This window comes from Sporosarcina sp. FA15 (assembly GCF_051550195.1).
Classification (GTDB): Bacteria; Bacillota; Bacilli; order Bacillales_A; family Planococcaceae; genus Sporosarcina; species Sporosarcina psychrophila.
Window position 1 is genome coordinate 3,116,249 of the sequence record NZ_CP188818.1, and the last position, 115,343, is coordinate 3,231,591.

The 115,343-nt window shown below is 41.6% G+C and carries 106 protein-coding genes, 1 tRNA gene and 1 other annotated feature (2 of these 108 running past the window's edge); of the genes, 30 read left to right on the top strand and 77 right to left on the bottom strand.

Translation table 11 applies throughout. The features are described from left to right. Positions 1 to 812, top strand: the 3' portion of a protein-coding gene (locus ACP8HG_RS14590; protein ID WP_187046033.1) for a DegV family protein. It extends 34 nt beyond the left edge of the window; the window shows 812 of its 846 coding nt (coding positions 35-846); its start codon lies off the left edge, out of view; its stop codon occupies positions 810 to 812. A gap of 94 nt (positions 813 to 906) precedes the next feature. Here ACP8HG_RS14590 and ACP8HG_RS14595 read toward each other — a convergent pair whose 3' ends face one another. The 8 genes from ACP8HG_RS14595 to ACP8HG_RS14630 all read right to left on the bottom strand — a co-directional run bounded on the left by ACP8HG_RS14595 (position 907) and on the right by ACP8HG_RS14630 (position 8,616). Next, positions 907 to 1,392, bottom strand: a complete 486-nt coding sequence (locus ACP8HG_RS14595) for an amidase domain-containing protein (RefSeq protein ID WP_187046034.1) — start codon at positions 1,390 to 1,392, stop codon at positions 907 to 909. Positions 1,393 to 1,483: 91 nt separating this feature from the next. Further along, complete coding sequence (locus ACP8HG_RS14600) at positions 1,484 to 2,794, bottom strand: DUF4179 domain-containing protein (RefSeq protein WP_438296962.1); 1,311 nt, start codon at positions 2,792 to 2,794, stop codon at positions 1,484 to 1,486. After that, positions 2,787 to 3,305 carry a sigma-70 family RNA polymerase sigma factor gene (locus tag ACP8HG_RS14605; RefSeq protein WP_067213322.1) on the bottom strand — a complete coding sequence of 173 codons (519 nt, stop codon included), beginning with the start codon at positions 3,303 to 3,305 and terminating at the stop codon, positions 2,787 to 2,789. The genes ACP8HG_RS14600 and ACP8HG_RS14605 overlap by 8 nt, the downstream gene beginning before the upstream one ends. Before the next feature lie 149 nt (positions 3,306 to 3,454). Then, positions 3,455 to 4,183 carry an amino acid ABC transporter ATP-binding protein gene (locus ACP8HG_RS14610; protein WP_067213323.1) on the bottom strand — a complete coding sequence of 243 codons (729 nt, stop codon included), beginning with the start codon at positions 4,181 to 4,183 and terminating at the stop codon, positions 3,455 to 3,457. Positions 4,184 to 4,213: 30 nt separating this feature from the next. Continuing rightward, positions 4,214 to 4,879, bottom strand: coding sequence for an amino acid ABC transporter permease (locus ACP8HG_RS14615; RefSeq protein WP_187046037.1), 666 nt, complete (start codon positions 4,877 to 4,879; stop codon positions 4,214 to 4,216). Between the two features lie 31 nt (positions 4,880 to 4,910). Continuing rightward, the gene (locus tag ACP8HG_RS14620; protein ID WP_082786746.1) at positions 4,911 to 5,729 is read right to left on the bottom strand and encodes a transporter substrate-binding domain-containing protein; all 819 of its coding nucleotides are present in this window, start codon (positions 5,727 to 5,729) and stop codon (positions 4,911 to 4,913) included. A 415-nt stretch (positions 5,730 to 6,144) separates the two neighbouring features. Next, entirely contained in the window at positions 6,145 to 8,160 is a 2,016-nt protein-coding gene (locus ACP8HG_RS14625; RefSeq protein WP_438296965.1) for a Na+/H+ antiporter, read from the bottom strand. Between the two features lie 383 nt (positions 8,161 to 8,543). Beyond that, a tRNA-Ala gene (locus ACP8HG_RS14630) sits at positions 8,544 to 8,616 on the bottom strand. 68 nt (positions 8,617 to 8,684) lie between these two features. Between ACP8HG_RS14630 and ACP8HG_RS14635 the strand changes: the two genes are divergently transcribed. Both ACP8HG_RS14635 and ACP8HG_RS14640 read left to right on the top strand, forming a co-directional pair. Next, complete coding sequence (locus ACP8HG_RS14635) at positions 8,685 to 9,704, top strand: DUF2804 domain-containing protein (protein ID WP_438296967.1); 1,020 nt, start codon at positions 8,685 to 8,687, stop codon at positions 9,702 to 9,704. A 288-nt stretch (positions 9,705 to 9,992) separates the two neighbouring features. Next, positions 9,993 to 10,463: a YusW family protein gene (locus ACP8HG_RS14640; RefSeq protein ID WP_067213334.1), complete on the top strand. Its 471-nt coding sequence runs from the start codon at positions 9,993 to 9,995 to the stop codon at positions 10,461 to 10,463. A gap of 290 nt (positions 10,464 to 10,753) precedes the next feature. Here the strand turns inward: ACP8HG_RS14640 and ACP8HG_RS14645 are convergent, their stop codons facing one another. After that, positions 10,754 to 12,583: an ABC transporter ATP-binding protein gene (locus ACP8HG_RS14645; protein WP_438296969.1), complete on the bottom strand. Its 1,830-nt coding sequence runs from the start codon at positions 12,581 to 12,583 to the stop codon at positions 10,754 to 10,756. Continuing rightward, complete coding sequence (locus ACP8HG_RS14650) at positions 12,564 to 14,306, bottom strand: ABC transporter ATP-binding protein (protein WP_187046055.1); 1,743 nt, start codon at positions 14,304 to 14,306, stop codon at positions 12,564 to 12,566. The genes ACP8HG_RS14645 and ACP8HG_RS14650 overlap by 20 nt, the downstream gene beginning before the upstream one ends. 238 nt (positions 14,307 to 14,544) lie before the next feature. Here ACP8HG_RS14650 and ACP8HG_RS14655 point away from each other — a divergent pair, with 238 nt between their 5' ends. Genes ACP8HG_RS14655 through ACP8HG_RS14670 form a run of 4 tightly spaced genes read left to right on the top strand, consistent with a single transcriptional unit; the run spans position 14,545 to position 17,224 of the window. Continuing rightward, positions 14,545 to 14,925 (top strand): GntR family transcriptional regulator, encoded by a 381-nt coding sequence (locus ACP8HG_RS14655; RefSeq protein ID WP_067214084.1) that lies wholly within the window; start codon positions 14,545 to 14,547, stop codon positions 14,923 to 14,925. Continuing rightward, on the top strand, positions 14,912 to 15,820 hold the full coding sequence (locus tag ACP8HG_RS14660; RefSeq protein ID WP_354311968.1) for an ABC transporter ATP-binding protein: 909 nt from the start codon (positions 14,912 to 14,914) through the stop codon (positions 15,818 to 15,820). The genes ACP8HG_RS14655 and ACP8HG_RS14660 overlap by 14 nt, the downstream gene beginning before the upstream one ends. Continuing rightward, positions 15,792 to 16,541 carry a hypothetical protein gene (locus tag ACP8HG_RS14665; protein ID WP_067213344.1) on the top strand — a complete coding sequence of 250 codons (750 nt, stop codon included), beginning with the start codon at positions 15,792 to 15,794 and terminating at the stop codon, positions 16,539 to 16,541. The genes ACP8HG_RS14660 and ACP8HG_RS14665 overlap by 29 nt, the downstream gene beginning before the upstream one ends. Next, a complete protein-coding gene (locus tag ACP8HG_RS14670) occupies positions 16,541 to 17,224 on the top strand; it encodes a hypothetical protein (RefSeq protein ID WP_067213346.1) in 684 nt (227 codons plus the stop codon). Before ACP8HG_RS14665 ends, ACP8HG_RS14670 begins: the two co-directional genes overlap by 1 nt. Before the next feature lie 161 nt (positions 17,225 to 17,385). Here the strand turns inward: ACP8HG_RS14670 and ACP8HG_RS14675 are convergent, their stop codons facing one another. Further along, positions 17,386 to 18,285 (bottom strand): DMT family transporter, encoded by a 900-nt coding sequence (locus ACP8HG_RS14675; RefSeq protein ID WP_438296972.1) that lies wholly within the window; start codon positions 18,283 to 18,285, stop codon positions 17,386 to 17,388. 136 nt (positions 18,286 to 18,421) lie between these two features. On the opposite strand from ACP8HG_RS14675, the gene ACP8HG_RS14680 reads away from it, so the two are divergent. Next, on the top strand, positions 18,422 to 20,083 hold the full coding sequence (locus ACP8HG_RS14680) for an EAL domain-containing protein (RefSeq protein WP_438296974.1): 1,662 nt from the start codon (positions 18,422 to 18,424) through the stop codon (positions 20,081 to 20,083). Positions 20,084 to 20,122: 39 nt separating this feature from the next. On the opposite strand, the gene ACP8HG_RS14685 is transcribed toward ACP8HG_RS14680, so the two are convergent. The 3 genes from ACP8HG_RS14685 to ACP8HG_RS14695 form a co-directional block, all read right to left on the bottom strand. Then, positions 20,123 to 20,578 (bottom strand): threonine/serine exporter family protein, encoded by a 456-nt coding sequence (locus ACP8HG_RS14685; RefSeq protein WP_067213354.1) that lies wholly within the window; start codon positions 20,576 to 20,578, stop codon positions 20,123 to 20,125. 20 nt (positions 20,579 to 20,598) lie between these two features. Further along, positions 20,599 to 21,345 (bottom strand): threonine/serine exporter family protein, encoded by a 747-nt coding sequence (locus tag ACP8HG_RS14690; RefSeq protein WP_067213355.1) that lies wholly within the window; start codon positions 21,343 to 21,345, stop codon positions 20,599 to 20,601. Between the two features lie 285 nt (positions 21,346 to 21,630). Further along, entirely contained in the window at positions 21,631 to 23,781 is a 2,151-nt protein-coding gene (locus ACP8HG_RS14695) for a beta-propeller domain-containing protein (protein WP_438296977.1), read from the bottom strand. 181 nt (positions 23,782 to 23,962) lie between these two features. On the opposite strand from ACP8HG_RS14695, the gene ACP8HG_RS14700 reads away from it, so the two are divergent. Continuing rightward, on the top strand, positions 23,963 to 25,276 hold the full coding sequence (locus tag ACP8HG_RS14700) for a short-chain fatty acid transporter (protein WP_342539208.1): 1,314 nt from the start codon (positions 23,963 to 23,965) through the stop codon (positions 25,274 to 25,276). 308 nt (positions 25,277 to 25,584) lie between these two features. Here the strand turns inward: ACP8HG_RS14700 and ACP8HG_RS14705 are convergent, their stop codons facing one another. Beyond that, entirely contained in the window at positions 25,585 to 26,778 is a 1,194-nt protein-coding gene (locus ACP8HG_RS14705) for a GTP-binding protein (protein WP_438296979.1), read from the bottom strand. Between the two features lie 243 nt (positions 26,779 to 27,021). Here ACP8HG_RS14705 and ACP8HG_RS14710 point away from each other — a divergent pair, with 243 nt between their 5' ends. Continuing rightward, positions 27,022 to 28,506 carry a DASS family sodium-coupled anion symporter gene (locus tag ACP8HG_RS14710; protein ID WP_438296981.1) on the top strand — a complete coding sequence of 495 codons (1,485 nt, stop codon included), beginning with the start codon at positions 27,022 to 27,024 and terminating at the stop codon, positions 28,504 to 28,506. Positions 28,507 to 28,550: 44 nt separating this feature from the next. Here the strand turns inward: ACP8HG_RS14710 and ACP8HG_RS14715 are convergent, their stop codons facing one another. Continuing rightward, the gene (locus ACP8HG_RS14715; protein ID WP_438296983.1) at positions 28,551 to 29,852 is read right to left on the bottom strand and encodes a glycosyltransferase family 2 protein; all 1,302 of its coding nucleotides are present in this window, start codon (positions 29,850 to 29,852) and stop codon (positions 28,551 to 28,553) included. Next, a complete protein-coding gene (locus ACP8HG_RS14720; protein ID WP_438296985.1) occupies positions 29,849 to 30,631 on the bottom strand; it encodes a hypothetical protein in 783 nt (260 codons plus the stop codon). The genes ACP8HG_RS14715 and ACP8HG_RS14720 overlap by 4 nt, the downstream gene beginning before the upstream one ends. Positions 30,632 to 30,780: 149 nt before the next feature. On the opposite strand from ACP8HG_RS14720, the gene ACP8HG_RS14725 reads away from it, so the two are divergent. Further along, positions 30,781 to 31,662, top strand: a complete 882-nt coding sequence (locus ACP8HG_RS14725) for an SDR family oxidoreductase (RefSeq protein ID WP_067213364.1) — start codon at positions 30,781 to 30,783, stop codon at positions 31,660 to 31,662. Between the two features lie 295 nt (positions 31,663 to 31,957). On the opposite strand, the gene ACP8HG_RS14730 is transcribed toward ACP8HG_RS14725, so the two are convergent. The 6 genes from ACP8HG_RS14730 to ACP8HG_RS14755 form a co-directional block, all read right to left on the bottom strand. Further along, complete coding sequence (locus ACP8HG_RS14730; RefSeq protein ID WP_438296987.1) at positions 31,958 to 34,159, bottom strand: YhgE/Pip family protein; 2,202 nt, start codon at positions 34,157 to 34,159, stop codon at positions 31,958 to 31,960. A gap of 69 nt (positions 34,160 to 34,228) precedes the next feature. Beyond that, positions 34,229 to 34,798: a TetR/AcrR family transcriptional regulator gene (locus ACP8HG_RS14735; RefSeq protein WP_067213367.1), complete on the bottom strand. Its 570-nt coding sequence runs from the start codon at positions 34,796 to 34,798 to the stop codon at positions 34,229 to 34,231. Positions 34,799 to 34,959: 161 nt separating this feature from the next. After that, on the bottom strand, positions 34,960 to 36,831 hold the full coding sequence (abc-f, locus tag ACP8HG_RS14740) for a ribosomal protection-like ABC-F family protein (protein ID WP_438298663.1): 1,872 nt from the start codon (positions 36,829 to 36,831) through the stop codon (positions 34,960 to 34,962). 171 nt (positions 36,832 to 37,002) lie between these two features. Continuing rightward, positions 37,003 to 37,125, bottom strand: coding sequence for an RAxF-45 family protein (locus ACP8HG_RS14745; protein WP_257722493.1), 123 nt, complete (start codon positions 37,123 to 37,125; stop codon positions 37,003 to 37,005). A 222-nt stretch (positions 37,126 to 37,347) separates the two neighbouring features. Beyond that, a complete protein-coding gene (locus tag ACP8HG_RS14750) occupies positions 37,348 to 38,952 on the bottom strand; it encodes an ABC transporter permease (protein ID WP_438296990.1) in 1,605 nt (534 codons plus the stop codon). Continuing rightward, on the bottom strand, positions 38,952 to 39,872 hold the full coding sequence (locus tag ACP8HG_RS14755; protein ID WP_067213371.1) for an ABC transporter ATP-binding protein: 921 nt from the start codon (positions 39,870 to 39,872) through the stop codon (positions 38,952 to 38,954). Before ACP8HG_RS14755 ends, ACP8HG_RS14750 begins: the two co-directional genes overlap by 1 nt. 156 nt (positions 39,873 to 40,028) lie before the next feature. Here ACP8HG_RS14755 and ACP8HG_RS14760 point away from each other — a divergent pair, with 156 nt between their 5' ends. Then, positions 40,029 to 40,616, top strand: coding sequence for a TetR/AcrR family transcriptional regulator (locus ACP8HG_RS14760; RefSeq protein ID WP_067213374.1), 588 nt, complete (start codon positions 40,029 to 40,031; stop codon positions 40,614 to 40,616). 180 nt (positions 40,617 to 40,796) lie between these two features. Here the strand turns inward: ACP8HG_RS14760 and ACP8HG_RS14765 are convergent, their stop codons facing one another. From ACP8HG_RS14765 to ACP8HG_RS14790, 6 genes are all read right to left on the bottom strand, one after another. Beyond that, on the bottom strand, positions 40,797 to 42,530 hold the full coding sequence (locus ACP8HG_RS14765) for an ABC transporter ATP-binding protein (protein WP_438296993.1): 1,734 nt from the start codon (positions 42,528 to 42,530) through the stop codon (positions 40,797 to 40,799). Positions 42,531 to 43,040: 510 nt separating this feature from the next. Then, on the bottom strand, positions 43,041 to 44,204 hold the full coding sequence (locus ACP8HG_RS14770) for an aminotransferase class I/II-fold pyridoxal phosphate-dependent enzyme (protein WP_438296995.1): 1,164 nt from the start codon (positions 44,202 to 44,204) through the stop codon (positions 43,041 to 43,043). Between the two features lie 699 nt (positions 44,205 to 44,903). Further along, positions 44,904 to 45,602: an AIM24 family protein gene (locus ACP8HG_RS14775; RefSeq protein ID WP_342539216.1), complete on the bottom strand. Its 699-nt coding sequence runs from the start codon at positions 45,600 to 45,602 to the stop codon at positions 44,904 to 44,906. Between the two features lie 112 nt (positions 45,603 to 45,714). Next, positions 45,715 to 46,905: an acyl-CoA dehydrogenase family protein gene (locus ACP8HG_RS14780; protein WP_338654867.1), complete on the bottom strand. Its 1,191-nt coding sequence runs from the start codon at positions 46,903 to 46,905 to the stop codon at positions 45,715 to 45,717. 57 nt (positions 46,906 to 46,962) lie between these two features. Next, positions 46,963 to 48,129: a saccharopine dehydrogenase C-terminal domain-containing protein gene (locus tag ACP8HG_RS14785; RefSeq protein WP_438296998.1), complete on the bottom strand. Its 1,167-nt coding sequence runs from the start codon at positions 48,127 to 48,129 to the stop codon at positions 46,963 to 46,965. A gap of 24 nt (positions 48,130 to 48,153) precedes the next feature. Then, complete coding sequence (locus tag ACP8HG_RS14790) at positions 48,154 to 49,632, bottom strand: aldehyde dehydrogenase family protein (protein ID WP_438297000.1); 1,479 nt, start codon at positions 49,630 to 49,632, stop codon at positions 48,154 to 48,156. Between the two features lie 834 nt (positions 49,633 to 50,466). Between ACP8HG_RS14790 and ACP8HG_RS14795 the strand changes: the two genes are divergently transcribed. Next, positions 50,467 to 50,658: a hypothetical protein gene (locus tag ACP8HG_RS14795; RefSeq protein ID WP_438297002.1), complete on the top strand. Its 192-nt coding sequence runs from the start codon at positions 50,467 to 50,469 to the stop codon at positions 50,656 to 50,658. Positions 50,659 to 50,808: 150 nt separating this feature from the next. Here the strand turns inward: ACP8HG_RS14795 and ACP8HG_RS14800 are convergent, their stop codons facing one another. Next, entirely contained in the window at positions 50,809 to 51,852 is a 1,044-nt protein-coding gene (locus ACP8HG_RS14800; protein ID WP_438297004.1) for an SEC-C metal-binding domain-containing protein, read from the bottom strand. A 122-nt stretch (positions 51,853 to 51,974) separates the two neighbouring features. Further along, the gene (locus ACP8HG_RS14805) at positions 51,975 to 53,483 is read right to left on the bottom strand and encodes a DHA2 family efflux MFS transporter permease subunit (RefSeq protein WP_438297006.1); all 1,509 of its coding nucleotides are present in this window, start codon (positions 53,481 to 53,483) and stop codon (positions 51,975 to 51,977) included. A gap of 286 nt (positions 53,484 to 53,769) precedes the next feature. On the opposite strand from ACP8HG_RS14805, the gene ACP8HG_RS14810 reads away from it, so the two are divergent. Both ACP8HG_RS14810 and ACP8HG_RS14815 read left to right on the top strand, forming a co-directional pair. Continuing rightward, positions 53,770 to 54,654, top strand: coding sequence for a TetR/AcrR family transcriptional regulator (locus ACP8HG_RS14810; RefSeq protein WP_438297008.1), 885 nt, complete (start codon positions 53,770 to 53,772; stop codon positions 54,652 to 54,654). Positions 54,655 to 54,747: 93 nt separating this feature from the next. Then, entirely contained in the window at positions 54,748 to 55,545 is a 798-nt protein-coding gene (locus tag ACP8HG_RS14815; protein ID WP_187046070.1) for a TIGR00266 family protein, read from the top strand. A 146-nt stretch (positions 55,546 to 55,691) separates the two neighbouring features. On the opposite strand, the gene ACP8HG_RS14820 is transcribed toward ACP8HG_RS14815, so the two are convergent. Together ACP8HG_RS14820 and ACP8HG_RS14825 are read right to left on the bottom strand one after the other, a co-directional pair. Next, positions 55,692 to 57,515 (bottom strand): SEC-C metal-binding domain-containing protein, encoded by a 1,824-nt coding sequence (locus tag ACP8HG_RS14820; protein WP_438297010.1) that lies wholly within the window; start codon positions 57,513 to 57,515, stop codon positions 55,692 to 55,694. 77 nt (positions 57,516 to 57,592) lie between these two features. Then, a complete protein-coding gene (locus ACP8HG_RS14825) occupies positions 57,593 to 58,489 on the bottom strand; it encodes a LysR family transcriptional regulator (protein WP_438297012.1) in 897 nt (298 codons plus the stop codon). 90 nt (positions 58,490 to 58,579) lie between these two features. Between ACP8HG_RS14825 and hutG the strand changes: the two genes are divergently transcribed. The 3 genes from hutG (at position 58,580) to ACP8HG_RS14840 (ending at position 62,360) form a co-directional block, all read left to right on the top strand. After that, the gene (gene hutG / locus ACP8HG_RS14830) at positions 58,580 to 59,596 is read left to right on the top strand and encodes a formimidoylglutamase (RefSeq protein WP_438297014.1); all 1,017 of its coding nucleotides are present in this window, start codon (positions 58,580 to 58,582) and stop codon (positions 59,594 to 59,596) included. Beyond that, on the top strand, positions 59,580 to 60,770 hold the full coding sequence (gene gltS / locus ACP8HG_RS14835) for a sodium/glutamate symporter (RefSeq protein ID WP_067213410.1): 1,191 nt from the start codon (positions 59,580 to 59,582) through the stop codon (positions 60,768 to 60,770). Before hutG ends, gltS begins: the two co-directional genes overlap by 17 nt. Positions 60,771 to 60,998: 228 nt before the next feature. Continuing rightward, positions 60,999 to 62,360 (top strand): sodium-dependent transporter, encoded by a 1,362-nt coding sequence (locus ACP8HG_RS14840; RefSeq protein ID WP_187046074.1) that lies wholly within the window; start codon positions 60,999 to 61,001, stop codon positions 62,358 to 62,360. A 55-nt stretch (positions 62,361 to 62,415) separates the two neighbouring features. On the opposite strand, the gene ACP8HG_RS14845 is transcribed toward ACP8HG_RS14840, so the two are convergent. Together ACP8HG_RS14845 and ACP8HG_RS14850 are read right to left on the bottom strand one after the other, a co-directional pair. Next, positions 62,416 to 62,829, bottom strand: a complete 414-nt coding sequence (locus ACP8HG_RS14845) for a VOC family protein (RefSeq protein WP_067213415.1) — start codon at positions 62,827 to 62,829, stop codon at positions 62,416 to 62,418. A 70-nt stretch (positions 62,830 to 62,899) separates the two neighbouring features. Next, positions 62,900 to 63,862, bottom strand: a complete 963-nt coding sequence (locus ACP8HG_RS14850) for a 2-hydroxyacid dehydrogenase (protein ID WP_438297017.1) — start codon at positions 63,860 to 63,862, stop codon at positions 62,900 to 62,902. 138 nt (positions 63,863 to 64,000) lie between these two features. On the opposite strand from ACP8HG_RS14850, the gene ACP8HG_RS14855 reads away from it, so the two are divergent. The 5 genes from ACP8HG_RS14855 (at position 64,001) to ACP8HG_RS14875 (ending at position 69,496) form a co-directional block, all read left to right on the top strand. Beyond that, a complete protein-coding gene (locus ACP8HG_RS14855; protein WP_187046075.1) occupies positions 64,001 to 65,611 on the top strand; it encodes an ATP-binding protein in 1,611 nt (536 codons plus the stop codon). Continuing rightward, entirely contained in the window at positions 65,595 to 66,287 is a 693-nt protein-coding gene (locus tag ACP8HG_RS14860) for a response regulator (protein ID WP_187046076.1), read from the top strand. Before ACP8HG_RS14855 ends, ACP8HG_RS14860 begins: the two co-directional genes overlap by 17 nt. Before the next feature lie 140 nt (positions 66,288 to 66,427). Continuing rightward, complete coding sequence (locus tag ACP8HG_RS14865; protein ID WP_370569925.1) at positions 66,428 to 67,447, top strand: Bug family tripartite tricarboxylate transporter substrate binding protein; 1,020 nt, start codon at positions 66,428 to 66,430, stop codon at positions 67,445 to 67,447. Between the two features lie 54 nt (positions 67,448 to 67,501). Then, on the top strand, positions 67,502 to 67,951 hold the full coding sequence (locus tag ACP8HG_RS14870) for a tripartite tricarboxylate transporter TctB family protein (protein ID WP_338654845.1): 450 nt from the start codon (positions 67,502 to 67,504) through the stop codon (positions 67,949 to 67,951). An 18-nt stretch (positions 67,952 to 67,969) separates the two neighbouring features. Continuing rightward, a complete protein-coding gene (locus ACP8HG_RS14875) occupies positions 67,970 to 69,496 on the top strand; it encodes a tripartite tricarboxylate transporter permease (RefSeq protein WP_067213428.1) in 1,527 nt (508 codons plus the stop codon). 80 nt (positions 69,497 to 69,576) lie between these two features. Here the strand turns inward: ACP8HG_RS14875 and ACP8HG_RS14880 are convergent, their stop codons facing one another. From ACP8HG_RS14880 to ACP8HG_RS14910, 7 genes are read right to left on the bottom strand one after another with little or no spacing between them, the layout of a single operon-like run. Beyond that, complete coding sequence (locus ACP8HG_RS14880) at positions 69,577 to 69,780, bottom strand: hypothetical protein (protein WP_067213430.1); 204 nt, start codon at positions 69,778 to 69,780, stop codon at positions 69,577 to 69,579. Positions 69,781 to 69,835: 55 nt separating this feature from the next. Beyond that, positions 69,836 to 70,846 (bottom strand): GTP 3',8-cyclase MoaA, encoded by a 1,011-nt coding sequence (gene moaA / locus ACP8HG_RS14885; protein ID WP_067213432.1) that lies wholly within the window; start codon positions 70,844 to 70,846, stop codon positions 69,836 to 69,838. Between the two features lie 4 nt (positions 70,847 to 70,850). After that, positions 70,851 to 71,423 carry a molybdenum cofactor guanylyltransferase gene (mobA, locus tag ACP8HG_RS14890; protein WP_067213434.1) on the bottom strand — a complete coding sequence of 191 codons (573 nt, stop codon included), beginning with the start codon at positions 71,421 to 71,423 and terminating at the stop codon, positions 70,851 to 70,853. Beyond that, a complete protein-coding gene (gene moaD, locus ACP8HG_RS14895) occupies positions 71,420 to 71,653 on the bottom strand; it encodes a molybdopterin converting factor subunit 1 (RefSeq protein WP_067213436.1) in 234 nt (77 codons plus the stop codon). Before moaD ends, mobA begins: the two co-directional genes overlap by 4 nt. Beyond that, positions 71,650 to 72,096, bottom strand: coding sequence for a molybdenum cofactor biosynthesis protein MoaE (locus ACP8HG_RS14900; protein WP_187046079.1), 447 nt, complete (start codon positions 72,094 to 72,096; stop codon positions 71,650 to 71,652). Before ACP8HG_RS14900 ends, moaD begins: the two co-directional genes overlap by 4 nt. Continuing rightward, complete coding sequence (mobB, locus tag ACP8HG_RS14905; protein WP_067213441.1) at positions 72,083 to 72,595, bottom strand: molybdopterin-guanine dinucleotide biosynthesis protein B; 513 nt, start codon at positions 72,593 to 72,595, stop codon at positions 72,083 to 72,085. The genes ACP8HG_RS14900 and mobB overlap by 14 nt, the downstream gene beginning before the upstream one ends. Then, the gene (locus ACP8HG_RS14910) at positions 72,592 to 73,848 is read right to left on the bottom strand and encodes a molybdopterin molybdotransferase MoeA (RefSeq protein WP_187046081.1); all 1,257 of its coding nucleotides are present in this window, start codon (positions 73,846 to 73,848) and stop codon (positions 72,592 to 72,594) included. Before ACP8HG_RS14910 ends, mobB begins: the two co-directional genes overlap by 4 nt. Before the next feature lie 61 nt (positions 73,849 to 73,909). Here ACP8HG_RS14910 and moaC point away from each other — a divergent pair, with 61 nt between their 5' ends. Beyond that, the gene (moaC, locus tag ACP8HG_RS14915) at positions 73,910 to 74,401 is read left to right on the top strand and encodes a cyclic pyranopterin monophosphate synthase MoaC (protein WP_438297023.1); all 492 of its coding nucleotides are present in this window, start codon (positions 73,910 to 73,912) and stop codon (positions 74,399 to 74,401) included. A 215-nt stretch (positions 74,402 to 74,616) separates the two neighbouring features. Here the strand turns inward: moaC and ACP8HG_RS14920 are convergent, their stop codons facing one another. The 16 genes from ACP8HG_RS14920 to ACP8HG_RS14995 form a co-directional block, all read right to left on the bottom strand. Next, entirely contained in the window at positions 74,617 to 75,132 is a 516-nt protein-coding gene (locus tag ACP8HG_RS14920) for a MogA/MoaB family molybdenum cofactor biosynthesis protein (RefSeq protein ID WP_231885732.1), read from the bottom strand. 15 nt (positions 75,133 to 75,147) lie between these two features. Beyond that, the gene (locus ACP8HG_RS14925) at positions 75,148 to 76,167 is read right to left on the bottom strand and encodes a ThiF family adenylyltransferase (RefSeq protein WP_438297025.1); all 1,020 of its coding nucleotides are present in this window, start codon (positions 76,165 to 76,167) and stop codon (positions 75,148 to 75,150) included. Positions 76,168 to 76,226: 59 nt separating this feature from the next. After that, positions 76,227 to 77,720 carry a nitrate/nitrite transporter gene (locus tag ACP8HG_RS14930; protein WP_067213451.1) on the bottom strand — a complete coding sequence of 498 codons (1,494 nt, stop codon included), beginning with the start codon at positions 77,718 to 77,720 and terminating at the stop codon, positions 76,227 to 76,229. A 147-nt stretch (positions 77,721 to 77,867) separates the two neighbouring features. Next, positions 77,868 to 78,395, bottom strand: a complete 528-nt coding sequence (locus ACP8HG_RS14935; protein ID WP_340741023.1) for a hemerythrin domain-containing protein — start codon at positions 78,393 to 78,395, stop codon at positions 77,868 to 77,870. Positions 78,396 to 78,413: 18 nt separating this feature from the next. Beyond that, on the bottom strand, positions 78,414 to 79,061 hold the full coding sequence (locus ACP8HG_RS14940; RefSeq protein ID WP_067213456.1) for a response regulator: 648 nt from the start codon (positions 79,059 to 79,061) through the stop codon (positions 78,414 to 78,416). Further along, positions 79,058 to 80,131: an ATP-binding protein gene (locus tag ACP8HG_RS14945; protein ID WP_421103202.1), complete on the bottom strand. Its 1,074-nt coding sequence runs from the start codon at positions 80,129 to 80,131 to the stop codon at positions 79,058 to 79,060. Before ACP8HG_RS14945 ends, ACP8HG_RS14940 begins: the two co-directional genes overlap by 4 nt. Further along, a complete protein-coding gene (locus ACP8HG_RS14950) occupies positions 80,131 to 80,595 on the bottom strand; it encodes a GAF domain-containing protein (RefSeq protein ID WP_340741024.1) in 465 nt (154 codons plus the stop codon). Before ACP8HG_RS14950 ends, ACP8HG_RS14945 begins: the two co-directional genes overlap by 1 nt. A 50-nt stretch (positions 80,596 to 80,645) precedes the next feature. Next, a complete protein-coding gene (gene narI / locus ACP8HG_RS14955; protein ID WP_067213468.1) occupies positions 80,646 to 81,326 on the bottom strand; it encodes a respiratory nitrate reductase subunit gamma in 681 nt (226 codons plus the stop codon). Further along, positions 81,319 to 81,888 (bottom strand): nitrate reductase molybdenum cofactor assembly chaperone, encoded by a 570-nt coding sequence (gene narJ, locus ACP8HG_RS14960; RefSeq protein WP_338654830.1) that lies wholly within the window; start codon positions 81,886 to 81,888, stop codon positions 81,319 to 81,321. Before narJ ends, narI begins: the two co-directional genes overlap by 8 nt. Then, the gene (gene narH, locus ACP8HG_RS14965) at positions 81,881 to 83,485 is read right to left on the bottom strand and encodes a nitrate reductase subunit beta (RefSeq protein WP_438297029.1); all 1,605 of its coding nucleotides are present in this window, start codon (positions 83,483 to 83,485) and stop codon (positions 81,881 to 81,883) included. The genes narJ and narH overlap by 8 nt, the downstream gene beginning before the upstream one ends. Beyond that, complete coding sequence (locus tag ACP8HG_RS14970; protein ID WP_438297031.1) at positions 83,475 to 87,149, bottom strand: nitrate reductase subunit alpha; 3,675 nt, start codon at positions 87,147 to 87,149, stop codon at positions 83,475 to 83,477. The genes narH and ACP8HG_RS14970 overlap by 11 nt, the downstream gene beginning before the upstream one ends. Before the next feature lie 500 nt (positions 87,150 to 87,649). Continuing rightward, entirely contained in the window at positions 87,650 to 88,348 is a 699-nt protein-coding gene (ric, locus tag ACP8HG_RS14975; protein WP_438297033.1) for an iron-sulfur cluster repair di-iron protein, read from the bottom strand. Positions 88,349 to 88,521: 173 nt separating this feature from the next. Beyond that, entirely contained in the window at positions 88,522 to 89,559 is a 1,038-nt protein-coding gene (locus tag ACP8HG_RS14980) for a ribonucleotide-diphosphate reductase subunit beta (protein WP_370569927.1), read from the bottom strand. Then, entirely contained in the window at positions 89,538 to 89,978 is a 441-nt protein-coding gene (locus ACP8HG_RS14985; protein ID WP_067213478.1) for a flavodoxin, read from the bottom strand. Before ACP8HG_RS14985 ends, ACP8HG_RS14980 begins: the two co-directional genes overlap by 22 nt. Then, entirely contained in the window at positions 89,963 to 92,179 is a 2,217-nt protein-coding gene (locus ACP8HG_RS14990) for a ribonucleoside-diphosphate reductase subunit alpha (RefSeq protein WP_421103204.1), read from the bottom strand. The genes ACP8HG_RS14985 and ACP8HG_RS14990 overlap by 16 nt, the downstream gene beginning before the upstream one ends. Before the next feature lie 257 nt (positions 92,180 to 92,436). Further along, the gene (locus tag ACP8HG_RS14995; RefSeq protein ID WP_187046090.1) at positions 92,437 to 92,652 is read right to left on the bottom strand and encodes a hypothetical protein; all 216 of its coding nucleotides are present in this window, start codon (positions 92,650 to 92,652) and stop codon (positions 92,437 to 92,439) included. A gap of 88 nt (positions 92,653 to 92,740) precedes the next feature. Next, positions 92,741 to 92,945: a binding site (T-box leader), on the top strand. Positions 92,946 to 93,007: 62 nt separating this feature from the next. On the opposite strand from ACP8HG_RS14995, the gene argS reads away from it, so the two are divergent. Then, on the top strand, positions 93,008 to 94,672 hold the full coding sequence (gene argS / locus ACP8HG_RS15000; RefSeq protein WP_438297036.1) for an arginine--tRNA ligase: 1,665 nt from the start codon (positions 93,008 to 93,010) through the stop codon (positions 94,670 to 94,672). Between the two features lie 167 nt (positions 94,673 to 94,839). Here the strand turns inward: argS and ACP8HG_RS15005 are convergent, their stop codons facing one another. The 19 genes from ACP8HG_RS15005 to ACP8HG_RS15095 all read right to left on the bottom strand — a co-directional run bounded on the left by ACP8HG_RS15005 (position 94,840) and on the right by ACP8HG_RS15095 (position 110,901). Beyond that, complete coding sequence (locus ACP8HG_RS15005) at positions 94,840 to 95,157, bottom strand: hypothetical protein (RefSeq protein ID WP_438297038.1); 318 nt, start codon at positions 95,155 to 95,157, stop codon at positions 94,840 to 94,842. A gap of 554 nt (positions 95,158 to 95,711) precedes the next feature. Continuing rightward, positions 95,712 to 96,874 (bottom strand): IS3 family transposase gene (locus tag ACP8HG_RS15010; protein ID WP_438297040.1). Its coding sequence is split into 2 segments (ribosomal slippage): positions 95,712 to 96,604 and positions 96,604 to 96,874, totalling 1,164 coding nucleotides; the frame shifts between segments, so codons are not numbered across the junction. Between the two features lie 145 nt (positions 96,875 to 97,019). Next, positions 97,020 to 97,604: a hypothetical protein gene (locus ACP8HG_RS15015; RefSeq protein WP_338654817.1), complete on the bottom strand. Its 585-nt coding sequence runs from the start codon at positions 97,602 to 97,604 to the stop codon at positions 97,020 to 97,022. Continuing rightward, positions 97,573 to 98,232 (bottom strand): toxin C-terminal domain-containing protein, encoded by a 660-nt coding sequence (locus ACP8HG_RS15020; protein WP_438298664.1) that lies wholly within the window; start codon positions 98,230 to 98,232, stop codon positions 97,573 to 97,575. The genes ACP8HG_RS15015 and ACP8HG_RS15020 overlap by 32 nt, the downstream gene beginning before the upstream one ends. A 412-nt stretch (positions 98,233 to 98,644) precedes the next feature. Further along, a complete protein-coding gene (locus ACP8HG_RS15025) occupies positions 98,645 to 99,055 on the bottom strand; it encodes a DUF4275 family protein (protein WP_340741762.1) in 411 nt (136 codons plus the stop codon). Between the two features lie 120 nt (positions 99,056 to 99,175). After that, positions 99,176 to 99,616 (bottom strand): hypothetical protein, encoded by a 441-nt coding sequence (locus ACP8HG_RS15030; RefSeq protein ID WP_187047218.1) that lies wholly within the window; start codon positions 99,614 to 99,616, stop codon positions 99,176 to 99,178. A gap of 159 nt (positions 99,617 to 99,775) precedes the next feature. Further along, a complete protein-coding gene (locus ACP8HG_RS15035) occupies positions 99,776 to 100,339 on the bottom strand; it encodes a recombinase family protein (RefSeq protein WP_438297043.1) in 564 nt (187 codons plus the stop codon). A gap of 420 nt (positions 100,340 to 100,759) precedes the next feature. Beyond that, positions 100,760 to 100,954: a DUF6980 family protein gene (locus tag ACP8HG_RS15040; RefSeq protein ID WP_187046102.1), complete on the bottom strand. Its 195-nt coding sequence runs from the start codon at positions 100,952 to 100,954 to the stop codon at positions 100,760 to 100,762. Between the two features lie 80 nt (positions 100,955 to 101,034). Beyond that, the gene (locus ACP8HG_RS15045) at positions 101,035 to 101,214 is read right to left on the bottom strand and encodes a hypothetical protein (protein WP_438297045.1); all 180 of its coding nucleotides are present in this window, start codon (positions 101,212 to 101,214) and stop codon (positions 101,035 to 101,037) included. A 121-nt stretch (positions 101,215 to 101,335) separates the two neighbouring features. Beyond that, positions 101,336 to 101,620, bottom strand: coding sequence for a hypothetical protein (locus ACP8HG_RS15050; RefSeq protein WP_438297047.1), 285 nt, complete (start codon positions 101,618 to 101,620; stop codon positions 101,336 to 101,338). A gap of 108 nt (positions 101,621 to 101,728) precedes the next feature. Further along, complete coding sequence (locus ACP8HG_RS15055) at positions 101,729 to 101,986, bottom strand: hypothetical protein (protein WP_438297049.1); 258 nt, start codon at positions 101,984 to 101,986, stop codon at positions 101,729 to 101,731. 314 nt (positions 101,987 to 102,300) lie between these two features. Continuing rightward, on the bottom strand, positions 102,301 to 102,804 hold the full coding sequence (locus tag ACP8HG_RS15060; RefSeq protein ID WP_438297051.1) for a hypothetical protein: 504 nt from the start codon (positions 102,802 to 102,804) through the stop codon (positions 102,301 to 102,303). Positions 102,805 to 103,594: 790 nt separating this feature from the next. Next, positions 103,595 to 103,951: a YxeA family protein gene (locus tag ACP8HG_RS15065; protein WP_187046106.1), complete on the bottom strand. Its 357-nt coding sequence runs from the start codon at positions 103,949 to 103,951 to the stop codon at positions 103,595 to 103,597. Continuing rightward, positions 103,948 to 105,003, bottom strand: a complete 1,056-nt coding sequence (locus ACP8HG_RS15070; protein WP_438297053.1) for a DUF418 domain-containing protein — start codon at positions 105,001 to 105,003, stop codon at positions 103,948 to 103,950. Before ACP8HG_RS15070 ends, ACP8HG_RS15065 begins: the two co-directional genes overlap by 4 nt. Positions 105,004 to 105,056: 53 nt before the next feature. Continuing rightward, on the bottom strand, positions 105,057 to 106,196 hold the full coding sequence (locus ACP8HG_RS15075) for a VanZ family protein (RefSeq protein ID WP_438297055.1): 1,140 nt from the start codon (positions 106,194 to 106,196) through the stop codon (positions 105,057 to 105,059). A 135-nt stretch (positions 106,197 to 106,331) separates the two neighbouring features. Continuing rightward, positions 106,332 to 108,311, bottom strand: a complete 1,980-nt coding sequence (locus tag ACP8HG_RS15080) for an ABC transporter permease (RefSeq protein WP_338654797.1) — start codon at positions 108,309 to 108,311, stop codon at positions 106,332 to 106,334. Beyond that, entirely contained in the window at positions 108,289 to 109,077 is a 789-nt protein-coding gene (locus ACP8HG_RS15085) for an ABC transporter ATP-binding protein (RefSeq protein WP_187046110.1), read from the bottom strand. Before ACP8HG_RS15085 ends, ACP8HG_RS15080 begins: the two co-directional genes overlap by 23 nt. Before the next feature lie 102 nt (positions 109,078 to 109,179). Continuing rightward, positions 109,180 to 110,178 carry a sensor histidine kinase gene (locus ACP8HG_RS15090; protein ID WP_067214090.1) on the bottom strand — a complete coding sequence of 333 codons (999 nt, stop codon included), beginning with the start codon at positions 110,176 to 110,178 and terminating at the stop codon, positions 109,180 to 109,182. A 39-nt stretch (positions 110,179 to 110,217) separates the two neighbouring features. Then, the gene (locus ACP8HG_RS15095) at positions 110,218 to 110,901 is read right to left on the bottom strand and encodes a response regulator transcription factor (RefSeq protein WP_187046111.1); all 684 of its coding nucleotides are present in this window, start codon (positions 110,899 to 110,901) and stop codon (positions 110,218 to 110,220) included. 246 nt (positions 110,902 to 111,147) lie between these two features. On the opposite strand from ACP8HG_RS15095, the gene ACP8HG_RS15100 reads away from it, so the two are divergent. The 5 genes from ACP8HG_RS15100 to ACP8HG_RS15120 form a co-directional block, all read left to right on the top strand. After that, on the top strand, positions 111,148 to 112,278 hold the full coding sequence (locus ACP8HG_RS15100) for a betaine/proline/choline family ABC transporter ATP-binding protein (protein ID WP_067213506.1): 1,131 nt from the start codon (positions 111,148 to 111,150) through the stop codon (positions 112,276 to 112,278). Beyond that, entirely contained in the window at positions 112,275 to 112,928 is a 654-nt protein-coding gene (locus tag ACP8HG_RS15105) for an ABC transporter permease (protein WP_067213507.1), read from the top strand. Before ACP8HG_RS15100 ends, ACP8HG_RS15105 begins: the two co-directional genes overlap by 4 nt. A gap of 2 nt (positions 112,929 to 112,930) precedes the next feature. Beyond that, positions 112,931 to 113,821 carry a glycine betaine ABC transporter substrate-binding protein gene (locus tag ACP8HG_RS15110; RefSeq protein ID WP_187046112.1) on the top strand — a complete coding sequence of 297 codons (891 nt, stop codon included), beginning with the start codon at positions 112,931 to 112,933 and terminating at the stop codon, positions 113,819 to 113,821. A 172-nt stretch (positions 113,822 to 113,993) separates the two neighbouring features. Then, entirely contained in the window at positions 113,994 to 114,899 is a 906-nt protein-coding gene (locus ACP8HG_RS15115) for a hypothetical protein (RefSeq protein ID WP_338654791.1), read from the top strand. A 24-nt stretch (positions 114,900 to 114,923) separates the two neighbouring features. Further along, a protein-coding gene (locus ACP8HG_RS15120; protein WP_187046113.1) for a DUF4129 domain-containing protein crosses the window boundary here: on the top strand, positions 114,924 to 115,343 show its 5' portion. 210 nt of this gene lie beyond the right edge of the window; only the first 420 of its 630 coding nucleotides appear in the window; the start codon lies at positions 114,924 to 114,926; its stop codon lies beyond the right edge, outside the window.

The following is a 115,343-nucleotide window of genomic DNA, read 5'->3' on the forward strand; positions in this document are numbered from 1 at the left end:
GCACAGCATACATTTCAGAGGAACTTCGTCAACACCCAGACTTCTTTTCAGTACCTTTAAATATACATTTCGGTGAAAAACAATTTGTTGATGGTGTAGACTTGAATCCTCAGCAACTTTACGAGAAAATCAAAAACGCTAAAGAATTTCCAAAATCCTCACAACCTTCTGCGGGCGCATTTGCTGAACGTTACAAGGTTATTGCGGAACAGTACGAGCAAGCAATTGCTGTTCATGTGTCCGGTAAAATGAGTGGGACACTTGCTTCCTCTATAGCAGGCTCAGAAATTTCGGGATTCCCTGTTACATTCATCGATTCACTTTCCTTATCCTATGGGGTCACAGGATTAATCGAACGGGGCATAGAAATGCAAGACGAAGGTGCAACTGTTCCAGAAATTGAAGCGCAGCTTAAGAAAATGGCTGGCACAATGCATAACTATATCCTAATGGGACAGCTTGAACAATTGTACAAAGGCGGCAGAATGAGCGCTGCACAATTTTTCATTGGGAGCTTGTTGAAAGTAAAACCAATTGTCCACATTACGCCCGAAGGTGAATTACAACCAGTAGACAAAGTGCGTTCCGAGAAAAAAGCACTTCAATACTTGGTCGACAAAGTAGTCGCTGGCCACCATCCTGGCCGAACGAAAATTCATTTAATGCAAGGCAATGTCTTAGAACAGGCAGAGCATTTGAAAACTCTCATCACGGAACAAATACCTGATCTCGAAGTGAATATTGGAGATATTAGCTCCGTCCTTGCGGTTCATGCCGGCGAGGGAACGCTCGCTGTTCTATGGTTTGACTGAACAAACAAAAGCGCTAGAGTCTAGACAGTAAAAAAAGCAGTCCGTCTTAAGTTGACGGACTGCTTTTTTACGATTACATTCGCAACTATAGTCATCATGAAAACTGGTCATTAATTTTAAAAAAGATGTACTTTGCATTTGGCGAAAACATATATGAATCTTTGTATGCCCAGAAACGATGCTGTGCGTCGAACGTATGTGCATTAACGAGTGGTGCTGAGCCATCTTTTGCGGTGACGATGGTCGAATGATCGAATCTGCCATCACCTTCAAAATCGTAGACAATGACATCCCCTAGCCCTAATTCTTCAGCTGATGAAACTTGTGTTGCAGTTAATCCTTTTTTCGAACCCGCTAAATACCAACGCAACGAATGCGACGTCGACCAACTGAAACTCCACGTTCCTCCACGCAGCCACCAGCCTCTTTCGCGATTCGGGTAACCATGCATTGGTGCTCCCCCCGCAAGCAAACATTGTGAAATGAAATTAGTACAATCTACATCGAATGATGGAAATGCCGGATTGCGGCCATTCCACCACTGGTTTGCATAGCGAACAGCCGCTTCCCTGTTGTACATGATCAAACCCCTCCTTATTCCATCGTATGAATAGAACAAAGTAGGAATGCCTTTCTGACAAATTGTAGCGCCTTTATTTCATCTAAAAAGTTCATTTAAGCTCCACGGAAATATCTCCATTGATGTAGTTCGGATACGCTTGAAAGTATACTTTTAATAGACTTTCATTATAATTCTTTGTGAAATTGATCGATGAATATTGATATTCTTCATCTCTCCAACTACTTGAACTATTAGACTCAACCTTTTGCCCATCCCCATTTTCAGCTGTAAAAAACAAAAAGTAGCCAAATTCTTCTGCTAGCGGGAATCTTGCTTCTATCGTGTTCTGAGTCATTTTTGTCACTTCAATTTCCCCATCAGAAGGTTGCATGATGACCTCCTGTTTTTGAAGATCAACAAGAAGATAGGACTCGTCTTTCGGCAATGCCTGCATCTTATTAAATTTAAAATATAGCTTATTAGGTTGTTCAAAGTAATTGCTCTGCAAATAGAAAGTTTGCTCATTGTCACTAAAACCAAGTCCAGTCGTACCATTTTGAATGCTACTCCACACTTCCCCTTTTTCATCTTCAATCCGCATATCCATAAAGTTCAATATCTTCATGGAGTTCGGTTCATCAAAAAACACTTTCACTTCCACACGTAATGGATAGATTGTAATCTCTTGAATCGTCATTTTTTGACCTTCAACTTCGACCACTTTGTCGAGCGCAAAAATTTTTCCTTTCTTCACTTCTTTCGGCAGCGTAAAAGGAAGGGAAAAAGCCGTTTCCTTTTCATTATCCAATTGAAGTTCCAGTACAAAGTCCTGCGTATCAAAGGATTGTTTTGCTAAGAATAATACTTCTATTATGTCTTCTTTTCTATTTTCATGCCGTTGATTTGGATTATTGTATGATACTGTGCCAGGTGGAACTACCTTGCCATTATGATAAAGTTCGATTTTTTTATAATCGAGTACTTCGATGGAATAAGGCGCTTCAAGTGTATAAGAAATGACGATTCCACTTTCATCCAGTATGACGCCGTTGATGGTAAGCGTTAAACCATCCTTCATCTGACTGGCATGGACAGTCTGATAATAATCGTTATCCATAATCGCCTGTAACCCTTTGTCGTATTGAATGTATTCTACAAGTTTTCCCATTCCAGGAATCGAAGCGATCGCATTCGCAAAGGCCGGTGACACCCGGATGGACGTTATGAATGCGAGTAAAAATACTGCAGCGATAGCAACCGTCCAAAGTGATTTTCGACGTTTTTGGCGTTTCGCCCGCCACTCTGAATTGGCAATTAAGAATCCACTCTGAATCGCGTCATTCAACTGCTCATTTGGAATTGGAAATTCTTCTAATTTCGACCTAACTTCCCGCAATTGCTTTTCTTCGTTTTCAAACATGGTCCACATCCCCTTTTTCAGAAAGAAAACTTCGTAATGTCCGCAATGTTTTATGAAGCCTAGACTTGACGGTCCCTTCAGGAATACTTTCAATTACGGCAATATCCTTAATCTTGATATCTTGAAAATACATGAGGTGAATTAATCGTTGCTCGACCTCTGATAATGTTGCAATTGCCTCCTCAATTTCAAGATATGTATAATCCATTTCACTTCCAAATTCATCTAATTTATCGCTTTGAACATTTTGTTTTTTCTTCCTCAACTGATCCTGACAATAGTTCATCATAATCCGTATTAGCCACGTTTTTACATACCTCGGTTCTTTCATAGTGTGAATTTTTTTATACGCGCGAACCGTCACTTCCTGTAGCGCTTCAACGGAGTCATGCTCATTTTTCAAGAAAGCAATAGCCGTTCGATAAAGCGGTTCTTTATATAGATGGATGATTTCCAAAAATGCTTGCTCATCGCGTTTAATCGCTCGTTTAGCAAGGTCAACTTCATTCACAATGCCACCCCATTTCCACCGTTCCTACTCATTAGACACACAAAGATGGAAAAAGTTCATTTATATTAAAAAAAGCGCCAAACTTATGCAAGTTAATTGCATGAGTTTGACGCCTTTTAACTATCCAATAAAGTTGAAGCACAAAAAAATTAGTGGTTCAGTACTTTGGATAAGAAATTCTTCGCGCGTTCGGAGTCTGGGTTCGTAAAGAATTTTGATGGTGGAGCCTTTTCTACAATTTTCCCCTCCGCCATAAAGACAATTTCGTCGCAAATTTCTTTGGCGAAGCCCATTTCATGTGTAACGACGACCATCGTCATGCCATCGTGTGCCAATTTACGAATCGCATCAAGCACTTCTGTCACCATTTCCGGATCGAGTGCGGATGTCGGTTCGTCGAATAGCATTACTTGTGGATCCATGGCGAGCGACCGTGCAATAGCTACACGTTGCTGTTGTCCACCAGAAAGCCGACCAGGATATGCATCGAATTTGTCGCCAAGGCCTAAAGAGATAAGCAATTCTTTCCCTTTCTTGTCCGCTGCCTCTTTATTCATCCCTTTTACCTTCAAGAGTGCTATTGTCACGTTTTGAAGCGCTGTCAAAAATGGATACAAGTTGAAATTCTGAAATACAAATCCGATATTAATGCGCGCTTTGTTAATATTCGTTTTTTTATCGTGAATAGAAACGCCATCCACAATGATTTCGCCATTATCAATAGGTTCTAGCGCATTCAATGTCCGAATGAGCGTTGATTTCCCGGCACCACTCGGTCCAATAAGTGCGATTACATTGGATTTCGGTACTTCAAGTGATATATCCGTTAGTACTTGATGAGCACCAAAGGATTTATTAACATTTTTAATGGTAATCATAAAAAACACTCCTTCATAACAAGCTTACACTCAGTTCTCGCGCGATAAAAGTCGTTTCTCAAAATATCGTATAATCATCGACATACTGAACGTCATAATTAAATAAACTATCGCGACAAATGTCCATACTTCTAGCGAGCGGAACGATGTTGCGACAAGATTTTTTGCATTCAACGTTAAATCCGTCGCTGCAATAACAGACACAAGAGAAGAGTCTTTAACTAAAATGATAAACTGTGATGCCAAAGGAGGTAACACTCGTCGAAACGCTTGTGGTAAAACGATATATCGCATTGCATTCGTGTGGGACATGCCCGATGAACGCGCAGCCTCCATTTGTCCTTTTGGTACTGCTTGAATTCCCGAACGAACAATTTCTGCGATAAACGCCCCCGAAAAAATAGCAAGGCCTAAAATGGCAGACCAATAAGATCCAAGTCTAACGAATTGACCAAGCACAAAAAATATCCAAAATAGAAGAACAAGTAATGGTACACCGCGCATCACTTCCACATAGATAGAGGAAATAAGTCGAAAGAATTTGTTTCTTGAAATACGTCCTAGTCCAAAAATGATTCCTATGGGTATAGCAATCAGAAGCGCTATCGCTGAAATTTCCAACGTTTTCAACGCTCCATCAATAAATATATCCATATTGTTTGTTATAATACTCCAGTCATAATTATAACCGCCCATTTAATTTCCCCCTCTGAAATTGAAGAAGTGGTTATTCTTCTACGACTTCATTCAACCAATCGCTTGTTTCAAACCACTTATTTCTTGAAGCCAATTCAGCTGGGCTATCAATATAGTTCGCTAAAAATGAGTTAAGCCACAAAATTGTTTCAATGTCATTTTTCTTTACTGCAATTCCTAAATTTTCTGAAGAAATCAGGCCTTCGACAGCTCTGACTTGATCGCCATTGCGAAGTTTCCACACAGCGATGGCTGGTTCGTCATAAAGAACAGCATCTGCTTGCCCTTGCGCCATTGCTGTTGCAGCAGATGGGAATTCTTCAAAATCCATTATTTCAGCATTTTTGAAAAGATCTTTCGCTAAGAGTGCCCCAGTTGTTCCAATACCAACTGCAATTTTTTTCCCTTTCACATCAAGTTCTTCCCAAGACTTCGTCGAAGTATCTTTGGCAGGAACCATAAGTGCTTGGCCAGTTTTATAATATGGGTTGGAAAAACTGACAACAAGTGCTCGGTCTCCTCGGATTGTCATACCTGCAAGAATCATGTCGATTTCTCCCGTTTGAAGTGCCGGAACAAGCCCGTCAAATGTGAATTGTTTATACTCCACATCTACTTTTAACCATTCACCAATAGCATTTGCAGTATCAACGTCATAGCCTACAAAATCACCATTTGGATCTTTCATGTCAAACGGGAAGTACCCTGGCGACATCCCAATTACTAGCTTCTTGTTTTTCGCCACGTTTTGCAGAGTCGAGTTTTCTGTAGTGACGCCCCCAGCATCTTTACTACACCCTGCAACAAGTAGAACTGCAATCATTAATGTCGCTGTTAACCACTTTTTCATTGTTTTTCATCCCCCTTTAGTATTATGTAAATAACATTCACCCATTCTGATGAATTATGTAAAGTATAAAGTAACGCTATTAATCTGTCTACAAGAATAATTAAATTATTCTAACCATTTATATACAATAAATTAATGTATTTGTTAAAATATGCAAGACTACAAGCTTTATCTGTAAGGGACTAAGTTATATAGCACTACTCTATTAATTAATACTTATATTAATGTATATTTACTCTTTTAATTCAACAAAAAGCGTTCGGATAAACCGAACGCTTTCGTAATCCTATGAAGTGTAGTGATATATGAACCCCTGACCTTCATACTAATAGCGTGAAGTTCAGCTTATGAACGCTCTTCAATAATCCCCTGAAGTAATATCCGGATATTCTGAACGACCACTCTTCGGCTAACATTATTCGACATATTCGTATAAAACTACACTTTCCATATAGTTTACAAAACGTCGAAGCTCTTTCGCTTCTACCGTGCTGATTGCACCGTCCTTGAACATTTCTGAGATCTCTTTTCTCTGCACTTCAATAGCATTCAAACATAGAATCTCCTTTTGTTCGTCTAAAATGGATTGATCCATCTCTACTTTATGGGGCAATTCCTTTTTATTCAGAAGGCGTTTATAATAATAAATCATATTGTGTAGAACTTCTGGTTGTTCACTAATAGAAGCTCGTTCTTCCAAACCCGCTAGTACTTTCTCAAACGTAAATATTTGCACCGTATCTTCCATTTCCTGAACCTGCTCTAATTCTCGGTCACTTAAGCGCCCGCGTTTCCAATCTCTCAGTACTTGATAGAACCGCTGACGGATAAAGTGATTCGCACCGCTTGTTGCCGCCTTTTCACGAATCGAAACCGACTTTTCGATACTTTTTAACGTAACCATCTTCACTTGGTGCACACTCATATATTCCTCCGTATATTGACGCTCCAACATTAAAGAATGCAATCTTTCCATCTTCAGCTGCTCGTTATATTCTCGTAGCTCTTCTTCGTTTTTATTTTTCGACCGCAACATATGCAACATGAGTGTATAGTCGTTTAATAATTCATAGACAATCGAAGCATTCTCTTCTGTTTTTTCCGAATTGATTTTCTGAATAGCTCCCATGATCATACGCTGCTTTTCATTCGTTAAATCTGAACTGGTCGTATGCGTGCTCGCTTCCCCCTTACTTAGGATAGGTAGAAATATTGTTGCCATAATAAGTGTCAATAGAATAACGCCTGCCGCCAAAAAGATAATAAGTGAACGCTCTGGGAACAAATCGTTCGTTGATGTAAAAAATGGAATCGATAGCACACCGACCATTGTAATCGTTCCACGGACACCTACCAAACTCGTAATTAGACTTGTTTTCAGAGATGGTTTTTCTGTCACATTTTTCAAAATGTAATAATCGAAATGATTAATGGTGTGCGACCACAAAAATCGTATACCGAGTACGACGAAACCTAATGCAAGAACATACCCTAACAACAGCCAATTACTCATCTGTTCATTTTCCAGTAATGAACGCATTGCAGATGGGAGTGTTAAACCTAACAGTAAGAAAATTAAACCGTTTAATACAAATGCGATAATTGACCACAGGTTATCCGTCAACACTTGCTCCTGCGCTCTAAAGTTTTCTGTACGCTCTCTTACAAGCGCATGGATAATCCCCGCTGCTACAACCGCTATAACACCTGATGCATGGAACATTTCCTCTGCTATAAAGAAAATAATAAATGGCGTTAAAACTTGTAATAGCGAATGGAATACTACGTCGACAAATCCCCCTCTACGTAGAACGTAGCGAAGCAAATTAATCGAAAGTCCAAGCCCGATACCAAGCAATGCCCCAACGATAAACATATATAAGAAGTCTCCTGTAGCCTTTTGAACTGAAAAATAACCGGTTACCACCGCTAAAACAGCATAATTAAATGCAACAAGTCCTGAAGCATCATTGATTAAAGATTCCCCACGCACTAAATTCATAATATGAGTTGGAATTTGAATACGTTTCGCAATGCCATTTACAGCAACTGGATCCGTCGGTGATAGAATTGCTGCGAGCGCAAATGCAGCTGCTAAAGGAATTGCTGGAATCATCCAATGGACAAATATTCCACCAAGTATCGTAGTTAGAAGTACTAAAATAATAGCATTCCCAAAAATTGACGCACGCATTTTCCATAATTCCTCTCGCGGAAAATGAGCGCCTTCATTGTATAAAAGTGGTGCTATAAACAGTAGAAGAAACCATTCTGTCTCCACTTCAATTGTAAAATCTTTAACAGCTAATGCAAAAATAAGCCCCACAATAATTTGGATTAATGCAGTTGGTAATAGTGTCACGTAATTCCCAATAACGTTTGTAACAAGCAATAAGACTAGCAACATTAAGATAATCTTTAATAATTCCATCCGTTTTTCTCCTCTTCACTTTTTCTGTTCCAATAATCAAGAATAAAGTGATTATTTCGTCCAAAACGCGCCAAAAATGTACAAGTGTAGGCTGTATGCTTTTCTTACAGGTAGCTCATGTAAGAAAGTGGATAATCAACAGACGTGGTTCAATATATAAAGTTAGCAAATATGATATAATCGTGCGTTTATTTTTATTTTATCATGAATTTTAAAAATACTGTTAGCTCCTAACCTCGTTCTCACAGAACAAGATTTGGAGCTAACAGTATTTATCGTTGGATTAATTATGTATGGATTCCCATTTTACTACTCGCAGCACGAAAGACTATTTTCGAACAAAAAAAGGGCCCAGTTATACTGGACACCCTTCTAAACCTATATGGAGCATAGGGGGCTCGAACCCCTGACCTTCACACTGCCAGCGTGACACTCTCCCAGCTGAGCTAATGCCCCGTATCTTTGATACAATAAGAAGTATAGCAAGATGATTTGAAAAAGACAATAGGCAGGGGGAAGTCTATATGCAGCATGCAGAAAGAGAAATTACCGAACCCGTTGCGTTATGTGACAACAAAGGGTTATTGAATCCAGAAGCAATCGGCTTCGCACGTCAGCCTTTCATCCAGAGCAATCTCAAGAACCACTTCATGCGGAAGAAGAAGTGGAATTATTGGTGTGTGTACGGGGAAGATTTGTTATTTTCCGCAACGATTAGCCATCTTGATTATGCAGCTGTCTGCTTTGTCTATATTTTAAATTATGAAACGCAGCGATTTTATGAAAAGCAAATAACGGTTCCAATTGGGCGCAATGTGAAGATGCCTGAAAACGTGTTGGATGGCGTTAAATTCGTGAATGATAATCTAACTGTCCAGATCATACATATTCAAGGCGAAACCCATCTGTCCGTGACAATCCCAGACTTTGATAATGAAGTACTACATGCAGATTTCCATATTGGTCATCCAATTAACGATGAATCATTGAATGTTGTTATACCTAGGAGCAGGGACGTTTTCCAGTTCACAGCTAAGCATCATTCATTACCAACATCCGGGTTCGTTAAAATCGGGGACAAACGGTACGATTTCAATCCAGATTATAGTTTTGCTGTTCTCGATTACGGCAGAGGAATCTGGCCGCGAAAAGCAGAATGGAACTGGGCGATGGCATCTCAGCGTCTTGGTGGTCGTCGCATTGGACTTAATTTCGGTGGTAAATGGACGGATGGGACAGGCATGACTGAAAACGCGGTGTTTGTTGATGGTTTGATGACTAAAATTCATGAGGATGTTCTATTTACATATGATAATAAAAACTTCATGATGCCTTGGAAAATTCGAACGAAGTTTTCAGATACAGTCAACATAACATTTACACCTTTTTTTGAACGTGTTTCCATGACGAATGTCCGGTTAGTACGCACGGAGGTCCATCAAGTTGTCGGTTACTTCAACGGAACAGTACGCTTACATGACGGCTCCACCCTACAAATCCGCAACATGCTTGGCACTTCGGAAGAACATATCGCGAAATGGTAACTAACACAATTATATTCGCACATTATACATTACTTTTACTAGCCGGCTTAAATGCCGGTTTTTTTATACGATAAAAAAGTAAAATTGTATTTCACCTGGAGCAGTGGGTAGGGATTGAACTACATCCCCACTCTCTGCAACAGGGAAACACTAATTTAAACTACCTTCCTTTAGTTTAACGCCCTCCTGCGCTTACGCTTTTCTTATTTGTACAAGTATTTTGTTTAGAAAGTGGATTTTAAGGCAAAATAATAGATAAGACAATGAATCCGAAAGGCAGTGAGTATTTTGAGAAAATTGAATGCTGTAGGTACAATCGTAATTACAGGTGCATTGCTGATGGGCGGATGCGGCAACTTCGGGAAAAATGCAGATAAGCCAAACCGTGAAGAAGCAATTATTATTAATGAAGATGAGAAAGCTGGCGGATCCATCGAAACCGGTAATGGATTCGGTTTTTCGTCATTCGATCTTGAAATCGATGTCGATGGTAAAGATGCAATTGATGCTGATTACGATGTGACCGAAAAAGCAGATGCAGATTATGAAAATAAACTGAAGAATATCAAACTAAAAGATAATAAAGCGATGGATGAGCTTAGTAAAATGTTTATAGAAATTCGTATCACAAAAGATACACCCCAACAAGAAGTGATTGATAAGATTCTCCAATGGTATGGTTTGGATACTTACTCAAAGTTTGACCTTGATGTTGATTTTGACGATGGTACGTTGCTCGATATTGAAGACGTAAAATAATAAAAGGCTACAAGGATATAATGTCCTTGTAGCCTTATTTTGTGCCGCTTCCGCTTTTCTAGACTGTCCAGACTACAGCGCCTAGCTCGCTGTGGAAAAGATGAAAGACCCATAAGCCAAAGGGCGGCTTCCGGGTCTTTCCCTTTTTCCTTCACGAGCTACACAGGCGCTTGCGCTTTTCTATACTGTCCAGACTACAGCGGCCAAACGCTCGGGTCATAAGTCGTTCCAGATATGCGGCAAAGTACGCCGCTCCGCCGGCACGCCTTATGCAGGCCGCTTGCGCTTTTCTATACTTTCGATTCTAGCAACATGTTGTAAAATACACCTTGTTGTTCAATCAATTCTTCTTGGCTTCCGGATTCTATCAGTTTCCCTTGCTCCATGACATAAACGGTATCGGCTTTCCGTACGGTATTCAGTCTATGCGCAATAACAAAACTAGTTCTGCCTTCCATAAGGCGATCGAGTGCTTCTTGGATTTCTAGCTCTGTAACTGTATCGATACTACTTGTGGCTTCATCAAGAAGGAGTAGTACTGGATCTGCAACGAGTGCTCTTGCAATTGACAGCAACTGCTTCTGCCCTTGTGAGATCTCGCCGCCATCTGCCGTCAATATAGTCTCATAGCCATCTTCCAGCCGACTAATGAAACTATGCGCATTGGCCTGTTTTGCCGCCTGCATGACTTCTTCATCTGTCGCATCAAGTTTTCCATAACGAATATTTTCAAGGACTGTTGCTTCGAACAGAAATGGATCTTGCAAGACAAATGCCGTTTGGCTACGAAGCGTTTGCCGCGGCAACTTGCTAATCGGGATACCGTCGATATAGATTACTCCTTTATCAACTTCATAGAACCTAGCAAGCAACTGCATAATTGTGGTCTTCCCTGCGCCCGTGGCCCCGACAAATGCCGCTGTTTCCCCCACCTTCACACGAAATGATAAATTGTCAATTGTATAGCCATCGGTTTCGACTGCATAACCAAAGGAAACATCTCGGAACTCAACGTCCCCCTTGAGGATCATATCCGTATATTCCGTCGCTTCATCCTTCTCGACTGGTTCATCCATAATCTTAAAGACTCGCTCTGCTCCAGCTATTGCCGATAGCACTGTGTTAAATTGGTTTGCAAGATCATTAAGTGGACGTGTGAACTGCCGTGCAAATTCAGAGAAAATGACGATTGTCCCCACCGTTATAACACCGTCCCCTCTTAACGCAAGCAATCCACCCACCCCTGCAATAACCGCAAAACTCGCGTTGTTCAACAGATTCATTACTTTGGGGATAAAACCTGAGTAGGTCAACGCCCAAAAACCCGTTCGTCGAAGTCGCTCACTCTTCTGCGCAAACTCTTCCATTACACGTTCTTCCTGCGAGAATGCTTTGACAATGCGCTGGCCAGAAATCGTTTCTTCAATCATGCCGTTTAACTCGCCCACTGCTTGCTGCTGTTCTTTAAATAAAGGTCCCGTACGGCGCGTAATCCACCGAATCGCTACGAACATCACTGGAACAATGATCATCGTGAGTAGTGTCAATAACGGGCTTAAGTAAAGCATGACCCCAAGCGTCCCGGTTAGTGTCAAGATGCTCGAAAATACTTGGATGAAAGACGAGTTCAGTGTTTGGCTAACGTTTTCAATATCATTGGTAATTCGGCTCATCAGTTCACCGTGCTGCCGTTTATCAAAAAATGTGACTGGCAGCTTTTGAAGATGAGCAAACAAACTCGTCCGTAAACGAAAAACGGTTTGTTGTGCGACGCCAACCATCCAATAGTTTTGAAAATACATCGCTAGTGATAAGCCTACATAGATAGTGATAAGCCACACGATACTGCCGCCTAAACCCGCGAACTTCATCGGAATAATATAATGGTCAATAATTTTACCAATCATCAATGGCCCAAGCAGCGCCAGGACTGAACTGACAAAAACAAGCGTGAGCACAGCAATGAGTAGCCCCCGCTGTTCATCGACAAGTTGCCAAATCCGGAAAAGAACTGATTTCCAGTTACTCGCACGTTCTTTTTTCTTCTTCCCAGTACCATTAATATCTTCCTTCGATAGAATCGGCTCGTAGCCGAACGGTTTACGAATTGCGCGTAACATCGGCTGCCACCTCCTCATCGGATTGGGATTCCGCAATTTTCTGATACAGTGCGGACTGCTCCATCAAGTCGTCATGTGTTCCATAGCCGACGACTTGTCCTTCATCTAAAAGGAGGATTTTATCAGCCCCTTGTGCGGTTCGGATTTTCTGTGTGACAACGAGCATCGTCGCTTCTTCCCCTTCAAGCGCATCCCATAGCGCCGTTTCCGTTTTCACGTCAAGTGCACTTGTGCTGTCATCGAGAATCAAGATAGATGGTTTCCGAACGAGCGCCCTTGCAATGGATAATCGTTGTTTCTGACCACCCGATAAGTTGACGCCTTTCTGTCCGACCCTTGTGCCATACTTTAACGGGAACAGATCAATCGATTCATGGATTTGTGCTTTTTTAGCCGCCTCTTCCAGTTCGTCGACATCCGCCTCCATATCGCCCCACGATAAGTTATCCAAAATCGACCCTGTAAATAAAATCGATTGCTGCGGTACGAGTCCAATCGTATCCCTCAAATCTTTCAACGGCCAATCCTCTACTTCTGTTCCACTAACATAGATCTTCCCTTGTGTTTTTTCAAAAATACGTGGAATAAGATTGAGTAATGTAGATTTTCCAGACCCTGTTGCCCCCATAATGGCGAGCTTTTCTCCCGGTGAAACATGGAATGACACGTTATCTAAAATCGGTTCCAGCTTACCTGGATATATGAACGACACGTTGTCGAATTTCAAATCACCTTCATTGCGTAACAGTCCTGTACTTTCCGAACTATGGAGTTCCAAGTCTTCATTCGCAAGCAGAACTTCTTCCATCCGTTCAGAAGATGCTTTTGCACGCGAGAATGCCACAATGATGAATGAGAACATCGAGAACGCACCTGTCATGCGCATTGCATAGTTAACAATCGCTACTAGTTCCCCCACCTGCGCGCCGCCATCACGCACTTCAATAGCTCCGAACCATAGTACAGCCATCAAACTTGCGTTCATAACAAACAACAGGATTGGCAAGATTAGTTCCATCATCCGCATCGCTTTTACCGTATCTTTTCTTAACAGATCAGATACTTTTGAGAAGCGACTCGCTTCATAAGCCCCACGTAAAAACGCTTTAATAAGTCGTACAGCCTGTAAATTTTCTTGGATAACACGGTTTACTCGGTCAAGCCTGTTCTGGACATGCGAAAAATAACTGACCCCTTTTTTCGCCATGAAATAAAGAAAGATCAGCAGAAACGGAGCCCCAACTACAAGAAATAATGCTAGTTTCACATTGACGAAAAAAGCCATAACTAAACTTCCAATTACGAGTAATGGTGCACGCATCATAATCCGAAGTCCCATAAATAGGACGTTTTGAGCCATCGTGACGTCACTCGTCAACCGTGTGATGAGTCCCGATGTCGGGAACCGAAGAAATGTCGCCATGGTAAACGCTTGTACTTGACGAAACAATGCCTGTCGTAGATCAAATCCAAAACTTTGCGCCGCATGTGCAGCAAAGAATGAATTAATGACCCCCGAAAAAAAAGCCACAAACGCCAGCGCCATCATCACGCTTCCCCACGTCCAAATAACAGCCTCATTTCCAGCCATAATGCCATCGTCGATAATTTTAGCGATGAGCAACGGCTGAATTAGCTCTACAGATAATTCCAGTAACATAAGAAATAACGCAATAACGATTGGCCATTTATATGGCCAGGCATATGAAAAAACTGTTTTCATCTTTTTGACCCCCAAAAACTCTTTCGTTTCACGAATTACTTCTCGATAGAACTTATTATGACACAGCGACCCAATTGTGTATAGCCAATTCGACTGAATTGTAGGTTATCTTAAAATTGATTGATGTTGACTACAAGTGATCACATTTCATGTATGAGTTGTATTTCATTTCCAATTAACGTATAGTACATTACAACAGTAATGCACTAACGATTAGGAGGTGCCACCGGTGCTTAACATGGACGGCTCGAAACCAATTTACGTCCAAATTGCGGAGTGGATTGAAACGGAAATAATTGACGGCACCCTTTCCCCCGATGAAAAAGTCTATTCACAATACCAACTCGCGGAAATCTTCACTATTAATCCAGCAACGGCTGGCAAAGGACTTACGTTATTGCTCGAAGCGGAAGTTGTCTACAAGCGACGCGGCCTAGGAATGTTTGTCGAGCCTGATGCTCGCGACAAACTACTGTCTAAACGCAAAGAAGATACTCTGCGGAGACTTATTCGGGAATTGCTCAATGAAGCTACACTTCTTGGTGTCGACGATTCACATCTGCTGTCAATGATTGAAGCAGAGCGAGGAAAAAGGGGGAACAAACATGACGGTAATTGAATTTATTGATGTAACGAAAACTTATGGTAGTCGTACTGTGTTGAATAAGATGAATTTCAGCATTCGACAAGGTGTTCTTACGGGAATCATTGGACGTAATGGTGTCGGGAAATCTACGCTGATGAAAATCGTTGTAGGACATACTCAAGCTACGTCTGGAGATGTCCATGTTTTTTCAGTCAATCCATTCAACAGTTTGAAAGTGTCTGCGAATTCTATTCTTGTTGATGACTCAATGAGTTTTTCGGACAAACTGACGTTGAAGGATATTCTGAAAGAGGCAGGTCGTTTCTATCCGAACTGGGATGGACCACTTGCACAGCGATTGTTCGATCATTTCAGCTTTCATTCGAATGCTCGGCAGATGGATCTTTCTAAAGGGAAGAAAAGTACATTCAATGCCATTATCGGTCTTGCCTCCCATTGTCCACTGACGATTTTTGATGAACCAACCACTGGTATGGATACAGTCGCACGAAAAGACTTTTACCGTGCATTACTAAAAGATTATATTGCCCATCCACGGACTATTTTAGTATCTAGCCATCACCTTGAGGAGATAGAAGACTTGCTTGAAGATATTCTATTAATTCACAATAAAACCGCCCTTTTTCACGGTCCTACAACGGATTTGCAAGGGATGTTCGTCAGCTTAATTGGGAAAGAAGAAAAAATAAGTACCTTTATTGCGGATAGAGAAATTTTCAGCAGCCAGATAAATGGTTCTTTCAGTGAAATACTCGTCAAAAACACTTTCACTTCTGATGAAAAAGTAAAGCTACACACACAAGGCATCCAACTAGTCCCTGTCTCGGCGGATGATGCATATGTTGCACTAACAACCGGAACAAAAGGAGGAATCGATCATGTATTTAACGGAACCCCGGCTGACTGATGTCGTAAAAAAACAATTTCTTCATAAATTGAATGCCTATACTGGTGTCTTTAGTTCACTTCTTGTTATGCAACTGATTGGTATTTTTTTAGGTTTTGGAACCGGAAGTGGTGGTTCCACTTCCGGGGGTACACTGACAGTAGACTATAGTTCTTCAACCGGAGATATGCCCGTTGTCTTCACACTTCTCTGGGCGTTTTCAATGGGCATCCTTGTCACTACATTAGCTTATCGTAACGATGCTTTTTCTTTCGTATCCAATCGGCTTAGCCACAATATATCCAGCTTTCTGTTTTTACTGTTCGCGTCCGTCATCGCCGGTACCCTAGCAACCCTTGCAGGTTCAATCATTAAGTTCATCTCTTTATTTCAAAGTAATCCTTTGTTCACCGAAACATCGGGACTGTTCAGTTCTCCAATCGACTTTTTCACCATGGTCCTAACTTCGGTTCTTTACACCGTGCTGTTTGCAAGTTTGGGTTATGTAGTGGGTTCATTCATCCAGCTCAGCAAGTTCGTTCTCCCACTCTTAATTGCAGCAATCGTTGTGATTCCGCTACTCCAATTAAATATAGGCGGGCTTGACCTGATTGCAAGTATTGTTTCTTTCTTTGGTACTGAAACATCGTTACTATTTTTCCTTTTGAAAATAATCGTAACAGTTATCATGCTTTTCGCCATTTCCATAGGCGTTACAACTAAAACGGAGGTGAGGAAATAATGTCCGGTCTTTTATCTCTCATCTTTATAGCCTTAATTATCTGGTACTTCTTGCAAGGAAGAAAAAAACCAACACGGCAGATAAATAAAAAATGGACGTATGTTTTTTTGGTAACATATGCAGTCATTTTAATCATTGCGGCGATTTCCGTAGAACTAGTTGACAGTAAATCATTTACCACTCAACCGAAAGCGAAATCAAATGAATACCTTAATCTTCTAACGAGCGCTATACAAAACGGGGATATTGAGTCCATTGATTCTTCCAATATTCTCGACAAAAGAACGCAGATAATAGGAGATATACTCCTTATGAACGCACAAGGCTATGAAATCAATTCAACAATTATTGTAGAACGTAAAAGTGAAAATGATGGATTAATTGAAGAAACACTCATTAAGCCTCTTCTTCTGTTGGACGATTACGATTTCTCAAACCAACTTAAATACAAAATACCAGAATGGACAACAGACTCGGTCACGTTCCTAGAACCACCCCTTACCGAAATAACCTATACCACTTATCAGGAAGCCTATCTGTTAAGTCAGTTCACACATACATCCCGACAAAGGAATAATTCTCACCACACTTCGGAGCGCCAGATTGCTGTACATCTGCTAGTTCCAAAAGATTTGATCATCACCGCAGACGAACATCTTTACATCAACTACATCAATGAATAAGAAAAGCGCAAGACGCCGTTTACCCCGAAAAGCGCTGGAATTCTTGAGGATAAAGGCGTATTATGCCTTTTCAGCAAGACTGAAGCAACTCGAAGTAACTTATACTTTTTACCTTTAACAAAAGGACCGGCCCCCCAACGGGAACCGGTCCTTCTACTATTCTATGTTTTTGCCCTACTACCCGCAACCGACAGCCAAGTCACCCCGATAAGCATAATTATCGCCCCTGTCAATTGCCACATGCCAAGTACCTGACCGAACCAGATAACGGAAATAACCATTGCTGTCAGCGGTTCAAAGCTCGACAATATGCTCACTTCCACTGGTGATATGTATTTCATGCTACTCATGAATAAAATAAAGGCAACGGTTCCTACGATAATGACGAGGAGGAGCATGCCCGCTATAGTCCAATCTGCTAAATAGTCCAAGTGGGTCACAACTGTCAATGGATTCAAAACGAAAAGCGTTATCCCCCCTATAATCATCCCCCAGCCAATGGATAGCAAAACCCCCCATTCCTGCATCAGCCGGACGGGATATAACGTGTAAAACGAGAAGGCAAAACCAAGCACAAGTCCCCAAAAAACAGCAACTTTACTCATTGCAAAACCAGCAAACGATCCGTCAGTCAATAGGAGGAGTAATCCTACTAATGTCACGAACATTCCAAGCACCTGCACGATCGGTGGCCAGGTCTTTTGTGACGCTGTTACAAATATGATAATAAAAATCGGTGCCAAGAACTGAAATAATGTCGCAATTACTGCATTACTCGTATTAATGGACGCGGCAAATGTGTATTGGACCCCGAGCATGCCAAATACTCCGAAAAGAAGAAGTTGGCGTGCCCATACTTTTTGTCTCCATGGAAGAGTGATGCGCTTCCCCTGCATCTTCAGCATAGCTAGTAAAAATGAGCCTGCGAGTAGGAGGCGAACTGTCAGCATGAAGGAAACTGACATCTCACTGTGTAGCAACATCCATTCCATCATAGGACCCGTTGCCCCCCAAAGTACCGCACCTGAAACAATTAGGGCAATGCCTTTTAATCTATCCATGTCTTTCCACCTCCTAATTTGACTATTAAACTGCTAATATGGCTAATTAATTAATGATTTATCACTTTCATGATGTACAGACACGAGAACTTCCCTATAATAGTAGTATCATCCATATCCGGAAGGGGACATTTATATGAAGCCAGATTATGGACAATTCGTGCCGGAACTGCCGGACATAATGAATAGTCTTGAACAATTTTATATGGTAACCCGAGCAAATAGTGAAGGTTCAATTATTTACGCAAACAAAAACTTTTTGGAAACAAGTAAATGGACACCAAGGCGGGTGCTCGGAATAACTTTGTGGCAAATGTTCCCGGAAACTGTTGAAGGTCAAAGTCAGGCACATGCCATCTGGAAAAGTATAACGGCCGGGAAAACATGGTTCGGTATGATTGAAAAAATAACACGTTTGGGTAAGCCATATTTCGTGAATATGATTGCTATTCCCAGCATGCCGTCACATGATAAACCGTTTTCCGTTACTTTTCTTGAATTGGATATCACTGAAGACGTACAGTTACGGGACCAGCTACAACAAATTGCATTCATTGACTACGAGACCGGGCTAATGAGTCGTTATAAACTTGAAACGACCGTGACAGAAATTATTGAAGAGGCAAAAAGTTTCTCATTTGTCTTCATAACCATTGATCGCTATTATACATTGAAAGACCTTCAATCATCCGAGTCAAAGATAGAACTTATTAAATCATTTTCAAATAGACTTAAGCGATACTTCCAAGATAATCCAATAGCCAGAGTCGGTGCAAATGAATTTATCGTTCTTACCGCCTTCGGTGATTGGTATGTGCGAGGCTTTCTACTATTCCTTGAACAGCAACCGATTTATATCAATAATATTGCCATTCCGTTATCCATTAGCGGTGGCGTCGTCCGCTATCCTGAAGACCAAAAAACCTATAACCATCTTATGAAAGCCGCATTGGCCGCTACAAAAGATGTTATCAATAATGGTGGCGGTAAGATTTCTTCACTTTCAGCAGCTTCACATAAAGTGCTAAATCGGCGGGCAATTATCGACCAAAAAATGTTATCTGCCCTAAATCACCAAAGTTTTAAAGTAGTCTACCAACCACAATTCGATCTTGCGTCTGGAGAAGTGACACTTTACGAAGCCCTCGTTCGGTGGGAGGATGAAGATCTTGGCACTATTACGCCTGACGAGCTTATCCCAATCGCGGAAGAGAACGGTCTCATTCACGATATTGGAGCTTTCGTACTTGAGGAAGCTGCGACCCTCGCCGCACGGTGGAATGAACAAGGCCGTCATGTAGATATTTCAGTAAACACTTCCGTTCGCGAGTTCAGTAATGCACAAATGAAAAACAAAGTGATAGACATCCTTAATAAGACGAAGTGCCCCCCAAGTTGCATTCAATTTGAAATAACTGAGAAATTCGCTTTTCAAGCTGAAGAGGAAAACTCAATCGTCCTTCAGATGAAAGAACTTCAAGACGCCGGGGTCGAGTTCGCACTAGATGATTTCGGTACTGGTTATGCATCATTCAGGTATATGCAGCATCTACCGATTACGAAAGTAAAAATTGATAAGGTATTTATTGACTCCTTGACGACACAGCCAAAAACGCAGAAACTCGTCGAAGGGATGATACGTTTCTGCAAATCGATGGGATTATACATCATTGCAGAAGGCGTTGAAACAAAGGAGCAGTACAAGCTTCTCGAAAAAATGGGCGCAGATGCCGTACAAGGTCATTATATCGGCATGCCGATACCCTCTAACGACATCCAATTTAAGGATATAAAATAATATAACGGAGTATCTCTCATAAGGAGAATACTCCGTTTTTCATATTTTTTTCACTCTTTTCCTTCCGATACCGGACCGGAAAATAAGCTGAATAATTACTTCCGCAAAAACTAGTCCCATGGCAATCGCACCCGATACCATAAATGCACCCGATGCAAATGAGATTGCCGTTAAATAATCTTTTTCAACGATATGCCGCATCGCATTATAAGCCATTCCCCCCGGCACGAGCGGAATGATTCCAGCGACACTGAATATGATCATTGGCGTACGAAAACGCTTAGCAAAAATATGGGCAACGAGTGCAACCATGAACGCGCCCAGGAATGAAGCCTGCATAGGATCTCCCGATATTCCATTAAACAGGCTATAAATAAGCCAACCCGTCATCCCTACAAAACCGCAATAAAACAACATTCTACGTGGGGCATTAAATATAATTCCAAACCCTGTTGCAGCAAGGAAACTAAGAATTGCTTGTACAATCCACGTCAAAACTCAAACCCCTTTTCCATTCAGAAAGATAAAACAAGTGCTACGCCAGCTCCGATTGCAAATGCTGTCAGAAATGCTTCCGCCCCTTTTGACAATCCCGACATAAAATGACCCGCCATCAGATCGCGCACTGCATTCGTAATGAGTAAGCCTGGAACGAGCGGCATGACCGATCCAACGATAATTTTATCGAGTTCCAATCCTAGTCCAGTTTGCACCGCTGCAAATCCGATAAGCCCTATAAATAATGAGCCAACGAATTCCGCAAAAAACTTCACCCTTGTCAACTCATGTATTTTTGTCACTATGACGTATCCAACACCTCCCGCAAAGATAGCGGCGGGGACATCTGTCCAAAGACCGCCGTACAAGATTAGAAAGGATCCACTAGCGACAGCTGCTGCGATAATTTGTAGCCAAAGCGGAAACATGACATTTGTTTTTTCGATTTCTTGGAGCTTAGTATACGCTTCTTCAAGTGTATATTCATTTGCAGATAGCTTACGTGAAACGTCATTAACGAGTGCAACTTTTTCAAGGTCCGTCGTCCGGTCCTTTATCCGAATCAGCTTCGTATGATGCGGACTACCTGGTGAAAAAATAATACCTGTCGGCGTAACGAAACTATGAGTGGCTGACAACTGCTGTGTTTCAGCCATTCGTGCCATTGTATCTTCTACACGGTACGTCTCAGCTCCAGCTTCCATCATAAGACGTCCCGCGAGCAGACAACAATCGATTGCTGTCTCTTTGTCCACTATTGACATATTCAGTCCTCCTAACCCAAGTGGTATAAAGTACGATTTTTCTATATATGAGTTGAATGAGTGATCTCACTCCATACCGCTTCGGCTACCCCTGTAAGGCGCCTACGCTAGTAAATATACCGTATTCAATACTTCAACATGTATTGAGAAATAAAACTCAAATTCTCTCCATTAAATAATCTTATCGAAGCTGAAGACAAATGACAATGAACAAAGTGATTTGATCAACTTTCTGCATAAGAAAAGGCCCAGCACTAGGCCGGACCTTTCAACTTTGAATCCTATTCAGTCAATTTGCAAGCTACCAATTAGAGCGAACGTATCGAGCGAGTAATTATTGATTTCCTTCATTGAAACTGTATACAAGATGTCTTTGCTGTACAGCATACGTTGGATTTCTTTCTCCCAATCCCCGTATTGCTCTCCGCGGCTTTTCACTTTCAGTAAATCCCCTTTTAGGACGATACCATGTTCCGGAGTAATTTCGTAAACAAGTGCGCCGGAACTTTGAAAGTCAATGTTATGGTCTTTCCCGATTTCATCGTAAATCGATACCGGGAAACCGTATAAATTTCGTCCTTCATGTTGGAACAATGCCTTGTGATCATATTGAATTTGCGAGTATGTTCCACGACCACCAATGATTTCAGTGTCCTTCTCTTTTGGGTTATTGAAATCAGTCACATCAAATAGGGAAACTTTCATACCCATCGTCAAAATAAGTGGCTCTCCCCCTTGTGGATTTTTCTCAGCAACCGTTTCATAACCAAAGCCAATGAGATGGTTTTCGTCAAGCGGATGCAAGTAATTGCTAAAGCCAGGAATCTTCAGCTCGCCAAGCACTTTTGGGGCAGTCGGATCGGCCACATCAATGACAAACAGTGGATCCGTTTCCCGGAACGTTACCATATAAGCCTTATCCCCCATGAATCGTGCAGAGTAGATGCGTTCGCCTTTCGCAAGACCCTCGACGGATCCTGTGGTATTAAGGTTTTCATCCAAAATGAAGAGATGGTTTTTAGATGGTTTTTTATCATCCCACATATTCCCTTCCGTCGTGACGGCACGGAAATAACCATTATGTTCATCCATTGAAAACTGGTTAAGTAAATGCCCTTTCAGTGTGGCTGAATTTTGGAATGTGACAGTTGTCTTGTTCAATGTAAACTTGAATAACTCACTGTTTGCAGTGCCAGGGTTCCAGATCATTTTATTCGATGTGGAGGCGTTCGTTTCGTAAATTGTCGCTGTGAGATATAAATTGTCTTCGGACATGTAAAGCTGCTCACTTCCACCGAGATAGCCTTTTGTCACAACTTTACCTTCTACTAGCGATGAAAGGTCGATGGCTGTAATGACGGAATACGTCGGTTCCATCGCACCCGGTAGAATCGCGATGTCCTTGTAGTCAATCAGTTCGGGATCATCGCCTACTATGGAATCATATACGCGGGGACGAAGCGTGTCTCCGTCGATTTCATTCATGATCCAGAAGTTCGGCTGTACATTCGTTACAAAATACAGCATATCTCCTGTTTTCCGTGCGCCGTTTAGATAGCCTTCCGCTCCGATTTCTCGAATAAGTTTAGGCGTTTTTGGATTCAACACATTATACATTCGAACCGTAGTCATTCCATTCATTGGCCTGCTGATCCTTGCCTCGTTCGTGTCCTCATCGTTGTTGTAAGGTTCATATTTCTCACCAAGGACAATGAGCGTATCGCCGTGGAGAAATAACTGGGACGGATAAAATTCTTCTTCCATTTTAATCTCCGAAGCTTTTCGAATTTTCTTCGGGTCACGGATATCAGTAATGGTGACTTTGTTGTTGCCCATTACAGTATATATATAGTTACCGTCTGTCTTTACGCTATCAGCTTCATCGACTCCTTCTACTTGATTGTTCGTTGTCGAATGATCTGAACTACTACTTTTAGCAGATTCTAATGTTGCAGTATTTGACGTTGCTGAATCTTCTCTTTCTTCTGTTACGGTAGGATTTGATTGTTGTATGGACTTCGCCCGTTCAAAATAGGCTTCCAACTCTTTTACTGATGCGATGGATTCTATCGTTTCGTGGATAGTAAATTTGATTTCATCGATTGGCAACGATTTTAAGACCTTGCCGTTAAACGCATTTTTCTGGACGTGAAGTGTATATGCCCCTGGTGCAAGGCCCTTTACATATAGGGTCTTACCAGCGTTTTCAAGCGTAACTTCGGCAGTTACATGCTTTCCATTTCGATCAGTTATATACAAATCATCTGATCCTATTGCCTCCTTTTTCAACGGCGTGGAGAAGCTTGCGTGCCATCCTTGATTGGAAAGCGCAATATTGGATGCCGTAACAGTCACTTTGTCGATGAAAAACGCGAAAGATATTGCAACTACTGTAATGAATGCCGTAATAAAAAGCCAACTAACCTTTTTTCTCAATTTGACCAACCCTTTCCTTTTGGTTTGTTATACCATTAGACTCTGATAGGGGCGATTTCGTTTCACTAAACTGAAAATTTTTATTAGTTGTCGTTTTTCGTTACATTATGCTAAAAACATATCGATTGAATAGCTGGCGTAGTATAAGCTTATGACGGACAAGAGAAAAGGGGGATGTTTTGTGAAAGTATTAACAAGGTGGTCGAACACACTAATGGAGCGGTATTTACCGGATCCATATATCTTCGTCGCAATTCTGACGTTGGTCGTGTTCTTGCTAGGTCTCGGATTAACTGATTCCGGGCCGCTCGATATGGTTACGCATTGGGGAGATGGTTTCTGGGGGCTTCTCGCATTTACGATGCAAATGGTTATTGTTCTTGTTGCTGGACATGTGTTAGCAAGCAGTCCAGTATTCAAGAAACTATTGAGTACACTGGCAGGTTTCGCGAAAACTCCAGGTTCTGCAATACTTCTAGTTTCAGTTGTATCACTGATTGCTTGTTGGATTAACTGGGGCTTCGGTCTCGTTATCGGTGCACTTTTTGCAAAAGAGATTGCACGCAAAGTCACAACGGTCGACTACCGGCTCTTAATTGCAAGCGCTTACTCAGGTTTTATCATTTGGCACGGTGGACTTGGTGGATCTATTCCACTTTCAATTGCAACAGCAGATCACCCATTTGCAGGAATTATGGGTGTTGTGCCGACGTCAGAAACAATCTTTTCAAGTTATAACATAATTATTGTTGTTGCACTTATTATCTCAGTTCCTATTTTGAACCGCTTTATGATGCCGAAACCAGAAGATACGGTTGTCGTCGACCCGAAGCTACTGGAAGAGCCTATTGAAATTAAAGAAGATACAGATCGTACACCTGCAAGCAAGCTCGAAAACAGTATTACACTTTCTATGCTTATTGGTGCGCTCGGCCTCGTCTATCTGATCCAGCATTTCGCCTTAAAAGGCTTTGATTTAAATTTGAATATTGTCAACCTGATATTCTTCACTCTTGGAATCATTTTTCACGGTACTCCGAGACGATTCCTTGCAGCAGTGGCGAATGCAGTCAAGACTGCGGGTGGTATCATTATTCAATTCCCATTCTATGCGGGGATCATGGGAATGATGGTTGCCTCTGGTCTTGCAGGCGTTATGTCCGAATGGTTCGTCAGCATTTCAAATGAGCACACATTCCCACTCTTCACATTTTACGCGGCGGGACTTGTAAACTTCTTCGTTCCATCGGGCGGAGGACAGTGGGCTGTACAAGCGCCAATCATGTTGGATGCAGCACAAACTCTCGGCGTCAGCTATTCGAAAACAGCAATGGCTATCGCATGGGGCGACGCATGGACAAATATGATCCAGCCGTTCTGGGCATTACCTGCTCTCGCAATCGCTGGACTTCGTGCAAAGGATATTATGGGCTATTGTTTATTTGTCCTGATATTGAGCGGTATCATTATTAGTATCGGATTATTTTTCTTCTAAGCTAATTGAAAAGAGCTATCCCGTAAGTCGATATTTTCCGACTTACAGGATAGCTCTTTCTTGTTTTGTAGTAAAAGCTAGTTGGTTAGCGTTAAAAACTTGCGGACCGATCATATAACCCCACTAACCGATCATAACCTTCGCTCGACCAATCATATAACCTCACGGACCGATCATAACCTTCGCTCGACCAATCAAATAATCTCACGAACCGATCATAACCTTCGCTCGACCGATCATATAACCTCACGGACCAATCATAACCTTCGCTCGACCGATCATATAACCCCATGATCGGATTATTCCCCTTATTCAGCCGCCACGAATTTCGGTAGCGGATCTGCAAATCCAGACCAATCCATCGCCATTTCCTCATCTGTCAACAAGCAATCATCTAGATCCTCTTCAATCTCTTCTCTGTCCATATCAAGTCCGATGAAAACCAGTTCCGTTTGACGATCACCATGCTTGTCATCCCAACATTCCAACAATTCCGGGTCGTCGGCGAAAACTAACTTTTGTTGTGCCTTCGGAAGTGCTGCAATCCACTGACCTGCCCCTTGGAATATAATTGAAGAACCAGCCTGCGATAGCAATCCTGCCATATCCGGGCGCGTTGCTAACCAGAAAAAACCTTTCGAACGAACAATTTCTTGTGGGAACCCTGTCAGCCATTCATGCCATCTCTCCGGATGGAATGGACGTCTTCTCCTGTACACAAAAGATGTAATGCCGTATTCATCGGTTTCCGGTACATGTTCCTCGTTTAATTCCTTTATCCACCCCGCCCCTTGACTCGACTTGTCGAAATCAAACAACTGACGGTTCAAAATCTTCACAGGATCCACACGACCGAATTCAATCGGTATGATCTCTGCGTCTGGGTTCACCTTCTTAAGAAAAGCAAAAAATGGCTCTTTATAATCTTCATTAATAAGATCCAATTTATTTACCAATAATATATTAGCGAATTCAAGTTGATCTACCAATAGATCTGCTATATCTCGATGATCGTTTTCATCATCGGTTTGCTTGCGATCGAGCAACGTTTCCCCGCTTTCATAGTCCTTCCAAAAACGGAACGCATCCACAACTGTCACCATACTGTCGAGTAGACATACTTTGGATAAATCGATTCCAACTTCCTCATCAATGTACGTAAACGTTTGTGCCACGGGAATTGGTTCGGAAATACCCGTCGATTCAATGATGATATAGTCAATATTACCTTCAGCCACAAGTTTTTCCACTTCTATCATTAAATCTTCACGTAATGTGCAGCATATACAGCCATTCGACAGTTCAATAAGTTTTTCTTCCGTACGTGAAAAACCGTTGTTTTGTATTAAAGCCGAATCAATATTGATTTCACTCATGTCATTGACGATAACTGCAATTCGTAGTCCTTCGCGATTTGCAAGAAGATGATTTAAAACGGTTGTTTTACCCGCTCCTAAATAACCACTCAACACCGTGACTGGAACTTTTTTTATTTCATTCATAATGGACTGTCCTCTTTCCCTAAATCGTAATTATTACGTTTTAAATATTACACAGAGAGATTCAATAATGCAAGTCGAAAATGAAAAAACCCTTACAAAAACTCATATATTTACGTTTTACAGCTTAAGTTCACAAGTTCCATCGAATTGCTTTAGATTATTAAGTCTATTAGTTTCAATGCCTGCGTTTGTTGGGTAACCTAAAAGTGTAGCTATATTTAAATAAGAAAGGGTCGAATACATTTGGAAAGCACAGAAAATATTACTAAGCCAAAACGAAATTTAAAACCGTATTGGATTGCCCTTGCATTCACCGTCATGATTGTCATCATGCTTCTTCCTAATTCTGGCGACTTGCCTGTAATGGGGCAACGTGCACTCGCTATTTTGGCATTTGCCGTCATTCTTTGGATGACGGAAGCAGTGGCATATCCGGTAAGTTCAGCAATGATTATCAGTCTACTTGCGGTTACGCTCGGCCTTGCGCCGGATATGGCAAATCCCGATGTCATGCTAGGCACAAAATCCGCTCTTCAAATGGCCCTTGGCGGATTCTCCAATTCGGCAGTTGCTCTTGTTGCTGCCGCTCTATTTTTAGCCGCAGCAATGCAAGCGACAAATCTTCACAAACGGTTGGCGCTCTATATCCTATCAAAAGTCGGGGTTAAAACAGGGGCTATCGTTTTCGGCGCCATAATTGTATCCATTGTACTTGCGTTCTTCGTACCAAGTGCAACAGCACGTGCGGGCGCAGTTGTTCCGATTCTACTCGGAATGGTTGCAGCGTTCGGACTACCTCATAATAGTCGGCTTGGTGCACTTCTGGTCATCACTGCTGTTCAATCCGTCTCAATCTGGAATATAGGAATCAAAACCGGAGCCGCACAAAATATGGTTGCGCTCGGTTTCATTGAAAAGGAAATGGGTGTATCCGTCTCTTGGGGAGCTTGGTTCTTGTATGCAGCTCCGTGGGCAATCCTTATGTCTATTGCTTTGTATTTCATAATGATTAAGCTGATTAAGCCGGAAACACAGGTTGTCGAAGGCGGGAAAGAATTGATCCAAGGTCAGCTAAAAGAACTTGGTCCGATGAAATCGTCAGAAAAAAGATTAATTGTTGTCGCACTAGCACTGCTGTTCTTCTGGTCAACAGAAGAAGTACTCCACCCGTTTGATACGACGACAGTGACTCTTGTCGCGATTGCGATTCTGCTCGCCCCAAGAATCGGCGTATTTGACTGGAAAACGGTTGAAAAACTTATTCCATGGGGCACGATCATCGTCTTCGCTGTGGGGATTGCACTTGGTACCGTCCTCTTAGATACAGGAGGCGCTCAGTGGCTGTCCAATAGAGTGTTCGGTGCAATGGGTCTTGAAAATATGCCGCTTCTTGCAACGATTGCCTTGCTGTCGTTATTCAACATTCTCATTCACCTCGGATTCGCCAGTGCGACGAGCTTATCATCGGCACTTATCCCGATTTTCATCGCGCTTACCACGACGATTTCCTTGGATGCGAACAGTGTCGGATTTGTCTTGATCCAACAATTCGTTATCAGTTTTGGGTTCCTTCTTCCAGTCAGCGCACCGCAAAACATGCTCGCTTACGGTACCGGTTCATTCACGGTAAAGGATTTCTTGAAATCAGGTATAGCGCTAACGGTTATCGGGTATTTACTCATCCTGCTGTTTAGTGCTACGTATTGGAAATGGATTGGACTTTTATAATATAAAACGAGTTACTTGGACATCGACTGCCCAAGTAACTCGTTTTATTTTGACTTAAATCTCTCTGTTTTGTCCCAGCCAATTGTTTGGCGGTTTTTCTTAGCCTTTATATAAAAGATTAAACTGCGCACGAACAAATAAGAAAATAGCTGTGCGTACGTAAAGTACATAATGACACTGACAAAAATATTAACTGGTGAAAAGGTTCTTTGACTCGCCTGTGCTGCAAATAACTGCGCTGTATACACAATATAGGCAAGATACCAGATGAATAAGAGCGGATAGGTGTATTCGATAAAAAAGACATCAAGGATTCCCAGCACAAACCATATATAGGAAAACACAAGAAAAAACCAAAAAATGACGTAAACAAGCAGCTGATGAATGGAATGGACGAGCAGCTTGCCTTTGAAATAACCTGGTTCTGTTAGTGTTTTTTCTACAATATACAAGTTCCCTTGCAGCCATCTTGTCCGTTGTTTCAAGTAGACGCCAAGCGTTTCAGGCTCTTGCTCCCATGTGATTGACTCTGGGACAATCGGCAAATAATACCCTTTTTGTGTAATACGCAGTGTCAATTCTGCATCTTCCGCAATAGCGTATGGATCGTATCCTCCAAGTTCTTCTATGACCGATCGCTTTACAAGCATGTTCGTGCCAGTAAGTGATCCCGTTTTGAACAATTGCCACCTTCCCGATTGCATAAGCAGTTGAAATACTTGAAACTCAATAGAAATCATTCTTGTAAGCCAAGTTGCTGATTCATTCATCGTTCGTACATATCCAACAGCTCCGCCTACCCGTTCCTGGGTCTCTGCAATTGCGACCAACTTTACAAGCGCGTGCCGTTCCGGTTGATTGTCCGCATCATACACACAATAATATTTGTTATCCGAAATACTTAGACCATAATTAAGTACCCTAGATTTCCCACGTGGCTCACCTGGAGGTACTTTTATATGGTGGACATTTTTAAAGGCATTTGCAAACGCATCCGCGATTTCGTCTGTATTATCAGATGAGTTGTCATTCAATATATAAATTTGCAGAATACCTGGATAATCGATTGCAACCATCGCTTCTATTGTGTCCTTAATAACAACTCCTTCATTGTGAGCTGGGATTAAAATATCTACACCCGGATAATAGTCCAATACCGGGATTTTTTTGTTTGTAAGTCGGCTATACAATCCAGCAATCGTTAAAATAGAATAATAAAGGAGCAATACTAAAAAAAGTGCTGTAGTAAAAAACAATAACAATCTAACATTGAATATCACCGCGACTACAAGCAGAGTAAGAAACAGAGAAAAACTCAGAATTAAAACCCAAAGTCGACCTTTCATGTGACCACCGCCGATTCACGCAAGGTCTTATCTCCGTCTATTTTTATTACGGTCCACCTAATCTTCTCGATGGTATCCTCTTCTAGACGTTCTATCATGAGTTTTTCGAGCCGTCCCCTTACAATACCAAGGCCTTCTTCTTCAGTATTCTGAACTAGAACTATCAGTGTTGTATTATCATATTGACCGACGATATCATAGTTTTTCCTAAACGCCGCATACATCACACTTGCTAGAGTATGCATGACTTTCTTCTGAACCGTCCGATTCATATCAATTAAATCTGCTTTTAAATAGAATCCTGTTTCCTGACGGCGGCTCATATTAGATAATATAAGTACCGCCTGTTTCTCAAATTCATGCTTCGTCAAAACGCCCTCTTCCAAAATATATTCTTCTAACTGAGCAATACGGCTTTTTAGTAACCTATTTTCCGTACCAATCTGATAGACATATTTCGATAAGCTATATAACGAAAATAAATGAATCAAGAAAATGAAATGCAGACCGATTGCCAACGCCTGTTCACCCGGTTGCCAGCCTTCTTTAAATGCTAGGAAGAGAATATAGAATACTGTCACAAGCATTAATGTGATATAAAAGAAAAATGCAGCTCTGTCCGACACACTGAAGAATAATAATGCTAGAACACCGAATGCCAAATAGTAATAAAGCGGTACCGCATTGTATGTAATGATCAATATGGCTAGTATCGACAAGAGCCAACTGATTGAGGCAACCGGCAGTTTAATTCGGTCCCAAACTGTTTGATTCCTCAATGAAATCACCTTCTTTCTTATTTTCCTATTCCCTCTTTCAATGGTAAAAAAACCGGTGAAACACTTCTTTTATAGTTAAACAATGTGTTTATAGAAATCGATTCAGGGAATAATCCCTCTATACGACAATCAGCAGAGGAGGAATTATTATGCCAAAAGATAAATACGAAAAAATTGATAATCAGGTTTCAGGACAGACTCAGGACCAGCAACCTGGTGTAGAGGAGGAAATGAATCCGGCGCCGATTTATGACGATGAGAATTATAAAGGTTCAGGCAAATTGACAGGAAAAAGCGCTTTAATCACAGGCGGCGATAGCGGTATCGGTCGGGCAGTAGCCGTCGCCTTTGCAAAAGAAGGTGCGAATGTAGCGATTGCATATTTGAGTGAACAGGAGGATATTGACGCAGATAAAACGGTGAAGCTCATTGAAGGCTATGGTGGAAAAGCACTGAAAATCCGAATTGATATTAGTGAGGAAGAGCATTGCGAGCAATTGGTGGATGAGGTTGTTAATGAATTCGGTGGTTTGAATATTCTTGTCAACAATGCCGGTAAACAGTTTCCACAAAAAGATATCTCGTTGATTTCAGCCGATCAGCTTCGGGAAACGTTCGACACGAATTTCTTCGGTTTATTTTATATGACGAAGGCGGCTTTGAATCATATGACTGACGGCGATACCATCATCAATACCTCATCTATTACGGCGTATAATGGGTCAAAAGAATTGCTCGATTATTCCGCAACAAAAGGTGCGATTACTTCCTTTACACGTTCTATTGCACTAAACTTGGCCGAAAAAGGAATACGTGTCAACGCCGTTGCGCCTGGTCCAATTTGGACACCGCTCATTCCGGCCACGTTTGACGCAAAGAAAGTCAAAGAACATGGAGCAAACACACCGGTTAAACGTCGGGGCCAACCTGCTGAAAATGCGCCGGCTTATGTGTTTCTCGCTTCAAGTGATTCCAGTTATATGACTGGCCAGACAATACATGTTGATGGTGGCGATTTTGTAGGATCTTGAACGGATTGTATAACCATTCGTAGAAATTCCTATAAGGTATATTACTGCACGTTGTTTAGTTTCTGCAAAGCGTCGTCTAGTTGATGCGATACGTTGCTTAGTTCTTCGGTTACGTTGCGAACTCCGAATTATGTTGTTTAGTTTTAGGCAAACGTTGTCTAGTCGACGCAATGCGTTGTTTACTTTTGGCAGAATGGTGTCTTGTTCAGCCAAAACGTTACGAACTTTTAGCAACTAACAAAAAGCCCCTCTATCACGGAATTCCTTCCGCCTAGAGGGGCTACTTTAACTTAATTTACGCTTCTACTGTTTCTTTTGAATACCTCTTTTTGTAAAGAAGTGCAAAGTATCCGAATGTAATCGCAAGGAACGCGACCATGAATCCGATGAGAATACCGTTATTCATCCAAAGGAATGACATATTGCCTGTTGAGATGGCGGCTTTGAATGCTTGTACGGAATACGTCATCGGCAATAATGTGTTGAAAATTTGCAGTGGTGCCGGTATTAATTCGAGCGGGAATGTCCCTGCGCTTGTCGTCAATTGCAAGATCAGGACAAGGATTGCTACAAAACGTCCCGCGTCTGAAAGAATGGACACGCACATCTGTACAAGCGCAATGAATGTGTAGCTCGTGATGATCGCAGTCAAGACGAATAACGGTGTATTCACTGTTTCCATGCCGAGTGCAAATTTCACAACTCCTGCTGCGATAAGTGCCTGCAATAGACCGACGATCGCCAGCACAGAAACTTTACTTGTGAACCATCCGAATGCCCCTGTCGGTTTAATAGCCGGTTCGACTAGCGGGAAGACGATGGAAAGAAGAAGCGCACCAACAAATAATCCAAGTGACAAGAAGTATGGTGCAAAACCGGTACCATAGTTCGGTACTTGGTTAATGCCATCTTTCTCAACATCTACAGGTGCCCCGACCATTCCATATGTTTTGTCTGTCGGATTCACTTCACTAGCAGTTCCATTTGCTTCCGCAAGTTTTTCTTGCAGCGTCAATGTTCCTTCATCAAGTTCAACTATACCATCAGCAATTGTCGCTGATCCTTTAGCAAGTTCTTGCGATTTAGATGCAAGTGTTTCTGTTCCTGTTTGTAGTGTACCCGTTCCTTCTGTTAATGAAGTGAGGCCTGTTGCAAGATCGGATGACCCTTTCTGTGCAGCCGTGACGCCTTCAGAAAATTGTTTCAATCCAGCTGCAAGTGTATCGTTGCCTGACGCAAGAGCGTTCGCCCCTTCAATTAGTTGTGGGGAAGATCCGTTCAACTTCTCTAACCCAGCAAGTCCTTGACTATGTGCGCCGGAAAGTTGACCTGCAGCGCCATTTAAATCTGTGGTACCTGCCGCCATTGAAGCTGTACCAGCAGATAATTCTTTCATTCCGCCAGAAAGTTCAGCGCTTCCTTGTTTCAATTGGCCGAGTGTTTCTTTGATTGCAGTTTGTTGTTCCTCTGAAAGTTCAGCAAGAACAGGAGCGAGCTGTGTAGACAACCCCTCAATTCCAGCAGTTAAATTTCCGGCCGCACCAGAAAGCTGACCTGCCGCACCATTCAATTGCCCTGATTTCTCTTTCAATGTCCCAACAGCTGCGTTAAATTCTTGTTCCTTCTGACCCATTTGACCGTAACTTGCGGTCAATTGGCCGACACCTTCTGTATAGCCAGCGATGCCATCCTTAAGTCCTCCAGCTCCTGCTGACGCCTTTTGTGCACCTGCAAGAAGATCTTTTGACCCTTGCGATAAAGTACCGAGTCCTTTATTCAACTCATTGGCACCTTTAGCTGCATCGTTCGCTCCTTGTGCAAGTTTCTGTGAACCATCCGCAAGTGTAATCGTGCTACTTGCCAACGTTTCAAGATACCCTTTCAATTCATCTGCACCTGATGATAGTTTTGCGGCACCATCATGTAATTCACCGGCGCCGTCCGCCGCTTCACCGAATCCATCGCCCATTTCAGTAATGGAATCAAAGAGCTTTTCCGCGTACGTTGAAGCGACTTGTTCATTCACTTCTGCACGGATCCGATCCATTGCCGTTTCTCCGATCTGAGCAGATAGGAAGTTGAACCCTTCATTTGGCTTATAGACAATTGTCAGTTTTTCCGGTTCATCATCCAAAAGTGTTGTTGCATGTTCGGAGAAGTTTTCCGGTATTTCAATTACGACGTAATAATCTTCATTTTCGAGCCCATTTTCTGCAGCTGATTTTGATACTTTCTTAAAATCAAACTGCTTACTGTCAATTAATTTATCGGTCAGTTCCTTCCCAAGGGCCAACTGTTTGCCGTCCATTTCCGCTCCATTATCAAGGTCGACGATTGCAACAGGCAAATCACTCATATTGGCATATGGATTCCAAAACGCCCATAAAAACATGCCTGCATAAAGGACAGGGATAAACAATATAGCTATCAGTGGAACGATTATTTTTTTTGAACGTAAGAGCAGTTTCCACTCTGCCCATGTCATTGAATTTTTCATCTATTTACTTCCTCCTGTACTGGTTGACCACTTTCCTCAAGTAGTCATTTCAGAATAAAAAATAAAGTCTCAAACTAAGAGACTTTTAAAAATGGTCCCATTTAATAACGCAGCGATACGCTCTTCCGATAGCTCTTCATCGTGGGTTTTATCCCAGTCTGAGACAAGTGCGAGGTATGCTTTAAATAACATATATGCGACAAGTTCTGTATCGCAAGGCTTTACTTCACCTTTGGCAATTCCCTTTTCGATCTTCTCTTTTACATAAAAAACGATTTCTTTTTCAATTGCCTGTAGCACTTCACCTACGGCAGGTGTACGCAGTTCTTTTTCTTCATCTATTAACTTCACATACAATTGATGCGTTCCACGGAATTTGAGCATTTGCATCAGTCTAGCATGGGCATTTTGTTCAAAAGGTGCACCTTCAACAGAAACAGCATCTGCTTCCGCACGCATTTCGTTAATCATCTTCAATACAATGGCATTGAACAGTTCTTCTTTATTGGAGAAGAACGTATAGATTGTTCCTTTGCCGACATTCGCAATTTTCGCAACTTGGTCCATCGTTGTTGCTTTATAGCCGAACAGCGAAAATGATTTCGCGGCTCCCTCGAGAATTTCTTGCCTGCGGTCCATTTTTCCACCTCACTTTGAATGGATTATTTTATTGACCATAAAACCGTTTCGGTCATCTAGTCATTATATTACTCCGCCTGAAAGAATTATGCAAGTTTTTTCTTAAGAACGAAAAAGTCTGGGAAAGGATTACTCCCTCCCAGACTGTATACACTCCGTACCTATTCTACTTCTCTCATCCATATTTCATAATAAGACTCTAGCTCTTGTTTAATCACGGTAACTTCCGCCATGATTGATTCATATTTCATCCAATCAGATTCGTCTTCCGCTTTCTTTTCCAATGAATCGATTTTTTGTTCAAGTCTCGCTATTTCTTGTTCCACGTTTATAGTTACTTCTTTTTCCTTTTTATCTATCTTCGGCTTTTTCACTGCAATGGGTTCAGGCACTCCGACTACCATGCGACTTTGAATCTCTTGCCACTTTTCACGTGCCCAATTATAGGGTCCTTCAAATGTCGTCATGAGTCCATCTTCCAACCATGCTGTGCGAGAGAATAATTTATTCAAGAAATAACGATCATGTGAAACGGCAACGATTGTACCCGTAAAGTCTTCCAGTGCCTCTTCAAGCACTTCACGTGACTCAATATCCAAATGGTTTGTTGGCTCGTCAAGCACAAGGAAATTGACGTCCTGATACATCAGCTGTGCCAATCGAAGCCGCATGCGCTCTCCACCGCTTAGGTCGCCAACTCGCATGAATACATCTGGACCGTAAAACATAAACTTCGCTAATATATGTCGGGCTTCCCCTTCGGCAATAGTTACTTCACCCCGAAAGACATCTATCAAACGCGCCTTCGGATCCGAAATTTCAAAGTGCTGCGACAAGAATCCGATTTTCACATTACTTCCCACTTTACTCATTCCAGTGTCAATCGGAAGCTCGCCTAAAAGAATTCTCAGTACGGTCGATTTCCCGCATCCATTCCGCCCTACAATCGCTGTTCGATCCTTCCAATACACATGGAAGTCCGCACCCTTCAATAGCTCCTGTTGACCAAATGATTTCGTGATTCCTTCCATTACAACGACTTCCTTACCACTCCGTGGCGCAGCTTCAAACGACAAAGTCATTTTCTTCGGGTCGATAAGTGGCTTTCTTACTTTTTCCATTCGTTCTAGCGCCCTTTCCATATTGCGCGCTTGTCGGTGCAATCCAGGGTTTGGAGGATTGGCTTCATTTGCCCATTGGTGGAGCCGTTTAATGGCCTCTTTCATTTTTTTAATCTTCTTTTGTTGCTCTTCGTAATTTTGGAATTCCCTCATGAGACGCGCTTCTTTTTCTAGAATAAAGGCAGAATAATTCCCGTAATAAAGATGAATCTCTCCTTCTTCAAGATCAGCAACCTTCGTCACGACACAATCCAAGAAGTAACGGTCATGTGAAATAATAACTACTGTTCCTGAGTAATCCGTTAAATATGCTTCCAACCATTCAACTGCAAATAAGTCCAAATGATTCGTCGGTTCATCCAATAATAACAAATCAGGTTTCGTCAATAATAGCTTCCCAAGCATAATCTTCGTCTGTTCGCCACCGCTCAATTGCCCAAAAGAACGTCCTACAAATGGTTTCAACTGCAATCCATTGATGACTTTCTCAATTTCCGAGTCTACGGCATAGCCCTCACGATTGGCGAATTCCTCCTGTAAATCTCCGTATACCCGAAGCAACTTATCCATGTCCGTGTTTCCGGCATTGGCTAGCTCTGCTTCTAACTCCGACATTTTTGCCTGCATTTCTTTTAGTTCTACAAATGCACTGTTGAGCACATCATAACCGGTCGTTTCTTTTTCATATAAAGGGATTTGCGCTAAATAGCCTATCTTTGTACCCTTTTTAAAATGAATTGCCCCACTGTCAGGTTGCTCCGCTCCCGAAATCAACTTAAATAACGTTGTTTTCCCACTACCGTTCCGTCCGACAACACCTAATTTATCACCTGTTTTAATGTCCAAAGAAAGATTCTCAAAAATCATATTCCCACCGAGCATTTTGCTTATTTGTTGAACTGTACATATCATCATTTTCCGCTTCCCCTCGTCCTGTTTTCACAACTGGAAGCATCTCACGAAAAGAGCTAGCGCCTTGGTAGACCCAAAAAGCACTGGAGTCTAGACAACAAAAAAGACCGCGTGTAAGCGATCTTCCCCTTAAAAATTTTCGCAAGGAATGCATGCTAAACAGCTGTGTGATTACTGAAATTGTCTAGAAAAGGACAGACTCGTCCCGTCGACTGCAATTTCATGAGTAATCGCACATGAAGTGGCTAAATATTCCAATAGACTTCCACGTGCATACACAGTGTCTAACATCATTCCTCACCCCCGCTCATTAATAGTAAGAATAGTTTAACACGGATAGGTTTTTATGGCAAGAATTGTATAGATGACTTCTACACAACATTTAGGACAAGTGAATGTACACGAGGTTACTTAAAATCATGTTTTGTTAATAATATTTCACATATTATTAACAAGAGTACATCACTTAGATATTCTTGAGGTGTACTTTTGGTTTTATCAGAGTACGAATATAGCTCAGCCTTCAATATCCCGTTTCGAATACCCGATAAAGCCGACAATCACTAACACACCCGCAAAAACTGTCAGTATGAAGAACATCATAAAATTCATACCTTCAACAGGAAGTTGAGGAATATGACCATATGGAGATAGATTACCCATCCATTCCGGAAATTTAAGCAACCCACCTAAGTAAACAACAATGAATGAATAGAGCAAGTATACCCAAGTTAAACTCGTCACTCTCGGTGCAATCCCAATGAGAAGTACCGCAAACCCAATCATAATCCATATCGCAGGGAGATAAACCATTGCCGCCCCGTAAATCATTCCAAAAGAGATACCCCCGTCTATAACGACTACACCAGCTGACCAAAGACCGATTGCTGTAAGAGACAACATTACAAAGCTGACGGCAATGGCAACGCTAAACGTGCTGCCCATCAGCCGCGAACGGGATACCGCCCGACTTAGTAAATGCTCCGTACGCTCCTTCCTCTCTTCCCCTATCAACTTGAGCATGGCCATTAGAGCCGGAATTGTGCAGATCATCGCCATAATGGACATAAGCATTGGGATGAATTGTTCTGTTAATGAAAGCCCTTCAACAGGTGCTATAAGATCCTTCATTATGTCGATATCTTCAAAGAAGGAATCCAAGTCCCCTAAAACCGAGCCATAAGAGGCGCCTAGCACGTACATTCCAATTGCCCATGCTATTAACGATGTACGCTGAAGCCTTAACGTCAACCCAAGCGGGCTTTGTAAAAAGGCTGATGCATGTTTTTTCCCAGGTTTGGAGGATAAAAATCCCGATCCTAGATCACGGATAGCATTCAGATAGAGTGCGACAATGACCAAGATAAGTGCGGCACCAATCGTCAGTAAAATTGGCCACCAGTAATTATTCACATATACTTGCGCACCCAATACCCAACCAAACGGCGAAAACCAAGAAAATCCCTCATTGCCTACATCCCCTATTGCACGGATGAAATAAGCAATACCCAACGCTGTAAAGGATAATCCGGTCGTGCCTCGAGAACTTTCCGAAATCTGTGCAAACACTGCAGTTAGCGCTGTGAAAAAAATACCTGTTGCCGCTAAAGCCGCTCCATATAAGAGCGAACCTTCCATACCCATACCTTCTATATTCAGAACGGACAAACCAATACCGATAATGAGCGCCATGATGACATTCACTCCGCATATAACAAGAATGGTTGCATGTAAATTTGATAATCGCCCAGTAGGAAGCGAACGGATCATTTCAATACGTCCGTCCTCTTCATCCGCTCTTGTATGACGTACAACAAGTAAGATACTCATAATTGCAACTGCCACAGCTGTGAAGAGCAACATTTGGTGAGCCATCATAGCACCTGACGTGTAATTTTCTAAGCCATATCCTTTACCGACCATTGCAGTCATGGCAGGGTTCTTCATCGTTTCAGCAATTGCCTGTCTGTCTTGCTCCGTCGCGTAAAGATCTGTAAATGAGAGCGCGATAGAAAATGTAAGAATCGCTAAAGATAGCAACCAAATCGGAAGTCGGATACGATCTCTTCTTATGATTAAACGAGATAAAGTTCCAGTTTTTTTGTACAAATGCTTCGCCATTAAGACGCACCTCCCACTCCCGTTTCTTCAGTTCCCTCAGAGTTTCCTTCATAGTACCCCATAAATAAATCCTCTAAAGTTGGTGGTGCACTTTCCAATTTCACAATACCGAATTGACTAATATGTTTCATAACAGTGTCCAATGCTTCAGTTTCTACTTGGAATGACAGTGCTTGATTTTTCTCTTTAATATCATAGACACCTGTTATTTCTTGTAACAACGTAATCGGTTGTTTTGTCTCTACCAAAAGATTTGTACGTGTTAAATGTCGTAATTCACGTAAAGTTCCTGTTTCGATAATCTTCCCTTGCCTAATAATACCGACCCTGTCACACAACTTTTCTACTTCAGATAAAATATGACTGGAAAGTAGGACACTCTTCCCTGCTCTTTTCACATCCATCACACACTGTTGGAAAACTTGTTCCATTAACGGATCAAGGCCTGACGTCGGTTCATCCAATATATAAAGATCTGCTTCTGACGAGAAGGCAGCAATCAACGCCACCTTTTGCCGGTTTCCTTTTGAATACGTTCTACATTTTTTAGTTGGATCTAAATCGAATTTGCGAATGAGTTCCTCACGCCGACTTTCATGATTTGCCCCTCGCAATTTCACGAATAAATCAATTACCTCACCACCGGTTAAATTTGGCCACAGATTCACATCTCCAGGCACATAAGCAATACGCTTATGTATTTCAACTGCGTCTTCCCACGCATCTTTACCAAAAATCTCAACAGTTCCCTCTGTTGCCTTTAAAATTCCGAGTAATACGCGGATAGTGGTAGACTTTCCAGCACCATTCGGACCGATGAAACCAAAAACTTCTCCTTTGTTCAATTCAAGGTCTATTCCATCTAAAGCTGTAAAACCACCGAACTTTTTCGTTAAATTGGTCGTTTTTAATACAGTCATTGTTAATCCCCCATTCATAAAAAACGTATTAGTTTTGAAATATTATAGTCTTTATAGTTCATAATATAAGAAAACAAACTCCTTAGCAATAGTTTATGCACTATTTATATTGTTTTATTACATATCTTCCGCTAAACTAGCAATGAGGTGAAAGAGGTGGATGGATTTCAACGACGTAGAGAACAAAAAGAAAATGCGATTCTACAAGCCGCATTGACATTATTTATGGATGCTGGTGTCCAAAAAGTTTCGATTGCTGAAATCGCTGCGAAAGCGAATGTATCTCAGGTTACGATTTATAAATACTTTGAAAGTAAAGAAAATTTAACCCAGCTCGTTCTCAAATTCTATGTAGACCAAATATGGGAAGAACAAAAAAAGCAATTAAATAGTGATCTTCCTTTTTTGGATAAAATAAAGCAAATTACTTTCAGCAAAAGTGACTATGCAAATCAATTTAACAGCCAATTTTTCCAATACTTTATGAATGATTATTCAACCGGAAAAAGTTATGTTGAAGAAATATATACAAGAGAAGCAATTCCTCGCATGATTGCTTTGTTTGACGAGGGAAAAGAGCAAGGGTTTATTGATCAAAACATGTCGAATGAAGCAATTTTAGTTTATATGCAAATGTTTAAAGACTATTTACAGCAAAAAGATGTCTCCTTAACTGTACTCCCGATGACTGAAGATCTTATAACGCTTTTCTTTTATGGGATAGTCGGAAAAAAAGAGGAGTAAACCTCGTTAACATACAAAAAGGTGTTGCCCTATGAGTCGCTAAATTTCCGACTTGTGGGCAACACCTTTTTTAAAAGATAAGTATACGTTTTCAACTAGGTGCAGTGTCTAGTTCCAGACGACCTCTGTTTTTCATGTACAATATAAAGCAAATCGAACAGCTCTTCCCTATTTTCTCTCTTACGCCAATTGTTGTTCAGCAAATTCACGATACAACGCATGTGATTGTATCAATTCTTTATGAGTTCCACTGCCCGTCACTTGCCCATTTTCGATGAAAATGATTTTATCTGCATCGACAATAGTTGATAACCTGTGGGCAATGACGAATGTTGTACGCCCTTCCATCAATCGCGTCAGTGCATCTTGAACGACGCCTTCCGATTGGCTATCCAGGCTCGCAGTTGCTTCGTCCATCATCAAGATCTTTGGATCCCGTAAAAAAGCACGAGCGATGGCGATACGTTGCCTTTGCCCTCCAGAAAGTTTCACACCTCGTTCGCCGACTTCTGTATCCAATCCTTTCGAAAATGTTTTAACAAATTCGTCGGCATACGCCATTTCAGCGACTTCCCAAAGCCTTTGATCCGAAATGTTTGCCCCATTTTCTAAACCGTAACATAAGTTTTCACGAATTGTCCCTGCCATCATGGCACTCTCTTGTGAAACGTAACCGATTTGACTACGCCATGACGCCATCGACAACTCTTTTATCGGCACTCCGCCAATTTGAATATCACCGGATGTCGGTTCGTAAAAACGCTCAAGTAATCCGAACATTGTCGTTTTCCCTCCACCACTCGGTCCGGCGAATGCAATCATTTCACCAGGCTGGGCCTCAAAGGACACATTTCCAATCACTGGCTCGTCGTCTTCATAGGCAAACGATACGTCCACAACTTGAATTGGTTTGTTCGCAATATCCATCACCAAGCCATCTTGCCCTTCTTCCAATGGCAATTCCAAAATGTCGATAATACGCTCTGTTGCGCCTTTCGCTTTCTGCAATTGCGTGAAGAACATCGCAAATGATGTAATCGGAAAAATAATTTGGAACAGATACAATAGGAATGCAACAAGTGCTCCTGTCGACATTGTACCGTTCGCAACACGCATACCGCCATATCCGATAATCATGACAATGACCACCATAACAACTAGATACATAAAGGGAGCAATCAGAGCAGTGATTCGAGCTTCTTTCAAGCCAAAACCGAGTAATTTCCCGATTCCAGCTTTTCCACTCGCCTCTTCGTTCTGTTCAGCATTAGAAGCCTTCATCAAGCGAATTTCGCCGAGCGTCTGTTGAATATTACCTGTAAATACAGCTGTTTCATCCTGTAATCCTCGAGAAATCTTCGCCATTTTTGTGCCTAATGGAATCATGATTCCCACTGTAATTGGAACCGAAATCAACATGATAAGTGTCATTTTCCAATCCATAATAAGCAGGATCGTCACCGCACCTATAATCGAAATGATACCCGTAATGAATTGCGGGAAATGTTGCGTAATCAATTCTTTCACGATTCCCGTATCATTGACGACACGGCTCACCGTTTCACCGCTAGATTCCTTGTCAAAATGACTGACAGGCAAACGAAGCAGTTTTGTCCACATTCTTTCACGTAATCTCGCAACTACTTTTTGTCCTACATAACTTAGCAAATAAATGGATACCCCATCAATTACTGCTTGAACAATAAACGCTACCCCGATAGCAATCATTATCGGGACGCTTAACGAGGCAACTGAAAAGCCATCCACTAAGTTTTTCGTTAGTAAAGGAACAACCAAACCTGCAAGTGTTGTCAACACACCTGCCGTCAAGCCGACAGCCAAAGCTAGCTTCGGGATTCCTGTTGATAAAATCAGAGAGAAAAACGGCTTCAAGCCGACTTTTTTCTTGTCCATAGTTTTTAACTCCATTCCGTTGAATCTTTTAATAAGTTCATTTTAGTAGATGTGTGTAAACTCAATATCAACAAACTCCGTTTTGTCACTCGAAATATATAAATCCAACAACTTATTTTGAACGCATCTATCCAAAGGAACTTGGTAAGATACCCTGGTTTACAAAATGGATTACCGGGAAGACCATTCAAGTTCTCGGGACGGATTATTCCCGTGATATCATTACAATAGAACCCATAAAATCGGATCATCATAACGTTGAATACGCGAGAAAAGTTGCACAGGATTCACTTGACTACTTAAACTATATTAACAGGAACCAAATCCGAGCGTTCACTATTCATATAATGTGTGCAGAGTATTAGGATTGCTTGATTATCGTATATAGTAAAATCTTAACCCAATTCAATCTATAAATACACTTTATAAGATTGACCCGTACTTAAAAAAACTCCGCATAAAAAGGTTAGCAGGGACAGAAATCTCCGTCCCACGCTAACCTTACACCGCTTAAATACTTAAATTCCGTAATCGATTAACTGCTTTCTGCAGCACAGCCACTTTCTGAACAAGCGCCAACCGAACGAATCCAGCGCCTTCAGAGCCGAAGATGCTACCAGGAACCATGACGACGCCGCATTGGTCAATCACTTTAAATACAAATTCCTTGTCGTCCATCTCGAACGGATACTTTGCCCAGACAAACATCCCGCCGTTTGAAGGAGTAGCAGACCAACCAATCTCCTCCATGCCTTTCATTAATACCCTATGGCGCGCAGAAAATTCTGCCCGCAGGCGATCCGTAATCTCTTCCGCATTATCGAGTGCCATGACAGCCGCTTCCTGAATCGGACCGAACGTTCCATAATCCAAATTCGATTTGAGTTGTCTTAAAATATGTACTATCTCAGCATTACCAACGATATAGGCGATACGTGCACCGGCAAGGCTAAAGCTCTTAGATAATGAATTAATCTCCATTCCAACCTCCATTGCACCGGGAGTCGATAGAAAACTAATTGGAGAACCGCCTGTAAAATAGTATTCAGAATAAGCAGCGTCATGAAGCACAATAATATTGTATTTCTTGGCGAAAGCTACTACTTTCTCGAAAAATGCACAATTCGGCATAGCAGGAACAGGGTTTCCTGGTAGATTCAAAATCAGCAATTTAGCTTTTTGTGCAACGTCTTCAGGAATTTCATCCAAATTAGGTAGAAACCCGTTTTCTGCACGTAACGGCATCTCATATGGAACAGCGCCAGCAAGCTTAATGCCAGCCTCATACGCCACGTAAGCAGGATTCGTTGTCAACACAAAGTCCCCTTCATTGCAAAAAGCGAGTGGCAGATGGACAAGTCCTTCTTGAGAACCCATTGTTTGAATGATTTCCGTTTCAGGATTGAGCGTAACACCGGAACGTCGTTCATAATAATTCGCGACGGCTTCGTTAAACCGTTTTGTGCCGCCAAGTGTATAGCCATATGTATTCGCCAGAGCGCTTTGTTCTGATAACACACGTCTCACTTTTTCGTCAGGAGGAAGATCCGGACTCCCAAGACTTAAATCAAAGACTTCAGTTCCCGTTGCTTTTTTCGCTTCGGCTGCTACTTTTAAATCGCCGAAAATGGCAGGTGCAAAAATGGACATTTTTAACGAAGGTTCAATCTTCAATGGGAAACACTCCTTGTTTGTGGGAAATTGTTTTTAAGGAGTATTTTATCACAAACTATGTAGCTAGTGTAAATAAGGTTGTAAAAAAGGTAATTTGATTTACCATTTATTCGCATGAAATACTAGTGAGAAGGGCTTGATAACCTCCATTTTCACTAGACTATTTTCGGCCCACTTTCGACTAACTATTCATGACAGATTTACTGAGGAGTACTAGTGTGCTCAAGGGGAGAATGCAGTTATTTTGGAAGAAAAGACTTTATGACATTCTATATAGAGTGTAAGTGCCCGAAGATGCAATTTCGGTCACTCTTGCACGTTGTTCAATGTGTTCCTTGCTTACTTTTAGCTAAGAGTATGCATCTAATCATGTGATATCTTATAGAAAGTGACACTTCTTTACTGGTAAAAAATAAAAAACATAGAGAAAGCTTCAGAACTACGTGTACTTATGAATTTGGAGCGCGACGGCTGAAGGACCACCATACGATTACCGAAAGGATGTGTAGGGATGCGACTTTGTCGCATCCCTACACATCCAGACATCTCGATAGATAATGGTAGAGTAGTCGTTCAATCCAAGAAATCCAATTGCAACTATGCACGTAGCACCCAGTGTGTGATCATTTCATTTACTGGTTGGTTAATCAACAGACGTGGCATTCCATATCTTTGAATTCAACAGCACAAGCTTGTTAGTCACGAGGATCCATTCCCAGCCATATAAACTTCTTCAAACGGTTGAATGATAACGAAACCTTCACCGCTAAACTCCATTTGAATCGATTCTCCACTACCGCGACCAAAGAAGGTCTTAATACTAATATCTGTTCGGAACTCCGGTGTTAAATGGCCAGACCAGGCGACTGTTGCATTAGGATCTGTAATGACGGGTTCTCCAGGATGGACAAGTAGCGTTAGCGGCTCGAAATGGGTAGTAATCGCAACCTTCCCCTTCCCTTTCAACGTTACGTTGAACAGTCCACCAGACATCATGCCTGCCACTTTCTTCATAAGCTTAATATCCCATTCAATAGTTGGCTCAAACGCAAGAAGATCATTGCCGTTCACCGTAATCGATTCATTATTCAAATCGAAAATGGTTATCTTCTTCCCTTGATCCGCTAAGTAAAGCCGACCATTCCCTGTTGCTTTCATCAGTGAAGTACCTTCACCCGTGAGCGCTTTTTTAAACATCATGCCTACACCATGCTCAAGCACCTTTTCCCGCTCGAATTTAATCTGACCCGCATATGAGATCATGGAGCCCATCTTTGCCCAGACAAAGTCGGTTAAATTCACTTCCAGAATTCGTGGTGTTTCCAATTCAAAGTATTCACTTTCCCGCTCATCCTGCTTTGTTTGTTTAATGAATTCATTAATCGTATATTTCCCCATCTATATCTCCCCTTTCGTAACAATGCCTATTACTTATTATCGAAACTTAATCTTCGACTGTCATTGTACCAAGAAAAAATCCTGAGAGGTCTTCCCCTTCAGGACTGTAATTTCACTCAAACGGCCATTCAGGTAGCCGATTACTCAATTTCTTATCTTCACGATACCCAAGCACATATTCTGCCTGCATAACCGTATGGATCTCACGCGTTCCTTCATAGATAACAGGCGCCTTTGAGTTTCGCAGGAACCTGGCGACAGGGTATTCATCCGAATAACCATAAGCCCCATGAATCTGGAATGCATCATCTGCTGCTTTATTGGCAAAATCGCATGCCTGCCATTTCGCCAGCGACGTCTCGCGCGTATTGCGCAAGCCGTTATTTTTCATGTCACCTGCTCGATAGACAAGAAGTCGACTCATCTGATAGCCCGCTTCCATGTTAGCAATCATTTGTTGGACGAGTTGGTGTCTGCCAATTTCCTTACCGAACGTTTCCCGTGCATGACAATATTTCACGCTTTCTTCGAGGCAACCCATTATTAAGCCAACCGCTCCCGCAGCGACAGTGAAACGACCATTATCAAGTGACGCCATGGCAATTTTAAATCCATCGCCTTCTTCACCTAATAAATTCGCAGCCGGGATACGCATATCTTCGAAAAATAGTTCGCCTGTATTGCCTGCACGAATACCGTATTTCCCTTTGATCGCTTTCGATGAAAAACCTGGTGTCGTTCGTTCGACGATGAACGCGCTAATACCATGGTGTTTTTTCGCTTTATCCGTATAGGCGAAAACGAGGAAATGATCCGCAACATCACAAAGGGAAATCCATGTTTTTTGACCGTTTAATACATAGTCATCTCCGTCACGCACGGCAGTTGTTGCCATTGCCGCAACGTCGGAACCTGCACCTGGTTCTGTCAACCCGAATGCACCTATTTTTTCACCCTTCGCTTGTGGCACAAGGTATTTCTGCTTCTGTTCTTCATCTCCCCACTGCAGTATACTCATCGAGTTCAAGCCAATATGGACCGATACCGCTGTCCGGAACGCCGTATCTCCACGCTCCAATTCTTCACACAGTATTGCGAGCGAATTATAATCCATTCCACTGCCACCATATTGTTCGGGTATACACACGCCCATGAAGCCAAGATCCGCAAGCTTCTTCCAAATCGACTGATCGAATCCACCTTGTGCATCCCATTTCTGGATATGGGGCATAATTTCTGCGTCCACAAACTGACGCGCCGTTTTCCTCAGCATTTTCTGTTCTTCCGTAAATCCAAAGTCCACCTCTTCATCTCCTTTCATAAACACTATGCCGTTAATCAGATTAGAAACTATACGTTTTCAACATGGAACATTGTTCGACTCGATACTTTCTTCGATAACGACACCGCGCTTTTTCATCTCTTCAATATACAATTCACCAGGTACGATATTCTCTGGCGGATGGACTCCACGTTTCGTAATAGTGCCATTGCCAATCATTTGTGCCACGATGGAAATCGTATTTGCCGTCGCACGAGCCATCGCAGTCTCGTTTACTGCAGTGTCTTTCTCCGTAATAAGGTCATATTCGTATGTTACTGGCATAGCACTTTTTTCACCGCTCACAATAACGCGTAGCAACACTGCATCTGATTTATTACCGAGGCGAAGTTGCGGCGACAGATGTTCTCTCATGACGTCGCGTACCTTCACTTTTTGACCGTCAACAGTCACTTCGTTGTCCCGAGATAACAAACCTAAATCGACTAGAAGCTGGAACTTCTCCGCGTGCCCTTTGTAACGAATCGTCTTGTATTCTAGTGTCTCCACGCCCGGGAACGACTTCGTTAGTGTCGACGTGCCGCCTGATGTATGAAACGCTTCAAGCTCGCCGTATTTATCAAAATGGATTGTTTCGATTTCGGACAATGATGGAACTTCCAACAGTTGCCCGTTTCGAATAACGTGGGAAGGGTCAGTGTAATGATCAAACACGCCTTCCAGTGAAAAGACGACATTATAATTAAGTGGCGGCTCCGGCTTTATCGGAATTCCTCCAACATATAGTTTGATGGAATTAACCTTTTCGAGTTTTCCCGCCCCGTAACCAGTAAGAATATTAATCATTCCAGGAGCTACCCCTAGATCTGGAATGATTGTCACGCCTTTCGCAATCGCCTGATCCGCCAGACCGAGCACCGCATCCGTAGCGCCACCGATATGACCGCCAAGATCAATGGAATGGACACCGATATCTACTGCGATTCGGGCAACCTTTTCATTAAACGTATAGAATAGCGCATTGATAACCACATCCCCTAGTGCCATCACTTCACTTAATTGCTTATCGTTTTTAGCATCCAGTAACAGGATATCAAGCTTATCGGACATGAGTTCCTCCGCAAAGTCTTCCGCTTGCTTGACGTTCAGATCCGCTAAATAAACTTTTTCGACGTCATCAGCCTTCACTAGATCGCGTGCCGCCTCTTTCCCCATTAAACCTGCTCCAAGTATGACAACCTTCATTTCCCCATCCCCTTACGTTAGGAATTAATCCGTGTCAATCTGCGCCCGTTGCAATTTCCCGCTGAAGTCTATATAAATACTCTTCCATTCAGTGAAGACATCAAGTGCAGCAACGCCAGAATCACGGTGTCCGTTGCCCGTCCCCTTTGTTCCGCCGAATGGCAGATGGATTTCGGCACCCGTCGTTCCCGCATTCACGTAGACAATACCTGTATCTAGATCACGTTGTGCTCGGAATACTTTATTGACATCGCGTGAGAAAATCGAACTTGAAAGTCCAAATTTCACACTGTTATTAACCTCAATGGCTTCATCTAGACTTGAAACTTCAATCAGCGAAACAACAGGTCCGAAAATCTCTTCTTGCGCAAGGCGGCTATCCCATTTCACATCTGTGAATAAAGTTGGTTCGTAATAATGACCATCTACAAGCTTTCCATCTGTTAATATATGTCCACCTGCAAGAAGTTTCGCACCTTCATCCTTACCAATTCCGACGTAGCCATGAATTTTATCAAGCGCTTTTTGATTGATTACTGGGCCAATTTTTACTGATTCGTCCATTCCATCGCCAATCGATAACACTTTCATCGCTTCCACGAGTTTTTGCTCGAGTTCTTCCTTTACATCTGTATGCACGATGACACGGCTACATGCCGTACAACGCTGACCCGCTGTTCCGAATGCACTCCAAAGAATCCCTTCCACTGCCAGTTCGATATCCGCATCATCCATAACGATGACCGCATTTTTACCACCCATTTCAAGTGATACTTTTTTCAAATGACGTCCACCTGTTTCCGCAACATGACGACCTGTTTCAGTCGACCCTGTGAATGATATAACGCGAACATCAGGGTGTTCAATCATTGCCGTCCCAACTTCTGCTCCCGACCCGAAAACGATATTCGCAACGCCTGCCGGGAGTCCTGCTTCTTCAAATATAAGCGCCATTTCATACGCCATCATAGGTGTTTCCGTCGCCGGTTTCCAAATGAAAGTATTGCCCGCGACAATTGCTGGGAACGATTTCCATGTCGCGATTGCCACCGGAAAGTTCCAAGGTGTAATAAGTCCGACAACACCGATTGGTGCACGGACACTCATTGCGAACTTGTCTTGAAGCTCTGAAGGTACTGTTTCCCCGAACATGCGGCGTCCCTCACCAGCCATGTAGAACGCCATATCAATGCCTTCCTGCACTTCACCGCGCGCCTCTTCGATGACCTTCCCCATTTCTTTCGTCAACACTTGCGATAAGTGTTCTTTCTTTTCTTTCATAAGTCGTCCAATTTCATATAAAAAGTCTGCACGTTTCGGTGCGGGAACGAGTGCCCATTTTTTCTGAGCCTCTTTCGCCGACTTTACTGCAAGACTCACATCTTCTTTAGTCGATAATCTTACTTGTGCCAACTCCGTACCATTTGCTGGATTCAAGACTGCAGTATAATCTGCTCCCCCTGCCTCCTGCCATGTACCTCCGATATAATTGTTCAGTTGCATTGCAACATTCCCCTTTCTATAACACAGCATTTTGAAAGCGCTCACATCTATTTAACTAATTTCGACATTTCCTACGCAATTCCTTTAATCTTCCGACAACTATAATTTTACTTCCCTCCTACTTAAACACTATAAGCTATGAAAAACCCCCAATAACCAAGCTATTCGAGGGGTGAGATTATTATTCATACTATGAACCCCATTTCCTCGAATTTTTCTCTCTGTCAGCACCACACCGAACGTGAGATAATTTCTCTTCACCTTCATCCCTGGTTAAAGTTTATATACAAAATACCAAGTCTGTTGATTAACCATTTTCTTGCATAAAGAGCAGGTAAGAAAGGCTTGAAAAACTCTATTTTCACTGAATCATTTCCTGTCTGCTTTCGGCGAACTATTCATGACATCTTTACCGAGTGGCAAGTATGGCTAGAAATGACTACGTCATTCTTAGCCATACTTGTTTCGATCATCCTGTTGCGAATAGTTGCCTGTCGCATTCCTACAACGTTCAAGTGAAAAATACAGCTGTTTTTCAAAAAAGAATAGATGACTTTTTATAAAGGTTGTAAGTGCCCGAAGATACAATTTCGGACACTCTAGCACTTTGTATAATGTGTTCATTGCTTACTTTTAGTATAGAGTCTGCATATTATCACGCGATGGACTATAAGAAAGTGACTCTTCCTTAACTAAAAAAGACAAGACTATGGAGAAAACATCAGCCGCCAAAATTGTATCTTTGGCGGCTATTATCCAGATAAGAAGCGTCGCTATTCTTTCGTCCCGAAAAGTTTTAGATCTTTGTTTACGTATCCATTTGGAGAGCGACGGATGAATAAGCACCATACGATTACCGAAAAAATGTGTAGGAATGCGATGAAGTCGCATTCCTACACATCAAGACATCTCGGTAATCGTATAGAAGTCGTTCAATCCAAAGCAATCCAAAAGTCATTGTACACGAAGCGCCTAGTGTTGGATTTAGTTATTTACTGGTTGTTTTTGGGTAATCAACACATGTGACAAAATACAGAAAAACTCCGCACTGGATGTATCGATCCCATGCGGAGTTTTCATAATGAAAAATATTTAATTTGTACGTTATTTTGGTTTCAGGTTATGTAATACCCATTTGGTGTATATCCATTTCTGCACTATTGCTAATACCACGGATTATTCTTTTTCTTGCTGACGGCTCCGTTCGTACATTTCAATGACAAATTCACGGATGTTATCTGCATGTTTCATCATCGAACTTGTCGATACAACGAACAATTTCGCAATTTCAGCGTTCGTCAATTCTTCATCCTCCATAATTCCTAAATCAACTGCTACAAAAAATACGGCAGCGGCAATAACGCCAGGTTTACGGAAATTGGGGCGCTCTTTCAAAAAGTACGTTACCACAATATTTCTCAGTAATTCACGCGCTTCTTTAGGCGTATTTCTTAACTCAAGTACTTCATCCAGACTCTCGATTACTTCCTGCTGAACCGGTGTAAAATCATGCTCTATGAGTTCATCTACTGTTCGTGAATCCCTGGCAAGCAAAATTTCGTAGACATCCGTCATATGCTCTTTATAGAACGCAAGACTCTTATCGAATCCGCTTGACTCCGCAAGTTCAACTATCTGTTTTTCGAGTGCACCATTCCAATCATTAATGAACATAAGCGAAGAAATTACATAGATATCATTGTTCTGGTCCCGATTATCAGGTAAAACAATGCCGAATATGAATGAATGCTCTTCCAGTAGCATTCCTTCTTTCTTTTCAAGATTGAATATGCCCTCGCCAAGTATTTCTTGGACAATAACATATCCTTCCTTCACTTCTTTCACCTTAGCAAACAGTACAACAGGCTCTTTCCATAATTCCAGAACGGATCGAACTGTCTCTCTTATCGGGCTATTCAACACTCTTAGGAGGTGACGCTTCCACAAATCACGGCGTGCAACGAATAAGAAATATTCACTAACAGCCTCCTCAATATCATCCGGTCCCATCAGTTTTTCAAGTTTACTTTTCCAGTGTCTTCTATGGCTTTCGAACTCTGATATATCAGCTGGGCTTGTAGCCTGTTCATATGCACCAAAGATGATACGCTCAAGTTCCTCATCAATAAGCGTCTCTAAAGGTGATTCATTTTTCTCCGCACAACACTTTTTATATTTCTTTCCGCTCCCACATGGACACGGATCGTTTCGTCCAACCATTTTCCCACGTCCTAACAATTATACGTTAATAATATTTACCTCACATTCAATAGTAACAGAAACAAAAAAACTCCGCAGTGGTATATATATATACCCATGCGGAGCACTCTTTAATCCATCGCTTATTTTTTACTTTCCTCTAAATTAGTAAATGATTTTTCATTAGTTGGTAGTGCTACACGTTTCATGAAGAACGATAGAACCAAGGCAACGATCGCAACGATTGTCGATATGAAAAATGAGAAACTAATTCCATCCAACATTGCTTGTGCTTCAAGTTGTTCCTTTAACTTCGCTAGCCCCTCAGCGGTCGATGGAGCATTGCCAGATGCTTGGGCTTCCGCAAATAGTCCTGCACCTGTCGATTCCATCCTTTTTGTCATAATCGTTAACAGAATTGCGGATCCGATAGCACCGGACACTTGCTGTAACGTGTTGTTCATAGCCGTACCATGTGGATTCGAGATCATTGGCAATTGATTCAATCCGTTTGTCATAACCGGCATCATTACCATTGAAATCCCTAACATCCGAATCGTATAAATCCACATAATGTAATAATAACCAGACTCCATACCTAGTCTACTTAAATAGAATGTTGAAATGACAGTGATGGTAAGACCAATAACCGCCAAAATTCTTGCGCCGTACTTATCGAATAAACGACCTGTAACCGGCGACATAAGCCCCATCACAATTGCCCCTGGTAACATCAGCAAACCCGAATGGAACGGTGAAATGCCCCGTATGGTTTGGACATAGAGCGGCGTAAGAATCATGCCCGAAAACATTGCAACCGATAGTACAATCGAGATGGCCGATGATAAAGCAAACATCGGATGTTTGTAAATCTTGAAATCCAACATCGGGTCATCCATACGTAGTTGACGCACAATGAACGCGATAAGTGCGATTGCACCAATAACGATTGTTCCATAGACTAGCGGTGAATCCCATCCCTTATCACCCGCTGAACTAAAGCCGTAAAGAAGACCGCCGAAACCGATACTTGACAAAATAAGTGAAAATACATCTAATTTCATGTCACGGTTCGGTGTAATGTTGCGCAATTTAAAGAACGCATAAACAAGTGTCAGAATTGAAAACGGCAAAACGATACCAAAAAGTGTACGCCATGTATAATGTTCAATTACCCATCCCGACAGAGTTGGACCAATTGCTGGCGCTGTAATCATTACTAGCCCAAAAATCCCCATTGCCGTTCCCCGGCGCTCAATCGGAAATGCCGTAAGCATAACGTTCATAAGAAGCGGCATCATCATTGCAGATCCACACGCTTGAATCATTCGAGCAGCAACGAGTACACCAAATGATGGTGCAATCATCGCTAAAATCGTCCCTAGAGTAAACAGCACCATTGCTGTTAAGAACAACCTTCTATTTGTGAACTTCTGAATGAAGAACGCACTTGCTGGTATTAAAATACCATTGATAAGCATATATCCTGTCGTTAGCCATTGGACAACAGACGGTTTCACATCGAACTCAACCATAATTGTCGGCAATGCAACGTTCAACAATGTATTATTTAGTAGAGCGACAAAAGCACCTATAAATAAAATTGCTATCATGCCGTAAGGCGGTTTTTCGTGCATTTTTTTTATATCCATTATTACTTCCTCCTATTTAATACGTAACGTATAAAATTTGTACCCCGTGTACATCATGTTAAACATATTATACCGATAGTCCAAAACTTGCAACCTTAGAAAACGCTTTCACACAATAAAAACTTTTTCCGTTGATATATCAACCTTTTGGATATACCATAATAAATGTACTGATAGTATAAACCTGAATTCACTTCCAGGGAAACTCGACATATATAAGTTTATTAACACCCGTCAGATAAGCCGAATAGGTTCGACAACTAACTTTAGGATAAAGGTGATTAGTATGAATGATCGAAAACGCCAGGTTTTATTAACAGCGCAGCGACTTTTTATAGATAAAGGATTTTCTACCACGTCTGTCCAAGATATTTTAGATGAATCTTGTATATCAAAAGGGACATTCTACAATTATTTTTCATCCAAAAATGAGTGCCTCATCGCGATACTTGTACACGCACGTGATGAAGCAACTGTAAGAAGACGTGAATTGCTTATTGGACAAGATTTATCAGATAAGAACGTTCTGGTAGAGCAGATTTTAATTCGTATGCACGTGAATCGCGAACAAAACTTGATGCCAATTTTCGAGGCAGTTTTCCATTCTGGTGATAGCGACCTAAGAACTTACATCAAGAACATGCTTTTAGCTGAATTTTCTTGGTTAACAAGAAGACTGGTGGATGTATACGGAAAAGCTGCTGTGCCTTATGCAGCCGATTGTGCAGTGATGCTGTTCGGAATGATGCAACAAATACTTCATGTATGGTCAGCTGTTTCGAAAGAGGAAATGGACACTTCAAAACTTGTGAGATTCTTACTCCGAAGAATCGATTCCATCATCCTAGGTATGATCAGCACAAAAGACGCTTTCTTCACTGAAGATGTATTTTTCAAGTTAAGCGGGGATGAAGTAGAACAAACAGAAACAAAGGAGCAATTACTCGAACGTCTCACGGGATTTTTGGAATTTCTCGGAGATGATACGCTTCCTGCCGGCAAACAATATGTGCAATTTCTTTTGGATGAACTACGCGCCGAGTCTCCGCGGGTATTCGTGCTGGAATCTGTCGTCCGCTCGTTCCGAGAAGCTTTCAAAGGATTTTCCCATGAACCTGAAGCTCACGAGCTTGCTTATAAAGTTTGGCGCTATATGGACACGGTAGAGTAACCGAAATTCCCGTCTCAATTTCTTGAAACTTTTCCGACTTTATTTCGTATAGTTGAGTAGTAGAAAACTTATTTTAGGGAGGAACGAGACAAGATGAACAATCACGAAATTGATTACAAAATACATGGCGATGATATGCAGTTTGTAGAAGTCGAGCTTGATCCTAAAGAGACGGTAGTGGCAGAAGCAGGGGCTCTAATGATGATGGAAGACGGGATCGCCATGGAAACAATCTTCGGTGATGGTTCCAGCTCTTCAGGCGGCGGAATTATGGGCAAACTGATGGGCGCTGGAAAACGAATGTTAACTGGAGAAAGTTTATTCATGACAACATTCACGAATACGGGGGCAGGCAAAAAGCATGTATCTTTCGCGTCTCCTTACCCTGGAAAAATAATTCCGATGGATTTAAGTGAGCATAACGGCAAAATTATCTGCCAGAAAGATGCCTTTCTTGCTGCCGCAAAAGGCGTGTCCGTCGGAATTGAATTTCAACGGAAACTCGGCACCGGCTTTTTCGGTGGTGAAGGGTTCATCATGCAAAAACTCGAAGGTGATGGTATGACGTTCATCCACGCTGGAGGTACGATTATCGAGAAAAGGCTGCGACCGGGCGAAATATTACGTGTAGACACGGGATGCCTCGTGGCAATGACACACAACGTTAATTACAACATCGAAATGGTAAAAGGCGTAAAAACAGCATTATTTGGCGGCGAAGGACTCTTTTTCGCGACACTGAAGGGACCTGGAACTGTTTGGATTCAATCACTCCCATTCTCTAGACTCGCAAGCCGTGTCTTTGCAGCTGCACCGCAAACACCTGGTGGAGGATCACGTGACGAAGGCAGCATTGCAGGCGGCTTGTTCAATATGCTTGGCGGTAAATAACTAATTCGTAGACATAAAGTTGGATTATCAATCGTCTACATCCAAAACTCTCCAAACTAAAAAAGGGTTATATTATCGATCTATTTTTCGACCGACGATATAACCCTTTTAGTATTAAATCTCACTTAATGAAGCAAAACTTATGTTTACTTCACACCATTCAACAACAGCCATATATACCTGGCTTCATCTTCACTACCCGGTTCAATCGCTTTAAATCTCGGGTACGGAATCGTTTTCGCTTTGAATGTCATCAAATGTCTAACATGGCCATTCAATTTCGTTGCAGCATTCAACATTTCTTCTGCATCTAACGATTTCCCTTCGGATGCTATGTGTTCAAGCTTCCAGTCAAGATAAAGATAAGCCGCGTCATGCTCGGAACCTTTTTCATAGCGCACCATGATTTCCGCCGCTTCTGTGAACCGTTCGGCGTGAATGAGCGAAGCCACCGCTTCATATCTTGCCCCAAGGTTGTCCGTACGGTTCATCTTCAATAGATCCGTGAACATTTCCGCCGCCTCTCCATACTCTTCGCGACTGAACAAGTGAACACCATACGCAAATGCCGAGCGCATGAATGGCCGATTCGGTATGTTTTGCCAAGGGTTCTCCCCCGGTTCAAATGTCCTGCTTGCAGACTGGATTGCTTTTTCATACAATTTAGCCGCTTTCTCGGCATCCTGTTCAACTTCCGCTTGAAGTAAGATGACATCCGGATTATTTGGTCCGATTTCCATAGCACTATTCGCAAGTTTCCGACGTGCTTGTTCAGATTCCGCGCGATACGCCTCATATGCAAGAAGTTGTGCACGGCCTTCTGCAATTCCAGGCTTGCGTTCAGGCTGAATAACCCCGCCCGTCGTCATCGATGTTTCCCAAAGTGCTTTTTCTGTTGGCCGAGGATCTGTTCCAATATCGTAAAGTCGTGCCGCCACCGGTTCATCGCCACTATCCATCATGTCTGCATAAAGAGCGGCAAGTTCCATTTCATACAAGTGCATTCCTTCTTTTGATGCACTGTACTTCCGTAAAATGTCATCTTCTATTAGCCCTGTATCCTGTAGCACTCCAAGTTGAATGCCCGTTTTTACTGCAGCGGCAAGAAAATCACCTTCTATCGGAACATCTTTATTCTCATTCAGAAAGTAAGCGACGGCCAGTTTGTGCATGATTTCACGTCCATCCGTACTTTGATTCAGTTCACGAAGTGTGATATCAAGTGCTGTCAGCGCACTCAATTGTGTGGGCACCAATACTTCTTCAACAAGCTCGTTCATGGAAGCCATGCTCCTTTTGATGAACAACTCGTAAATATCGAGCGTGTGATCATCTAGAAATTGCTCAGTCGACTTGTCCGATACCGCATCTCTTAATTCAACGAGCGACTTTTTCGTCTGCTTGCTCCACTTTGCCAAGAACATCATTGAAGAAACAGGCGCAACCCCGAATTCCCCTTTTCGAGGATCGTGGAGGACTACACCAAATAGTAACGTCCCCAAATCTGCCGGCATTCCCTCATTGCGCGTCACAAAATAATCCCGCTCACCAAACAGCTCCCGCACTTTTAGTCTGCCTGACTCAATTTTGGTAATTTCTGCAAGGAGCATAAACGGTTCGTTCCACTTCTGTAATACTGAAATAACCGAATCACGTTTCACCTGTTCAAGCTGCTGTGCTAAATATGTATGCCAAATCTTTTTATTGTGGATGAATAAATAAAACTCACTTGCTGCCTCTTCAATATGTTCCTTTTCCCAGCTACCTGTAAGGCGGTTTACCCACTCCCGCATCGTCTGCATCATTTCCTTGCGGTCGGTATCTTTCGGATAGTCATTAAAATAACCGACGAGCACACGATCAAGCTCTTCGTTGACAATCATATCGACAAGATCTGTTCCTTCCGTTCCACAACATTTCTTATATTTCTTCCCGCTCCCACAAGAACATGGATCGTTTCGTCCAATCATTTAATTCTCCCCTTTCGGTTACAAAAAAACGTTTTACTCCTTACTTAATCATAACAGACAGACTGATTTGCAACGAATTAATCAGAAACTTTGTATTCGAAAAAACCCTCTACTTCCATTATGAACGCCTGTATAGCTGGAGAGACATACCTGTTTTTCATGTACGTCAAATACACGGTTCTTTCAAGTGCCCGGGAATCGATGATCTTACTTACAATCGAAAGATTATAAGGCCCCTGTAAGTAATTTTCTGGAATAAGCGCAATACCTAAATTTTCACCGACTAAACTTAATGCTGTTTCGAAACGCTCAATTTCATATTTAATCGTAGGGACAGTTTCTTCCAATTCAAAAGCACGCAATATGTCTTCCCTCGTCTGAAACCCTTCGGTGCTAATGATGAATGGCTCCTGTTCCAATTCTTTCAGCATAATTGATTCCCTTGTAGCCATCGGGTGGTTTTCGTGAAGGACTAACACAAGTTTTTCCTTATACAAAGGGACCGTTTCTATATCCACTTCTTTAATTTGCTGGTTCGTGATAATGGCATGCGTTTCATATTTCCTCAACGAATTCTTCACATCGTCACCGCCTAACACCTCCATCAATCGAATGTGCATTTCGGGAAATTTTTTATTGTATAGAGAAATCACTTTTGGAATCCAATACTTCACCGATTCAATCATACCGATTTGGAGTTCACCTTTACCAATAAGCTTTACTTCTTCCATTTCCTTTTTTACAATCGCCATTTCTGATAAGAGATGAATCGCTCTGCCGTATAAAACCTCTCCCGCTTCTGTCAATCTACTATTCCTTGTATTGCGTTCAATAATTTGAAACCCCAAGTCTCGTTCCAAGTTTTTTATGGCGTTGCTTAATGATGGTTGAGAAATATGCAACTTCTCTGCCGCTTTAGAAAAACTCATATGATCCACGACTGAAACAAAATAACTTAACTGCTTTAAATCCATACTAACCACTCCTCCACTCAATTATAGATGCGGGCTATAAGTATATAGTAATTATATATTAGAATTAATAAATCATGTACTTTATAATAAATGAGTAACGTTGTATCTGAAAGTTCAGAAAGGGTGAGGCAATTGCTTAATAAGGTAAATGAACATGTATGGGCCGGACGTACGGATCATACTGAAAATAGAACAAGTTTCCGATATCACCAAGTGGTTGAATTAGTAAATCTCGAGGTCATCTCCCAGTCACCCAACACATGTGCAATTATCGGTTTCGAAAGCGAGGAAGGCGTCCGCCGCAACAAAGGGCAATTGGGTGCAGCAAAAGCTCCCGATGCACTTCGCAGTGAACTTGCCAAATTGCCATGGAAATTCCCGGTAAATAAAAGGCTTGTCGATGTTGGAAATATTCAATACATGGATACCAATCTGGAAAAAGCCCAACAACAGCTAGGCGAGACGATTGCAAACGCATTAGAGAAAAAAATGACACCGATTATTCTTGGTGGCGGCCATGAAACCGCTTACGGTCACTATCTCGGAGTCCGAAAATCAATTGGTAAGGAAGCTTCTCTTGGAATTATTAACATAGATGCCCATTTCGACTTACGCTCATACGATGAACAACCGTCTTCCGGCACGATGTTCAAACAAATCCTGGAGCATGATAACATGAGCAGCTATTTCGTCGTCGGAATCCAGCGCTATGGAAATACGCAGGAATTGTTCGATACAGCCGACAGGCTCGGTGTCAAATATGAATACGAAGAGAATATGCATATCGGAAATATGGACAAACTAACATCGGATCTCGAACAATTCATCAACCAACATGATTATGTATTTCTAACATTATGCACGGACGTACTGAACTCCGCTTTCGCACCCGGTGTCAGTGCTCCTTCACCATTCGGATTAGATCCTTCCGTTGTTCGTTCAATCATTCGAACAGTTACAACACATAAAAAAACACTGTCGTTCGATATTTCGGAAGTGAATCCCGTTTTAGATGAAAACAACCGTACAGTAAAACTCGGTGCTTACTTAACAAATGAAGCAATTACAACTTTTTTAGGAGGGGAAATTCATGACGCTAGTTCTTAATCAAGTCACCACAATCTTCCTTTCCATTGCATTGCTAACTTTAGGGATGGTTTTAGTGAAGAAAGTTGGTTTCTTACGGAAATTCTGCATACCTGCTCCCGTTGTCGGTGGATTATTATTCGCTGTTTTTGCAACCATTTTCAAGTCTCTCGGATGGCTAGAAATTACACTTGATACATCATTGCAAAGTTTATTCATGCTTACATTCTTTACAACAATCGGTTTAGGAGCAAGCTTTAAACTCATTAAACTTGGCGGAAAGGTTCTTGTCATCTACTGGCTGGCATGTGGATTTTTAGCGCTCGCACAAAATACAATCGGTGTATCCATGGCTTATTTGTTCGACCTGCATCCACTTATTGGAATGATGGCTGGAGCAGTTTCAATGGAAGGCGGACACGGAGCCGCTACCGCATTTGGACAGACGCTCGAAGACATGGGTATCAATTCAGCCCTTTCGATTGGAGTTGCAGCAGCTACATTTGGACTTGTTGCAGGAGGTCTCGTTGGTGGTCCTACTGTAAAATATCTTATTTCAAAACACAATCTCAAGTCATCTGAAGCGGATACTGATCTCGGTATTCCTATCGAAAAGAAAGAAAAGCCGATTCAAACAGATTCGTTCTTCACACAAATTCTACTTATCACACTTTGTATGGCCCTTGGTACGTATTTGGGTGAACTATTTTCAACCGCAACAGGGTTCGTTCTACCGGGTTACGTAGGAGCCATGTTTGTTGCTGTTCTTGTTCGGAATATCGTTGACAAAATTAATCCAAAAGCGATCGACATGAAGAGTATCGGCTTAATCAGCGACGTTACATTGGGGATTTTCCTGTCAATGGCATTAATGAGCATCAAATTGTGGGAAGTTGCCGATTTGGCCCTTCCACTACTTGTTATCGTCTTCGTCCAAGTTGTCTTCATCGTCCTGTTTGGGGTTTTCGTCTTGTTCCGTCTACTCGGTAAAGACTACGATGCAGCCATTATGGTAGCTGGTTTTACAGGACATGGTCTCGGCGCTACCCCTAATGCTATGGCAAATATGGCGGCCGTCACTGAAAGATATGGCCCTTCGACTAAAGCGTACCTCGTTGTTCCGATTGTTGGTGCTTTCCTCATCGATGTATTTGCGATGCCAATTATTATAACGACGATAAACCTGTTCAATTGATAATAGTAAGCTTCCCTCATTACGTTTCCATGTAATGAGGGAAGCTTTTTCATTTGTTCAGATACTCATACACAGGCTTTATTCATTAATAGCTCCTCTAAGCCGTATACTTATAATGTTCTGAAACTTGTTATTTTAATGACAGCCTCCTTAAAATACGCTACCCTTAAACTAAACGACTTGTTTTATAAGTACATACATATTCGTTTCATCGAAAGGACTGACCTTATGCCTCAACAAGAACACTGGAAGTCAAAAATAGGTTTTATACTAGCTGCTGCCGGTTCAGCAATCGGGTTAGGCGCTATTTGGAAGTTCCCTTACGTAGCCGGGACTGGCGGTGGCGGCGCTTTTCTACTGGTCTTTTTATTATTTACGCTGTTATTAGGATTCCCTCTCTTAATCGGTGAATTCATTCTCGGTCGTAAAAGTCAAAGTGACGCAATTACTGCCTACAAAAAGCTTGCGCCCAATTCAGGTTGGCATATAACAGGGATCATTGGCGTCGTAACCAGTTTCTTAGTGCTATCATTTTATAGTGTTGTCGGAGGATGGATTATCCTCTACTTATTCAAAGCATTAACCGGTGGTATTTCCGGACTTTCGCAAGACCAGTTCGGACCGTTATTCGACCAAATTATTGCAAATCCATTCGCTACGTTAGCCGGTCAACTGATCTTTATGGTGCTAACAATTGTTGTTGTAGCCCAAGGCGTTCAAAAAGGGATTGAGAAAGCAAGCAAGATTATGATGCCTGCTCTCTTCATATTATTTATCATTATCGTTGCCCGTTCTCTTAGCTTGGATGGGGCAATGGAAGGCGTAAAATTTCTGCTGGTACCGGATTTCACTAAATTAACGTCTGAAACGATTTTATTCGCTTTGGGACAAGCCTTTTTCACTCTCACATTAGGTGCTTCTGTCATGGTTACGTATGCTTCCTATCTTCCTAAAACGCAAAACCTGCCGAGCTCGGCGATGTCCATTATCGCTATGAATATCGTCATCGTTCTGTTAGCCGGCCTAGCGATTTTCCCAGGTGTGTTTTCATTTGGAATGGCACCGGATGCGGGACCGACATTGATTTTTTCAGTACTGCCAGCTGTATTCAACCAAATGCCCTTTGGGGTGTTTTTCTTCATTGCATTTTTGGTTTTATTCCTATTCGCGGCTTTAACTTCCGCTTTCTCTATGATTGAAATTATTGTTGCAACAATGACGAAAAATGATCCTTCAAAACGAAAACGATTCACTTGGATAATTGGAATGGCAATTTTCATTGTTGGAATTCCATCTTGTTTATCATACGGAGTAATGGCTGATGTGAAGTTTTTCGATAAAACGGTATTCGATTTAGTCGATTTCGCAGTAAGCAATGTATTGATGCCTCTTGGCGCATTATTGATTTCGATATTCATCCCTTTGAAAATAGCTAAAACTGATCTGTTCAATGAGATGAAGCAAGGTTCGAAAGTCGGAAAGACCTTCTTCAACATTTGGTTCTACCTATTAAAATATCTGACCCCTATCGCAATCATTATTGTTTTCCTTGATGCACTGGGTGTGTTTAACTTGTTCGCAGATCGGTAAAAATTGAACTGGCAATAAAAAAGGAAGACTCCTTCGACGAAGAGTCTTCCTTTTTCTATCCTTCTTTCTCGCAGTTCAAATCCCACGTAAAGCCAAATTTATCTTTCACTTTCCCATACTTAGCTCCCCAGAACGTATCTTGCAGGGCCATCAGTACTTCGCCTTCTTCCCGCAGGCCGTCGTAGAGCTGGTTCGCTTCTTCCACGCTTTCACAGTCGATAAGAAGGGCAACGCCGTTTTTGTTGTATTCAGATGGCTTGTCCGCAGAATCGGCAAGCATGATTTGAAATTCACCTTTTTTCAGATGGCAATGGAGGAGATAATCTGCTGCTTCCGGTGGATGCGGGAAATTAGCATCCGCATATTTCTGCATTCCGACTTCCTCAAGTCCTAGCAAATTCGCATAGAATTCAGCCGCTTCTTTTCCTTCTCCGTAAAACGTTAAATATGGAATGATTGTACCTTTCATATTGTTACCTCCTCCTATTCGACGACAGTCATCAAGTCAATTTAGACATAATTCATTCGTCTGCTGTTCTTTACTGAACGATACCTTTTGGCTTGCGGCCTTCAAGTACATCCGTAATTGCCTGTGCGTTCAAGTTCATCATCGCAAGGCGTGTCTTAATGCTGGCACTTCCGATATGCGGAAGGACTGTTACGTTCGGCAATGTAAGAAGCGGATGATCGAGTGGGATTGGTTCTTTTTCAAACACGTCGAGCCCCGCCGCCCAAATCGCACCGTTTTTCAATGCATCATAAAGAGCAGCCTCATCAACAATTCCACCACGAGCGACATTAATAAGAACGCCCGTATTTTTCATAAGGTCAAGTTCCCGTGCACCAATCATCCCGGCGGTTTCCGGTGTAAAGGGAGCTAGAATGATAACGAAATCCGCCTCTTTCAGTAGTGTATCCAACTCCCTGAATTCAAGTCCGTACTCAGCTTCTGCGTCTGGCTTGCGGTTGCGATTATGATAAAGAACTTGCATATCAAAGCCTTTTGCCCGGCGCGCAACCGCTTCACCGATTCGTCCCATGCCAATGATGCCAAGTGTCGCTCCTCCAACATCCATGCCTGTAAATCTCATCGGAGCCCATGAAGTCCAATTACCTTTTCTAATTTCATTTTCTGCAGAGATCAATTTACGTGCCGTCGCTAGTAGAAGCGCAAAAGCAAGATCTGCAGTTGTTTCAGTCAACACACCCGGTGTATTTGTTACGATGACGTCATATTCCTTTGCCGATTCCAAGTCAATATTATTATAACCAACGGCCATATTTGCAACGATTTTAAGCTTCGTACCCGCTTCAAAAACCTCGCGATTGATGCTATCCGCCAAAACCGACCATAGTGCATCCGCTTCTGCCACTTCTTTCAATAAAACAGCGCGCGGAACTGCTACACTTTCTTCGTCCCACATCCGTACATCAAATTTTTCATGAAGCGTCGCAACCGCCTCTTCTGTCAGCTTTCTTGTAATGAAAATTCTTGGCTTCACTTAAATCCCCCTATTCTAACAATTAACAATAGTGTAGCATATAGTGTGAACCAATTGGCCGACGTTCAACTGTGTAGAAAGCCTGCCCAAGACCAATGTAAGTAGATACGGTTACTTCAAGATTGAGAGATGATTTCTATGAAACCCGCTACTTTACAATCCCGCATTTTTTCATATGGCGCACTCTTTGTTTCCATAATAGCAATCATTATCGGTGTTTCCTTCTACTTTACAATGTCGCAAGGTATCGAGCAACAGATTGGGGACCAGGCGCTAAGTATAGCCAGAACAACAGCAGACCGCCCCGATGTCCGTGCAGGATTTGGACACGCTGATCCAACGGAAATATTGCAGCCTATCGCCGAAGCGGTACGACTCAAAACTGGTGCTGAATATGTCGTTATCGGAAACAGCGAAGGTATTCGGTATGCTCATCCTGTTCCAGAACGGATTGGGCAAAAAATGGTGGGTGATGATAATGAACGTGCGCTTCTCCTAGGCGAATCCTATATTTCCGAGGCGACTGGGACACTCGGGGCCGCCTTACGCGGGAAAACACCAGTATTTAACGAGGATGGCAAGATTATCGGGATTATTTCCGTTGGTTTTTTAAAGAAGAATATGTCCTCTATCTTTTTTCAGTATGCCGACAACATTTCCTACATCGTACTTATCGCAATCATTCTAGGTATTATTGGTTCTAGCATTCTGGCACGCAATATTAAAAAAGAACTTTTTAATTTAGAGCCTGCGGAAATAGCGAACTTATTCACCGGACGAAACGCTCTTATTGAGTCTGTGCGAGAAGGAATCATTATGGTTGACGCAAACGGTATCATTACAACTGTGAATGTGGCTGCATATGAAACTCTTTCTCTCCCTAATCAATCGGAACTAATCGGTCGGACGATTCAGGAAGTGCTTCCAAACACGCTTCTTCCAAAGGTACTTGAAACCGGAGAACGGCATCTCGATCGTCCCATGGAAATTCGCGGCAAAAAGGTAATTGTAAATCGCGTCCCCATCCGTGTTGGTGAACAGATTGTCGGTGCGGTTTCAACTTTTCGGCTACAATCAGACATTGACCAACTCGCAATGGAATTATCACAAGTGAAACGGTATACGGAGGCGCTTCGTGCACAAACCCATGAATACAATAACTTTTTATATACAATATCGGGTCTCATTCAACTCAATTCATACGATGAGGCACTAAGCTTGATTCACGAGGAAACAGCTGAACATCAATCGCTCATCCAATTCGTGACAAAGCGGTTGCAGGATCCCTTTCTAGGAGGAATTGTTATCGGTTTCTTCAACCGGGCAAAGGAATTGAAGGTCCGCTTCCTTCTTGATGAAGATAGTCTCTTAAAAAAACTCCCGAAACACTTAGAAAAAAACCATTTCGTTTCAATCATTGGAAACTTAGTTACAAATGCTTTCGAAGCGACCGACTCTTTTCCGGAAGAAAAACGAATGGTCCGCATCTTCATTCTGGATAACGGCGAAGAGATTTTAATTGAAGTTGAAGATTCAGGACATGGGATAGCTGATGAAGTGCTGGATGTACTCTTTCAAGAAAAGGTATCGACAAAAAATCAGGGTCACCGTGGATACGGACTTATGAAAGTAGCAGAGAATGTGAAAAATCTCAGCGGTTCTATCACACTCGAAAAAGGAGATTTAGGCGGTGCATTGTTTATCATTTCCATACCGAAAGGAGGTTTTTCAGATGACAACTCTAATTGAAGTCTTAATTATTGAAGATGATTTACGAATTGCCGACATCCATCAGCGGTTCATCGAGAAAATAGAGGGCTTTACAGTCGTAGGTTCCGCTCATACCGGTGATGAAGCAAAAGATTGGATTTCAGCATTGTTGCCAGACCTCGTTTTACTCGATGTCTATTTACCCGATGTACTTGGTACAGAGCTGATGGATTTCATCCACAAAAACAGCCCTGAAACAGACATTATTTTCATCACTGCTGCGGCAGAGATTGAAGTTGTAAAAAAGGCATTTCGTCACGGAGTCATCGACTACATCCTAAAACCGCTCACATTCGACCGATTTAAGGAAAGCCTCCTTTCTTATAAAGTTAAAAGGGAAACACTTTCAGGTGAAGGACTCATACAGGAAGATTCCATCAAATCTCTTTGGAATAAAACGCTACCCGCTTCATCAAACCCTGATTTCATTCCACCAAAAGGGATTGACCCCATGACGAAAGAGAAAGTGGTCAGCCATATAAAAAACATAGAAGGCGGAATTACTGCAGAAACTCTTGGATTGGAAATCGGCGTGAGCCGTTCGACCGCAAGACGTTATCTAGAATACCTCGTCTCAGAAAAACGTGCATTTACAGAACTTCTATACGGCTCAGTCGGGCGTCCCGAAAGAAGATACTTCATAAAAAAACGCTGAACAGTATGAACAAAATGATGTTTACTCTCATTATCGAACTTATAAACGATAACTTTTAATTGAATAAATATTCTGATGGATTGATGACAGCGAATGAAAACGCTGTCATCATTTTTAATTATAAGGGGGATTACATGAAGATGTGGAAGAAACTTACGACGGTTGCCCTAGCAAGTATGCTGGCACTCGGCCTCACAGCATGTTCTGCGGATGAATCTGAAGGAAAAGTGGAAGGCGCTACCTCGAAATATCCGGAGAGTAACATAACAATCGTCGCTCCATCCGGCGCAGGCGGTGGATGGGATTTAACTGCCAGAGCGATTGCAAAAACGATGAGTGAAACAAAGCTAATCGATAAGTCAATCGTAGTTGAAAACAAACCCGGCGGCGGTGGTGCTGTTTACATGGCAGAATTTGCAACAAAAGAACTAAAAAATGATCATGTCCTTCTTGTAAAATCTCCGCCAATCTTAATCAACAATAACAAAGCGGAAGGAAACAGTGCTTACGGCTATAAAGACACAACACCATTGGCTCAACTGACGCGTGACTACGGAGCTATTGTCGTCAAGGCGGATTCGAAGTTCAATTCATTGAAAGATGTACTAGAAGCAATTAAGAAAGACCCGAAATCGGTAACACTTGCCGGCGGATCGGCTCCGGGATCGATGGACCATCTTGTCGGCGTCTTGCCCGCATTTGAATATGGAATTGATCCAAAAACAGTAAAGTATGTATCGTATGATGGCGGCGGAGAGGCAGTCGCAGCATTGCTCGGTGGAAATGCAGACGTCATCGCCACAGATGCCTCCACTATTGGGGCGTATCTGAAATCCGGTGATGTCCGTGTCCTCGCTGTCAGTTCTTCCGAACGGCTTGGCGGTGAATTGACAGAAGTCCCTACATTTAAAGAAGAAGGAATTGACGCCGAATTCACCATTTGGCGCGGCATCTTCGGTCCAAAGGAAATGTCGGAAACGGCTTATGACTATTGGTCCGAGAAGCTAGAGAAAATGGTGGAATCAGACGAGTGGAACGCAGAATTAGAGAAAAATGGGTGGGAAAGCGAGTACCGTAATGCTGACGACTTCACTACCTATTTGGAAGAACAAGATAAAGTGATCGTGGAATTGTTAACGGCACTTGGAATGCAGAAATAACATTATTCGGGCGGCTTCAGCGCCGCCTTTTCTTTTAGGGAGGTGTCAAAGACTATGAGTAAAACGTTCGATCGATATGCCAGCATCGTCTTTTTACTAATCGGTCTCTTATTTGTAATCGAAAGCCAAAAAATTTCGGACAGTGCTTACGGATCATCAGTTGGACCGAAAATCTTTCCAATGTGGCTTGGTATTATTTTAATTCTTTTAAGTTTGAGATTGCTATTCGAAACATTTAAATACAAATCTGAAACGACAGCTGGAATGAAGCTTCAATACAAGAAATTCCTTATTATTATTGGCAGCGCGGTTTTGTATGCATTTCTATTGGAAATGGTCGGATACGTCATCTCAACGTTCTTATTTTTACTCATCTCTTTCCAAACAATGGAACGTGGCCGATTATTGCCCTCCTTCATCATTGCAGCGGCATTTTCATTTGGAATTTATTATTTGTTCGCGAAACTTCTTGGCGGGTCATTGCCAGGATTTCCTGTATTTTAGCGTGAAGGGAGTTAAGCTATGAGCACTTTACAGTTTTTAGCCGATGGTTTCAGTGTTGCTTTTCAATGGCATAATCTATTATTTGCATTCGTCGGGGTCATAATCGGCACGGCTGTCGGCGTGTTACCCGGCATCGGTCCAATGAGCGGTGTTGCCCTTCTCATCCCCGTTACTGCAACCATCACTTCTGGAATGCCGACAGAAGCAGCCGCTGCCAGTTCAATCATTTTACTTGCCGGAGTCTATTATGGAGCAATGTATGGAGGTTCTACAACATCGATTTTACTGAACACCCCTGGTGAATCTTCGTCTGTCGTCACGACGCTCGACGGTTATCAAATGGCTAGGCAAGGGCGTGCCGGAGCAGCTTTGGCTATCTCGGCAATCGGCTCATTTTGCGCCGGAATCATTTCGCTAATCGGTCTGGTCTTATTAGCGCAACCTCTTTCCAATGTCGCAATCAAGTTCGGCCCTGCAGAATACTTTTCCTTAATGCTATTGGGTTTAGCTGCTGTAAGTGGACTTGCTGGAAAGTCGATGACGAAAGCATTGATGATGACTGTTTTCGGACTTATGCTTGGAACAATCGGCATTGACGCAGTTTCAGGAATTGCCCGCTTTACATACAACCAGCCTATTCTTTTTTCCGGATTGGAATTTTTAACAATTGCTGTTGGATTGTTTGCGCTTGGTGAAGTATTCAAGACGGTATTGGAACGCGATGAAGAAGACGGGGCCATTGCAAAAATCAATCGCATCCTCCCGACAAAACAAGATATGAAAGACAGCGCAGTTCCCATTGTACGCGGTTCCCTACTAGGATTTTTCATCGGGGTACTTCCAGGCGCCGGGGCAACACTCGCATCTTTCTTCTCCTATATAACAGAGAAAAAGTTCAGTAAAAATCCCGAAAGCTTCGGAAAAGGGAACATCGCCGGAGTAGCGGGTCCTGAATCTGCCAATAATGCTGCTTCAGGGGGCGCAATGATTCCTTTACTTACATTAGGAATCCCTGGTTCCGGTACAACAGCCATATTAATGGGTGCACTTATCATGTATAACATTCAGCCAGGGCCCCTTCTCTTTGACGAACACCCGGATATCGCATGGGGGCTCATTGCAAGTATGTTTATCGGCAACTTGATGCTGTTAGTACTGAACATGCCGCTCGTTCGTGTGTTTGCAAAAATCATTCAAACGCCTAAGAAGTACTTATTGCCTATTATTATCGCCATTTCATTTTTCGGAGTTTATGCCGTACAGTACACGACTTTCGATTTATACTTGTTGCTTGGTTGTGGTGTAGCGGGTTATTTACTATCAAAAAATGATTATCCAGTAGCTCCATTAGTTTTGGCACTCGTATTAGGTCCAATGATTGAAAACAACATGAGGCGAGCACTCACCATTTCGAACGGTGAATTCAGCATTTTCTTCACAAAGCCGCTATCGCTTGTTTTCATCATAGTAGCTGCATTATGGCTTCTTGTTCCAATGTTGCTGAAACTCAAAGGACGCTCAGTCGTCGTGGAAGATGAAGGTTAATAGCGAACGTATATTTCGAAAGCGGATCGCCTTAGATGTAAGGCGATCCGCTTTTTTTATTAAAGAGTGTAAGCAACGTTTTAAATGAACTTAACAACGTTTCCGTCCATGTTCATAGCATTTCCAATGAACTTAACAACGTTTACACGAAACTTCACAACACTTGAACAACTTAACAACGTTTTGCCCAAACTAGGCGACGTTGCAACTGAAGTTCCAAACGTTTTAAATGAACTTTGCAATACTCCCGTGAAACTAAGCAACAGTCTCATAAAACTAAACAAAGTCAGCATCCCCTCCGTCTCTCTCCATAATAAAAAGCGTCGCCGCAGCAACGCTTCACCCACCTATATAACTCATACCAATCTTTTTCCGATTCTTCGCTGTCTGTTCAGTTCGCTCATCTGAATAACGGTCTCCACGGTTTTGCCACACGCCTGTAATGACTTCCAACAATTCTGCATCTGTCAGTCCACTACGAATTAATTCACGCAGATCGAACCCTTCTGATGCGAACAGGCACGTATACAGTTTACCGTCCGACGACAGTCTGGACCGCGTACATGTTGAACAGAATGATTCTGATACAGACGTGATAAAACCGACTTGTGCTCCATTATCCAAGTAACGATAACGTTTTGCAACTTCACCGTAATAGTCTTCTTCCGCCGGTTCGATATCATAAACAGCACTGATCATTTCGTAAATTTCTTTTTTCGTGACAACCTTTTCAAAGCTCCATCCATTATCATTACCGACATCCATAAATTCTATGAACCGCAACGTAATATCACGCTCTTTAAAATAAGCGGCCATTGGTAGAATTTCTTCCTCATTTACGCCTTTTTGAACAACCATGTTCACCTTGATTTCAAAGCCGATCTTTTGTGCATGATCGATATTGGCTAGTATCAGTTCTGGTTTAATTCCGCGTCCATTTAATTTACCGAATGTTTCCGGATTAAGTGCATCGAGGCTCATATTCAAACGACGCAGACCTGCATCATAAAGGGGTTGTGCGTATTGTTTCAACAGTACACCATTCGTCGTCAACCCTATATCTTCAATTCCTTCAATCTTCATCAGTTTTTCAACCAGTTTTGGCAAATCGCGCCGCATAAGCGGTTCGCCGCCCGTCAAGCGGAGTTTTTTCACACCAAGTAACGCAAATAGCTTCGCGAACCGTTCAATTTCTTCAAATGAAAGCAGTTCGTTCTTGGGTAGAAAAACATAATCATCACCAAAAACTTCTTTTGGCATGCAATAGGCACATCTAAAGTTACAGCGATCCGTTACGGAGATTCGGAGATCCCGGATCGGACGTCCGAGCTTATCTTTAACTGTTTCCATTTCGTCATCCCCTTTCCAGGGTTTCCGGCGTATTCACGTTCGTGAACATCCGTTTTTCATCGTCAGTCAGAACGCTTCCTTGAACCCACGCTGTATTACTAATAGAAAGTAATTTCATTACACTCAGTTGGTTGTTTTTCAAGGCTTCTTTCACTGCATTTTTCATTTGCGTATCCCAGATAGACACGAGAGGATGATATCTTCCATCCGAAATGACAGCCGTGACACATTCGTTATGAAGCGTTATCAACTTCGATATAGCTTTATCATCTATAAATGGCATATCACACGGTAATACTACATAGCGGTTCGCTTCCACGGATTCCATCGCAGACAGAATCCCTGCAAGCGGACCGAGTCCAGCATATTCCACTTTATCAGCCATCAGGTTTTCACCATCACCAAATCGGTCCATTAGTTCAGGTAGCGTCACAATAACAATCTCGTCACAGGATGCCGACATTGCTTCGACTGCAATTTTATAAAAGTACTTATTTCTTAGTTTAGCAAATGCTTTCGGAGAACCGAACCGCCGAGACAATCCGCCCGCCAGAACGATGCCTACTGTCTCCTTCATCCCCCGCTCACAGGTGGGATGAATGCACAAATATCTCCCGAATGAATGACATCCTCCTTTAAGGCATATTCTTCATTCACTGCAACATGCACTGTATCTTTCCCAAAACCCGGATACATCATTTCCGCCCAGTCCAGCAGCTCGCGGACAGTCATCGATTCCCGTTCGATGGTTTCTTCCGCCTTGCCGGTCAATTCGCGCAGCCTTGCAAAATAGTTCACTTTAATCACTTTTGTTCGCCTCCCTTTTCAGGATACTTTTTTTGACCGCCAATCCATTCTTCGCCGTCTTCCCAGATTTCCTTTTTCCAGATAGGGACTATTTCCTTAATGCGTTCAATTGCATACTCATTCGCTTCATATGCTGCTTTCCGATGAGGGGAGGAAACTGCAATGACTACCGCAATATCTGAGATATGCATTTCCCCAATCCGGTGAGCAATCGCCACTTTCACGCCTGGCCATTTCGCTTCCATTTCTCCACCGATTTCCGCCAGTTTTTTTTCGGCCATTGGTACATAGGCTTCATATGCCAAATATAATGTTCGGACCCCGTGTGTCCATTCCCGGACATGTCCTGTGAAAACAGTGACAGCTCCTGCTCCAGCATGAAGGACATAATCAGTATATTTTTGCGGTTCAATCACTGTTTCAACAATTTCAAACGGTTTCATTGCCATCCTCCTTTTCAATCCAGTCAAGTAGCCACGAATCGAGTTGTTCAACATTCTGCGCAGATTCAATATGCGAACTAACAGCTGTAATTTCTGGACATCCGATAACTAGCTGTATGCCATCCAATCCGCTTAACGATTCCCAGTCCCCGGCATCTCTAAGAAGGACTACTTTCTCCCCTTGTTCTTTCTTATACCCTTCAATGAGCAGAATATCCGGTTTTCCGATTGCTGCCAGCACCTTAAGCTCGGCAAATTCGGGCTCTTCATTCAACAGGATTTGAACCGCACCCCCACCTGCAACAACTGAAACGTCTGCCCCACTACCAAAAAACTGCATCGTATCCGTCGATGGATTTGGCATGGCAGGCTGCCCACCGTGGCCATGATGCTTTAATACAGCGACTGAAAGTCCTTTGTTTTTCAATAAACAAATCCATCTCGATGTAAGTGTCGTTTTGCCACTATTTTTATAACCGACAACTTGAAGTGTCTTCATAATACCCACTCACTAACGCCTTGCTCAGAACCGAGCAGCAAAATATCAACATGGGTTCCTGCTGTGTAACCGCGCGTTCCGCTTGGAAGAGCGATAAGGCAATTTCCCCGGGCAATCGATGATACTGCATTTGATTTATTAAAGCCTGCGGGTACTGCAACAATACCTTCCGATGTCATTTCCCAGAATGCACGAATGAAGCGGGTAAAAGGGTTTGGCTTTCCGAAATCTTCACCTAATATCGCTTGCATGCGCGGCATATACGGTGTGTTTGCACCTTGCATAGCAAGAATAGCGGGTCTAGCGAATAATTCAAAACCCGTGAAACAAGCAGATGGATTTCCCGACAGACCGAATAATAGTTTTTTACCAAGCCCGGCGACCGTCGTTACGCTTCCCGGACGCATCGCAACTTTGTTAAATAGGACCTTAGCTCCCAACCGTTCATAGATTGCGGGTAAATGATCATAATCACCAACAGAAACACCGCCTGTCGTAATAAGTACATCTGTTTCAATGAGAGCTTTTTCGACGACTTCTATGCATGCATCTAGATCGTCTTCTTGCATGCCATATGATTTGTAACCTAATCCCATACGAGTTAACTGGGCAGCTATCATCGGCCCGTTCGAGTTCCGTATTTTCCCAGGAACAAGTTCATCTGACACATTTAGCAACTCCGTTCCCGTTGAAAGAATGCCAACAACTGGTCGTTTCGCAACTTTGACTGTTGCATAACCAAATGTCGCTAATAACGCGATTGTACCGGGATGGATAAATGCTCCCGATTCAACAAGGAGTTCCCCCTCCTTTGCGTCTTCACCCTTAAAGGATATATTTTCCCCTTCGCTAAACGGTTTACGCAATGTAAAACGATCTTTTCCTTCTGTCGTCTGTTCGAGCATGACAACCGCATTGGCATTATCCGGTATCGTGGCACCCGTCATGATTCTGTATGCTTCTCCAGGACCTACTCCACGAGCTGCTACATGACCCGCACCAATTTCACCAATTACAGTGAAAGGTATACGATTATCTCCAGAAGCACCCTCTGTGTCCTTTGCACGGACAGCGAATCCATCGTATGGCGATCTGTCGAATGATGGGACATCATGCTTTGCGATAATCGGTTCCGCAAGTATTCTTCCGTATGTATGTTCAAGTGGAATCGTATCAGTTCCACCTAGATAGCTATGTTCCATGACGAGTCGAACAGCCTCAGATACTAAGACAGGCTTTCTCATTTCTACCATGTAGATTCTCCTCCTTCTGCTATACTGAATGTATTAGATATGTATGAAAGGAATGACTCCATTGTCAGAGCTCACACATTTCAACGAACAAGGCCGTGCAAAAATGGTCGATGTTTCCGACAAAGCAGAAACCACTCGAACAGCTATCGCAAAATCGTCCATCATTGTTAATGAAACAATTCATTCACAAATCACAGAAGGTACCAATAAGAAAGGCGATGTATTCGCGGTCGCTCAGGTCGCGGCAATCATGGCAGCAAAAAGTACATCATCCATAATTCCTATGTGTCATCCGATCCCACTGACAGGTGTTAACATCTATTTCGAATGGAACATAGATAAATCATCTGCTCATTATGAAGTATTGATTGAAGCGGAAGTGAAGACAAAAGGTGTGACCGGTGTTGAGATGGAAGCACTTACTGCTGCCTCCGCTGCTGCACTCACTATTTACGACATGTGCAAAGCGGCCGGCAAAGAAATGGTTATTGGACCAACAATGCTATTACGTAAAACAGGTGGAAAAAACGGCGATTACGAAAGACAATTCTAACTCTCTTCCACGACTCACTTCAGGTGAGTCTTTTGGTCAGTAGAACCAATTTTATAATAGTGGATTTTGTATTGAAATCCTTACAAGGTTGATTTACACTCCAGGCGGACGCCTTCCGTTACAATCAACGGAACTCATCCATGCAAACTAATAATCGATATAGAAATTTCGTTAGCGTTAGGTTTTTATTTAAAATAAGTAATTACGGAATTAAGTTAGTCCTCTAGATGTTTGGTAAGTTCATGCACAATATGGTGAATTTCAGGCAAAATTAGCTTGTCCATTGCAAGTTCCACTGCTTTAACGGATCCGGGAAGCGCGAAAAACACCTTCTCTTTTACCACGCCTGCCGCAGCCCTGCTTAATAGCGCCTTTGAACCTACATCTTCTGTATAGCTAAGGTAACGGAATAACTCGCCGAACCCATCAATCGTTTTTGTGAAATAGGTCGACACAGTTTCAATAGTAACATCACGAAAACCAATGCCAGTCCCGCCTGTAGAAATAATGCCATGAACGTTAGGATTCCGCAGCCATTCTTCGACAATCGATTCAATTTCCATCGCGTCATCCTGACAAAGCCATGTTTCAAATACATGATGACCCGCCGATTCAAGCTTTTGCCGAATTGTCCAGCCACTGCGATCATTCGAGACATTACGCGTGTCACTCGTCGTCAGTACGCAAAAAGTGAGTTTCTTCTCTTTGTCCGATTCATTCAAATGTGACAATCTGATTCCTCCCTTTCATCCAAAAAATTGATGGTACAATTTACGTCCTATCTTTATATCCTTTAATCCATGAATTAACAAACGACCATTGCCAAATAGAATACAGCGATAACTATCTGCATTAAATTCCACAAAAAATGGTGTCACTTTATAGGGTGACCCCAGCCTTTTAGCGACTGTTTCCCCATCCTCAATCGTCAATGTGCGGTTTGCATTCGGAATGATTTGCACTGTATCCCTACCGCATAACACTGCGTATCCGGTATCTTCTGCTCGATGCAACGCCGGGAAGGTCGGTTTATTTCCGCATGTCTCACATACTTCGTTTCGCATACGGGAAATCCCTGCTTCTATATGCGTATTGTTCCATACATCAAAATGGAATAGCTTCTTGCGCATTGCATCTTTATTCCCCGTTAACCATTTCAGCGCTTCTGCACTTTGATGTGCCGCCGTAATTTGAACAGCAGGCGCAATGATTCCTGACGTATCACACGTTTCATTAACCGACGGTAAAACCGGTAGCAAACAGCGGAAACAAGCTGACTCGCCTGGAATGAATGGAAAAACTGTACCTGAACTGCCTACACACGCACCATAAATCCAGGGAATATCTTTTTTCCATGCAATATCATTTATCAACAGACGCGTTTCAAAGTTATCCGTCGCATCCATGATTAAATCAGCGTCATCAATAATTTGTTCCATAATGGATCCATCCACATGATCAAGCACGGTTACGATTTCAATGTCTTCCCTAATCATTTTCAAACGAGCTTCAGCAGCAACCACTTTTGGTATACCGTCCCGTGCATCTTTTTCGGTAAACAGCTGTTGTCTTTGCAAGTTAGACGGTTCTACATAATCTCGATCTGCAATCGTCAGTTTTCGCACTCCACCACGGACAAGTGTCTCTGAAACAGCTGAACCTAAAGCCCCGCACCCAATGACAACAACGTGGGAAGAACTTAACTTGTCCTGTCCTAATTTCCCAATTGGTTTGAACAGCGTTTGCCTTGTATAGCGATTTTCCAATTTCCACTCCTCCTATAAATTGAAGCGAGGGCTACCGGTCTTTACGACCGGATGCCCTCTTAGCCTCGCGGCGTTATATCACTGAATGTTCCGACGTAACGAGTTACATCTCCGGAACCATCCTTCACCGCACTGATTGACAGCAGTTCAAGGTATTCTTCGCCATTTTTACGTTTATTCCATATTTCACCTTGCCATAATCCATCTTGACCAATTTGACTCCACATAGACGTGTAGAATTCTTTCGAGTGTCTACCTGAACTGTACATATTCGGATTACTTCCAATCACTTCTTCTTCGGTATATCCTGTCAGCCTTGTAAAAGCAGGATTCACAGACTGAATTGTTCCCGAAGCATCTGTTACAAGAATCCCTTGACCCGTTGAATTGAAGACTTCTGCAGACATGCTAAGTCGATCCATATAATAAAGCCAAATGACAAGGACCAAGCTCGCAAGTGCAACTTGAGAGAATGCCATGAAACCGATTGAATAGGAACCTGTCATCGAATGAATAATCGATAGTAGTAAAGGTGGGAAGAATCCACCAAGACCCCCCATCATCGATACAATCCCATTAGCAATTCCAGCTTGTTTGTTGAAGTAAAACGGAACGAGTTTGAAGATTACACCATTACCTATTCCTGCTGCAACAGCAATTAACATACTTCCCGCTGTATATAATGCAATAGTAGGTGAAAACGCGAGAATAATAGCCGCAAATGTAAGTCCCGCAAAGACACCCATCAATAAGAACAACGGTTGGAATTTGTCAGCAAGCCATCCTCCGACCGGGCGCAGGAATGTTGCCACTGCAATGAAACCTGCAGTCCGCATGCCTGCATCCACTTTTTCCAGTTCGAAGTACGTGACCAAAAAGTTCGGTAAAAATATTGTAAATGCAACAAACGAACCGAATGTAATGAAATAAAATAATGAGAAGAACCACAGTTTTTCATTTTTATAAACGCCTTTAATTTGCTCAAGTATCGGTGTTTTCACTTTCACTTCTTGCTTGTCACCAAATATGAAATTCAAGGCCGCGAAGATAAGCAACAGTACGAGATAGAATTTGACGGTCATTGACCAACCGACTTGTGTGGCAATTACCGGTGCAGCAAACGTTGAAATTGCAGTCCCCATATTCCCCATACCGTAAATACCATTAACGAGACCATGCTTCTCTTTCGGGTAATACTTAGGCAGCGATGTTACACCCACGGAGAATACAGCACCCCCGATTCCGAGGAACGTACCGCCAACGATCAAATCCGCGAACGTTGAAGCAGCACTTATGTAAAATACCGGAAACAGGAGTAATATGAAACTCACAAAAAAGATAATTCTTGCGCCAAATATATTTGCATAATAGCCAAGTGGAATTCTAAGGATAGATCCCAAAACGACCGGAACAGCAGTTACAATCGCAAGTTTTTCGGCAGGAATAGCAATATCTTCCCGGATGAATGGCAATAGTGAGGATATGAGTACCCATACCATAAAACCGACTACTAAGTTCGCCGTCTGTAATGGAAGTTGTAATTTTTTATTCATTCAAATCAATCCCATCGTTGTATTTTGAATGAAACCGACATTGATTCCCTGCTTTAATTATAATTGAATTAGTTCAGTGTAAAATAGTAGGTAGTCCCCGATAACCTATAAGGGTTTTCCCTACATCTAGCAATTTACGCAATATGCTTAAAGAATCGAAGTATATAATTGTTCATAGAGTTTATCCTGCTCTTTGATAGTGAGGATATTATTAACCATTAAAAATAGTACAGATTCTTCTTTCACAAAATGAACAGTGATAACCTCAAATGCTTCTGCGGCGTCTTGAACTACCTTCTTCATTTCCTCCATCGTAAAGTGGTTTACATCACCGCGTGTGTGATGAAGAAAATGACCGATGTAGGCATCAATTTCACCATGTTCTTCCTCCGTTGCATTGACTGGTCCCTGTTCTGAACCGACGTATTGGGCAAGCATTGGGAACAAAAATTCTTCTTCTTTGTCTGTATGATTCTTTAACGGTTCAATGAAATCAACGATGAGTTTCCGAAGTGACTTCAGTGCTTCATGGCCTTCTTTGACAGTATAGATATCCCGTTCAAAAGCCAGAACAATTGTATGCCAGCCACTCATTAAATACTCTAAATAGCGATGTTCATTTTCAAGCACACGTAAAGCTGGTAAGTCGAACTTGAACTTTTGTGCCTCAGCCATTTGAAACACACCTTTCTGCTAAAAGTTTAATAGTTTTTTACGTAACGCATATTCAACGAGTTCAGGCCTGCTTTTCAACTGCAGTTTTTCCATAATCCTAGCTTTGTGCGCTTCGACAGTCTTAACAGAAATATATAGTTTCTCTGCAATTTCTTTGTTTCCAAACCCTTTTGCCGCAAGCGGAAGAACTTCAATTTCGCGTTTTGTTAAGATCTTGAAAGGATCATCTTCTACCACTTCCGTGCCCTTTTTAACAAACTCACGGACAAGTGAAGTGGTCATTGCAGGATGAATATACGTATCACCGGCGTGAACTGTACGTATTGCGGCAAGTAATTCACCATCGGGCGCATTTTTTAGAACATAGCCCGATGCTCCATTTTTTAACACATGAAATAAATACTCTTCATCATCATGCATTGTCAAAATAAGAATTTTTGTTTCTGGAAAATCTTCATTAATTTTACCGGTAGCAATTAGACCGCTCTCTCCGGGAGGCATGCTTAAATCCAACAGCAATACATCTGGTCGGTACTTTGCGACTAAAGCATATGCTTCTAGACCATCTGCGGCAGTGGCAACGACTTCCATATCACTTTGGAAATTCAGGATATGCATAAATCCACTACGAACGACGGCGTGGTCATCCGCAATAATTATTTTCATTTGTTATCCTCCCCTTCCTCAGACGCTCTAAGTGGGATTTCCAATCGTACAGAAGTACCTTTACCAATACTCGATTGAATAACGAACTGGCCATTCACCAGTTCTGCTCGTTCTCTCATCCCATAAAGGCCAAGACCTGTACCAATTGGATTGATTTTATTTTTATCAAATCCTGCACCCTTATCATTCACACTCAATTCAAGGTTTCCTGAACGTTCAAACAACCGAACGAAAACTTCATCCGTTTCTGCATACTTAAGCGCATTGAGAATGGACTCCTGGCAAATCCGATAGACAACTGTCTCAATTTCACCTTCATATCTTTTAGCTTCAAGTTCAGCAGTAAAATGAACGATTAATCCATAATTTTTCTCAATCCATTTAAAATGTGTCCTAAAAGCAGCTTCGAGGCCAAGGTCATCTAAAGTAGCTGGTCGTAACTCAACAGACAAGTGACGAATATCATCCAGTAAACGCATCAATGAGCCTTCCGCTTGTTGAATCTTTTTGAGTACTTCAGAATCGACATTCATGTACTTCAACACACGCAAGTCAACAAGGGAACTTAACATTTCCTGTGCTACGCTATCATGTAATTCCCTCGACAACCTCTTGCGTTCATCTTCTTGTGCTTTAATGACATTTTTCATCATGGTTTTCTGGTTAAGTGTTTCTTGTGTCTTGTACTGCTTCGTCAAATCTCTCAACATGAAGACACGAATTCCATTTTCTTCATCGATGGTCTGATAACTTGCCGTGTACGGAGTTATTCCTTTGCCTTGCGTGTCCAGGTAAACTTGAAATGAGCTGAAATCTTTTTGTGGACTTACCAAATAGCAGGATAGGCATGTCTGAAGTTCCGATTCACTCGTATACCCTTTACAAGACATGCAAATTGCTTTTACATCTCCCGCAATCATTCCATTCAGTACTTCCGCACCTATAATAAGTTCTGCCGCACTATTCATAGCAATTACTTTTCCAGCTGAGTCAAAAAAGAAGATGGCCTCAGCTGAATTGTCGTACATTTTCATTAACAAGTCTGTCAACTGAAAACTCCCGATTTGCATCACTGTTTTACCATCTCCTTATTATAATACGGACCGAATCTCAGGCCGACATGATTTATAAAGCCTGAAAATTCTTCTGCAGTCATCCTTTTTCCCTCTCGATAAGCTACAAGTAACACACCATGGACGCGATTATATTTATAAAGAGGTATCGCTCCAAAACTTTTTAAGTCTTCTGCAATAATAATTGGATAGTTAAACAGATCCATTGAATCAAGTTCCAGGTCTCTATCGTGAACAAAAAATGGTTTTCCTGATTTAAAAACATGCCCTGCAACACCTTTTCCAGTTTGCAAAGTGATACGTTTATATCGGTTGCTACGATTGCCTGTTACGTATTTCCATTTCTGGACGAAACGCATTTCCGCTGACTCAACAAGAGCCAGAGCGACAAAGTCGAAACCAAAAATCGATTGTAACCGTTCTATTTCTTGCTGATAATCAAATCTTAATTGTTCATCCATCGCTATTTCTCCCTATATAGAAAAAAGGCAAAGCTGCCTTTTTTCGTTCATTAGTTTTCACGGTGCCTTCTATACAGGATATAGCTTCTTCCTACATAATTCAACGGTACACTCCAGACGTGAACCAATCTGGTAAACGGCCACATTGCAAAAATGAGGAACCCAGATAAAACATGAAGCTGAAATGCCAGTGGTACACCTATCATATAGGCACCTTCCGGTCGAAAAATCAGCAAGGAACGGAACCATATTGAAATTGAACTTCGGTAATCAAATTCTGGCTGTGTAATACTAGTTGCAATTACACTGTACATACCGATGAATACGATGAACAGCAATAGGGAGTTGACGATTAAGTCTGATGCAGATGACAACTTACGTACGCTTTTTAATGCAAAACGGCGATATGTCAAAATAAACATCCCCGCAAATGTGACGACACCAAAAAATCCTCCACCCCAAACAGCGCCCATATGATACATATGATCACTAACACCAAGTGCTTGCGTCCACTCCTTCGGGACAGCAAGCCCCACGACATGGCCCGCTATTACGGGCATGATGCCAATATGGAACAGTAAACTACCTATCATCAGTTGTTTCTTTTCTATAAATTCACTTGATTTTGCAGTCCAGCCAAACTGGTCGTTCCGGTATCTGAAAATATGCCCTACAACAAATGTTGCCATACACAGATAAGGGAAAATGACCCATAGAAATTGATTAGCCATTTGTAGGCGCCTCCTGACGAGCACATGACTTAAAGGTTTCCCTCATCCCCTTAATTAGATGGAAATAGGGACTATTATATTTCTCCAGCGCTTTTAACAGATGATATGTTCCGTCTTCCAAAACAGCGAGTAACATACCAAAACTTTGTTCTGCCCTCGGGTCACCTATCCATTCGCATGCGTAGATAAATTCACACATAAGCGGCAAGAAGTCGGACAGTTCACCGTCTGGCATATTCAGGCCAAACATTTCATAAAGCACTTTTAATTTAGCAAGCATTTGACCGCGATCTTTCGCATCCTGATACTTTACGTAAGTCATGAACAGCGTTGAATCCGTTTGGAAATCAAACGTATATGTATACATTTCCTGGATATCATCAAAGCTGTAGTCATGCATTAACTCCCAGTAAGTTTTAATATGCACATACGCCGGATGGGAAGAGTCAACTGACTCTTCCATGACTGACGGATGAAAGTTTATCTTTTCCGGGTACGTAAGTTGCTGTGCGAAGAAGCCAAATGTGTGTTTTTCGTTATACAGCTTCTGCAGATCAATCACGCCAAATCCCCCCGTAAAAGTTCTCTTCGTAAATTTCTTTACCTGACTTCGCTTGTGGTTGTGTACCACAACCATCACAGCTACTATCTTCTTGTTTTATACCTGCGTAGTTGTATGGACTTTCTGAAGTACCCATACTGTAGTCGCCCATTTCCACATAGCCTTCAGATCCTTGTGAACGGTATGCATTCATATGACCTTCTTTATGCGCTGTCGGGATAACAAAGCGATCTTCGTACTTTGCAATCGCCAGAAGTCTGTACATTGACTTCGTTTGATGAGCAGTCAGACCGACACGTTCTAGACGTGATTCATCGAATTCTTTACCAGATGACATGGCACGCATGTATGAACGCATCATTGCCATTCTTTGCAGTGCACCTTTCACTGTTTCGGTATCTCCTGCTGTAAGCATATTTGCGAGATACTGAATCGGAATACGCATTTCCTCAATTGCTGGGAAAATCATATCAGGATTCTTAATCGAGTCTTTACCTTCAAAATAGTTCATGATTGGGCTCAATGGCGGGACATACCATACCATCGGCAACGTGCGGTATTCAGGGTGAAGCGGGAAGGCAAGTTTATATTCAATTGCTAGTTTATAAACCGGTGAATTTTGTGCGCCTTCAATCCACTCTTCAGAAATACCATCTTTTCTAGCCTGAGCAATAACTTCCGGATCATTTGGATCGAGGAATAAATCAATTTGCGCTTTATACAAATCTTTTTCGTTCGGTGTAGAAGCCGCTTCTAAAACGCGATCTGCGTCATATAAAAGAACACCAAGATAACGGATTCTGCCTGTACACGTTTCAGAACAAACCGTTGGTAGTCCCGACTCAATCCTCGGGAAACAGAATGTACATTTCTCGGCTTTATTTGTTTTCCAGTTAAAGTAGACTTTCTTGTATGGACAACCGGTCATGCAATAACGCCAGCCTCGACACGCTTCTTGGTCTACGAGGACGATTCCATCTTCATCGCGTTTGTAGATGGCGCCTGATGGACAGGATGCCACACAACTCGGATTGAGACAGTGCTCACAGAGTCTTGGCAAGTACATCATAAATGCTTGTTCAAAGTTAAATTTAATTTCTTCTTCTATCTTTTCAATATTAGGATCCATTGGTCCCGTAATGTGAGCCCCAGCAAGTTGGTCTTCCCAGTTTGGGCCCCATTCTAGATCAATGTATTCTCCTGTCACAATAGACTTTGCACGAGCAACGGGCGTATGTTTACTGTCTGGTGCCGAAGTCAGTTTTTCATAGTCATATGTCCATGGTTCGTAATAGTCCTTCATTTCAGGCATATCCGGGTTATAGAAAATCTTCCCGAGAGCAATTTTTGATAGCTTCGAACCGGATTTCAATTCGAGTTTACCTTTTTTATTAATTTGCCATCCGCCTTTATAAAGCTCCTGGTCTTCCCAGCGTTTTGGATAGCCTATCCCCGGTTTTGTTTCGACGTTATTAAACCACATATACTCTGCACCTTCACGGTTTGTCCACGTCGTTTTACACGTAACACTACATGTATGGCAGCCAATACATTTATCCAGATTCATTACCATTGCAACTTGTGCTTTAATTTTCAAGCCAGTTTACCTCCTTCATCTTACGGACTGCAACGTACTCATCTCGCTGATTTCCGATTGGTCCGTAGTAGTTGAATCCGTAACTGAGTTGCGCATAGCCGCCAACCATTTGCGTCGGTTTCATGTGAATTCGTGTCGGCGCGTTATGGCTTCCGCCTCGTTCCTCTGAAATTTCAGAGCCTGGTACTTGAATATGCTTGTCTTGCGCGTGATACATGAACATGGTTCCTTTAGGTATTCTGTGACTGACTACGGCACGTGCAGTAACAACACCGTTTCGGTTATAAACCTCAAGCCATTGGTTGTCGTCAATACCATGCTCTTCGGCATTTTCACTGGAAATCCAGACAGTCGGTCCCCCACGGAATAACGTCAGCATATGCTGGTTGTCCTGGTACGTCGTGTGGATATTCCATTTACCATGCGGCGTCAAATACCTAAGTACAAGTGAATCTTGACCGCCTATGATTTTTTTGTCCCGCGGACCGAATACCATTGGTGGAAGCGTCGGTTTGTAAACGGGTAGACCTTCTCCGAAATCCAGGAATAATTCATGGTCAATGTAGAAGTGCTGTCTTCCGGTCAATGTCCTGAACGGAACCAGTCGTTCGATATTCGTCGTAAAAGGCGAGTAACGGCGCCCGAGTTTATTCGAACCGGAGAATACTGGTGTCGGTATGACTTCACGCGGCTGGGCAGTAATGCTTGCAAACGTGAAGCGCTCTGCCGCGCGATCGGCTGAAATATCTTTCAGTTCAACGCCGGTATCTGCTTCTGCTGCTACGAAAGCCTTTTGAGAAACGCGACCATTCGTTGCAGAAGATAGTGTCAGCATTGCTTCTGCCGCATGTTTTGCTGTGTGCAGTTTAGGCAATCCGTTTTTGATAGATTCATCGAAATAGGTGCCGTTGATGCCCTTCATCATTTCATATTCATCGGCTACAGAAAAACTGACGCCGTGCGCTCCCACTTTACCAGTCGATAATAATGGTCCAAGCGTGACGTATTTATCATAAATTTGTGTGTAATCACGTTCGACAATTGTCATAGCTGGCATTGTTTTACCCGGTATCGCTTCAACTTCGCCTTTTTTCCAGTCCTTCACTTCGCCATAAGGCTGGGCAATTTCCTGGATAGAATCATGCGCAAGTGGCGAAGTTACAAGGTCTTTATAAACGCCTGGAAGATGAACTTTTGCCATTTCCGAGAATGTTTCCGCAAGTGCGCGGTAAATATCCCAATCTGAACGAGATTCCCAAAGCGGGTCAACTGCTGGGTTGAACGGGTGAACAAATGGATGCATATCTGTTGAAGAAAGATCGTGTTTCTCATACCAAGTTGCTGCTGGAAGAACGACATCTGCGTACAGCGGAGTTGTTGTCATTCTGAAATCCAGTGCCACAAGAAGATCGAGTTTTCCTTCCACATCGTCGCGCCAAACAATTTCTTCAGGCTTAACATCTTCATTTGGTGTTGCAAGCAGAGCGTGGGAAGCGCCGAATAAATGTTTCATAAAGTATTCCTGACCTTTTGCAGAACTCGACACTAAGTTGGAGCGCCAAACAAATAGAGAGCGCGGGAAGTTTTCCGGTGCATCCGGATCTTCAATTGCAAATTTTGTTTCGCCTGACTTGATTTGTTCCAGTGTATAATTAACGATTTCTTGTGTTGTTGTTTTTCCTTCTTTGGCTGCCTCTTCTGCAAACGTCAGGCTGTTCTTGTTGAACTGAGGGTAAGATGGCAACCAACCAAGTCGTGCAGCCAAGACGTTATAGTCTGCAGGATGCTGATAGCGGGCTTTTCCTCCTGTCGGTGACATAAGAAGATCCGCGCCCATTTCCTCGTACTTCCATTGATCAGTTGCAAAATAGAAATAAGATGTCGCGTTTTGAAGTCGCGCCGGCGCTTGCCAGTCACGTGCAAATGCGATTGTGCTCCACCCTTCAATCGGACGGCATTTTTCTTGACCAACGTAATGGGCCCAGCCACCACCATTAACGCCTTGACAACCAGTTAACATAACGAGGTTAAGGATCGATCTATAAATGGTGTCACTGTTAAACCAGTGGTTAATACCCGCACCCATAATAATCATCGAACGGCCGCCTGTTTCAAGCGCATTATGTGCAAATTCCCGCGCGATTTGGGTAACCAGTTCAGGTTTAACGCTTGTGATTTTCTCCTGCCATGCTGGCGTGTAGAATGATTCTGCGTCGTCATAACCAGATGCTTCGAGTTCACTACCAATCCGGTTAACACCATACTGGCTAAGCATCAAATCGTGAACAGTTGTTACAAGACTTTCGGTTCCGTCTGCAAGTGTTACTTTTTTCACCGGAATCGGACGTTTGAATGTTCCGTTTGACACGTTGTCGAAGAATGGGAAAACAATTTCTTTCCATTCCGCCCCATGATCAGCCACTGACAAAGCCGGTTCAACGCGTGTTCCGTCTGCATTATCAAGAATTAGGTTCCACTTCTTGTCCTCTTCCCAACGTTGTCCCATCGTACCGTTCGGAACAATAATTTCATTTGTCGTTTCATCAAAAATAACCGGTTTCCACTCAGCGTGCTGGGATGCTTGCCCTATATCACTTGCCCGTAAAAATCGACCCGCTTTATAAGAATCTTCATGTGTATCGAGGGTTATTAGGAAAGGCATATCTGTATATTGTTTCGCGTAATTCAAGAACATCGGCTCTTTACGCTGTTCATAAAATTCATCGAGAATGACGTGCGTCATTGCTTGAGCAACTGCAGCGTCCGTTCCGGGATTTGCCGCAATCCAGTCATCCGCATGCGTAACACTTTCTGCGTAATCCGGGGCCACAGAAACTACTTTCGTCCCTTTGTAGCGCACTTCTGTCATGAAGTGAGCATCTGGCGTTCTTGTTAGCGGTACATTCGATCCCCACATAATGATGTAACCAGCGTTAAACCAATCACTCGATTCAGGGACGTCTGTCTGCTCACCCCAAATTTGTGGAGAAGATGGCGGTAAATCCGCATACCAGTCATAGAAGCTAAGCATTTCGCCGCCAAGAAGAGAGAGGAATCGTGCACCTGACGCATAGCTGACCATTGACATTGCCGGAATCGGTGTAAATCCAGCTATCCGATCGGGGCCGTACTTTTGGATTGTGTAAATAAGCTGTGCCGAAATCATTAAGGTTGCATCTCTCCAGTTAACCCGGACATGGCCGCCTTTGCCGCGCGCTTTTTTATATTCATCTGCCTTATCAGGATCTTCTACGATGCTAGCCCATGCTTTTACAGGGTCTTTCAGTTCAGAAACTGCTTTAGTCCACATACGCCATAACTTTCCTCGTATGTATGGGTATTTCACGCGAAGCGGGCTATATTCATACCAGGAAAATGAAGCTCCACGGGGACATCCACGCGGTTCAAATTCAGGCATATCAGGACCACATGAAGGATAATCAATTTGCTGGTTTTCCCAAGTGATAATGCCGTTTTTCACAAATACTTTCCAACTGCATGACCCTGTACAGTTCACGCCATGCGTTGTCCGAACCACTTTGTCATGAGACCAACGTTGGCGGTACATATTTTCCCAATCCCGACTTTTTTCTTCTAAAATTGACCAATTTCCTGAAAAACGTTCAACTGGCTTGAAATAATTAAGTCCAAATTTTTTCTTCATTGGAATAGCTCACTCCTTTTTAGAATAACTAACGATCTATGACGGGAATCAAAGACTTATTCATTCACATACTATTAATTTTAAGAATAATCCTGATTCTTTCCTAGTAGGGATGTGCCTATTTGATGTGGGGAATACCCTTATAAAAAGAAAAGCGGAAAGCGCCCGGAGCTAACCAACGTTCCATGTTGAAAATCTATAGTTTCTATCTTCAAATTAAAAAGCCGCCTACTCTGCCCATTACGGACTAGATTAAGCGACCTTTTTCGAATCGATATATACATGTTATTACTTTCTCTGTCTCTATCAGTATTGCTCCAAACTTACCGAGCACCCTGGCGAACGTTAAAACGACCCCCGCTAGCAAACCTAGCCATGCAAGTGGTTTCATACTATCCCAGACTCTTTCATATCTATTTCTATAGTCATAACGGACTTCGCTAAACCATTACACACAAAAAACCACCTTTGTAGATAGGTGGTTTTTGTCCTTTAATCAATCACAGTGCGACCCGGACACGGTCGAATAAGTTGTTATTTTCGAGATGGACATGTTCAAATGTGTCTTTTTCAAGTTGTACAAGACGTGCGTACACGAGTCTATACGTTCCGCAGGCTTCGTCTGGTAGCGTGAAATTATTCGTTAGATCACGTATTTCAAATAATAATTTACCTGCGTGTTCGTGCTCTTGCTCAAGTTCCGTTACAAGCGGCTTAACCTTTTCTTTCAATTCAGGTGTAGGATTTTCTAAAAACTCCAGAATTAGCGGAAATACGTTGGCATCTTCGTCTGCCGTGTGATCAAGAAGTTCACTTCGTAATTCTTTAAAGATTTCTTGAACGCGAAGAAGATGCGGATGATTTTCTCCATGGACACGGGCAACCTTTGTAATGTACGGTGCGAGAAGCGGTAATTCTTCCCGTAGCCCAGTATGATACTTTTCTTGAATATAGGAGACGAGCGTTTTTGAACCGAATGACGTTGGATCGATGCCACTTTGCTGCTCGCGTTTCTCCTCTATTTTTTTGACACTATTTAGAACCTCTTCAGGATTGAGTTTTCGTTCTTTAGCTGCATCTTTAAGAGCAATTTTTCCACCGCAACAGAAATCGATGCGCAAACTTCTAAACAAATCAGCACTTTGAGGGAGCTCCGTGACGATATCACAAACTTGTGTATCAAGTGTTAGTCGACTCATAATTTTTTCCTCCTCTGCTTGTTTTAATGAGAATTATTCTCACCCTTAGTTTACAAGGCAGCCATTCGTACCGATAGTAGGGTTTGCCCTATTTAAGATACTACATCCCCATTCAAATCCCTTCTTACTTGAAAAAAAAACGCACACGATTTTTCCCGTGTGCGTTCATATACTTACAAATCATCAAATCCATTAAGATCGCTTGTTTTGACGTATTGACGTGATGATTGTTCAAAGAAGTCGGTTTTTGTATCGTCGAAGCTGTCGACATATGCACGAATCCATTTCATTGGGTTGTCAGTGAACTCCGGATAAATTTCACTAAGTCCGAGCATGCGAAGCATTTTGTTCGCGCGATATTTCACATAGCCTTCCATTTCGGCAAGTTCGATACCTTCAATATCTGCTAGTACGTAACGGCTCCAGATGACTTCCTGTTCGACCGAATGTTTGAACTGATCGTAAATCCAAGCCGTGAATTCATCTGTATTTTGTTCAGGGTTTTCTGCAAGTGCTGCGCGGAAAATGTCACTAATTGCTTTACCATGTTGCAATTCATCACGATTAATATACGAAATCATTGTCGAAGTACCAACCATTTTCTGATTGCGTGCGAGATTGTAGAAGAATGCGAATCCACTATAGAAAAATAGTCCTTCAAGCAGCGTCGTATAGACCATCGCTTTCAATGCTGATTCGATTGTCGGACGCTCGGCGAAGTCATTGTATACTTCTACAATGCGCTCATTCCGTTTCAATAGCACTTCGTCTGAGCGGCCCATTTCAAATGAAGCCATCTGCTTATTAAGTGTCGTAACGGAAGATAGTACGTATGCATAACTGTGATTATGTTCACTTTCTTGATCGGCAATTGTGGCCATAATTGATTTAACAGAAGGATCGGTTGTATAATCCGCCATTTTCAAAGCGATTGTCGTCTGTGGTCCGTCAAGTGTCGCGAGTAAGCCAATAATTTTAAGAAATGCGTCTTGTTCCGGCTTTGTCAGCGTCGAGAATTGCTTAACGTCTTGTGTCATATCGACTTCATTGGCCGTCCAGAATAGTGAACGGATTTGTTGACGCAATGTATAGAAATGGGGATGTGCGATGTCATTCCAGTTGAGGATACCACTCGCCTTGCCCCCGAAAATAGCCGTTGATTTGTTTGGATGTGCAGGTTCCAAGACCTTCACTCGTTTAAGTTTTTCCAATTTCTGATGACTCCCTTCGACCATTCAATTACTTTTTCTTGCTGTATGCCACGTGGACTTTGTTCGATTTTAAGCGGCTCATAAGGGGATGCGTAAAACCGCGCTAACTTCACCGCTGCGTGGCAGAATAATGCATCGCCGCCAAATTGGGTATCACCCGTTCCGAAGACGTATACATTATCCGGTTTATACCCCACATCCGCTACAAAGTCTTTTACTTCGTCAGGCGTTGAGCCTTGCTCCCACGTGAATGACCCCAAGAGCATCGCATCGAAATCACGAGGGTTCGGAATGACGCCCCCACCGATTCGAAACGTTGTAACAGCTATATTTTCCGCTACTAGCGTTTCTTCAATCATTTCAGCAACTTCCTGCGTGTTTCCGCTCCACGATGCGTAGACGATTAAGAATGACACCATTCACACTCTTCGATATCCGTCGCAGTTGAACGTGTGTAGTATGTCGTTTTCATACCAGACTTCCACGCTTGCAAATGAAGTTCAAGCAGAACCGATGCACGAATTGAATTCGGAACATAGATGTTGAAAGAAATTGCTTGGTCAATATGGCGCTGTCTTGCTGCGTTTTGTTTGATTGACCAACGCTGATCGACAATATAAGCGGAGCGTCGATAGACGTCATATGTGTTGTGATTAAGGTCAGGCGCAACAACTGGAAGCTTATAATCTTTCTTTTCTTCATGATAAAACGGTTTGAAAACCGGATCAATTGATGCAGTTGATCCTGCGATAATAGACGTCGAGCTATTCGGTGCAATTGCCATCAAATAACCATTTCTCATACCATTTGTTGCAACATCGATGCGGAGTTCATGCCATTCCTTCGAGTCATAGTTCTTGTTGTCGAAATAAACGCCAGACTGCCATTCGGATCCTTCATATAATGGGTACGATCCTTTTTCAGTAGCCAGTTGCATCGAAGCTTTAATCGTCAAATAAGCTATTTTCTCATATAATTTATCAGCGTAATCCACTGCTTCGTTTGATTCCCATTGAATGTTTTGCAAGGCAAGCAAATGATGCCAGCCAAATGTCCCTAGACCGATTCCACGGTAACGCGCGTTAGTTCGTTGCGCTTGGACAACCGGTATTTTATTAAGATCGATGACGTTATCAAGCATGCGCACTTGAATTGTAATGAGTCTTTCCAAAACGCTTGCTGGAACAGCTCGTCCCAGGTTAATGGATGATAAATTACAGACGACAAAATCGCCCGGTTTTGAACGCGTGACCACGATATCGTCTTCGAGCGTAACAGACTCGAATTCAGTCGGGCTCATATTTTGCGTGATTTCTGTGCAAAGATTCGATGAATAAATCATGCCTTCATGTTTGTTAGCATTCGCACGGTTCACTTCATCACGGTAAAACATGTACGGCGTTCCCGTTTCCAATTGGCTACGCATAATCCGTTTCATAAGATCGATAGCAGGAACGATTTCCCGACTAAGTTCAGGATTATTAACACACTCTTCGTATTTCTCACGGAACGAACCTGCCCCTTTTGTTTCATCGTAAAAGTCCTCTAGTGAATAACCCATAACCACCCGAACTTCATGCGGATCAAACAAGTGCCAGTCCCCACGTGCATCAACTTGTTCCATATAAATATCAGGAAGGCAGACGCCCGTGAAAATATCGTGTGCGCGCAAGCGGTCGTCTCCGTTGTTTAACTTGAGGTCAAGGAACGTAAAAATGTCTTTGTGCCAAACATCGAGATAAACGGCGATTGCACCTTGTCGCTGACCAAGTTGGTCAACACTTACTGCCGTGTTGTTCAACTGCTTAATCCATGGAAGTACGCCACTTGAAGCGCCTTTAAATCCACGAATGGATGAGCCACGACTGCGGACTTTCCCCATGTAAACACCAATGCCGCCACCGTATTTCGACAAGTTAGCTATATCCGTATTGCTGTCATAGATGCCTTGCAAAGAATCGTCGACCGTATCGATAAAGCAACTTGATAACTGGCCGTGCGGTTTTCCAGCATTCGACAATGTCGGCGTTGCAACCGTCATATAGAGACTGCTCATCGCCCAGTATGATTCCGCTACTTTTTCAAGCCGGTTAGTTGTCTCATCCTGCATCAATGTCATTGCAATAACAAGCCAGCGCTCTTGCGGAAGTTCAACCGATTGTTTGCTAAAGTCAACAGCGACATAACGGTCCATAAGTGTTTTCAAACCGATATATGTAAATAGCTTGTCCCGTTCTGGTTCGATTAGATTACCGAGAATAACAAGATCTTCGCGTGAATACTTTTCCGTTAAGACGGGTGTGTATAATCCCTGCTCGACTAGACGGGCAACGTTTTCAGCAAAATCCGTATAGACCTTTGCACCGCGAAGCTGAGCTTGACGATTGTAAACATCACGTAAGTGAATTCGGGCCGCAACGAAAGTCCAGTACGTCGATACCTCATCGATATTGCTGAGCGTTTCTAGAATCATCGCTTTTGTCCATTCTGATGCGCTTGCTCCAGGATGACGCTCATTCCATTTTTCACTTGCAGTAAATAATGGACGAATCTTCTCCCCACCAAACTCGTTCTGTAAGTCTTCCAATAGCATCTCCGTACTCGTCTTAGTAATATTCATTGTCATTTTCATCGGCTCCTTTATCAAACCTAATTTTTCTATTTCCAATAAAAAACGATAATCCCACCTTTTTCAGGCAGATCCATCGTTTATGAGTTTTATTTACTGAGGGATAATTTGTTAGCTGTAGTTAAGTAGTCAAGAACTTATTTGACACTCTAAATTCCTATTTGTCAACAATACAGCTTTCGTTCAATTTCGCCACTAACACTATATGTAGTGTCTTAATCATTATACATACCCTAACATGTTGTGGTCTAATCGTAAATAGGGAAAAAGTTTACTTGTCCTACCATCAATAACTTATCCACATATCCACAGTCATTTTCTAGTGTCGCTTTGACCGTCATCATCGTCATTCTTGCAAACGATACACAAGTTATAAACATTAATTTAAAATCTAAAAAAATATCCTTTTTTCCCGATGTCGGTTCTATTTTGTCATTCAGCACTAAATGCAGTGTTCTACACATAGTTTAGAAGTTAACTCCAAACAGTTTTCACTTGTGAATTATTGTTACTTTCAATTGACAGCCAATCACCATTTTGATACATTCAACTACAACATCTGTGATGAAGAGAGTAGCAATTATTTCTTTTTCAGCGAACTGGGGATGGTGGAAGCCCGGTGAAGAATACTTGTGAACCGCACTTCGGAGATGCTTTTCCAAGCTTTTTAGGAAAAGCCGGTGTCTCGCCGTTATGAGGAAGTGGCCCTATACGGGTAATTTGAGTGGTACCGCGGAAGTAAGCTTTCGTCTCATTAATTTGAGATGAGGGCTTTTTTTTACGCTTTTTTAGTTCAATCAACCAAAAGGAGTGTTGACAATGAAAATGGATGTCTTGCAAGTGCTGCAACAATTTAGTCCGATTCCATTGGATGAAAACATGCTAGAAAAGCCTGTCCATGCACATTTAGGCGATTTGGCTTTACCATGCTTCCCATTCGCAAAGGAACTTAGAAAATCGCCTGTTGTCATTGCCAATGAAATCGCCCTGGCAATCGAACATCCGTTAATTCGTAAAGCAGAAGCCGTCAACGGATATGTGAATATCTTTCTGAACCGTACTACAATTACCAGTGCCCTACTGCAGAAAATTCTGGATCCATCCGTTTCCTATGGGTCATCTAATGAAGGAAATGGCGGGATTGTCACAATCGATTTATCTTCCCCCAACATTGCCAAACCATTTTCCATGGGGCATTTGCGCTCCACCGTCATCGGAAATTCGATTGCACTACTACTCGAAAAGAATGGTTGTAAGACCGTAAAAATCAATTACATCGGAGATTGGGGCACACAGTTTGGCAAGCTACTGACAGCCTACCGGAAATGGGGCTACGAACAAGAGGTCCAGCAAGCTCCAATCCAGACGTTGTTAAAACTGTACATCCGATTCCATGAAGAAGCAGAGCACAATGATTCGCTTAACGCTGAAGGCAGAGCAGCATTCAAATCCCTGGAAGACGGTGATAAGGAAGCACTGGCTTTATGGAAGTGGTTCAAAACGGAATCCCTCAAGGAATTTCAACGCATTTATGATTTGCTGGGTATTACCTTTGATTCCTATAACGGCGAGGCCTACTATAATGACAAGATGGAACCCATCGTTAAGGAAATAGCAGATAAAGGACTCTTAATAGAATCAAATGGTGCACTCGTGGTTGAACTGGGTGAGGATATGCCACCTTGTTTGATTATGAAATCAGATGGCGCGACGTTATACGCCACACGCGATTTAACCGCTGCAATCGATAGAAAAGAAACGTATGATTTCGTGAAATCTCTCTATGTCGTTGGAAATGAACAAAGTCTCCACTTCACACAATTCAAGAAAGTACTCGGTAAAATGGGCTACGAGTGGGCAGACGATATCCAGCACATTCCTTTCGGTCTCATATTAAAAGCCGGAAAAAAGATGTCCACCCGCAAAGGGAAAATTGTTTTGCTAGAGCAAGTTTTGAATGAGGCGATTTCACTTGCACAGTCGACAATTGAAACGAAGAATCCAAACTTAGCGAATAAAGCGCAAGTCGCTGAAGAAGTTGGCGTCGGTGCCATCATTTTCGGTGACCTGAAACAACATCGCAAACACGATATCGAATTTAACTTAGAAACAATGCTCCAGACAGAAGGTGAAACCGGTCCCTACGTCCAATATGCTTTCGCACGGGCCAAATCAGTGTTAAGAAAAGCTGGCGACATACAGCCGTATAGCGTGGATGACGTCAATGATTTCGAATGGGCAATCATTCGAGCATTGGAGCAATTCCCACAAACAGTCAAGCGCGCTGCGGATGATTTAGACCCATCCATCATTGCAAAATATGCAATCGATCTCGCTCAAACGTTTAGCTCATTTTACGGCAATGTCAAAGTGCTTTCCGATACTGATCATCTGCCATACAGAATTGCACTGATCACGAGTACGGCGATTGTCTTGAAAGAGGCGTTACGATTGTTAGGAATGAAGGCACCTGAGGAGATGTGATCGGAAATGAATCATACGGAAGTCAACAGGTCCGTTCAGCGGTAAAAAACAGAAAAAAAGCTCTAGTGAAAACGCCAAACATTTAGGTTTGGCATTTCACTAGCGCGATCCATTAAATTCTCTTGTTGATTTCTTGTTCTTTGTTCAACTAACTATCCTTAGTTGGGCTAGAATGGATTTTCTCCTTTAATAAAAGGAATAAAGACGACGTAAGCCGAGACAATAAAAAGTACCCAAAAAACCTTGGATTTCATACGTTTTTTAAACAAGTGGTTATTTTTATTTGTAAATAGCACACGGATTGTTGTATAGAAAAAATACAAAAGATACGACAACCCGAACCAATTAACCCATACGTTCCCCATAAAACTAATCCCGAAATCTTCATAAATTACTCCTAATACATTTTCAGTTAGGATGAAACCAATAGCCAAATAAATTAACACTTTAAAAAATGTAATAGCATCCCTTTTCAAAGCTGACAATTTTTTCCTCCTTACTCATCTATTATATTAGTTCAAAATACGAATCTCTTTTCCAACTTTTTCTCCTATTGTTCAAATGGATACAGTCACAATGATTCTATCGCAAGTTCCGACTCACATACTTGTTGATAAAAACCTTGCATAGACATTTCACCCAATATACTCTTGGTCAAAAACTTATTTGGTATATTTTTTGTAGCAGAGTATCTGTTTTTTTGAACTCTAAGTATTTCTAACCTATCAAACCCCTCCTACTTCTTAATCCAATCTTATATATGTTGAACTAATGATTCTATATAATCTCCAGCGAAGGCGCCTCATAGGGGTAGCCGAAGCAATAAGACTGACGGCGGTTTTCTGTTTGGCTTATTGCGGGAGGCATCCCCTAGCGCCAAGCGTTGTTGAGAGGATTCTCTATGTCAACATTTATAGTCATTGGAACGTATCACTAACCACAAAGTATACCATTTTCCCCCAACGCGAACCTGTACAAAATTTTAAAACCAACTGAGTAGACTGACATAGCGATATGAGACACATATAAAACATCTTTATTAGGCTGCCATGACACCATACTTTATGGGTGTTAGATAGCCTAATTTTTCTTGGATACGTTCTTCATTATAATAATTTAAATAGGTAATTACCCGCTCAGTTACGTCTTGATTACGTAATGAATTAAATTTAACATATTGAAATTCCTCAGACTTCAAGTTCGAATGAAAAGATTCAATCACCGCATTATCCCAATAGTTTCCTCTACGCGACATACTGCTGGCGAGGTCATTATCCTTAATGCAGGCCTGGTACGCATATGACGTGTAGACACTTCCTTGATCTGAAAGCACAATCACGCCTTCGAGGTGATTACGGACAACCAGCGCCTCCTTTAACGTGTCAATCACGAGCGGGGTTTGTTGATAATCGTATAATTTGTAAGCGACAATTTCGTTATTGAATAGATCCATAATAGTCGAAAGATATTTTGTAGTACTGCCATATTGGATATATGTGATGTCTGTCACCCACTTTTTGTTTGGTATACTAGCCTTGAAATCGCGAAGAAGGTTAGGGGCAATTATGATACTTTCACCTTGGGATTTCCACTTCCGTTTTGGCTTGATACGACACTGTAAGTTATGCTTTTGCATGAGGTTCTGAACTGTATTGCGATTCAATTCTATATTATAGTTCTGCTTCAACATAGCCTTTATTTTTCGATGACCATTCCGATACCTAGTGCTTTTATACAGTTCCCTAATGGATTCCTCTTCTACTGAAAGCGGCTTATTGTTAGCTTGAAGACACCATCTATAATAGTTCTCCCGTGGTACTCCTAACGCGGACAAAATGGCTGTAATCGTGTACTTCTTTTTAAGTTTCTCTACACTCTGTAGAACTATTTCTTTTTTAACTCCCTTTCGATCTCCATGTACTTTTTCAAGATTTCGTTCTCCATCTTCAAATGAGATAATTGACGTTCTCGCTTGTCGTCTTCACTGGCTAACTCGGGACCGTGACCAAATGTATATTGTTTACCGATTGGCTGATCAAATCGATAAATTTCATTCGCACGGTACCATTTCATCCAAGTTTCAACCTGTGATTTATTTTTGATTCCGTGTTTTTCCATAATTTCATTAGTTGTCAATTCACCACTTAGTTTATCTTTAACAACTGCCCATTTAACTTCGCTTGAATATACGTTTTTGCCCATGCAAAAATACCTCCGATGCAAGTACATTTTACAAGTGTACTTATATCGGAGGTGTTTTATATTGTCTCAATAATTTAGGTTAGTCCAGTTCAGATATATGGATAGGTCGCTTTCCAGCAAATCATCTTATATTTGATTTCTGATTTCAACTTAAAGGTTCATCGTAATAAGTATCAAAAATACCATTATAATTCATTTTTAAGTTTTTAATATTTTTAGGGTCTGTAGAAAGTATATTGATTACGTCTCCACTCCCCCCGAAATGGATTAGATACTTACTCGTAACAATAATAAATAAAGCTCTTGAGGCGCGATCATTTTTATAGAGCAGTACATCTGTTGTATATAACATCAAATCATTTACTGAAACATCTTTTATTAAAGCAATTTTGCCAAAGCCCTTTTCAAAATCAATTTCTTCACTAGTGATCTTGTATTCCTTCCAATTGGTCAACCGGATGCGCTTTGATAAGTTATTAGAGATGTATTTATTTCTTCTATTACGTCCTAGAGTTATAAAAAGATCGACTGTTGGTTCATCAAATGTAAGGTAATTGATAAACTTTTGAATTCCTTTTACTCGAACTTCTCTAAAATAATCTGTTGCGAATCTAACTCGATTTTCCATCGGTGAATTAAAATACATTGAAGAACCCCACGGTTCAGTTAGTAGAACTCCAGACTTAGTATTAATGAACTTAGTCGCCGACACGGTTAAGGTCTTTATCATATGTACCACTCCTTGTTGATTTAGAACAGACATTTTTTGGTGAAGAACCACCTTTCCAAGCTCCAACACCAGTATGATTATCTAAATCACGAGATATATAACCTGGTCCATTTTTGGTTTTTTTACCCTTTTTAAAAATAGCTACACCATCTTTACATGTCTCATTTGCTTTAGTATATCCTAGTTTGTCTGCGGCCTTTTTTGCTTCTCCATCTGTCTTGTATACAGGTTCAGGTTTAGAAAAAAGTAAATTTATGATATTCTTTGCAACTGAAGTAGTGGCTTCCCACATCACATCTCCAATAATAACAGCACCTGTTACAAGTACCATAACTGTTCCAATACCCGGGATGACATATTTACCAGCCGCTATGGTTCCTCCATAAACAGTATATATATCATCTCCTCGATAATCTTCTAATAAAACTCCTTCATCGGATGACTCTAACTCTTTTATTATTTCGAGTACTTTCAAATCATACTCAGTAAGCTCACTTTGTGGGCTCTCTTCCAGTCGGTTAAGATCGGTGGAAGTTAGAACCTCACTTTCTTTTGCACTTGCTAAAGGAACCAAAATAGTGGTGCTGAATAAAACTAAAAGACTTAATAACGTAATAACTTTTTTCATCTTTTCCACTCATAACTACCTCCAAATATTTACATTAAAGCCAAAATCAATTATTACACACAAGATTAACTAAATACAGGGTATTATGTATCATTTTACCAAATTAAATGTATATTTTTCTTCTATTTTGTTGCAGAAAGAGGACAAGACGTGGCAATTATCAACGGGAAATGTCGCAACTCTACTGGCAGACTTCCACGTAGAGAAAGAAATCGTTTGAAAAGAAACCGAATTGGCTATACTCGAATTTTATTTGGGGGAAATCCAACAGGGGTTGCAGTCTCCTATTCACCCTCGTTTCATTAAACAATACAGAATAGGTTAACATAATGCCTGTTCACGGAAGTAGTTAACTCCATTACGCAATAAGAAAAAGCCACCCTGTGAAGGCAGCCGATTGTGAAAGTGGTAGTTATGACTTTTGAATAAAATAAGGTCCAAGCCCTGTTTCATGCGTTATAATAAATGTCCAATTATTTTCCGAATCCATAACATAGATGTCACTGAAATTAAGATCCCAGCGATCGTATGGCAAATCTTTCACTTTAAGATTTATAGCATTTTGAACTAAAAACGCTTCATTCGTGAATTCATAAAAGATTGTGCATTGATTCTTTTTTTGCCTTTCAAATGCTTTTATGGCCACTTCCTTTTCGAGGCATTCCGTTTTTTCATAACTACAAAGGTGCCATAAAAATGAATTCAAATATATTTCTTTTTGTTCCTCTTTTGTTAGATGACCAGCAAAGTTTTCAAGCCACTCACCTCGTAAATAGCGTCCCCACTTCGGTATTTCCAACACCTTTAATTCTTTATTTTGCATTCACTTTAACCTCTCTCGCAAATATCAAATGCTAATTACCAAGCTTGCCCAATTTTAGACCTTCTTGTATTTCTTGTTCACCTAATGCACCTTAATATATATTTTTTCATCTAAGTACTCTCAATCCTGGGATAGGTACATCAAATTACTTAAACTTAAATTAGAAATATCAAACCCAGAATTTATTACATTTAACATTTTTTCGTAATCTTCTACCTCTAAATCTAACGGAAACTCCTCAAATAACTCTGGATTAACAGTATAATTTACTTTCAATGCACAAAAGTCTTTTCTATCCACTAAACCACACGCAAATTCCCGGAAAATTTCTTGATCATCTTCGTTTAAAGTTTCGTCTGACAATACATCAATTTTAATTAGATTTCGATACTCTTCAATATCTTCTAGATCTATATATTTATATGGATCTAATTTCATTTCCTCTTTACCTAAGGGTCTTCTTAAATCTTCAATAATTAAATATCCCATAGATAAACCACTTTTAAATAATAAATAGATCTCCAAGTCTCTCAATCTAATTTCTCTATTATATGAAATCATAATACACCCCCTATGTTAACTTATTATATTTCATGGAAGGATTTAAACAGTCTTGTATGCTACATGCACACCAGGTTAACATAACGTCACTTCTCGGAAGTAGTTAACTTCATTACTCAATAAGATAAAGCTGCCCTGTAAAGGCAGCCGATACTTAAACTAAAGCAACCCTTTTGTTACTTCTCTTTTGGCACGGATTAGTGTGCTTTTAGAAATCCCTGTAATTTCTTCTACTTGCGTATAGGAATTTGTTTCTAATAGCTGTAAAGCGTGTGCTACTTGCTTTTTAGTGAATTTCTTCGGTCTACCTTCACGAAAATCAGGATTCTGCTTCGCAATTGCTTTACCCTCTGCTAATCGTTCAACTATCATATCCCTGTCAAATTCCGCAATGGCTGATAACATTCTTAAAATTAATCTGCCCATTGATGTATCTTCTACAAGTCCCATATTTAATATGTGAACCTTGATTCCTTTTGAAAGCAATTCTTTGATTAGATTTACCCCATCTTCTGCCGATCTTGCGAAACGGTCTAGCTTCGTAACTACCAATGTATCCCCTTTTTTCAGCAATGAAAGTAACTCTACAAATTGGGGGCGATCCGCTTTAGTTCCAGTGAATTTCTCGGAATAAATTTTGTCACAACCTTCACTTTCCAATGTCTGTAGCTGTAACTCTAAATCTTGTGATGCTGTACTTACGCGACCATAACCATATTTCATATGTATTTGCCCCCCTTTTTTGCGGTCTATTTATGACACTTAGTTACGACACCGATTGATGCCTTGATATTACTGCATCCTGATTTTGGTGTCAATACTTAAAAGTTCTGACACCAACAATAGATAAAAAAGTCTCCCTTTTGAAATAAAAGAGAGACTTTTTGCAAATCTAACATATTTGCATTGTGTTAGATTCGCGAAGTTTTTTTAGTACACTTTAATACATCTACTGCTCTAATTACGGTTTGGATGTTGCACCCCTAGTAGACATAACACCCGTTCACGGAAGTAGTTACCTCCATTACACAATAAAAAAAATGCTCTGTAAAGGCAGCTGAATCTTAAACTAAATCACCTCGTTAGTTTAATAAAAACAGAGACGCTTAATTAAACAATCGCGGTCGTTAGCTGCATAGTAGTTTATAATTTCGAACTACACCACGGACAGAAATCAATACTTATACTTGAAGAGCCACCATCATGGATTATCAAACCGTAGTCGTTATCTTTATCATCGAAAATCATTATTTTATCAGGACATTCAAATGGATCGCTATACATATCACATTTGAAATTTGCATGGTAATCCATATCTTCACAACAGTGTTTTTTCATATGTTGCTCCTCCTAAATGGCTCCTTTTACTGAACAGGCGCAAATCCTTTTTCAAGAATTGCGCCCGATTGCGCTACAAGCTATACAATATCCTTTATATGATTTCCTTCCTCGTCTATTTGGAAATGGCCACCACCGAAATACCATCCTTTTTCTTCAATAAATTCAATAAAAGCATTAGAAAACTCTTCCTCACTTAAATCTTCACCATTGCTAGTATAAATACAACCATCTAGTCTAATTCCAATTGGTCTTTTCAATATCAAGCACCTCGACAGTCAGAATTCTATTTAGCAATTCTTGTATTATTTAGCCCGACAGAAGCACGAATTTTGTACGACAATCGCGCCCGATAGCTGCAAATAAAAATTAACATATTAATTATTTTTTGTTTTTCAACTCTAAAAGTATAGGAGTAATATTTAATAAAATCGATATAATCGTCAAAACCCATAAGGCTGTTTCCATCGTAGGTACTACATCTAATAATGCAGCCCAATCTTTCACCTCTACCCAATCGGACACCATACTGTAATCTGCAACAATTGTTAGTGCTGTAAATGATAATCCCATCGCCATTGCCAATTTATAATCTTTGCCTGTTCCATACATATAAAGATTTATACAAGTTGCTATTATTGCGATAAGACCGAATATTACCCACATAATTATACCTCCATTCACACTGAAAAATCTTATTAATCCAGACGGAGCTTGGTAGTAAATGGTTCCATAATTGCAACTAAATGACCCATTAGTTTAATAAGATCACTGCTATTTTACTGAATCCACGATTTTCTTTGCATCTATCAAGGACAAACCGTACTTCTCTCTCAAAGATTTAACGGTTTTTACTTCTGATAAATTTTTTAATATTTCCTTTGCTTCATTTTTCATATCTCCATATTCTCCGGTCTTTTCCAAAAGTCTAGCGTTTTCCCTTTTTAATGCACTTTTTTGACGCATTAAACTAACACACCAACCTAAAAGCAAGAGCATAATTATTATTGATCTTATTTCTGACCACGGCATTTAAAATACCTCCTTATGATTTGATTGCTGAACAGGCTTGTATAGTCTATACACGACAGGTTAACATAACGCCAGTTCACGGAAGTAGTTAACTTCTTTACGCAATAAGAATTCTCGGAAGTTGATCTTACGCCATAACCCCTTATAAACCCTCATTTCATCTCCAACGGTCATTCGTTTTCTGTATGCATCAAATATACATTGTTGAGTTAACGGGCTTTCTGGTGAACGTCAGGCCTGTCTACATGAATAATTATGCAGATTCACCTCAACAATGAGCAGATAAAAAACCCTCCCTGAAAAGTCATGGGGGGTCATTCGAATTTATCCATAAAATCAACCAACGCTAAATGTAAAATGTCCGATTTATTGAGGCGTTCTGCTTCGCAAAACACATCGAAGCGCTCCCCGATACTTTGATCAATCACAATGGTCTTTCGCGTCTTCTCTTCTTGTGGAAGCTGTTTAATTCGATCGTGTAGCGTTGGCTCCATTCCGATTGCTGGAGCTGATTCTTTCCATGATTTTAACATCTCTTTGATAGCCAGCATTTCGTCCTCGGTGAATTGCCCGTGAATAGTATGTGAATCTTTCGTGACGATCTTGGGAACCGTTTGTGAATGAGGTTTCTTGGCCGATGATTTGGATTTCACAAAGTCGAAAATGCTTTTATCAAGTGGTTCATCGCTGTCGCCAACGAAGGTCCACCCCCTCGGAGTTGCACTACTGTATTTATAGCCTGCTGCATTCAATGCGCTCGCAAGAGGATCCTTGCTAATGCCATCGATTTGCTTAGCTACATCCGTATGTACGTCCATATAAAATCATTCGCTTGACCAACCATTAGCGCATCCATAAACATAGTGATACCTCACTTTCTCATTAAGATTTTTATTATTCTCTACCCCAAAACAGAAATAATCCACCTTATTTTGTTCGCTAACCATTAGCCTTTCGCGACAAGCACCTAAACAAACGTGAGTAATAAAATAAACATTTCGCTATGAAAAAGCGAATAATTAAAATTCGAAAACCTCTGTCTGATACTTCTTTTATCGACAGGCAGATTTTATATTTCTCACATTCCTTCTATTTTTAATATCCGAAAAAAGTAAAATTGCATCTTAAAGATGGAGGGAATATCAAAATAAAAAGAATGCTTGTATTATTTAAGCCTTGTTGGGAAGCTTTGGACTTTCACCTCACAAATTTCATCTTTTTGTAAAGAGTAACCCAATTTCCAATCGCTAGTAAAAACACCGGATTCCTAATTGGAATCCGGTGTTTTTATAGTCTGATGCTTTCCTATTCTGCTAATTCAAGGAATTTCAAATAACTAATCCGTTTACACTTGATTGTCGCCATTTTGTTCGACTAACTTTCCAGTGAAATGTTTACTACTTTTTCCGTATATAGTTGATACAGTGATACCGAAGATAACGATATCGATGCCGTTTTCAAAATAGAAACCCAATACTCATACTTTAACCTTTAACCTTTAACCTTTAACCTTTAACCTTTAACGCGATTATCAAAGTTGCTATAGCAATTATCTGTATAATATTCATGATTTAATAAATATTAATCACCTTAGAATTCATCTTTCATTCAATTCAACATGTCCTTTGCCTTTGCGGGAATCTCTTCCTTTTTCACTTCTTGATAGGAAGTTACTCCCTTTCCTTTCTTTATAAACAACTCCAAATATGCATCTTTACGCAATTCATGATCACCTGTAAACGTAAACTCTTTTTCATTTCCTTTTTTATCAAATGCAGGCAGTGTGTATTCGTATCGAACATATAGCTCTCCGCTAGGTGATTTGTCCTCGAGTTTAGTACTACTTTCCGTGATTTGAACATAATAACTTTCTGCGCCTAATCGATTGAAGCCCACTGATCTCAAGGCTATTAGGAAACCAATGATAACAACTATGATTGCAATTGCTGCGAATACTTTCTTCATGATTTTGCTCCTTTTCTATTCGTAGTTGAATTTTTTCTTCCATAGGTCATAAGACGCCATACTTTCTCCAATGGCCCCATCTTGAAAAATTTAAACCATAGGACACTAAAAAGTATTTGGATAATGAAAATAACACTGGCAATCAAGACGGTCTGACTTGAAGATGCAAATTTGATGCCCATTAGTGACATAATTGCCAAAGCAATGAAACTTTGAGCAACATAGTTAGTCAAAGCCATTTGACCAACACGAGCTACTGGTTGCAGTAGTTGTACAATGTTTTTATTTTCTAGCAATAAGAACATCGTTGCCAGATAAAACAGCACGGTAGGAATTGTGCCAAGAGAAATGATTAACTCCACACTATCTACACCTTGTTGCTTTGCTATCCAAATCCATACAGAAAAACCAATGACGATTGGCAGTGTCACAATCTGAATCCATCTGACTTGCTTTTGCAATCGGCCAATTTGTCGTGGCCAGTCCGCTTTTGCAACTAAGAAACCTGCCAAAAACATAATGTAGACCAGCACTGTATCATTTCCGATTGAAGCCATGGAACTGGCCATTGTCGGAATGACTAACGCCATAATCAGCGCAATCAGGTAAACGCAAGTGAAGCCTGCCAGCCATTTTTTGATGGTCGAGATTTGTACCCTGTAAAATGGGAGGAGAAGAAATCCGATAACAGCATAGGCTGCTAAAATAGATCCCCAAAATATGATTGCGTGAATGATACCGAGTACCAATAAGCTAAGCAAACGGCGAACAAAACGCCATCTTGGCTTATCTCCACGCTGCTGGGCACGTGATGTAAAAATGTAGAAACCGATACCGAACAGGAAGGAGAATATGGAGAAGAATTTCTTTTCCACCAGGATATGAATGAGCATATCTACATAATGATTCATACCACTATTTACGGGGAGAATATCACCTTCCATAACAACTTGATAAGCAGGTATGTTAATAAGCATAATACCAAACAATGCGATTCCACGGATAATATCCAATGAAATAATTCGTTCTTTTTTTGCGATTGATGGGTTCATCCAACATTCCTCTTTCTTACAGGTAGAATAAGAATTCCGCCTTCTTTATTCATTTAATTTTTTGTATGTCTTCTTAAAGAAATTATATTGCTATACTCATTAAAATAAAGTGGCTTGTCTTTTTTTATCCAACGAATTAGTATATGTCCGATTACAGTCATCCATAAAAGCACTGATAAAAAAACAAGTCCGATTGAGAAAAGGAGTAACAGTAATTCTGCTTGACTTGCAAACTGATTTGCTACACCTGCAAGTCCACTGAAGAAATAAGGCAAGTAAATCGCAAGGTATCGTCTGCTTAAACTTGTAAACCATTTGGTCGTGTCGGGCTGTAATTTCATCCGAACAATTCTTGAACCTAGTGTATAGCCCTTCCAAATCATCGGTACAATTACAATTCCCACAAATAGGACAACCGTAAAGAGCGCAAATTCGGTAAACGTACCTGTCCATTTCATCACATTCATAACAACACCCGTGATGAACCTAACTAGAATAATATCCAAAACAAGTCCAAAAAGTTGTGCACCTATGGTCGATTGTTCTTCATTCATATGCGTTTCATCCTCTTCATTTAACTTATCTCTTGAAGGAATAAACGCTAAAAACAGGGGTGCAAAAAGAAAGCCAAGAAAGGTGCCAAGTGTATTCGCCATTAGATCATCGACATCAAACAGCCGGTATGGACATGTAAAAATCCCAAAAACACCCGTTAACTGCGTAATTTCAAAAAACAAAGACACGCCGAATCCAATGAAAATCACATAAAACCATTTGTCCTTCGTTTTGAATAAATAACGTAAAAACACGCCAGCTGGAAATAATAGGCGTACATTAAATACGACTTGATACACCGAGAGAGCCCCAACCAATGATTTATATGAAGAGGGCCTTGACCAAACTACACCTGTATCATGTGCTATATCCTGGATGAATTGAAACGGTCGTAATTGCATATACGACATTATCGGATCTGCAAATTGACAATTATTCCGTACTATAGGTAAGGGTAAAATCACAAGAAAAAAGGCACTTAAACTGTAAAACAGGAAACTAATTATCAAAAACGTACGCCAAAAACTAATGTACCCATATTTTCGGTATTGGTAGATTGCCCAAGGCAAAGTCAAAAATGATGCGAGCATAAAACAGACAATAAATGCGATGAAAATTGGCATTATATGAGTTTGCAATTAATCCCCCCTTCCTAACCATTACCTCTAACGTATTCTTGAAATGAATCCCTTTTATCGGAAATGGCACCCAATCCACTTTTACATGAAAGAGTGCCACTTCGAAATTAGAACTATTCGTAAAGTTAAAATCAATTATAGTGCGGCTTTCACCGTTTTCCGATAATAGCCGACAGTCAAGAATGCGAATACGAGGTAAATCAATGCATAAAGGCCCATAGCAATCGTTGTAGGTACTGTAATATCGGACATGAATAGGAACGACGCCGCTTTTATCGCAAAGATAGAATGCAATAGACCAATCAGTAGCGGCAAGCCAAAGACAAATACTTGTTTGCGGATAATTCCGCGCATAATATCTTTAACCGTAAAGCCAAGTTGACGAAGTGTTGCATAACTTTTTTTCTCTTGTTCAGCTTCCGTCATTTGTTTGAAATACAAAATACTCCCTGTAGAAATTAAGAACACCAACCCTAAAAACCCGGCGATAAAGATGAGAAGTCCATTACTTTGCATGGATTTTACATACGTCAAATAATAATCGGTGCCGTATGACGACACGGTGTCTTGATTTGGGTTGCGGATAGAAGATGCAATGGCAAGTTGGTCTTTGTCTACTACATTAAAAACGCGGACATTCCTTACTATACTCTCTGGGGTCATCTCTACTATTTTTTCTGGTTTCATCGTTCTTTTATACTTTTCAAAATCGGCATCACTCACTACAAGTTGAGATCCCCAAACTGCGTTCACAACGTCCCCTTCACCATATTTCACAGCGGTAAATATGCTTTCTGTTTCACCGCTTGTAATATACATCTCGAATGGTATCTTTATATCTTTTGCCATAGCCACCATGGAAGCATTATGAAAAATGACAGATCCATCTTTTGGTGATTCAACTTCGAGACCTGCTTGTTGTAATTGCTTAGCATTTACAAAATAGGCATTAAAAGTTTCTTCCCTCATATCAAGAAAAGAAGGAAAGACATCTTTTTCATGAGTTCCTTCCACTCCGAGTAATTCGATTGTCCCAGTTGTATAATCAATTCCATTTTCTTTTAACTCAACCTCAAAGTCCACTGCAGATATTTCGTTGTCTGAAAGCGGTGTTGCCGCTCCTTCTTCAAACGCAAAATCGAATGGCATCATGTAGCGCGTTTCTTTTTCCGTTGAATAATAAAGCGAATAAGAACCTGCAAGCATCGCTAATGTCATTGCAGATAAAACTGTAATAATGGTGAGCGAGTTCGCATTCCCTTTTAGACGGTGCATGAGTGAGGCAAGTGACAAACTATTGGAAAGTCCTAAATGTCCTTGCTTTCTCTTTCGTACTTGATAGAACAACCAACTGATTGTCACGCGGAATAGAAGATAGGTTCCTAATATCGTTGAGAATAAAACGCCAAGCATATTAAAGAATAACAATTCATTCAACATATGTGCCGATAACCAATAACCAAAGACAATCAATCCGATACCAAGAAAAGCAAGTATTGCCGATAGCCCACTTTTCGGCTTCTTCGGCTGTTCCCCTTGTTTGTCTGCATTGAATAGGCTAAGCAATGTATTACGATACACTTTAAACACCATTTGAATCGATGTAAGCGCAATGATAACCACGAATACAAGTGCTGTCTGTAAAACGGCCCCCATCGAAAACGATAGCTCTACAATGTCATTAAAGCCGACCAATTTCATAAGTATCAATAAAAATACTCTGGATAAAAGCATCCCGACACCGATTCCGATAACGAGCGCTCCGGCTCCAAGAAGTGTGTTTTCAATAATAAGGAGCCGTGCAACTGCCCCTTTCGTTAATCCAATCAATTGATACAGTCCTATTTCACTACTTCTTCTCCGAAGGAAAATCGAATTGGCGTAGATAACGAATATGCCAGCAATGAATAGAACCAAAATGCCCGCCACCTTGAATGCGGAATCCATCTTCATGGAGCTATTTGCCTGCTCAATAACTGCAGAATCATATTGCAACGTCGCGAATACAAAGTAAAGGACAACACTGAAAATCAGTGCAAAGAAATACAAATAATAATGCTTGATATTTTTCCGCATACTGCGGATGACAAGATCAAATAGTGTCAACGCTGTCACCCCCGAGAACGCCTTGAACTTTCAGGATTTCCTGGAAGAAGACTTGTCTCGTTTTATCGCCACGGTACAATTCCGAGTAAATGGTGCCGTCTTTCAAAAAGACAACGCGGCTGCAATAGCTCGAAGCAAGTGGGTCATGCGTCACCATCATGATTGTGACGTCCCGCTTTTTATTGACATCCTCTAATGTGCCTAATAGGGAAGATGCTGACTTGGAATCGAGGGCCCCTGTTGGTTCGTCTGCAAATACCATGGAGGGTCTATTAATAAGAGCACGTGCAGCAGATGTCCGCTGTTTTTGACCACCTGAAATTTCGTGCGGGTATTTGTGTGCGAGGTCTTTAATGCCAAGGATGTCTGCGATTGCCGTGAACTCTGCTTCCGCTTCTTTTTTATTCATCTTACCAAGTGATACAGGTAGCAAGATGTTTTCTTTTACAGTTAATGTATCTAGTAAATTATAGTCTTGGAAAATGAATCCTAATTTTTCACGACGAAACGCGGAAAGTTCCCGATCTTTCATCTTCGAAATATCGGAATTACCGATGAGGATAGACCCCTCTGTCGTACGGTCAATCGTTGCAAGGACGTTGAGCAATGTTGTCTTTCCTGCTCCCGAAGAACCCATAATGCCGACAAATTCACCTTCATGGACACGAAGTTCGATGCCTTTTAGTACTTGTTGGACATTGCTGCGTGATCCATAGGACTTTCGAATATTCTGCGCATGCAGAACTGTTTTTTTTGTTGTATGTGTTTTATTCATATAAAATGGCCTCCCTGTTTGCTATGTCCCTATCTTATCCTGCTTAGTTCCTTGGGTCGTTTGATTTGCATGACAAACAGGTCGTCCAACGTTACATAAACGTCACGTTAGTACAGAGTCGAATTCATTCTCAGTCATGAATGTCAGTCGCATCGTCGTTCCTTGCCCCGCTTCGGATTGTGCAGTAAGTGTGATGCCAATCTTGATAGCAACGGTTTGTGCGAGGTAAAGTCCTAGACCTGTTGCTGCATTATGTAGTCTTCCTGTACCGCCAGTGAATCCTTTATCGAATAACCGAGGCAAGTCATGCGATGGAATACCAGGTCCTTCGTCTCTTATAGTTAGAACCACATTGCCACTTTCTACAACGTTTGTTGTGATCCAAATTGTTCCGCCTGACGGACTATACTTCACTGCATTCGTCAACACTTGACGGATTATGAACCGACACCATTTACTATCCGTTACAACTTCAATCGCTTCATCTTCAAATTCGATAGCCATATTTTTTTGCCTGCACCACGATGCAAGCTCGCGCACTTCCGCAGCTACAAGCTGGTGGATGCCGCTTTTCCCGACAACATAATCCGATTCCAAAGAAGGCAAACGGGAAATGTATAACTGCTGGTCGATGAGCAAATGAACACGTAGCCACTCCGTTTCGATTTTCTGCAATGCCGGTTCACTTCGATTGGCTTCAATCACCAATTTCATGGCAGTCAGCGGTGCTTTCACTTCATGTACCCAAGCTGCCGTATAATCACTTTCAATCACGTTAGTTGCTTTTAAATCGTACAATCTTTTCGTATAATCATCCGCAACTTGCCGCAACATCTTATTCGTTATTGTGTCACGTATTGATAACGGCTCCGGCAGCGCTTCTTGCCAATCTTCTTCAATTATTCCATTGGGCGGGATTAATGCTTTCATAAACTTCATTTCCTTGAAATAGCGCCATATGAAAAAAGTGAAGAACACACTCAGCAGTAAAACGTTAAAATACAAAACAGATGAAAATGCCGCATCGATTCCAGCGTCCAGCCAAATAACTATATCCGCAAACCCGAGTGCCGCTATAAAAAAGAGAATCCAACTTTTCATATCCATCAGATAACTTATAAACAAAAAAATAGCCCCTTCCTACAGCGTAGTCGCCATATAGCCCAGTCCTTTTTTCGTGACGATTGCTTCACCGAGGCCCAGTTCCGTGAGCTTTTGACGGAGGCGCGTAACATTCACCGTCAATGTATTATCGTTAACAAAACGTTCATCATCCCATAACTTACGGATTAACTCATCCCGTGAAACAATCTCGTCATTTGATTGAACAAGCACCGCTAATATGAAAAATTCGTTTTTCGTCAATTCGACCTCATTGCCGCCTAAACGGATGACACCGCGCTTCATGTCAATCATCGCTCCATTCCATTCGAGTACATCCGGCGCTTCTTCACCGTATGCGTATGTCCGTCTTAAGAGTGCCTGAATTTTTGCAAGCAATACATCTGAATGGAATGGTTTCTGAACATAATCATCCGCTCCCATATTCATCGCCATAACCATATCCATCGGGTGATCCCGCGATGATAGAAAGATAATAGGTACCTTCGAAATTGCACGAATTTCGCGGCACCAATGAAAGCCGTCATAGGAAGGCAACTGAATATCCATAATAACAAGATGCGGTTTTTCATTAATAAAATCGACCATGACATCATGAAAGTCATTCGGTCCAGTTACATTAAAAGACCATTGCCCCAGTCGCTCTTTCAGTGAATCAAATATTGCTTTATCGTCCTCTACGACGAAAATTGTCATATCCATTGCCGATGCACTTCCCTTCTATTATCCATTCTAAAGGAACATACAACAGACAGGCAATTTGGACACTTCCGGGATATCATGCAAAAAAAACTCAAAACCCGCTCCGAATATGATATACTAAAGGAGTGAGACATCACTCCGAACGTTATCTGGAGTGCAAAGTGTCTGCTTTTTTTTAACTCCGAATGATTTTTTCATCTACTATTCGGAAATAAATTCGTTGTGAAAAACTACAGGGAGGTACACATGCTCAAATTTGAAAATGTAAGCAAAGTGTTCGATGGTGGATTTCAAGCAGTAAAATCTGTCAGTTTCGATATTCCAACAGGAGAGTTTCTTGTCCTCATTGGACCAAGTGGTTCCGGAAAGTCGACAACAATGAAAATGATTAACAGAATGGAGCCCCACACAAGCGGTAAAATCACAATTAACGGTAAGGATACCAACTCCTACAACGCCTCTGAACTACGCCGGAACATCGGGTATGTCATTCAGCAAATCGGGCTTTTCCCCCACTATACAATTGAAAAAAACATTGCAATAGTACCCCAGCTAAAAGGTTGGAACGACAAAGAAATTAAGGCGCGCGTTAACGAACTTCTTGAATTAGTTGGTCTTGATCCTGAAATTTATGCAACTCGCTATCCAAAGGAACTTTCAGGCGGACAACAGCAGCGTATCGGTATCGCAAGAGCGCTTGCAGCAGATCCTGATGTTATTCTGATGGATGAACCCTTTAGTGCACTCGATCCACTGACACGTGAACAACTTCAAAATGAATTTCTCTCCTTGCACAAGAAGTTGAAAAAAACGATTGTTTTTGTTACACATGATATGGATGAAGCGCTAAAAATGGGCGATCGCATCGCCATTATGAAAGATGGTAAGCTGCTACAGTTGGACACCCCAGAGAAATTACTTCACGAACCAGCCCACGGCTTTGTAGAGGAGTTCATAGGGAAACATCGGATTATCCAAAACCCTGAACTCATGCCCGTTATCGACATCATGTCAGAATCGGTTTACACCGCTCTCCCTCAATGGTCACCTGAGAAAGCACTTTCATTCATCCGTCAGCGAAAAATTACGAATCTTATCGTTGTCGATGATGACAATATATTAGTTGGAATTGTATCCGCACATGATCTTATTAAAAAATTAGACGACATTAAAATAATTGAAGAGATCATGGTTTCGCGAGAGCCATTTTTATATGACACTTCGACGGCTAAAGACGCTATTATCATGATGAATGAAGCACCTTACGGCATTCTTCCAGTCATCGATAAAACGCAAAAATTAGTAGGCGTTGTTACACGAGGTTCGCTGTTGTCCGCCATGTCCAGCCAGTGGACAGAAACGGGGGATATCCAATGAATAAATTAACTATTTGGCAACAACTTGTTGAACAATCTCAAATGCGATGGAAAGAAGTACTTGAGGCGACATCAGTCCATATTCAACTTGTTTTCTTCTCGATGCTTATTGCCATTGTCCTCGGTATTACACTTGGTATTCTTATTACACGCGTTCCGAAGCTCACGACAATCGTACTTGGCGGTGCGGGCGTTATGCAGACAATTCCAAGTCTTGCATTGCTCGGTTTCATGATCCCGATTTTCGGAATCGGCGTAAAAACAGCAATCGCTGCCCTATTCCTCTATTCCTTATTGCCGATTATCCGAAACACGTACACTGGTATTAAAGATGTCGACAAAGCAACAACCGAGGCTGCAAAAGGGATGGGTATGACAAGCATGCAAGTCTTGTTAAAAGTGGAACTACCACTTGCGATCCCCGTTATCATGGCTGGTATCCGTACAGCAGCAGTCATTAACGTCGGAACAGCAACACTTGCCGCTTTCATCGGAGCAGGTGGACTCGGTGATTTCATCTTCCTAGGTATTACTCGTGGAATTGATGGTTTGATTTTACTTGGGGCAATCCCGGCAGCAATCCTTGCGATTATCCTAGAAACACTCTTTAGTGGGATTGAACGCTGGACAACGCCGAAAGGATTGAAGTAACTATGAAAAAGAAATTCCTAGTTCTATTCTCGACAGTGCTCATTGTGAGTATGCTGTCGGGCTGTATTTTCATCGAAAAAGAGTCACTAACACTCGGTTCACGGAACAATACAGAAAGTATCATTTTGTCACATGTCATGGGGCAATTAATTGAAGATAAAACAGATATTGAAGTCATTTATAAAGAAAACCTTGGCGGCTCCAACGTTGTTTGGAACGCTATGTTAAACGGCCTTATCGACGTTATTCCTGACTATACAGGGACAATCGTCGTCAACTATTACCATGAAGATCCCGGCACAGCCGAAGAAACATTGGAAGCAACGAAACGACTCGTTGATGGCGACGGTATGATTGCGTTCAATACGTTTGGTTTCAACAATACGTATACACTCGCCCTTGATGAATCAAGAGCCGAAGAACTCGGTGTTGTGACATTCAGTGACTTCGCTAAAGTTTCAGAGGACTTCATACTAGGTGCAGTCTTCGAATTCATCGACCGCCCGGATGGTTTACCAGGCTTTCAAGAAGAATACGGACTGAAATTCAAAGACGTCAAAGGCATGGACCATGGTATCATGTACCGTTCCATTGGCGCGAAAGAAGTGGATGTTATCAACTCATATACGACAGACGGTCAGCTACAAGATTATGACTTACGTGTACTAGAGGATGATAAATCCTATTTCCCACCATACCATGCACTTCCAATCGTACGGAAAGAGACGTTAGTGGAGTACCCCGAAATTGAAGAGGTGCTCATTATGCTTGAAGGAATGATTGATGAAGAAGCAATGCAGAAAATGAATGCGAAAGTCGACAATGACGGTATGATGGTCGAACAAGTTGCGGAAAATTTCCTTATTGAGTCAGGATTAATAAAAGAAAAATAAGCCGTGGGTTCGAACACACGGTTGAAAATAAGTACCTTCATGGTGCTTATTTTTTTTGCCTAAAAGCTTAGATGACATGGACTTTTCCGAATACTTCTTCTGGTTCGCAAAACACTCACTATCAAAATAGTGTTAGAATAGTAAATATGAGAATTTTAAGGAGATGAATAAAATGAATGAAAGACTTAACAGACCAAAAGGATTTGGAGAAATCCTTGATCTAACATTTAGTTTGAGCAAAAGCAGGTTTCGGGATTTTTTCATTATTTCCCTTATTTTTATGGGTCCAATTTACTTGATTCAAGCATTGATTAGTCTGGCTTCAGGGGTAAGCTTTTTCAGAGAACTTGGTGCTGGTGAAGCTTGGCATGAAAAAATAATTTCAAGCTTCGAGGGAGCGGAATCCACGGGTCTAGGAGCCGATCTCGGAACTTCTCTTGTAGGAATTACTAGTTTCTTCTTATTTCCAGTCGCTACGGCAGCCATTTTAATAGTCGTTAATCGGATAAGAAAAAATGAAACATACACCATTGGTTCAGTCATTAAACAAGCTTTTTCACGTTACGGTCCTATTATTGGTAGTACCATCTTATTTTCTTTAATAACAATTGGCTTGATCATTATTCCAGTGATTATTTTAGTGTTTTCACTAATAAGCTCCCTTGCCACTTCTTCAACTGTTGGAATAGTTTTAGGGATTATCCTATTCATAGCACTTGCTATCGGTGTTGGCTACCTGTTAACTCGTTGGAGCTTTTATCTTGGATCTGCTGTACTCGGTGAAGGTTCTCCAGGTTTCACAAGAAGTTGGAGACTAACTCGTAAACGCGGGTGGCCATTAATAGGTCTCTATATTATTTTTTCTTTAATTATTGGCGTCATTAGTTTCACAATTGAATTAACTTTCGGCATATTTCTAGGAAGTAGTGTGCTACTTTCGATGATAATATCCCTGGCGAGTATATTTACGACAATGATTTTCTCTGTTGGCTATGCAGTCATGTACCTAGATTTAAAAGTCAGGCATGATGCAGACGATTTAAAAGAAATGATTGATGATTATAACGTGGTTCAATAATGAAACAATTAAAGGTGATAATCTATGGATAATGTAGATGACGCAAGAGATGAACTCGAAAAGATTTTAAACGAAACTGAGTATACGAATTATAGTGATCAGTCCAGTACTATATTTTCGATTTGGTTGGAAAAAGCTAAAAACTGGATTGCAGATCAATTAGACCAGTTGTTTCCTGCATTAAAAACAACGAGTATGTTAGCTGGACCGATTTTGACGATTATTATTGTCATTACGCTTCTATTAATGGTAACCGTACTATTTTTTGTTATACGTAATCGTAGTCGAAAAAGGAAGTTCCGTGAGACACCTCCCCTGCAATCAACGCAGGAAATTGATTGGTCATATCAAATGCATGTAACTGAAGCAATGAAACAGGAGGACTTGGAAAAGTTCTCTTCCGCTACTCGTCATCTATTTATAGCATTGCTCCTGTATTTCCAT

What these genes read in the sequence shown, in the direction of transcription:
- ACP8HG_RS14595 (WP_187046034.1), bottom strand. Translation starts at nt 1,392, where the DNA reads ATGTACAACAGGGAAGCGGCTGTTCGCTATGCAAACCAGTGGTGGAAT.
- ACP8HG_RS14600 (WP_438296962.1), bottom strand. Translation starts at nt 2,794, where the DNA reads ATGTTTGAAAACGAAGAAAAGCAATTGCGGGAAGTTAGGTCGAAATTA.
- ACP8HG_RS14610 (WP_067213323.1), bottom strand. Translation starts at nt 4,183, where the DNA reads ATGATTACCATTAAAAATGTTAATAAATCCTTTGGTGCTCATCAAGTA.
- ACP8HG_RS14615 (WP_187046037.1), bottom strand. Translation starts at nt 4,879, where the DNA reads ATGGGCGGTTATAATTATGACTGGAGTATTATAACAAACAATATGGAT.
- ACP8HG_RS14620 (WP_082786746.1), bottom strand. Translation starts at nt 5,729, where the DNA reads ATGAAAAAGTGGTTAACAGCGACATTAATGATTGCAGTTCTACTTGTT.
- ACP8HG_RS14625 (WP_438296965.1), bottom strand. Translation starts at nt 8,160, where the DNA reads ATGGAATTATTAAAGATTATCTTAATGTTGCTAGTCTTATTGCTTGTT.
- ACP8HG_RS14635 (WP_438296967.1), top strand. Translation starts at nt 8,685, where the DNA reads ATGCAGCATGCAGAAAGAGAAATTACCGAACCCGTTGCGTTATGTGAC.
- ACP8HG_RS14645 (WP_438296969.1), bottom strand. Translation starts at nt 12,583, where the DNA reads ATGTTACGCGCAATTCGTAAACCGTTCGGCTACGAGCCGATTCTATCG.
- ACP8HG_RS14650 (WP_187046055.1), bottom strand. Translation starts at nt 14,306, where the DNA reads ATGAAAACAGTTTTTTCATATGCCTGGCCATATAAATGGCCAATCGTT.
- ACP8HG_RS14655 (WP_067214084.1), top strand. Translation starts at nt 14,545, where the DNA reads ATGGACGGCTCGAAACCAATTTACGTCCAAATTGCGGAGTGGATTGAA.
- ACP8HG_RS14660 (WP_354311968.1), top strand. Translation starts at nt 14,912, where the DNA reads ATGACGGTAATTGAATTTATTGATGTAACGAAAACTTATGGTAGTCGT.
- ACP8HG_RS14665 (WP_067213344.1), top strand. Translation starts at nt 15,792, where the DNA reads ATGTATTTAACGGAACCCCGGCTGACTGATGTCGTAAAAAAACAATTT.
- ACP8HG_RS14670 (WP_067213346.1), top strand. Translation starts at nt 16,541, where the DNA reads ATGTCCGGTCTTTTATCTCTCATCTTTATAGCCTTAATTATCTGGTAC.
- ACP8HG_RS14675 (WP_438296972.1), bottom strand. Translation starts at nt 18,285, where the DNA reads ATGGATAGATTAAAAGGCATTGCCCTAATTGTTTCAGGTGCGGTACTT.
- ACP8HG_RS14680 (WP_438296974.1), top strand. Translation starts at nt 18,422, where the DNA reads ATGAAGCCAGATTATGGACAATTCGTGCCGGAACTGCCGGACATAATG.
- ACP8HG_RS14690 (WP_067213355.1), bottom strand. Translation starts at nt 21,345, where the DNA reads ATGTCAATAGTGGACAAAGAGACAGCAATCGATTGTTGTCTGCTCGCG.
- ACP8HG_RS14705 (WP_438296979.1), bottom strand. Translation starts at nt 26,778, where the DNA reads ATGAATGAAATAAAAAAAGTTCCAGTCACGGTGTTGAGTGGTTATTTA.
- ACP8HG_RS14715 (WP_438296983.1), bottom strand. Translation starts at nt 29,852, where the DNA reads ATGAAAGGTCGACTTTGGGTTTTAATTCTGAGTTTTTCTCTGTTTCTT.
- ACP8HG_RS14725 (WP_067213364.1), top strand. Translation starts at nt 30,781, where the DNA reads ATGCCAAAAGATAAATACGAAAAAATTGATAATCAGGTTTCAGGACAG.
- ACP8HG_RS14730 (WP_438296987.1), bottom strand. Translation starts at nt 34,159, where the DNA reads ATGAAAAATTCAATGACATGGGCAGAGTGGAAACTGCTCTTACGTTCA.
- ACP8HG_RS14735 (WP_067213367.1), bottom strand. Translation starts at nt 34,798, where the DNA reads ATGGACCGCAGGCAAGAAATTCTCGAGGGAGCCGCGAAATCATTTTCG.
- abc-f (WP_438298663.1), bottom strand. Translation starts at nt 36,831, where the DNA reads ATGATATGTACAGTTCAACAAATAAGCAAAATGCTCGGTGGGAATATG.
- ACP8HG_RS14745 (WP_257722493.1), bottom strand. Translation starts at nt 37,125, where the DNA reads ATGATGTTAGACACTGTGTATGCACGTGGAAGTCTATTGGAATATTTA.
- ACP8HG_RS14750 (WP_438296990.1), bottom strand. Translation starts at nt 38,952, where the DNA reads ATGGCGAAGCATTTGTACAAAAAAACTGGAACTTTATCTCGTTTAATC.
- ACP8HG_RS14755 (WP_067213371.1), bottom strand. Translation starts at nt 39,872, where the DNA reads ATGACTGTATTAAAAACGACCAATTTAACGAAAAAGTTCGGTGGTTTT.
- ACP8HG_RS14765 (WP_438296993.1), bottom strand. Translation starts at nt 42,530, where the DNA reads ATGGACAAGAAAAAAGTCGGCTTGAAGCCGTTTTTCTCTCTGATTTTA.
- ACP8HG_RS14775 (WP_342539216.1), bottom strand. Translation starts at nt 45,602, where the DNA reads ATGGGGAAATATACGATTAATGAATTCATTAAACAAACAAAGCAGGAT.
- ACP8HG_RS14785 (WP_438296998.1), bottom strand. Translation starts at nt 48,129, where the DNA reads ATGAAGGTTGTCATACTTGGAGCAGGTTTAATGGGGAAAGAGGCGGCA.
- ACP8HG_RS14790 (WP_438297000.1), bottom strand. Translation starts at nt 49,632, where the DNA reads ATGCAACTGAACAATTATATCGGAGGTACATGGCAGGAGGCAGGGGGA.
- ACP8HG_RS14795 (WP_438297002.1), top strand. Translation starts at nt 50,467, where the DNA reads ATGAATAAGCACCATACGATTACCGAAAAAATGTGTAGGAATGCGATG.
- ACP8HG_RS14800 (WP_438297004.1), bottom strand. Translation starts at nt 51,852, where the DNA reads ATGGTTGGACGAAACGATCCGTGTCCATGTGGGAGCGGAAAGAAATAT.
- ACP8HG_RS14805 (WP_438297006.1), bottom strand. Translation starts at nt 53,483, where the DNA reads ATGGATATAAAAAAAATGCACGAAAAACCGCCTTACGGCATGATAGCA.
- ACP8HG_RS14810 (WP_438297008.1), top strand. Translation starts at nt 53,770, where the DNA reads ATGAATGATCGAAAACGCCAGGTTTTATTAACAGCGCAGCGACTTTTT.
- ACP8HG_RS14815 (WP_187046070.1), top strand. Translation starts at nt 54,748, where the DNA reads ATGAACAATCACGAAATTGATTACAAAATACATGGCGATGATATGCAG.
- ACP8HG_RS14820 (WP_438297010.1), bottom strand. Translation starts at nt 57,515, where the DNA reads ATGATTGGACGAAACGATCCATGTTCTTGTGGGAGCGGGAAGAAATAT.
- ACP8HG_RS14825 (WP_438297012.1), bottom strand. Translation starts at nt 58,489, where the DNA reads ATGGATTTAAAGCAGTTAAGTTATTTTGTTTCAGTCGTGGATCATATG.
- hutG (WP_438297014.1), top strand. Translation starts at nt 58,580, where the DNA reads ATGAGTAACGTTGTATCTGAAAGTTCAGAAAGGGTGAGGCAATTGCTT.
- gltS (WP_067213410.1), top strand. Translation starts at nt 59,580, where the DNA reads ATGACGCTAGTTCTTAATCAAGTCACCACAATCTTCCTTTCCATTGCA.
- ACP8HG_RS14840 (WP_187046074.1), top strand. Translation starts at nt 60,999, where the DNA reads ATGCCTCAACAAGAACACTGGAAGTCAAAAATAGGTTTTATACTAGCT.
- ACP8HG_RS14845 (WP_067213415.1), bottom strand. Translation starts at nt 62,829, where the DNA reads ATGAAAGGTACAATCATTCCATATTTAACGTTTTACGGAGAAGGAAAA.
- ACP8HG_RS14855 (WP_187046075.1), top strand. Translation starts at nt 64,001, where the DNA reads ATGAAACCCGCTACTTTACAATCCCGCATTTTTTCATATGGCGCACTC.
- ACP8HG_RS14860 (WP_187046076.1), top strand. Translation starts at nt 65,595, where the DNA reads ATGACAACTCTAATTGAAGTCTTAATTATTGAAGATGATTTACGAATT.
- ACP8HG_RS14865 (WP_370569925.1), top strand. Translation starts at nt 66,428, where the DNA reads ATGTGGAAGAAACTTACGACGGTTGCCCTAGCAAGTATGCTGGCACTC.
- ACP8HG_RS14870 (WP_338654845.1), top strand. Translation starts at nt 67,502, where the DNA reads ATGAGTAAAACGTTCGATCGATATGCCAGCATCGTCTTTTTACTAATC.
- ACP8HG_RS14875 (WP_067213428.1), top strand. Translation starts at nt 67,970, where the DNA reads ATGAGCACTTTACAGTTTTTAGCCGATGGTTTCAGTGTTGCTTTTCAA.
- moaA (WP_067213432.1), bottom strand. Translation starts at nt 70,846, where the DNA reads ATGGAAACAGTTAAAGATAAGCTCGGACGTCCGATCCGGGATCTCCGA.
- mobA (WP_067213434.1), bottom strand. Translation starts at nt 71,423, where the DNA reads ATGAAGGAGACAGTAGGCATCGTTCTGGCGGGCGGATTGTCTCGGCGG.
- ACP8HG_RS14900 (WP_187046079.1), bottom strand. Translation starts at nt 72,096, where the DNA reads ATGAAACCGTTTGAAATTGTTGAAACAGTGATTGAACCGCAAAAATAT.
- mobB (WP_067213441.1), bottom strand. Translation starts at nt 72,595, where the DNA reads ATGAAGACACTTCAAGTTGTCGGTTATAAAAATAGTGGCAAAACGACA.
- ACP8HG_RS14910 (WP_187046081.1), bottom strand. Translation starts at nt 73,848, where the DNA reads ATGGTAGAAATGAGAAAGCCTGTCTTAGTATCTGAGGCTGTTCGACTC.
- ACP8HG_RS14930 (WP_067213451.1), bottom strand. Translation starts at nt 77,720, where the DNA reads ATGAATAAAAAATTACAACTTCCATTACAGACGGCGAACTTAGTAGTC.
- ACP8HG_RS14935 (WP_340741023.1), bottom strand. Translation starts at nt 78,395, where the DNA reads ATGGCTGAGGCACAAAAGTTCAAGTTCGACTTACCAGCTTTACGTGTG.
- ACP8HG_RS14940 (WP_067213456.1), bottom strand. Translation starts at nt 79,061, where the DNA reads ATGAAAATAATTATTGCGGATGACCACGCCGTCGTTCGTAGTGGATTT.
- ACP8HG_RS14945 (WP_421103202.1), bottom strand. Translation starts at nt 80,131, where the DNA reads ATGCAAATCGGGAGTTTTCAGTTGACAGACTTGTTAATGAAAATGTAC.
- ACP8HG_RS14950 (WP_340741024.1), bottom strand. Translation starts at nt 80,595, where the DNA reads ATGGATGAACAATTAAGATTTGATTATCAGCAAGAAATAGAACGGTTA.
- narI (WP_067213468.1), bottom strand. Translation starts at nt 81,326, where the DNA reads ATGGCTAATCAATTTCTATGGGTCATTTTCCCTTATCTGTGTATGGCA.
- ACP8HG_RS14970 (WP_438297031.1), bottom strand. Translation starts at nt 87,149, where the DNA reads ATGAAGAAAAAATTTGGACTTAATTATTTCAAGCCAGTTGAACGTTTT.
- ric (WP_438297033.1), bottom strand. Translation starts at nt 88,348, where the DNA reads ATGAGTCGACTAACACTTGATACACAAGTTTGTGATATCGTCACGGAG.
- ACP8HG_RS14985 (WP_067213478.1), bottom strand. Translation starts at nt 89,978, where the DNA reads ATGGTGTCATTCTTAATCGTCTACGCATCGTGGAGCGGAAACACGCAG.
- ACP8HG_RS14990 (WP_421103204.1), bottom strand. Translation starts at nt 92,179, where the DNA reads ATGAATATTACTAAGACGAGTACGGAGATGCTATTGGAAGACTTACAG.
- ACP8HG_RS14995 (WP_187046090.1), bottom strand. Translation starts at nt 92,652, where the DNA reads ATGTGTAGAACACTGCATTTAGTGCTGAATGACAAAATAGAACCGACA.
- argS (WP_438297036.1), top strand. Translation starts at nt 93,008, where the DNA reads ATGAAAATGGATGTCTTGCAAGTGCTGCAACAATTTAGTCCGATTCCA.
- ACP8HG_RS15015 (WP_338654817.1), bottom strand. Translation starts at nt 97,604, where the DNA reads ATGATAAAGACCTTAACCGTGTCGGCGACTAAGTTCATTAATACTAAG.
- ACP8HG_RS15020 (WP_438298664.1), bottom strand. Translation starts at nt 98,232, where the DNA reads ATGAAAAAAGTTATTACGTTATTAAGTCTTTTAGTTTTATTCAGCACC.
- ACP8HG_RS15025 (WP_340741762.1), bottom strand. Translation starts at nt 99,055, where the DNA reads ATGCAAAATAAAGAATTAAAGGTGTTGGAAATACCGAAGTGGGGACGC.
- ACP8HG_RS15030 (WP_187047218.1), bottom strand. Translation starts at nt 99,616, where the DNA reads ATGATTTCATATAATAGAGAAATTAGATTGAGAGACTTGGAGATCTAT.
- ACP8HG_RS15035 (WP_438297043.1), bottom strand. Translation starts at nt 100,339, where the DNA reads ATGAAATATGGTTATGGTCGCGTAAGTACAGCATCACAAGATTTAGAG.
- ACP8HG_RS15040 (WP_187046102.1), bottom strand. Translation starts at nt 100,954, where the DNA reads ATGAAAAAACACTGTTGTGAAGATATGGATTACCATGCAAATTTCAAA.
- ACP8HG_RS15050 (WP_438297047.1), bottom strand. Translation starts at nt 101,620, where the DNA reads ATGTGGGTAATATTCGGTCTTATCGCAATAATAGCAACTTGTATAAAT.
- ACP8HG_RS15055 (WP_438297049.1), bottom strand. Translation starts at nt 101,986, where the DNA reads ATGCCGTGGTCAGAAATAAGATCAATAATAATTATGCTCTTGCTTTTA.
- ACP8HG_RS15060 (WP_438297051.1), bottom strand. Translation starts at nt 102,804, where the DNA reads ATGGACGTACATACGGATGTAGCTAAGCAAATCGATGGCATTAGCAAG.
- ACP8HG_RS15065 (WP_187046106.1), bottom strand. Translation starts at nt 103,951, where the DNA reads ATGAAGAAAGTATTCGCAGCAATTGCAATCATAGTTGTTATCATTGGT.
- ACP8HG_RS15070 (WP_438297053.1), bottom strand. Translation starts at nt 105,003, where the DNA reads ATGAACCCATCAATCGCAAAAAAAGAACGAATTATTTCATTGGATATT.
- ACP8HG_RS15085 (WP_187046110.1), bottom strand. Translation starts at nt 109,077, where the DNA reads ATGAATAAAACACATACAACAAAAAAAACAGTTCTGCATGCGCAGAAT.
- ACP8HG_RS15090 (WP_067214090.1), bottom strand. Translation starts at nt 110,178, where the DNA reads ATGAAAAGTTGGATTCTCTTTTTTATAGCGGCACTCGGGTTTGCGGAT.
- ACP8HG_RS15095 (WP_187046111.1), bottom strand. Translation starts at nt 110,901, where the DNA reads ATGGATATGACAATTTTCGTCGTAGAGGACGATAAAGCAATATTTGAT.
- ACP8HG_RS15100 (WP_067213506.1), top strand. Translation starts at nt 111,148, where the DNA reads ATGCTCAAATTTGAAAATGTAAGCAAAGTGTTCGATGGTGGATTTCAA.
- ACP8HG_RS15105 (WP_067213507.1), top strand. Translation starts at nt 112,275, where the DNA reads ATGAATAAATTAACTATTTGGCAACAACTTGTTGAACAATCTCAAATG.
- ACP8HG_RS15110 (WP_187046112.1), top strand. Translation starts at nt 112,931, where the DNA reads ATGAAAAAGAAATTCCTAGTTCTATTCTCGACAGTGCTCATTGTGAGT.
- ACP8HG_RS15115 (WP_338654791.1), top strand. Translation starts at nt 113,994, where the DNA reads ATGAATGAAAGACTTAACAGACCAAAAGGATTTGGAGAAATCCTTGAT.